Source organism: Mycobacterium sp. IDUB_24, from assembly GCF_055419385.1.
The window spans coordinates 283953-397440 of record NZ_JBVAXO010000003.1; the positions used below are offsets into that span (position 1 = coordinate 283953).

At 66.4% G+C, this 113488-nt stretch carries 110 protein-coding genes and 2 tRNA genes (2 of these 112 only partly in view); 66 read left to right on the forward strand and 46 right to left on the reverse strand.

Annotation, left to right across the window (positions count from 1 at the left end; all coding sequences use genetic code 11):
• The 4 genes in view from ACZYZF_RS13850 to cobC are tightly spaced (at most 54 nt apart) and all read right to left on the reverse strand, a layout consistent with a single transcriptional unit that may run on beyond the window.
• On the reverse strand, window positions 1-527 hold the beginning of the coding sequence (locus ACZYZF_RS13850) for a bifunctional RNase H/acid phosphatase (protein WP_463836000.1). 559 nt of this gene lie to the left of the window's left edge; 527 of the gene's 1086 nt are visible here — the first part of the coding sequence; the start codon lies at window positions 525-527; its stop codon lies beyond the left edge, outside the window.
• The gene (locus tag ACZYZF_RS13855) at window positions 524-1252 is read right to left on the reverse strand and encodes a zinc ribbon domain-containing protein (protein WP_463836002.1); all 729 of its coding nucleotides are present in this window, start codon (window positions 1250-1252) and stop codon (window positions 524-526) included. Before ACZYZF_RS13855 ends, ACZYZF_RS13850 begins: the two co-directional genes overlap by 4 nt.
• 54 nt (window positions 1253-1306) lie before the next feature.
• Window positions 1307-2455: a Nif3-like dinuclear metal center hexameric protein gene (locus ACZYZF_RS13860; protein ID WP_463836003.1), complete on the reverse strand. Its 1149-nt coding sequence runs from the start codon at window positions 2453-2455 to the stop codon at window positions 1307-1309.
• On the reverse strand, window positions 2452-3483 hold the full coding sequence (gene cobC / locus ACZYZF_RS13865) for an Rv2231c family pyridoxal phosphate-dependent protein CobC (RefSeq protein ID WP_463836005.1): 1032 nt from the start codon (window positions 3481-3483) through the stop codon (window positions 2452-2454). Before cobC ends, ACZYZF_RS13860 begins: the two co-directional genes overlap by 4 nt.
• Before the next feature lie 75 nt (window positions 3484-3558).
• Here cobC and ACZYZF_RS13870 point away from each other — a divergent pair, with 75 nt between their 5' ends.
• From ACZYZF_RS13870 to ACZYZF_RS13880, 3 genes are read left to right on the forward strand one after another with little or no spacing between them, the layout of a single operon-like run.
• Window positions 3559-4236 (forward strand): HAD-IA family hydrolase, encoded by a 678-nt coding sequence (locus tag ACZYZF_RS13870; protein ID WP_463836007.1) that lies wholly within the window; start codon window positions 3559-3561, stop codon window positions 4234-4236.
• Complete coding sequence (locus ACZYZF_RS13875; RefSeq protein WP_463746668.1) at window positions 4229-4738, forward strand: low molecular weight protein-tyrosine-phosphatase; 510 nt, start codon at window positions 4229-4231, stop codon at window positions 4736-4738. The genes ACZYZF_RS13870 and ACZYZF_RS13875 overlap by 8 nt, the downstream gene beginning before the upstream one ends.
• Entirely contained in the window at window positions 4738-5568 is an 831-nt protein-coding gene (locus tag ACZYZF_RS13880) for an SURF1 family cytochrome oxidase biogenesis protein (RefSeq protein ID WP_463746667.1), read from the forward strand. Before ACZYZF_RS13875 ends, ACZYZF_RS13880 begins: the two co-directional genes overlap by 1 nt.
• On the opposite strand, the gene ACZYZF_RS13885 is transcribed toward ACZYZF_RS13880, so the two are convergent.
• Complete coding sequence (locus ACZYZF_RS13885) at window positions 5522-6481, reverse strand: cobalamin biosynthesis protein (protein ID WP_463836008.1); 960 nt, start codon at window positions 6479-6481, stop codon at window positions 5522-5524. The two genes, ACZYZF_RS13880 and ACZYZF_RS13885, sit on opposite strands and share 47 nt — an antisense overlap.
• 126 nt (window positions 6482-6607) lie before the next feature.
• On the opposite strand from ACZYZF_RS13885, the gene ACZYZF_RS13890 reads away from it, so the two are divergent.
• The 3 genes from ACZYZF_RS13890 (at window position 6608) to ACZYZF_RS13900 (ending at window position 8046) form a co-directional block, all read left to right on the forward strand.
• Window positions 6608-7000, forward strand: a complete 393-nt coding sequence (locus ACZYZF_RS13890) for a VOC family protein (protein WP_463746665.1) — start codon at window positions 6608-6610, stop codon at window positions 6998-7000.
• A gap of 61 nt (window positions 7001-7061) precedes the next feature.
• A complete protein-coding gene (locus ACZYZF_RS13895) occupies window positions 7062-7565 on the forward strand; it encodes a hypothetical protein (RefSeq protein ID WP_463746664.1) in 504 nt (167 codons plus the stop codon).
• 175 nt (window positions 7566-7740) lie between these two features.
• Window positions 7741-8046, forward strand: a complete 306-nt coding sequence (locus tag ACZYZF_RS13900) for a hypothetical protein (protein ID WP_463746663.1) — start codon at window positions 7741-7743, stop codon at window positions 8044-8046.
• A 363-nt stretch (window positions 8047-8409) separates the two neighbouring features.
• Here the strand turns inward: ACZYZF_RS13900 and ACZYZF_RS13905 are convergent, their stop codons facing one another.
• Together ACZYZF_RS13905 and ACZYZF_RS13910 are read right to left on the reverse strand one after the other, a co-directional pair.
• The gene (locus tag ACZYZF_RS13905; protein WP_463746662.1) at window positions 8410-8604 is read right to left on the reverse strand and encodes a hypothetical protein; all 195 of its coding nucleotides are present in this window, start codon (window positions 8602-8604) and stop codon (window positions 8410-8412) included.
• Between the two features lie 82 nt (window positions 8605-8686).
• Window positions 8687-9670 (reverse strand): hypothetical protein, encoded by a 984-nt coding sequence (locus ACZYZF_RS13910; RefSeq protein ID WP_463836009.1) that lies wholly within the window; start codon window positions 9668-9670, stop codon window positions 8687-8689.
• A gap of 561 nt (window positions 9671-10231) precedes the next feature.
• Between ACZYZF_RS13910 and ACZYZF_RS13915 the strand changes: the two genes are divergently transcribed.
• Genes ACZYZF_RS13915 through ACZYZF_RS13930 form a run of 4 tightly spaced genes read left to right on the forward strand, consistent with a single transcriptional unit; the run spans window position 10232 to window position 12332 of the window.
• On the forward strand, window positions 10232-10507 hold the full coding sequence (locus ACZYZF_RS13915) for a hypothetical protein (protein ID WP_463746660.1): 276 nt from the start codon (window positions 10232-10234) through the stop codon (window positions 10505-10507).
• Entirely contained in the window at window positions 10504-11673 is a 1170-nt protein-coding gene (locus ACZYZF_RS13920; RefSeq protein WP_463746659.1) for a polymorphic toxin type 44 domain-containing protein, read from the forward strand. Before ACZYZF_RS13915 ends, ACZYZF_RS13920 begins: the two co-directional genes overlap by 4 nt.
• A gap of 35 nt (window positions 11674-11708) precedes the next feature.
• Window positions 11709-12038: a hypothetical protein gene (locus tag ACZYZF_RS13925; protein WP_463746658.1), complete on the forward strand. Its 330-nt coding sequence runs from the start codon at window positions 11709-11711 to the stop codon at window positions 12036-12038.
• 18 nt (window positions 12039-12056) lie between these two features.
• On the forward strand, window positions 12057-12332 hold the full coding sequence (locus tag ACZYZF_RS13930) for a hypothetical protein (protein WP_463746657.1): 276 nt from the start codon (window positions 12057-12059) through the stop codon (window positions 12330-12332).
• Between the two features lie 72 nt (window positions 12333-12404).
• Here the strand turns inward: ACZYZF_RS13930 and ACZYZF_RS13935 are convergent.
• The 4 genes from ACZYZF_RS13935 to ACZYZF_RS13950 form a co-directional block, all read right to left on the reverse strand.
• A tRNA-Val gene (locus ACZYZF_RS13935) sits at window positions 12405-12479 on the reverse strand.
• 52 nt (window positions 12480-12531) lie between these two features.
• On the reverse strand, window positions 12532-12993 hold the full coding sequence (locus ACZYZF_RS13940; RefSeq protein WP_463746656.1) for a peroxiredoxin: 462 nt from the start codon (window positions 12991-12993) through the stop codon (window positions 12532-12534).
• A complete protein-coding gene (locus ACZYZF_RS13945; protein ID WP_463746655.1) occupies window positions 12993-13427 on the reverse strand; it encodes a DUF3052 domain-containing protein in 435 nt (144 codons plus the stop codon). The genes ACZYZF_RS13940 and ACZYZF_RS13945 overlap by 1 nt, the downstream gene beginning before the upstream one ends.
• A 148-nt stretch (window positions 13428-13575) precedes the next feature.
• A complete protein-coding gene (locus tag ACZYZF_RS13950; protein ID WP_463746654.1) occupies window positions 13576-14148 on the reverse strand; it encodes a hypothetical protein in 573 nt (190 codons plus the stop codon).
• A gap of 145 nt (window positions 14149-14293) precedes the next feature.
• Here ACZYZF_RS13950 and aceE point away from each other — a divergent pair, with 145 nt between their 5' ends.
• The 7 genes from aceE to ACZYZF_RS13985 all read left to right on the forward strand — a co-directional run bounded on the left by aceE (window position 14294) and on the right by ACZYZF_RS13985 (window position 24001).
• Entirely contained in the window at window positions 14294-17083 is a 2790-nt protein-coding gene (gene aceE / locus ACZYZF_RS13955) for a pyruvate dehydrogenase (acetyl-transferring), homodimeric type (RefSeq protein ID WP_463836011.1), read from the forward strand.
• A gap of 100 nt (window positions 17084-17183) precedes the next feature.
• The gene (locus tag ACZYZF_RS13960) at window positions 17184-18467 is read left to right on the forward strand and encodes a PucR family transcriptional regulator (RefSeq protein ID WP_463836012.1); all 1284 of its coding nucleotides are present in this window, start codon (window positions 17184-17186) and stop codon (window positions 18465-18467) included.
• A gap of 172 nt (window positions 18468-18639) precedes the next feature.
• The gene (locus ACZYZF_RS13965) at window positions 18640-19560 is read left to right on the forward strand and encodes an ACP S-malonyltransferase (protein ID WP_463746912.1); all 921 of its coding nucleotides are present in this window, start codon (window positions 18640-18642) and stop codon (window positions 19558-19560) included.
• A gap of 93 nt (window positions 19561-19653) precedes the next feature.
• Window positions 19654-19950, forward strand: coding sequence for a meromycolate extension acyl carrier protein AcpM (gene acpM / locus ACZYZF_RS13970; protein ID WP_003884427.1), 297 nt, complete (start codon window positions 19654-19656; stop codon window positions 19948-19950).
• Window positions 19947-21197: a 3-oxoacyl-ACP synthase KasA gene (gene kasA / locus ACZYZF_RS13975; RefSeq protein ID WP_463746651.1), complete on the forward strand. Its 1251-nt coding sequence runs from the start codon at window positions 19947-19949 to the stop codon at window positions 21195-21197. The genes acpM and kasA overlap by 4 nt, the downstream gene beginning before the upstream one ends.
• Window positions 21198-21275: 78 nt before the next feature.
• The gene (gene kasB, locus ACZYZF_RS13980) at window positions 21276-22529 is read left to right on the forward strand and encodes a 3-oxoacyl-ACP synthase KasB (RefSeq protein WP_463746650.1); all 1254 of its coding nucleotides are present in this window, start codon (window positions 21276-21278) and stop codon (window positions 22527-22529) included.
• A 47-nt stretch (window positions 22530-22576) separates the two neighbouring features.
• A complete protein-coding gene (locus tag ACZYZF_RS13985; protein ID WP_463746649.1) occupies window positions 22577-24001 on the forward strand; it encodes an acyl-CoA carboxylase subunit beta in 1425 nt (474 codons plus the stop codon).
• A 90-nt stretch (window positions 24002-24091) separates the two neighbouring features.
• Here ACZYZF_RS13985 and ACZYZF_RS13990 read toward each other — a convergent pair whose 3' ends face one another.
• Window positions 24092-24841 carry an SDR family oxidoreductase gene (locus ACZYZF_RS13990; protein ID WP_463746648.1) on the reverse strand — a complete coding sequence of 250 codons (750 nt, stop codon included), beginning with the start codon at window positions 24839-24841 and terminating at the stop codon, window positions 24092-24094.
• Between the two features lie 87 nt (window positions 24842-24928).
• On the opposite strand from ACZYZF_RS13990, the gene ACZYZF_RS13995 reads away from it, so the two are divergent.
• A complete protein-coding gene (locus ACZYZF_RS13995) occupies window positions 24929-25807 on the forward strand; it encodes a LysR family transcriptional regulator (RefSeq protein ID WP_463746647.1) in 879 nt (292 codons plus the stop codon).
• Here the strand turns inward: ACZYZF_RS13995 and ACZYZF_RS14000 are convergent.
• The 3 genes from ACZYZF_RS14000 to ACZYZF_RS14010 form a co-directional block, all read right to left on the reverse strand.
• Window positions 25804-26922: a DUF2235 domain-containing protein gene (locus ACZYZF_RS14000; protein WP_463746646.1), complete on the reverse strand. Its 1119-nt coding sequence runs from the start codon at window positions 26920-26922 to the stop codon at window positions 25804-25806. The two genes, ACZYZF_RS13995 and ACZYZF_RS14000, sit on opposite strands and share 4 nt — an antisense overlap.
• Before the next feature lie 79 nt (window positions 26923-27001).
• Complete coding sequence (locus ACZYZF_RS14005) at window positions 27002-28549, reverse strand: glycerol-3-phosphate dehydrogenase/oxidase (protein WP_463746645.1); 1548 nt, start codon at window positions 28547-28549, stop codon at window positions 27002-27004.
• Window positions 28546-29133, reverse strand: a complete 588-nt coding sequence (locus tag ACZYZF_RS14010; RefSeq protein ID WP_463746644.1) for a TetR/AcrR family transcriptional regulator — start codon at window positions 29131-29133, stop codon at window positions 28546-28548. Before ACZYZF_RS14010 ends, ACZYZF_RS14005 begins: the two co-directional genes overlap by 4 nt.
• A 50-nt stretch (window positions 29134-29183) precedes the next feature.
• On the opposite strand from ACZYZF_RS14010, the gene ACZYZF_RS14015 reads away from it, so the two are divergent.
• Window positions 29184-30764 (forward strand): FAD-binding oxidoreductase, encoded by a 1581-nt coding sequence (locus tag ACZYZF_RS14015; protein WP_463746911.1) that lies wholly within the window; start codon window positions 29184-29186, stop codon window positions 30762-30764.
• Entirely contained in the window at window positions 30761-31672 is a 912-nt protein-coding gene (locus ACZYZF_RS14020) for a diacylglycerol kinase (RefSeq protein WP_463746643.1), read from the forward strand. Before ACZYZF_RS14015 ends, ACZYZF_RS14020 begins: the two co-directional genes overlap by 4 nt.
• Here ACZYZF_RS14020 and ACZYZF_RS14025 read toward each other — a convergent pair.
• Both ACZYZF_RS14025 and ACZYZF_RS14030 read right to left on the reverse strand, forming a co-directional pair.
• Window positions 31582-32424, reverse strand: a complete 843-nt coding sequence (locus ACZYZF_RS14025; protein ID WP_463746642.1) for an alpha/beta hydrolase — start codon at window positions 32422-32424, stop codon at window positions 31582-31584. The genes ACZYZF_RS14020 and ACZYZF_RS14025 overlap by 91 nt on opposite strands.
• A 222-nt stretch (window positions 32425-32646) precedes the next feature.
• Complete coding sequence (locus ACZYZF_RS14030; RefSeq protein WP_463746641.1) at window positions 32647-33282, reverse strand: TetR/AcrR family transcriptional regulator; 636 nt, start codon at window positions 33280-33282, stop codon at window positions 32647-32649.
• A 106-nt stretch (window positions 33283-33388) separates the two neighbouring features.
• Here ACZYZF_RS14030 and ACZYZF_RS14035 point away from each other — a divergent pair, with 106 nt between their 5' ends.
• The 5 genes from ACZYZF_RS14035 (at window position 33389) to ACZYZF_RS14055 (ending at window position 39562) form a co-directional block, all read left to right on the forward strand.
• Window positions 33389-34273: an SDR family oxidoreductase gene (locus tag ACZYZF_RS14035; protein WP_463746640.1), complete on the forward strand. Its 885-nt coding sequence runs from the start codon at window positions 33389-33391 to the stop codon at window positions 34271-34273.
• Window positions 34270-35199, forward strand: coding sequence for a patatin-like phospholipase family protein (locus ACZYZF_RS14040; protein ID WP_463746639.1), 930 nt, complete (start codon window positions 34270-34272; stop codon window positions 35197-35199). The genes ACZYZF_RS14035 and ACZYZF_RS14040 overlap by 4 nt, the downstream gene beginning before the upstream one ends.
• Window positions 35196-36650 carry a flavin-containing monooxygenase gene (locus tag ACZYZF_RS14045; protein ID WP_463746638.1) on the forward strand — a complete coding sequence of 485 codons (1455 nt, stop codon included), beginning with the start codon at window positions 35196-35198 and terminating at the stop codon, window positions 36648-36650. Before ACZYZF_RS14040 ends, ACZYZF_RS14045 begins: the two co-directional genes overlap by 4 nt.
• A gap of 121 nt (window positions 36651-36771) precedes the next feature.
• On the forward strand, window positions 36772-39030 hold the full coding sequence (locus tag ACZYZF_RS14050) for a DUF4185 domain-containing protein (RefSeq protein WP_463746637.1): 2259 nt from the start codon (window positions 36772-36774) through the stop codon (window positions 39028-39030).
• A gap of 4 nt (window positions 39031-39034) precedes the next feature.
• Entirely contained in the window at window positions 39035-39562 is a 528-nt protein-coding gene (locus tag ACZYZF_RS14055; protein ID WP_463746636.1) for a hypothetical protein, read from the forward strand.
• 4 nt (window positions 39563-39566) lie between these two features.
• Here ACZYZF_RS14055 and ACZYZF_RS14060 read toward each other — a convergent pair whose 3' ends face one another.
• The 3 genes from ACZYZF_RS14060 to ACZYZF_RS14070 form a co-directional block, all read right to left on the reverse strand.
• Entirely contained in the window at window positions 39567-40079 is a 513-nt protein-coding gene (locus ACZYZF_RS14060; RefSeq protein ID WP_463836014.1) for a DUF3145 domain-containing protein, read from the reverse strand.
• A gap of 113 nt (window positions 40080-40192) precedes the next feature.
• Window positions 40193-41026: a serine hydrolase domain-containing protein gene (locus ACZYZF_RS14065; RefSeq protein WP_463746910.1), complete on the reverse strand. Its 834-nt coding sequence runs from the start codon at window positions 41024-41026 to the stop codon at window positions 40193-40195.
• A gap of 21 nt (window positions 41027-41047) precedes the next feature.
• A complete protein-coding gene (locus ACZYZF_RS14070; RefSeq protein WP_463746635.1) occupies window positions 41048-41932 on the reverse strand; it encodes a chemotaxis protein CheY in 885 nt (294 codons plus the stop codon).
• 102 nt (window positions 41933-42034) lie between these two features.
• On the opposite strand from ACZYZF_RS14070, the gene ACZYZF_RS14075 reads away from it, so the two are divergent.
• From ACZYZF_RS14075 to ACZYZF_RS14095, 5 genes are all read left to right on the forward strand, one after another.
• Window positions 42035-43123, forward strand: coding sequence for an S-(hydroxymethyl)mycothiol dehydrogenase (locus tag ACZYZF_RS14075; RefSeq protein WP_463746634.1), 1089 nt, complete (start codon window positions 42035-42037; stop codon window positions 43121-43123).
• Window positions 43120-43752, forward strand: coding sequence for an MBL fold metallo-hydrolase (locus tag ACZYZF_RS14080; protein WP_463746633.1), 633 nt, complete (start codon window positions 43120-43122; stop codon window positions 43750-43752). The genes ACZYZF_RS14075 and ACZYZF_RS14080 overlap by 4 nt, the downstream gene beginning before the upstream one ends.
• Window positions 43753-43817: 65 nt before the next feature.
• A complete protein-coding gene (locus tag ACZYZF_RS14085) occupies window positions 43818-45191 on the forward strand; it encodes a styrene monooxygenase/indole monooxygenase family protein (protein ID WP_463746632.1) in 1374 nt (457 codons plus the stop codon).
• Window positions 45192-45320: 129 nt separating this feature from the next.
• A complete protein-coding gene (locus tag ACZYZF_RS14090) occupies window positions 45321-45563 on the forward strand; it encodes a LapA family protein (protein WP_463746631.1) in 243 nt (80 codons plus the stop codon).
• A 2-nt stretch (window positions 45564-45565) separates the two neighbouring features.
• Window positions 45566-46609, forward strand: a complete 1044-nt coding sequence (locus ACZYZF_RS14095) for a class I SAM-dependent methyltransferase (RefSeq protein ID WP_463746630.1) — start codon at window positions 45566-45568, stop codon at window positions 46607-46609.
• On the opposite strand, the gene ACZYZF_RS14100 is transcribed toward ACZYZF_RS14095, so the two are convergent.
• From ACZYZF_RS14100 to ACZYZF_RS14115, 4 genes are all read right to left on the reverse strand, one after another.
• Window positions 46610-48166, reverse strand: coding sequence for an acetolactate synthase large subunit (locus ACZYZF_RS14100; protein WP_463746629.1), 1557 nt, complete (start codon window positions 48164-48166; stop codon window positions 46610-46612).
• A 146-nt stretch (window positions 48167-48312) separates the two neighbouring features.
• Window positions 48313-49215 carry an RNA polymerase sigma-70 factor gene (locus ACZYZF_RS14105; protein ID WP_463746628.1) on the reverse strand — a complete coding sequence of 301 codons (903 nt, stop codon included), beginning with the start codon at window positions 49213-49215 and terminating at the stop codon, window positions 48313-48315.
• An 18-nt stretch (window positions 49216-49233) separates the two neighbouring features.
• Complete coding sequence (locus tag ACZYZF_RS14110) at window positions 49234-50424, reverse strand: NAD(P)/FAD-dependent oxidoreductase (RefSeq protein ID WP_463746627.1); 1191 nt, start codon at window positions 50422-50424, stop codon at window positions 49234-49236.
• Window positions 50425-50467: 43 nt separating this feature from the next.
• Window positions 50468-51163, reverse strand: coding sequence for a class I SAM-dependent methyltransferase (locus ACZYZF_RS14115; protein ID WP_463746626.1), 696 nt, complete (start codon window positions 51161-51163; stop codon window positions 50468-50470).
• 188 nt (window positions 51164-51351) lie between these two features.
• On the opposite strand from ACZYZF_RS14115, the gene ACZYZF_RS14120 reads away from it, so the two are divergent.
• From ACZYZF_RS14120 to ACZYZF_RS14135, 4 genes are all read left to right on the forward strand, one after another.
• Window positions 51352-52179, forward strand: coding sequence for an SDR family NAD(P)-dependent oxidoreductase (locus ACZYZF_RS14120; protein WP_463746625.1), 828 nt, complete (start codon window positions 51352-51354; stop codon window positions 52177-52179).
• A complete protein-coding gene (locus ACZYZF_RS14125; RefSeq protein WP_463746624.1) occupies window positions 52176-52820 on the forward strand; it encodes a TetR/AcrR family transcriptional regulator in 645 nt (214 codons plus the stop codon). Before ACZYZF_RS14120 ends, ACZYZF_RS14125 begins: the two co-directional genes overlap by 4 nt.
• Before the next feature lie 140 nt (window positions 52821-52960).
• Complete coding sequence (locus ACZYZF_RS14130; protein WP_463746623.1) at window positions 52961-53161, forward strand: excalibur calcium-binding domain-containing protein; 201 nt, start codon at window positions 52961-52963, stop codon at window positions 53159-53161.
• A 63-nt stretch (window positions 53162-53224) separates the two neighbouring features.
• Window positions 53225-53719: a thermonuclease family protein gene (locus tag ACZYZF_RS14135; RefSeq protein ID WP_463746909.1), complete on the forward strand. Its 495-nt coding sequence runs from the start codon at window positions 53225-53227 to the stop codon at window positions 53717-53719.
• Window positions 53720-53722: 3 nt separating this feature from the next.
• Here ACZYZF_RS14135 and ACZYZF_RS14140 read toward each other — a convergent pair whose 3' ends face one another.
• Both ACZYZF_RS14140 and ACZYZF_RS14145 read right to left on the reverse strand, forming a co-directional pair.
• On the reverse strand, window positions 53723-55546 hold the full coding sequence (locus ACZYZF_RS14140; protein ID WP_463836016.1) for an Hsp70 family protein: 1824 nt from the start codon (window positions 55544-55546) through the stop codon (window positions 53723-53725).
• 64 nt (window positions 55547-55610) lie between these two features.
• A complete protein-coding gene (locus ACZYZF_RS14145) occupies window positions 55611-56684 on the reverse strand; it encodes an NAD(P)H-dependent amine dehydrogenase family protein (protein ID WP_463836017.1) in 1074 nt (357 codons plus the stop codon).
• A 126-nt stretch (window positions 56685-56810) separates the two neighbouring features.
• Here ACZYZF_RS14145 and ACZYZF_RS14150 point away from each other — a divergent pair, with 126 nt between their 5' ends.
• On the forward strand, window positions 56811-57557 hold the full coding sequence (locus tag ACZYZF_RS14150) for an SDR family oxidoreductase (protein WP_463836018.1): 747 nt from the start codon (window positions 56811-56813) through the stop codon (window positions 57555-57557).
• 4 nt (window positions 57558-57561) lie between these two features.
• Here the strand turns inward: ACZYZF_RS14150 and ACZYZF_RS14155 are convergent, their stop codons facing one another.
• Together ACZYZF_RS14155 and ACZYZF_RS14160 are read right to left on the reverse strand one after the other, a co-directional pair.
• The gene (locus ACZYZF_RS14155; RefSeq protein WP_463836019.1) at window positions 57562-58632 is read right to left on the reverse strand and encodes a DUF4185 domain-containing protein; all 1071 of its coding nucleotides are present in this window, start codon (window positions 58630-58632) and stop codon (window positions 57562-57564) included.
• A gap of 19 nt (window positions 58633-58651) precedes the next feature.
• Entirely contained in the window at window positions 58652-59191 is a 540-nt protein-coding gene (locus ACZYZF_RS14160) for a hypothetical protein (protein ID WP_463746618.1), read from the reverse strand.
• 178 nt (window positions 59192-59369) lie between these two features.
• On the opposite strand from ACZYZF_RS14160, the gene ACZYZF_RS14165 reads away from it, so the two are divergent.
• Genes ACZYZF_RS14165 through ACZYZF_RS14190 form a run of 6 tightly spaced genes read left to right on the forward strand, consistent with a single transcriptional unit; the run spans window position 59370 to window position 65425 of the window.
• On the forward strand, window positions 59370-60863 hold the full coding sequence (locus ACZYZF_RS14165) for an ABC transporter substrate-binding protein (RefSeq protein ID WP_463746908.1): 1494 nt from the start codon (window positions 59370-59372) through the stop codon (window positions 60861-60863).
• Window positions 60860-61837, forward strand: coding sequence for an ABC transporter permease (locus ACZYZF_RS14170; protein WP_463746617.1), 978 nt, complete (start codon window positions 60860-60862; stop codon window positions 61835-61837). Before ACZYZF_RS14165 ends, ACZYZF_RS14170 begins: the two co-directional genes overlap by 4 nt.
• The gene (locus tag ACZYZF_RS14175) at window positions 61834-62715 is read left to right on the forward strand and encodes an ABC transporter permease (protein ID WP_463746616.1); all 882 of its coding nucleotides are present in this window, start codon (window positions 61834-61836) and stop codon (window positions 62713-62715) included. The genes ACZYZF_RS14170 and ACZYZF_RS14175 overlap by 4 nt, the downstream gene beginning before the upstream one ends.
• Window positions 62715-64304, forward strand: a complete 1590-nt coding sequence (locus tag ACZYZF_RS14180) for an ABC transporter ATP-binding protein (RefSeq protein WP_463836172.1) — start codon at window positions 62715-62717, stop codon at window positions 64302-64304. Before ACZYZF_RS14175 ends, ACZYZF_RS14180 begins: the two co-directional genes overlap by 1 nt.
• 3 nt (window positions 64305-64307) lie before the next feature.
• Window positions 64308-65048, forward strand: a complete 741-nt coding sequence (locus ACZYZF_RS14185) for an SDR family NAD(P)-dependent oxidoreductase (protein WP_463836020.1) — start codon at window positions 64308-64310, stop codon at window positions 65046-65048.
• Window positions 65045-65425 (forward strand): hypothetical protein, encoded by a 381-nt coding sequence (locus tag ACZYZF_RS14190; protein ID WP_463746613.1) that lies wholly within the window; start codon window positions 65045-65047, stop codon window positions 65423-65425. The genes ACZYZF_RS14185 and ACZYZF_RS14190 overlap by 4 nt, the downstream gene beginning before the upstream one ends.
• Before the next feature lie 5 nt (window positions 65426-65430).
• Here ACZYZF_RS14190 and ACZYZF_RS14195 read toward each other — a convergent pair whose 3' ends face one another.
• Window positions 65431-66258, reverse strand: a complete 828-nt coding sequence (locus ACZYZF_RS14195) for a universal stress protein (protein WP_463746612.1) — start codon at window positions 66256-66258, stop codon at window positions 65431-65433.
• 175 nt (window positions 66259-66433) lie between these two features.
• Between ACZYZF_RS14195 and ACZYZF_RS14200 the strand changes: the two genes are divergently transcribed.
• Complete coding sequence (locus ACZYZF_RS14200; protein ID WP_463746611.1) at window positions 66434-68029, forward strand: adenylate/guanylate cyclase domain-containing protein; 1596 nt, start codon at window positions 66434-66436, stop codon at window positions 68027-68029.
• A 7-nt stretch (window positions 68030-68036) separates the two neighbouring features.
• Here the strand turns inward: ACZYZF_RS14200 and ACZYZF_RS14205 are convergent, their stop codons facing one another.
• The 3 genes from ACZYZF_RS14205 to ACZYZF_RS14215 form a co-directional block, all read right to left on the reverse strand.
• On the reverse strand, window positions 68037-69650 hold the full coding sequence (locus ACZYZF_RS14205; protein ID WP_463836022.1) for a serine/threonine-protein kinase: 1614 nt from the start codon (window positions 69648-69650) through the stop codon (window positions 68037-68039).
• A gap of 101 nt (window positions 69651-69751) precedes the next feature.
• The gene (gene fmdA, locus ACZYZF_RS14210) at window positions 69752-71008 is read right to left on the reverse strand and encodes a formamidase (protein WP_463746609.1); all 1257 of its coding nucleotides are present in this window, start codon (window positions 71006-71008) and stop codon (window positions 69752-69754) included.
• A gap of 10 nt (window positions 71009-71018) precedes the next feature.
• A complete protein-coding gene (locus ACZYZF_RS14215) occupies window positions 71019-71300 on the reverse strand; it encodes an FmdB family zinc ribbon protein (RefSeq protein ID WP_463836173.1) in 282 nt (93 codons plus the stop codon).
• Window positions 71301-71472: 172 nt separating this feature from the next.
• Here ACZYZF_RS14215 and ACZYZF_RS14220 point away from each other — a divergent pair, with 172 nt between their 5' ends.
• From ACZYZF_RS14220 to ACZYZF_RS14235, 4 genes are all read left to right on the forward strand, one after another.
• Window positions 71473-72282, forward strand: coding sequence for a type IV toxin-antitoxin system AbiEi family antitoxin domain-containing protein (locus tag ACZYZF_RS14220; RefSeq protein ID WP_463836024.1), 810 nt, complete (start codon window positions 71473-71475; stop codon window positions 72280-72282).
• Between the two features lie 281 nt (window positions 72283-72563).
• Window positions 72564-74498 (forward strand): ABC transporter ATP-binding protein/permease, encoded by a 1935-nt coding sequence (locus ACZYZF_RS14225; protein WP_463836026.1) that lies wholly within the window; start codon window positions 72564-72566, stop codon window positions 74496-74498.
• A 141-nt stretch (window positions 74499-74639) separates the two neighbouring features.
• Window positions 74640-77492: an MMPL/RND family transporter gene (locus ACZYZF_RS14230; protein ID WP_463746606.1), complete on the forward strand. Its 2853-nt coding sequence runs from the start codon at window positions 74640-74642 to the stop codon at window positions 77490-77492.
• 143 nt (window positions 77493-77635) lie between these two features.
• Complete coding sequence (locus ACZYZF_RS14235) at window positions 77636-78802, forward strand: N(5)-(carboxyethyl)ornithine synthase (RefSeq protein ID WP_463836027.1); 1167 nt, start codon at window positions 77636-77638, stop codon at window positions 78800-78802.
• A gap of 4 nt (window positions 78803-78806) precedes the next feature.
• On the opposite strand, the gene ACZYZF_RS14240 is transcribed toward ACZYZF_RS14235, so the two are convergent.
• Complete coding sequence (locus ACZYZF_RS14240) at window positions 78807-79379, reverse strand: TetR/AcrR family transcriptional regulator (protein WP_463836029.1); 573 nt, start codon at window positions 79377-79379, stop codon at window positions 78807-78809.
• A 79-nt stretch (window positions 79380-79458) separates the two neighbouring features.
• On the opposite strand from ACZYZF_RS14240, the gene ACZYZF_RS14245 reads away from it, so the two are divergent.
• A complete protein-coding gene (locus ACZYZF_RS14245; RefSeq protein WP_463836031.1) occupies window positions 79459-80634 on the forward strand; it encodes an FAD-dependent monooxygenase in 1176 nt (391 codons plus the stop codon).
• Window positions 80635-80782: 148 nt separating this feature from the next.
• On the opposite strand, the gene ACZYZF_RS14250 is transcribed toward ACZYZF_RS14245, so the two are convergent.
• Both ACZYZF_RS14250 and phoA read right to left on the reverse strand, forming a co-directional pair.
• A complete protein-coding gene (locus ACZYZF_RS14250; protein ID WP_463836032.1) occupies window positions 80783-81241 on the reverse strand; it encodes a hypothetical protein in 459 nt (152 codons plus the stop codon).
• Between the two features lie 121 nt (window positions 81242-81362).
• Complete coding sequence (gene phoA, locus ACZYZF_RS14255; protein WP_463836034.1) at window positions 81363-82862, reverse strand: alkaline phosphatase; 1500 nt, start codon at window positions 82860-82862, stop codon at window positions 81363-81365.
• A gap of 259 nt (window positions 82863-83121) precedes the next feature.
• On the opposite strand from phoA, the gene ACZYZF_RS14260 reads away from it, so the two are divergent.
• The 3 genes from ACZYZF_RS14260 to ACZYZF_RS14270 all read left to right on the forward strand — a co-directional run bounded on the left by ACZYZF_RS14260 (window position 83122) and on the right by ACZYZF_RS14270 (window position 86521).
• Window positions 83122-83610 carry a hypothetical protein gene (locus ACZYZF_RS14260; RefSeq protein ID WP_463836035.1) on the forward strand — a complete coding sequence of 163 codons (489 nt, stop codon included), beginning with the start codon at window positions 83122-83124 and terminating at the stop codon, window positions 83608-83610.
• Window positions 83611-83784: 174 nt separating this feature from the next.
• A complete protein-coding gene (ponA2, locus tag ACZYZF_RS14265; RefSeq protein ID WP_463836037.1) occupies window positions 83785-86247 on the forward strand; it encodes a transglycosylase/D,D-transpeptidase PonA2 in 2463 nt (820 codons plus the stop codon).
• Between the two features lie 118 nt (window positions 86248-86365).
• Window positions 86366-86521 carry a hypothetical protein gene (locus ACZYZF_RS14270; RefSeq protein WP_090431476.1) on the forward strand — a complete coding sequence of 52 codons (156 nt, stop codon included), beginning with the start codon at window positions 86366-86368 and terminating at the stop codon, window positions 86519-86521.
• Between the two features lie 136 nt (window positions 86522-86657).
• On the opposite strand, the gene ACZYZF_RS14275 is transcribed toward ACZYZF_RS14270, so the two are convergent.
• Window positions 86658-87380 carry a sensor domain-containing protein gene (locus tag ACZYZF_RS14275; RefSeq protein ID WP_463836039.1) on the reverse strand — a complete coding sequence of 241 codons (723 nt, stop codon included), beginning with the start codon at window positions 87378-87380 and terminating at the stop codon, window positions 86658-86660.
• Window positions 87381-87627: 247 nt separating this feature from the next.
• Here ACZYZF_RS14275 and ACZYZF_RS14280 point away from each other — a divergent pair, with 247 nt between their 5' ends.
• Together ACZYZF_RS14280 and ACZYZF_RS14285 are read left to right on the forward strand one after the other, a co-directional pair.
• Window positions 87628-88275 (forward strand): type IV toxin-antitoxin system AbiEi family antitoxin domain-containing protein, encoded by a 648-nt coding sequence (locus ACZYZF_RS14280; protein ID WP_463836040.1) that lies wholly within the window; start codon window positions 87628-87630, stop codon window positions 88273-88275.
• Window positions 88272-89033: a nucleotidyl transferase AbiEii/AbiGii toxin family protein gene (locus ACZYZF_RS14285; RefSeq protein ID WP_463746597.1), complete on the forward strand. Its 762-nt coding sequence runs from the start codon at window positions 88272-88274 to the stop codon at window positions 89031-89033. The genes ACZYZF_RS14280 and ACZYZF_RS14285 overlap by 4 nt, the downstream gene beginning before the upstream one ends.
• Before the next feature lie 28 nt (window positions 89034-89061).
• Here ACZYZF_RS14285 and ACZYZF_RS14290 read toward each other — a convergent pair.
• Window positions 89062-89135 (reverse strand) — tRNA-Ile (locus ACZYZF_RS14290).
• A 94-nt stretch (window positions 89136-89229) separates the two neighbouring features.
• Here ACZYZF_RS14290 and ACZYZF_RS14295 point away from each other — a divergent pair.
• Both ACZYZF_RS14295 and ACZYZF_RS14300 read left to right on the forward strand, forming a co-directional pair.
• Window positions 89230-89610 carry a phage holin family protein gene (locus tag ACZYZF_RS14295; RefSeq protein ID WP_463836041.1) on the forward strand — a complete coding sequence of 127 codons (381 nt, stop codon included), beginning with the start codon at window positions 89230-89232 and terminating at the stop codon, window positions 89608-89610.
• A 17-nt stretch (window positions 89611-89627) separates the two neighbouring features.
• A complete protein-coding gene (locus ACZYZF_RS14300; protein ID WP_463836043.1) occupies window positions 89628-90659 on the forward strand; it encodes a threonine aldolase family protein in 1032 nt (343 codons plus the stop codon).
• Between the two features lie 65 nt (window positions 90660-90724).
• Here ACZYZF_RS14300 and ACZYZF_RS14305 read toward each other — a convergent pair whose 3' ends face one another.
• Both ACZYZF_RS14305 and ACZYZF_RS14310 read right to left on the reverse strand, forming a co-directional pair.
• A complete protein-coding gene (locus ACZYZF_RS14305) occupies window positions 90725-91567 on the reverse strand; it encodes a carboxymuconolactone decarboxylase family protein (RefSeq protein WP_463747699.1) in 843 nt (280 codons plus the stop codon).
• Window positions 91568-91574: 7 nt separating this feature from the next.
• The gene (locus tag ACZYZF_RS14310; RefSeq protein WP_463747698.1) at window positions 91575-92480 is read right to left on the reverse strand and encodes an Lrp/AsnC family transcriptional regulator; all 906 of its coding nucleotides are present in this window, start codon (window positions 92478-92480) and stop codon (window positions 91575-91577) included.
• Window positions 92481-92697: 217 nt separating this feature from the next.
• Between ACZYZF_RS14310 and speB the strand changes: the two genes are divergently transcribed.
• The 3 genes from speB to ACZYZF_RS14325 are packed head-to-tail and all read left to right on the forward strand — an operon-like array spanning window position 92698 to window position 96741.
• Entirely contained in the window at window positions 92698-93657 is a 960-nt protein-coding gene (speB, locus tag ACZYZF_RS14315) for an agmatinase (RefSeq protein WP_463747697.1), read from the forward strand.
• A complete protein-coding gene (locus ACZYZF_RS14320) occupies window positions 93650-95254 on the forward strand; it encodes a thiamine pyrophosphate-binding protein (protein WP_463836045.1) in 1605 nt (534 codons plus the stop codon). The genes speB and ACZYZF_RS14320 overlap by 8 nt, the downstream gene beginning before the upstream one ends.
• Before the next feature lie 14 nt (window positions 95255-95268).
• Complete coding sequence (locus tag ACZYZF_RS14325; RefSeq protein WP_463836046.1) at window positions 95269-96741, forward strand: sodium:solute symporter family protein; 1473 nt, start codon at window positions 95269-95271, stop codon at window positions 96739-96741.
• Here the strand turns inward: ACZYZF_RS14325 and ACZYZF_RS14330 are convergent.
• The 4 genes from ACZYZF_RS14330 to ACZYZF_RS14345 are packed head-to-tail and all read right to left on the reverse strand — an operon-like array spanning window position 96698 to window position 100880.
• Complete coding sequence (locus tag ACZYZF_RS14330) at window positions 96698-97390, reverse strand: YwaF family protein (RefSeq protein ID WP_463836047.1); 693 nt, start codon at window positions 97388-97390, stop codon at window positions 96698-96700. The two genes, ACZYZF_RS14325 and ACZYZF_RS14330, sit on opposite strands and share 44 nt — an antisense overlap.
• 15 nt (window positions 97391-97405) lie before the next feature.
• A complete protein-coding gene (locus tag ACZYZF_RS14335; RefSeq protein ID WP_463836049.1) occupies window positions 97406-98776 on the reverse strand; it encodes a metallopeptidase TldD-related protein in 1371 nt (456 codons plus the stop codon).
• Entirely contained in the window at window positions 98773-100290 is a 1518-nt protein-coding gene (locus ACZYZF_RS14340) for a TldD/PmbA family protein (RefSeq protein ID WP_463747692.1), read from the reverse strand. Before ACZYZF_RS14340 ends, ACZYZF_RS14335 begins: the two co-directional genes overlap by 4 nt.
• 35 nt (window positions 100291-100325) lie before the next feature.
• Window positions 100326-100880, reverse strand: a complete 555-nt coding sequence (locus ACZYZF_RS14345; protein WP_463747691.1) for a P-loop NTPase family protein — start codon at window positions 100878-100880, stop codon at window positions 100326-100328.
• Between the two features lie 33 nt (window positions 100881-100913).
• Between ACZYZF_RS14345 and ACZYZF_RS14350 the strand changes: the two genes are divergently transcribed.
• Window positions 100914-102581 (forward strand): sulfatase-like hydrolase/transferase, encoded by a 1668-nt coding sequence (locus tag ACZYZF_RS14350; RefSeq protein WP_463747690.1) that lies wholly within the window; start codon window positions 100914-100916, stop codon window positions 102579-102581.
• A 98-nt stretch (window positions 102582-102679) separates the two neighbouring features.
• Window positions 102680-103666: an NAD-dependent epimerase/dehydratase family protein gene (locus ACZYZF_RS14355; RefSeq protein ID WP_463747689.1), complete on the forward strand. Its 987-nt coding sequence runs from the start codon at window positions 102680-102682 to the stop codon at window positions 103664-103666.
• Window positions 103667-103717: 51 nt separating this feature from the next.
• Here the strand turns inward: ACZYZF_RS14355 and ACZYZF_RS14360 are convergent, their stop codons facing one another.
• The gene (locus tag ACZYZF_RS14360) at window positions 103718-104500 is read right to left on the reverse strand and encodes a cutinase family protein (protein ID WP_463747688.1); all 783 of its coding nucleotides are present in this window, start codon (window positions 104498-104500) and stop codon (window positions 103718-103720) included.
• 187 nt (window positions 104501-104687) lie between these two features.
• Here ACZYZF_RS14360 and ACZYZF_RS14365 point away from each other — a divergent pair, with 187 nt between their 5' ends.
• The 4 genes from ACZYZF_RS14365 to ACZYZF_RS14380 all read left to right on the forward strand — a co-directional run bounded on the left by ACZYZF_RS14365 (window position 104688) and on the right by ACZYZF_RS14380 (window position 108806).
• Window positions 104688-105560 carry a carbohydrate ABC transporter permease gene (locus tag ACZYZF_RS14365; protein WP_463747687.1) on the forward strand — a complete coding sequence of 291 codons (873 nt, stop codon included), beginning with the start codon at window positions 104688-104690 and terminating at the stop codon, window positions 105558-105560.
• Window positions 105547-106359: a carbohydrate ABC transporter permease gene (locus ACZYZF_RS14370; RefSeq protein ID WP_463747686.1), complete on the forward strand. Its 813-nt coding sequence runs from the start codon at window positions 105547-105549 to the stop codon at window positions 106357-106359. The genes ACZYZF_RS14365 and ACZYZF_RS14370 overlap by 14 nt, the downstream gene beginning before the upstream one ends.
• 73 nt (window positions 106360-106432) lie before the next feature.
• On the forward strand, window positions 106433-107758 hold the full coding sequence (locus tag ACZYZF_RS14375) for an ABC transporter substrate-binding protein (protein ID WP_463836050.1): 1326 nt from the start codon (window positions 106433-106435) through the stop codon (window positions 107756-107758).
• A 52-nt stretch (window positions 107759-107810) separates the two neighbouring features.
• On the forward strand, window positions 107811-108806 hold the full coding sequence (locus ACZYZF_RS14380; RefSeq protein WP_463836052.1) for a DUF4349 domain-containing protein: 996 nt from the start codon (window positions 107811-107813) through the stop codon (window positions 108804-108806).
• Here ACZYZF_RS14380 and ACZYZF_RS14385 read toward each other — a convergent pair.
• Together ACZYZF_RS14385 and ACZYZF_RS14390 are read right to left on the reverse strand one after the other, a co-directional pair.
• Entirely contained in the window at window positions 108696-109538 is an 843-nt protein-coding gene (locus ACZYZF_RS14385) for an energy-coupling factor transporter transmembrane component T family protein (RefSeq protein ID WP_463836054.1), read from the reverse strand. The two genes, ACZYZF_RS14380 and ACZYZF_RS14385, sit on opposite strands and share 111 nt — an antisense overlap.
• Entirely contained in the window at window positions 109535-111586 is a 2052-nt protein-coding gene (locus ACZYZF_RS14390) for an ABC transporter ATP-binding protein (RefSeq protein WP_463836055.1), read from the reverse strand. Before ACZYZF_RS14390 ends, ACZYZF_RS14385 begins: the two co-directional genes overlap by 4 nt.
• Before the next feature lie 105 nt (window positions 111587-111691).
• On the opposite strand from ACZYZF_RS14390, the gene ACZYZF_RS14395 reads away from it, so the two are divergent.
• The 3 genes in view from ACZYZF_RS14395 to ACZYZF_RS14405 are tightly spaced (at most 49 nt apart) and all read left to right on the forward strand, a layout consistent with a single transcriptional unit that may run on beyond the window.
• A complete protein-coding gene (locus tag ACZYZF_RS14395; protein ID WP_463836057.1) occupies window positions 111692-112168 on the forward strand; it encodes a MarR family winged helix-turn-helix transcriptional regulator in 477 nt (158 codons plus the stop codon).
• 18 nt (window positions 112169-112186) lie between these two features.
• Window positions 112187-113410, forward strand: a complete 1224-nt coding sequence (locus tag ACZYZF_RS14400) for an MFS transporter (protein ID WP_463747680.1) — start codon at window positions 112187-112189, stop codon at window positions 113408-113410.
• A 49-nt stretch (window positions 113411-113459) separates the two neighbouring features.
• Window positions 113460-113488: the 5' end (the start) of a YoaK family protein gene (locus ACZYZF_RS14405; protein WP_463836059.1), read on the forward strand. The gene runs 649 nt beyond the window's last position; only the first 29 of its 678 coding nucleotides appear in the window; it begins with the start codon at window positions 113460-113462; its stop codon lies off the right edge, out of view.

Sequence of the window (113488 nt, forward strand, 5' to 3'; positions counted from 1 at the left end):
ATGGACAATTCGGTCTGGCCGTGGCGTAGCAGCAGCAGCCGGGTCGGAGCTCCGGTGGCACCGGTCCAGCCGGGTGCCGACAACGCGGGCTTCTCGGCTTCGGCGGGTTTCTCGGTGCCGAGGCCGGCCGCCGCGTCCATGGCTTCGTTGGCCAGCGCGTCGGCATGGCTGTTGCGCTCCCGCGGAATCCACGTGTAGCTGACCTGATCGAAGCCGGCGGCCAGCTCAGCCGCCCGGCGCTGCAGTTCGATCAAATCTGGATGCTTCACCCGCCAGCGCCCTGACATCTGCTCGACCACGAGCTTGGAATCCATCGAGACCGCCACCTGGGCGGCGCCGAGCTCGGCGGCAGCCTCCAAACCGGCGATCAGACCGCGGTATTCGGCGACGTTGTTGGTGGCCCGGCCGATCGCTTCCTTTCGCTCGGCCAGCTCTACGGCGTGCTCGGCATCGAACACCACCGCGCCGTAGCCCGCCGGTCCGGGATTTCCCCGGGACCCGCCGTCGGCCTCGACGAGAACTTTCACTGCTTGAACCTCAAGAGGATCGCCCCGCACTCGGGACAGCGCAGTACGTCATCTTCGGCAGCCGCGGCGATCCGGGCACTCTCGCCACGGTCGATCTCGATCCGGCAGGCACCGCAGCGCCGGCCCTGCAGCAACCCGGCGCCCGCACCGCCACGGGCTCGCTGCTTTTCGTAGAGTTCGACGAGTTCAGGATCGATGAGACCGACCAGGCCTGCGCGGCGAGTCACCGCCTGATGCTTGGACTGGTCGATCTCCACCAGTGCCGCATCGCGGGCCTGCTGTGCCTCTGACAGCGCGGCCTGCAGGTCATCGATGCGCTGTAACGCCTCGGCTTGCCGGCCAGACAGTTCCTCGCGGCGTTCCATCAGTTCCAGCAGCGAGTCTTCCAGGCTGGATTGCCTGCGTTGCAAGGTTTCCAGCTCATGCTGGATTTCGGCGACCTGCTTGGCGCCCACCGTGCCGCCGTCGATCAGCTTGCGGTCGCGATCCTCACGCTGACGGACCGAGTCGATCTCGCTTTCGAGCTTGGTCACCTGGGCGTCCAGGTCTTCCAGCGCGATGCCCAGAACGCCCACCCCGTCGCCGGCGGCAGCGTGCTCGGCCTGTGCCTCGTCCATCTTCTTCTGTTCGGCCAGGTTCTTGGCACGGTGTGCGAGGCGTCCGAGTTCGGCATCGACCTCGGTCAGCGCGAGAAGCGAACGTTGTTGTTTTACTTCGGCTTTCATGCCCTGACTTTCATGTTGCTATGGGATTCTTCTGTGTTCGTACGTTTACTGCGGTCAGCACTCGACGTTCCACGGGTCGGTGCGCACCGAGGACACCCGCACCGCAAGCGCGTCACCGAACTGCTCGCGCAGCACCCCGGCGGCCTGAGCGCACCAGGGGAACTCGCTGGCCCAGTGCGCCACGTCGACAAGCGCGACCGGTGAGGCGCGCCGGTGCTCATCAGCGGGATGGTGCCGCAGATCCGATGTGACGTAAGCCTGTACGTCGGCCCGGGCCACGGTGCCCAGCAGTGAGTCACCGGCACCCCCGCAGACCGCCACCCGCGACACCATGGCGTCCGGATCCCCCGAGGTCCGCACCCCCCACGAGGTGGCCGGCAGCGCGGCCCGTACCCGGGATGCGAAGGCCGACAACGGCTCCGGCCGGCCCAGCGCACCGATCCGGCCGATGCCCACATCGCCGGGGATCGGCGCCAGGGCGAAGATGTCGAAGGCCGGCTCCTCGTAGGGGTGCGCAGCGCGCAGCGCGGACAGGATGGTGGCACGCAGCCGCGAGGGCGCGATCACCTCTACCCGGTCCTCGCCCACCTGCTCGACGGTGCCCACCTCGCCGATTGCCGGGGCGGCCCCGTCGTGCGGCAGGAACTGCCCGGTTCCCGGCACGCTCCAACTGCAGTGCGAGTAGTCGCCGATGCGGCCGGCCCCGGCGTCGAACAGCGCCTCGCGCAGACCCGCCACGTCCGATGCAGGCACGAATACCACCCATTTGTCCAGGTCGGGGCCCGGCGCTGCCGGCGACAAAACTGCCTCGACGGTCAGGCCCAACGCCTCGGCCAGTGCGTCGGACACACCGGGCGACGCGGCATCGGCGTTGGTGTGGGCGGTGAACAGGGCCCGGCCGGTGCGGATCAGCCGGTGGACCAGGGCGCCCTTGGCGGTGTCGGCGGCCACGGTGTCCACACCCCGCAGCAGCAGCGGATGGTGGGCCAGCAGCAGACCGCGGTCGGGCACCTCGTCGATCACGGCGGCGGTCGCGTCGACCGCGATGGTCACGGATTCGACGGCTTCGTCGGGGTCGCCGCACACCAACCCGACCGAGTCCCAATCGTGGGCCAGGTGCGGTGGGTACGCCGCATCCAGGGCGGCGATCACGTCGGCAAGTCTGATTCCGGCCAACGGCGCCCCGGCCGGTCGCGCGCTCATTGCAGCACCTCCCTCATGGCGTCGATGAGTACCGTCCACTCCGGCCGCACGGCGGCACGCAGGTAGTTCTCCGGCAGGCCCACGAAAGTATCGCAACGCCGTACCGCGATGCCTTTGCTTTCCAGATGTTTCCGCATCAACTCCGCATCGGGCACTGTGAACAGTACAAATGGCGCCTCGCCGGCCACCACGCCCAGCCCGAGCGCACGGAGCCCGGCGACCATCGAGGCCCTCAGCCCAGCGAGCCGCCGCGCACCGGCATCGGCCTCGGCCACCGCTTCGGGACTGCCGGCCGCGGCGATTGCCTCCAGTTGCAGGGTGCCCAGCGGCCAGTGCGGCCGCGGCGCGGTGAGCCGGGCCAGCACGTCGGGCGCACCGAGGGCGTAGCCCACCCGTAGCCCGGCCAGTGACCAGGTCTTAGTCAGGCTGCGCAGCACCAGCACGTCGGGCAGCGATTCGCCGGCCAGCGTCTGCGCCTCACCGGGAATGCCGTCGGCGAATGCCTCGTCCACCACCACCAGCCGGCCCGGCCGTCGCAGCGCGAGGATGTCCTCGCGGCGGTGGAGCACCCCGGTCGGATTGGTCGGGTTCCCGATCACCACCAGGTCTGCCTCGTCCGGAACCGTCGCGCCGAGGGTGAACGGGAACGGCAGCACCACATGCTGAATCGGCACACCGGCCGCGGCCAGCGCCGCTTCCGGTTCGGTGAACGACGGGGCCACCAGGGCGGCCAGCTGGGGCCGCAAGCCGGCCAGCAGGGCGAATCCCTCGGCTCCCCCCGCCAGCAGCGCCACCTCGTCGGGAGCGCGGCCATGCCGGGTCGCGACGGCTTCGGTGGCACGGCGCTGATCGGCCTGGCTCGGGTAGCTGCCCAGGTCGGGCAGCCGGGAGGCCAAGCGGTCGGTCAGCCAGGCCGGCGGACCACCGGGGCGAACGTTGACCGCGAAGTCCAGCATGCCCGGCAGTGCGGCCTGGTCGCCGTGATAGCGGGCCCCCGCGCGGGTCTCGCCTTGGGGTGGACACAGCACAGCACGACACTAGTGGTCAGGGGCTCTCAACTGGGCATCCGGAGGACTCGCAGCGACATACGGGAGAATGGGCACGTGACTGACACGCTGGAACTCACCCGACCGCAGCTGGTGCTCTTCGACCTCGACGGCACCCTGACCGATTCGGCGGCCGGGATCGTGTCGAGTTTCCGCCACGCGCTGGCCCACGTCGGTGCCGGTATCCCAGACGGTGACCTGGCCGGACGCATCGTCGGCCCGCCGATGCACGAGACGTTGCAGGCGTTGAGTCTGGGCGAGTCGGGCTTCGATCCCGACGCCGCGATCGCGGCCTACCGCGCCGATTACACCAGCCGCGGCTGGGCGATGAACAGCCTGTTCGACGGCATCGAGACACTGCTGGCAGACCTGCAGGCCGCAGGGGTGCGGCTGGCGGTGGCCACCTCGAAGGCCGAGCCCACCGCGCGGCGCATCCTCGAACACTTCGGCCTGGACGGGTACTTCGAGGTGATCGCCGGAGCCAGCCCCGACGGAGTCCGGGCGGCCAAGGCCGACGTCGTCGCCTATGCGCTCACCCAACTGCAACCCCTGCCGCAACGCGTCCTGATGGTCGGTGATCGCATGCACGATGTCGAGGGCGCGGCCGCGCACGGCATCAACACCGTGGTGGTCGGCTGGGGCTACGGCGCCACGGATTTCACCGGCCCCACCGCGGTGGCCGCCCACGCCCACGTCGACACCGTCGCCGGGCTGCGGGAGGTGCTCGGTGTCTGAGTCCTGGAGTGCACCGCTTCTGCATGTGACGTTCGTATGCTCGGGCAACATCTGCCGGTCCCCGATGGCCGAGAAGATGTTCGCCGACCAGATCCGCGATCGTGGCCTGGCCGAGGTGGTCCGGGTGAGCAGCGGCGGTACCGGCGGCTGGCACGCCGGTGACGGCGCCGACAGCCGCGCCTGCCTGGTGTTGCGCGAGCGCGGTTATCGCAGCGACCACGTCGCCGCCCAGGTCTGCGATGACCATCTGGGTGCCGACATGGTGGTCGCGCTGGGCCGCAACCACGTGCGCATCCTGACCGATCTGGGCGTGGCGGGCGACCGGCTGCGGATGCTGCGCTCGTTCGACCCGCGGTCGGGCGCACACGCCCTCGACGTGGAGGATCCGTACTACGGCGACAAGACCGATTTCGAGGATGTGTTCACCGTGATCGAGGCGTCCCTGCCCGGTCTGCACGCCTGGGTCGACGCGGAGCTGGCCGGCCGGGGAATCGTGGCCTGATGCGGCGCCTGACCTTCCTGCTGCGACCCCAGTGGGTGGCGTTGTTCATCGTGGTGGCGGCCTTCGCCTACCTGTGTTTCACCGTGCTGGCACCGTGGCAGCTGGGCAAGAACACCAAGACCTCGCGGGAGAACGACCAGATCTCACATTCGCTGCAGGCCGATCCGGTTCCGGTGACCAGCGTTCTGCCACAGCAGGATTCGGCTGCAGCCGATGCCCAGTGGCAACGGGTCACGGCGACCGGGCACTACCTGCCGAAGTCAGAGGTGCTGGCCCGGCTGCGGGTGGTCGACGGTGAGCCGGCCTTCGAGGTCCTCACGCCGTTCGCCGTGGACGGTGGGCCGGTGGTGCTTGTCGATCGCGGCTTCATCAAGCCGATCGACGGAAACAAGGTGCCGCAGTTCGCGTCCGCTCCGGCCGGCCGGGTGACGATCACCGCCCGGGTGCGTGATGCGGAAGCCCTCGTCGTGGGCAAGGAACCGTTCCGCGGCGACGACGGCGCACAGCAGGTGTACTCGATCAACACCGACCAGATCGCCTCGCTGACCGGCGTTGCACTGACCGGGTCCTATCTGCAACTGGTGGGCGATCAGCCCGGCGGTCTCGGGGAGATTCCGCTTCCGCACCTCGACGCCGGGCCGTTCCTGTCCTACGGAATCCAGTGGATCGCGTTCGGCATCGTCGCCCCACTCGGAATGGGCTACTTCATCTATGCGGAATTGCAGCAGCGCCGGCGCGAGCGGGCCGCCGCCCAGAAAGCGTCCGACGAGCCGGCCCGGGAGCTCACCGGCGAGGAGAAGATCGCCGACCGCTACGGCAAGCGCCGCTGACCGCCAGCAGCACCGCCACCATGGCTGCCGAGGCCTGCACCGCGCGCGAGAGTCGCACGGCCCGGGCCACATCCATCACCTCGGGGATGCGGCCGTCGCCCAGGGTGGGCCGGATCTCCAGTTGATGCGCGTACTGCGTCGGACCCCCCAGGCGCACCCCGAGCGCGCCCGCGAAGGACGCCTCGGCCACGCCGGCGTTGGGGCTGGGATGGCGGGATGCGTCTCGTCGCCAGGCGCTCAGCGCCGCCCGTGGTGACCCACCCACCGCCGGTGCACACAGCACTGCCAGCACCCCGGTCAGGCGGGCCGGCAGATAGTTCAGCACATCGTCGAATCGGGCTGCCGCCCAACCGAAGTAGTTGTACCGCGGGGAGCGGTGCCCGATCATCGCGTCCAGCGTGTTGGCACCCCGGTACACGAGCACCCCGGGCACTCCGCCGATCGCCGCCCACAACAGCGGCGCCACCTGTGCGTCAGAGGTGTTCTCGGCCAGCGATTCCACCGTGGCCCGGGTCAGGCCCGAGACGTCCAGCGCGGCCGGATCCCGCCCGCACAACGAGGGCAGCAGTTGTCGGGCCCCCGCCACGTCGCCGTCGGTGAGCAGCGTCGCCATCCGGTGGCCGACCCGGTTGAGCGAGGTTCCCCCGAGCGCGACGTAGGTGGCCACCGCAGTCACCCAGACCCGGTCGCCGCGTCCCGCAGCCCAGCCCAGCCCGGCCAGACCACCGAGCAGCAGCCCGGTGTGGACCGCACCTGCCCCGCGTTTGTCGGCATAGGTCAGCTTTTCCAACCGTGCTGCGCCAGTGCCGAACCCGGCCACCGGATGCCCGCGGCGCGGATCGCCCAGCAGCAGGTCGGCCAGGAACCCGACGGCAATGCCGGCGGCCCGCCGGTGGCTTCTACGCGCAAACACCCCGGCAGCGTCTCACAAGGTGGTCTACTCGACGTCATGAGGCTGGGTCCGCCACGAAGGCAGCAACGGGACAGCCGACGACTCGGCACGCGGGTGGTCTGATCTCGACTCAACCAGGAGGCAAAGATGACGTTCCCCGCACTCGCTCATGTGGCGGTCACCGTACGAGACCTGGCGGTCAGCGGGCCGTGGTACCGCACGTTGTTCGGCGCCGATCCGGTGCTCGACGAGGACACCGACGCCGGCTTCCATCACCTGGTCTGGCTGCTGGACGGCGGCACGCTGTTCGGCATCCATCAGCATCAGACTCCGGCTCCCGATGAAGGCTTCAGCGAGTTCCGGGTGGGCCTGGACCACGTCGGTTTCGGTTGCGCGTCGCGTTCGGAACTGCAGACCTGGGTAGACCGGCTCGACGGGCTGGGCATCGCCCACGGCGGGATCATCGACGCGCCGTACGGGTCCGGGCTCAGTTTCCGCGATCCCGACGGCATCGCACTGGAGTTCTTCGCCGGGGCCTGAACTCTGGCGGTAAGGCCGGGTGTCGCCGCGTCGGTGGATATGATCCGACGCGGAGGAACCCTTGAAAGAGCTCATTGCCCCGGTTGCCGCTTCTCTGGCAATCGGTTTCGCGATCGGCGGCCTCCCGTCATCCGGTCCGCCGGTGGCCGCCCCGGAGTCACCGGTTCCCCCGCTGCCTCGGCCAGGCCTCTACACGGTCACCGAGACCTCTGCCGACCGCGCGCCGGAGCCCTACAACTGGACTTTGTCGGGGTGCGGCCCGCAGTGTCTGCGGGTGCTCTCGCCCGCGCCGGAGGGCGCGTGGCAGCTGGATCTGGACTGGGACTCGGCCGCCGATCGCCACCAGGGCGCGTGGGTTGGTGAGCGCGTCAACCCCGGCATGCGGTGCCGGCCGGGCAGTCCCGAGTACAAGACGGGCCCGGTTCCGTTCAAATACGTCATCCGGCCCGATCTCACGGGATTCGTGAACATGAAGTTCTCCCGGGAAAGCCCCTCGTGCCGTGGCGATACCGCGATGCGCGGCCAACGGCTCGCGCTGCAGCGCGCGAAGGCGGTGTGGTCGTAGGACCAGGGATTTGATGGTGGGCGCGGACGGTATCGAACCGCCGACCGCTGGTGTGTAAAGGGACCGAAGGACGTAAACCCTTGTTCGGATAGCGTCCATAACGTGCACGTCAACTACCTGTCAACGTGCACCGCGCGACGCTATGTCCACCGCGTCCGGCCGTATCTTGGCAAGTTTGAGTCAGTGGAGCGGCAACACCGCGAACGCCTGTTCGAGCACCGCAGGCTGCCGACGGCGTGACGCCCTCTGTATAGCCGCCTTCGGTGATTTCGTGGTGTGGCGACTTCCATATGGCTGGGTCCGGCGCAGCCGGTCCGACGGTGGTGAGGCTGTCCGGGACCGGCTCACCGATTGGGCCTACGAACACTTCGATGGGCTCGTCCACGGTGGTATTCATGACAACCGCATCTGTGCTGAGCACGTCGGGATCGACAGTCAGCAGACCTTTATCGATCAACCCATGAGCATGATCCGGGTATAGATCACGCGGTGGCGGATGCGCGATGCCGGGAGCGGCGGCACGGTGACGGCGGTCGATACTCAGGCCGCGAATAACCGGCGATCTGGACGATTTCGCGTGAATCACATCGCCGTACAGCCACACGTACATCAGTTTCCGGTCGGTGGTTGAGCCGTCGGGCGTCGAGACCCAGAATGCCTGCGCTTCCAGATTTGCATCGACCGCATGCCGCTAGTAGCACGCCACCACGCCAGGTCAATCTCGTCGTTCAATACCTCGGCCCCAACCAGGTCCTCCAACGCGCTGAGCGCCTTGTCGTAGTAGATGGGCTCCGAGCTCAAAATCAGCGGGCGGACTCGGCTCGCCAGCGACTCGAGCGCCTCCTCAAGAGGGACTCGCCCTTGATCCGGTGGGCTTCTCACTCGTCTTGGTGTTCACCGTGACCAGCAGGATGACCGCACCGGAATGCAGCTTCGACATCAGCGCGGTCTGTTTGCGGATCAGCGAGTGGGCGATCACCCGACGCGACCGCAACAGGAATCCCTCGATCACAGCTTGCGGTGTTGGACTTGGTGCCATGGCCGGACTCTACGACCGCGCACCGACACCTCGCCGCCGGTCGGGCCATCCACGGCCACACGCATGCCCACCCCCAGCACGCTCAGGCCTCGTCGCCGCCTCTCCTGCGAGTGCCCCACCGTAGCCAGTACGCGAAATATGGGTCGGAGATGTAGAGGGTCGCAAGGTCACCGTCGTAGTCGACCACGGGCTCGCCGTCGATTTGCTCGCGGGCAATGCGGGTCATCTCGTCCAAGACTCGCGTGACTTCATGCTTTTGGGGTGGTTCGTCAGCTGCTGCGAGAACCGCGCGGAGAGCCGCACGAAGCTGCTCATACGTGAGTTCGGTGAGCGGGCCTGTGTGCGCGATGGCTCGTAGGACGGCGCCGTAGATGTCGGTCTCCTGTCCGTCTCGTAGATGCCGAACCTTCCGATCTGTGCGTTGACGGGGACCCCGCGCGAGAAGATCGAACGCAGCCTTGGATGCGCTCGGAGCAAGACGTGCAAAGAACGCGTCCCAATCAGGGTCACCGATGCCGGTCGGCGCTTCGCAGGTCTCGCTGATCTCGTTGTCCGCGCACAACTGCTTGCAGAATTCCTGCATCAGGTGCGGGCTCTGAAACGACTCCTGCACAAGCCGAGTGACGAGGGCATCGTTTACGACCACGTTCAGTGCGGAGAATCCTGACGTCGCAATCTTTTTGAGGTCGTCATCACTCCAGAAACCGACCTCCAACTGGGCAACTCGCCCCGTCATTTCCTTCTCGACCTTGACTACGTCGTATGCACGATGCGGCACAGCAGCCACGATGAACCCCACACCGTCAAACACAAGGTCCTTCAGACCACGGACGACCTCGACCTGCACGTCAGGCGGGACATAATGAAAATCGTCAATGATGATGACCTGGTCTGGATTCTCCTGCAGCTTCTTCCTGCTCGCTCTTTTTGGTGACACCGACGTGCGTTCGGTCATCTTGCGATCTCGGGTGACGCTGCTGCCCTTGTCGCCGCCGCCCTTGATGACGCCACCAGATAGTTCGCCGCTGATCTTGCCGGACTGCGTGTGGCTGACGCCGCCGTCCATCCCCGTTTCAGTGGGACTCCGTTGGAGCGCGGTCGATCTCGACACAGGCAAACTGGCGGTTTCCGGTACGAAATTCAGCCGAAACGAACCCCCGGATTTCAGCGGATTCATCTTCCCTCAGACGGACGCCAATGACACCAACGAGGTTGCGCCGCCAGGCCAGTAGCAGCGCTGCCGCCGTCCGCTGACAACCTCTTGGCAACATGGCCGCGAATCGGTGTGCCTTTCTCAAATTTGCCATGACCGCCAAACATGCCCTGAACTGGAGTTTTGATGGTGAGCGTGGACGGTATCGAACCGCCGACCACTGGTGTGTAGATCTATGTCGATCTGCTTACCTGGCGTTTTTCCGCATCACCTAGTTGGTGAAATTCACTATGGCACAACACTTTTCATATGTTCCATGCCGTCTCGTATCGACCAGTTACTGCGCGTACTGACCCATTCTTGGCCCAGCTGGGGTCGCCTCGACCAGCTGTTCGAGTCGGCTTGACCCTGACCCATTCCCCCCCAACGGGCTGGGTAACCTTCTGCCGTAGGTTGACCTGTTGGGGGGATGGCATGGCAAACGATCTGAACGTCGATGCGGACGGCCTCCGTGTGGCTGCCGTCGGTAGCGATGATGTAGCCACCGCATTGACCGGCGTGGCCGCATGCGCGTCGCGATCACAGCCCAGCAGCGCCGGGGTTGCCGCGCTGCATGCGGCGTTGGCCTCTGCGCGCCGCCGCCAGTCAAAGCGCATGTCTGGCCAGGCTGCCGACCTTTCGGTGAGTAGCGCGCGGTACGACAGCATAGACGGCAACAGCGCAGACGCCATCACGACGGTGAGGCTGTGAGCCCAGCCGCCAGCGGTTCTGATGGCTTGCCGACCCGCTCAAAGATCGAAAACTGGGACACTTCCGACCTCACCACTGCTGCGTTGACGTGGCGGCAGGCAGCTGCCGAATCCGACGACGCGTTCGACCAGCATCGTCAGAACGTCGCGTCACCCGGCGGGACGACCTGGGATGGTGACGCCAAAGACGCCGCACTGGACCGGGTGACCAACGACCAGGCCGTGGTGCGCCGACAGGGGGACGTGCTGCGCGACGGTGCCAACCTTGCCGAGGACGGCGACCACGACATCCAGGCTGCCAAGCGCGATGTGCTGACGGCCATCAGCGAGGCTGAGGCAGACAGCTTCAAGGTTTCGGAGAACTTGAGGGTCACCGACACCCGCCGATACGACATCACCACTATCCGAGACCGCAACCGCGCTGCCACCGAGCACGCCGAGGACATCCGCTGGCGTGCCGGGCAGCTCGTCCAGACCGACAGTCTGGTGGGTCAACGGCTTCAGGACAAGGCCGCCGAACTCGACGGAATCCGGTTCGACGGCGAGGGCGACGGGCGCGATGGCTCGGTGCATCTGGCCAGCAACGAGATCAAGCTGGACCCGCCGCCACCGGTTATCCACCCGACACCGTCGGAACGGAACTTCACCGACATCGAGAATTTCATCTACGACGAGATGATGCACAACGCCAAGTCCCGCTTCACCGAGGACTCCCGCGAAAAGTGGCAGTCCGGTATCTGGGGGAAGTACCAGGCCGCAACGCAACTCAAGGAAGCGTTCAAGGCGAACGGCATCTGGGACCACAAGCCGGTGATTCGGCGCAAGGTCGGCATTCACGAAGGCGATGGCCTGTACTTCCAGGAACCTGGGACAAATCGCCAGGTGTACTACGACATCTATTCCAACATCCACTATGGCTACGCCGCCCGAGCTGCCGGGCTACCCGACGAGATCATTGAACTGGCACCGACCTTGGGGACCGCCGACACGGGCGTCAATGATGACGGTGACCTCATCACCGTATCGGCGGGCATCGCGATGTTCGATAAGTACGGACCCGACATGACACGCGCGGAGTTTCACTCCGCGTTCCTGGAGGCTGTTAATCAGTTGGACTCGGCGAAACAAGAGGGGAAGAACGTGTCGCTGAAATACGGGTACAAATAATGCCGAAATGGGCAGTCGTGCTTCTGGGGTGCGTCATGTGCCCTCTGCTGGCAGTGGTTGTCTTCTTCGTCGCGATCAAGCTGAGAGCGGAAATACTCGTCGCCTGCGAGATTGAGACAACCCCCGGCGAGGGTCTAGGGGTAGTCGTTGCTGCACCGATCATCATCGTCGGAACGCTGATTGCGACGGCGGTGCTCTATTCGCTGACGGTGATGCTCGTGCAGCGAACATGGTCTGTGTACGCCGCCGCCACCCTGGCAATAGTTGCTGCTGCGGTCATCATGCCGGTTGCCGTCAATCAGATGTACGAGCCGGTAGCAACCTCAAGGTGTGCCGATGGCACTCCGTCCTGGTGGCCGTTCTAGACGCCAAGCACCGGCAACGTGACCACCTCGCAGCCGTCGGCGCTGGCCGGGACCGGCCGCAGCGTTACTGCGTGGCTGCGGAGGTTGCCGGTGATCCGGCTGCACGACGTTCGGCACACGGCCGCCACGATGCTACTCGACGGCCGCACCACACCTTCGGCAACGGCCAAGTGGCTGGGCCACGATCCGGCCATCACGCTGCGGGTGTACGGCCACGTCTACGACGATCCGCTGGCCTCAGCGGGTGATGCGCTGCTGGGCCGGTCACGCGCCACCGGCAGCGGCGAAGCCTGATCCGTTGGCCCACTGGGGGTTAATCGGGGCCAAGCGCCACGCCGGAAAACCGGCCTCTATTAGGGGATTTGATGGTGGGCGCGGACGGTATCGAACCGCCGACCGCTGGTGTGTAAAACCAGAGCTCTACCACTGAGCTACGCGCCCCGTCGCAGGCACGGTACACGCCGCAAGGGCGTCACCGGAAATTCAAGCCTGCTCAAGCCTGCATTGCCGCCAATGCCTCCCGCCACACCGCCTGATCGCGCGCCTGGCCTGGGTCCATCATCTCGGCGAAGCGGATCTGCCCAGCCTTGTCGACCACGAACGTGCCGCGGTTGGGGTATCCGGCGTCGGCGTTGAACACGCCGTAGGCCTGGGTGACGGCGCCGTGCGGCCAGAAATCCGACAGCAGCGGGAACGTGAATCCACTTTCGATGGACCAGATCTTGTGCGTCGGAGGCGGGCCGACCGAGATGGCCAGGGTCGCGGTGCGGTCGTTCTCGTACAGCGGCAGCTTGTCGCGGATCTCTCCGAGTTCGCCTTCGCATACGCCGGTGAACGCCAATGGAAAGAACACCACCAGCACGTCCTTGGCACCCCGATATGCGCTGAGGGTGACCGGCCTGCCGTTCTGGTCCCGAAGCGTGAAATCGGGTGCCGGGGTCCCGACAGCGAGCATCAGGTGCGCTTGCCCGCGGCCTTCGATTTCGGCTGCACCAACCGGCTCGCCGTCCAGTCCCCCAATTTCGCCGACGAAGTCTGCATCAGCCCGGCCGTCGGCGCCGATTCGGCGATCTCGGCGGGCTGCACATGCCCGGGTTTACCGGTCTTGGGAGTCACCACCCAGATCACGCCGTCCTCGGCGAGTGGGGTGATGGCATCCATCAGCCGGTCGACAAGATCCCCGTCGTCGTCCCTCCACCAGAGCAATACGACATCGACTACTTCGTCCGAATCCTCATCGACCAGCTCAGATCCGCACGCTTCTTCGACGTCGGCCCGGATGTCGTCGTCGCTATCCTCGTCCCAACCCAGTTCCTGGACAATCTGATCCTTATGGATGCCCAGTATTTGGGCGTAGTTCGGGCCTGAGTCCGTCCCCGCCGCGACCACCTTCGGTCCTCCTTAACTTTTCTTCGAGCCTCTCTCAAGACTTGACCATCACTCATTCATGCGCGTGCGCGATGCGTGTTGCGACCTATCGTCGCACGGCGAGGCATCAGTGCGGGTGTCCGGCGGGCGAGTTTGTGCCGTCCACCTGTCAGTAAGCCTTGTCGCATCTGGTCAGTGCGTTCTCCCGGGCGGTGTTCGAGCGCTGTGATGCCGAGTTGAACTCGTCCGGGCCGACATGGCCGGAAATGGCGCTGACGAGGACTCTCGCCGAGTCGATCCACTCGGTCAGGGCGGCATGCAGATCCGGGGACAGCGCGTCGGACAGGCCGGAACTGACCAGATCTGCGCTCCGGTTGAGCCCGTCGATCGCCGGGCCGGCCTTGGCCGCGGTGTCGCCACCGTTGTTGACGGCCTCGACGTAGCCGTTGACGGCGTTGACCGCGTCCACGGCAGAGGTGCTGAGGTCCTCGCACACGGTGTGTACGGCACGCGTGGTCAGTGAGGCCTGGCGTTCGGATTCGCGGGTCACCGAACTCGCCGAGGACTCTTCGACGGACGCCTTCACCGACGCGCGGTAATCGGGGGCCGCGGCCGAATCGACCTCCGCGGTACCGCCGGTAACGGACGTGCAACCCACCACGACCATCGCGATCACCGCGGCGCCACCCAGTGCGCGTGCGGCGATCCTCGCCTTTGCCCCAAACCGCCCATCAACCGGCACGATCTGCAGACGTTACCGGTTCACAAAGCAACCGATGGGTAACTTGCGCACCGCCACCCCCAGCGGCACGGAGGCGGCAAGATGGGGGGACGATAGAAGGTGCCACAAGCACTGTCAGTTGTTACCGCCTAACAAGGAGCGGAAGTTGACCACCGAGTTCGTGCGCCAGGACCTGGCCCAAAACTCCTCTACCGCAGCCGAACCCGACCGGGTACGGGTCATCCGGGAGGGGGTTGCCTCCTACCTTCCCGACATCGACACCGACGAGACCGCGGAATGGTTGGAGTCGTTCGACGAGTTGCTGGAGCGATCAGGTCCGGCCCGTGCCCGGTACCTGATGTTGCGACTGCTGGAACGCTCACGCGAGAAGCGGGTCGCCATCCCGGCCCTGACGTCGACCGATTACGTCAACACGATCCCCACCGAACTGGAGCCCTGGTTCCCCGGCGACGAGGACGTCGAACGACGCTACCGCGCCTGGATCCGGTGGAACGCGGCCATCATGGTGCACCGCGCCCAGCGCCCGGGAGTGGGTGTGGGCGGGCATATTTCGACGTACGCGTCGTCGGCGTCGCTGTACGAGGTCGGGTTCAACCACTTCTTCCGCGGCAAATCCCATCCGGGTGGCGGCGACCAGGTCTTCATCCAGGGGCACGCCTCCCCCGGCATCTACGCGCGCGCCTTCCTGGAAGGCCGGCTGACGACCGACCAACTGGATGGTTTCCGCCAGGAACACAGCCATCCCGGCGGCGGCCTGCCGTCCTATCCGCACCCGCGCCTGATGCCCGATTTCTGGGAATTCCCGACGGTGTCGATGGGCCTGGGCCCGATGAACGCGATCTACCAGGCCCGGTTCAACCACTATCTGCATGACCGCGGCATCAAGGACACCTCCGATCAGCACGTGTGGGCATTCCTCGGCGACGGCGAGATGGATGAGCCGGAGAGCCGCGGCCTGATCCAGGTGGCCGCCAACGAGGCACTGGACAACCTGACCTTCGTGGTGAACTGCAACCTGCAGCGCCTGGACGGGCCGGTGCGCGGCAACGGCAAGATCATCCAGGAACTGGAGTCGTTCTTCCGCGGTGCCGGCTGGAACGTCATCAAGGTCGTGTGGGGCCGCGAGTGGGATGCGCTGCTGCACGCCGACCGCGACGGCGCGCTGGTCAACCTGATGAACACCACGCCCGACGGCGACTACCAGACCTACAAGGCCAACGACGGCGCCTACGTGCGGGACCACTTCTTCGGCCGCGACCCCCGCACCAAGGCTCTGGTCGAGCCGATGACCGACCAGGAGATCTGGAACCTCAAGCGCGGCGGTCACGACTACCGCAAGGTGTATGCCGCATACCGTGCCGCGATGGAGCACAAGGGCCAGCCCACGATCATCCTGGCCAAGACCATCAAGGGCTACACACTGGGCAGCCACTTCGAGGGCCGCAATGCCACGCACCAGATGAAAAAGCTTGCGCTGCAAGATCTCAAGGATTTCCGTGACGTCACGCGGGTGCCGATCACCGACGAGCAGCTCGAGCAGGACCCGTACCTGCCGCCGTACTACCACCCGGGACCGGAAACCCCCGAGATCCGGTACCTGCTGGATCGGCGCCGTGCCCTGGGCGGGTTCGTGCCGGCCCGCCGGAACAAGTCCACGCCGCTGGCGCTACCGGCGGCTGACGCCTACTCGGCGCTGAAGAAGGGCTCGGGCAACCAGTCCGTGGCCACCACCATGGCGACGGTGCGTACGTTCAAGGAACTGTTGCGGGACAAGAACATCGGCCCCCGCCTGGTGCCGATCATCCCCGACGAAGCACGCACCTTCGGAATGGACTCGTGGTTCCCGAGCCTGAAGATCTACAACCGCAACGGGCAGCTGTACACGTCGGTGGACTCGGCATTGATGCTGGCCTACAAGGAATCCGAAATCGGCCAGATCCTGCACGAGGGCATCAACGAGGCCGGGTCGACATCGTCGTTCACCGCGGTGGGCACCTCGTACTCCACCCACAACGAGCCGATGATCCCGATCTACATCTTCTATTCGATGTTCGGGTTCCAGCGCACCGGCGACGGCCTGTGGGCGGCGGCCGATCAGATGGCCAAGGGCTTCGTGCTCGGAGCGACGGCCGGGCGCACCACGCTGACCGGCGAGGGCCTGCAGCACGCCGACGGCCATTCGCTGTTGCTGGCGTCGACCAACCCCGCCGCGGTGACCTATGACCCGGCGTTCGCCTACGAGATCGCCCACATCATCGAGAGCGGTCTGCAGCGGATGTACGGCGAGCACGCCGAGAACGTGTTCTTCTACATCACCATCTACAACGAGCCCTATGTACAGCCCGCAGAGCCGGCCAACCTGGACACCGAGGCGCTGTTGCGCGGCATGTACCGCTACCGCCGGGCTCCCGAACAGCGCACGAACACCGCCCAGATCCTGACGTCAGGGGTATCGATGCCCGAGGCACTCCGGGCGGCGGACATGCTGGCGGCAGAGTGGGATGTCGCGGCCGACGTGTGGTCGGTGACGAGCTGGGGCGAGCTCAACCGCGAAGGCGTGGAGATCGAGCGGCACCGGCTGCGCCATCCGGATCAGCCCGCCCGCACCCCGCACGTCACCAGCGCCCTGGCCGATGCGGCAGGCCCGGTGGTGGCGGTGTCGGACTGGATGCGGGCAGTGCCCGAGCAGATCCGGCCGTGGGTCCCGGGCACCTACATCACGCTGGGTACCGACGGCTTCGGCTTCTCCGACACCCGGCCGGCGGCACGGCGTTTCTTCAACACCGACGCCGAGTCCGTGGTGGTCGCGGCGCTGGAGGGGCTGGCGCGGGACGGCGAGATCGATCCGTCGGTGCCCATCGCGGCAGCCAAGCAGTACAAGATCGACGACGTGTTCGCCGCGGCCGTGTCCTACGTGGACACCGGCAGCGCCTAGCCGAGTTTCTCGGGCGGGTGGTCGCTCAATAAGGAAATGACCGCCCGCCCGAGAAAGGCGCTTGGAGGAATCCACCAGAAAACTGGCGTAGCTTTTAGGAATGCCCGACAAGCGGTTCATTCCGCCGAAATCCACGGTTGAGGTCCTTGAGACCGTGCCTGACTCGACGCTGCGCCGGCTGAAGCAGTATTCCGGGCGGCTGGCCACCGAGGCGGTACATGCCATGGCCGAGCGTCTCGACTTCTTCAGTGATCTGGACGCGTCGCAGCGGGCCAGCGTGCAGCTGGTGGTGCAGACCGCCGTGGTCAACTTCGTCGAATGGATGCGGGACCCCGAAAGCGACGTCAGCTACACCGCCCAGGCCTTCGAAGTGGTGCCGCAGGATCTGCGCCGCCGGATCGCCCTGCGCCAGTCGGTCGAGATGGTGCGGACCTCCATGGAGTTCTTCGAAGAGGTGGTGCCGCTACTGGCCCGGTCCGAAGAGCAGCTCAATGCGCTCACCGCGGGCATCCTGCGCTACAGCCGAGACCTGGCGTTCGCGGCGGCCAGCGCCTACGCCGACCAGGCCGAGGCGCGGGGGGCCTGGGACCTCCGGATGGAGGCCAACGTGGTGGACGCGGTGGTGCGCGGCGATACCGGACCCGAGCTGACGTCGCAGGCCGCAGCGCTGAACTGGGACGCCACCGCGCCGGCCACGGTGATCGTGGGCCTACCCCGTCCGGATCGGTTGGATCTGGCCCGCGATGACATCCACGACGTCGTGAAGCGCCATGCCCGGGCCGCTCTGTCCGATGTGCACGGGACGTGGCTGGTGACGATCGTGTCGGGCCCGCTGTCAGCAACCGACCGCTTCCTGGGTGACCTGCTGTCGGTGTTCGCCGACGGCCCGGTGGTGGTCGGGCCGACCTCCCCGACGCTGACGGCCGCGCACCGCAGCGCCACCGAGGCGATCTCCGGGATGAACGCCGTGGCCGGCTGGCCCGGCGCACCGCGACCGGTGTCGGCGCGCGAGCTACTGCCCGAACGGGCCCTGCTGGGTGATGGGACCGCCGTCGCGGCACTGGAAACCGAGGTCATGCGGCCCTTGGCCGATGCCGGCCCGGCGCTCACGGAGACGCTCGATGCGTTCCTCGATTCCGGGGGCGCCATAGAAGCTTGTGCACGCAAATTGTTCGTTCATCCAAACACGGTGCGCTACCGCCTGAAACGGATCGGCGATTTCACCGGCCGCGATCCCGCCGTGCCGCGGGATGCTTACGTGCTGCGCGTGGCTTCGACCGTTGGCAGGTTGAGCAAACAGGCATACCAGCCGAGCACGCCAAACGCCAGAACCATCGTGATCCCGGCGATTCGCCCGGCGCATTCGGTCAGACCGGGGGCCTGAACTGGGCCGGCGGGGCGTCCCGGAGGGTGTGACATATTTCGCTGCGGTGAAGGCAATGTCGCATCACATGCACTTTTGTGGAGAACCTACAAAAACATAAGACAAGGTTCATAATCTCTTACACCCCACAAAACCGACTTCACAGTGTTCTCTTAAAGACGTGCCTCAACCCATGCTCGCATTGCTTGCTCCCGGACAGGGATCGCAGACGCCCGGCATGCTCTCCGGATGGCTGGAGCTGCCCGGTGCGGCCGACCGCCTCGCCACCTGGTCGCAGATCAGCGGCCTGGATCTGGCGCGCCTGGGGACCACCGCCACCGCCGAGGAGATCACCGATACCGCGGTGACGCAGCCGCTCGTGGTGGCCGCCACGCTGCTGGCTTATGAGGAACTGACCAAACGCGGCGTCCCCGAGACCGCCGAGACACTCGTCGCGGGCCATTCCGTCGGCGAGATCGCCGCCTACGCCATCGCCGGCGTCATCTCTGCCGACGACGCCGTCAAGCTGGCCGCCACCCGTGGCGCCGAGATGGCCAAGGCCTGCGCGGCCGAGCCGACCGGCATGTCCGCGGTGCTCGGTGGCGACGAGGCCGAGGTGTTGGCCCGGCTCGAGTCGCTCGACCTGATCCCCGCCAATCGCAACGCCGCGGGCCAGATCGTGGCCGCCGGCGCGATCGCGGCGCTGGAGAAGCTCGCCGAGGACCCGCCGGCCAAGGCCCGCGTCCGTCAGCTGGCCACCGCAGGCGCCTTCCACACCCGATACATGGCCTCCGCGCTGGACGGGTACGCCGCCGCCGCCGAATCTGTAACAACCTCTGAGCCCACCGCGACACTTCTGTCGAACGCGGACGGCCGGCCCGTCACCTCGGCCGCCGATGCCATGGAGAAGCTGGTGTCCCAGCTGACCAAGCCGGTGCGCTGGGATCTGTGCTCCGCCACCATCCGGGACCGCTTCCAGGGCGCCGAGCGCGCCGGGATCGTCGAGTTCCCACCGGCGGGCACCCTGGTCGGTATCGCCAAGCGCGAACTGAAGGGCACACCTACGCGGGCGATCAAGGCCCCCGCGGACCTGGAGGGCTTGGACGAGCTGTAAGTCCAGCGACAACTGAATAAGCAGTAACCAACAGAACGTCCCGAACAGCCCTCCGCACCCGGAGGGCGCTGTCAACAACAAGAAGGAGCCATTGTGGCCGCCAGTCAAGAAGAAATCATCGCCGGTCTCGCCGAGATCATCGAAGAGGTCACCGGCATCGAGCCGTCTGAGGTGACCCCGGAGAAGTCGTTCGTCGACGACCTGGACATCGACTCGCTGTCGATGGTGGAGATCGCCGTGCAGACCGAGGACAAGTACGGCGTGAAGATCCCCGACGAGGACCTGGCCGGCCTGCGCACCGTCGGTGACGTCGTCTCCTACATCCAGAAGCTCGAAGAAGAGAACCCCGAGGCCGCTGCCGCCCTGCGCGAGAAGTTTGGCTCGGAATGACCAAACCTTCCACTGCTAACGGAGGCTTCCCGAACGTCGTGGTGACCGCCGTGGAGGCCACCACGGCGCTCGCTGCTGACATCGAGAGCACGTGGAAGGGCCTCCTGGCCGGAGAAAGCGGCATCCGTGAGTTGACCGACGACTTCGTCACCAAGTGGGACCTTCCGGTGCGTATCGGTGGTCACCTTGTCGACGACATCGACAGTCACCTGACTCGCATCGAGTTGCGCCGTAATTCCTACGTGCAGCGCATGTCTCTGGTGCTGGCTCGCCGGCTATGGAAAAACGCGGGTGCGCCCGAGGTCGATCCGGATCGTTTCGCGGTCGTGATCGGCACCGGTCTCGGTGGTGGCGAGAAGATCGTCGAGACCTACGACGCGATGAACGAGGGCGGGATCCGCAAGGTCAGCCCGCTCGCCGTTCAGATGATCATGCCCAACGGTGCGGCCGCAGTCGCCGGCCTGGAGCTGGGTGCTCGCGCCGGGGTCATCACCCCGGTGTCGGCATGCTCGTCGGGATCTGAGGCCATCGCCCACGGCTGGCGTCAGATCGTGATGGGTGACGCGGACTTCGCCGTCGTCGGCGGCGTGGAAGGCGGTATCGAGGCACTGCCGATCGCGGCGTTCTCGATGATGCGCGCCATGTCGACCCGCAACGACGATCCCGCGGGCGCGTCCAGGCCGTTCGACAAGGATCGCGATGGCTTCGTGTTCGGTGAGGCCGGCGCGATGATGATCATCGAGACCGAAGAGCACGCCCTGGCTCGTGGCGCCAAGCCGCTGGCCCGGGTGATGGGTGCCGGTATCACCTCGGACGCGTTCCACATGGTGGCTCCGGCCGACAACGGTCAGCGTGCCGGTGCCGCGATGAAGCGTGCGCTGGAGACCGCCGGCATCGAGGCCAAGGACATCGACCACGTCAATGCCCACGGCACGGCCACCCCGATCGGTGACACCGCCGAGGCCAATGCCATCCGGGTTGCCGGATGTCAGAACGCTGCGGTCTACGCACCGAAGTCGGCGCTGGGCCACTCGATCGGTGCGGTCGGTGCGCTGGAGTCGGTGTTGACGGTGCTCGCATTGCGGGACGGGGTGATCCCCCCGACGCTGAACTACCAGACACCGGATCCCGAGATCGATCTCGATGTGGTTGCGGGCGAGCCTCGTTATGGCGACTACAAGTACGCCATCAACAACTCATTCGGGTTCGGTGGCCACAATGTGGCTCTGGCCTTTGGGAAGTACTGAGGCGGGCACACGGCCCGGTAGGTAACCCCGGACGGTGAAACAACCGAGGGAATGCACGGAAGGAAGAACTCCGTAAATATGGCGGGATTGTCCACGGGGAATGGTTTTCCCAATGTGGTTGTCACCGGCGTAGCCATGTCAACGGCGCTGGCAACTGATGCTGAAAGCACCTGGAAGAAGCTGCTCGATGGCCAGAGCGGCATCCGGTTGCTGACAGATCCATTTGTCGAGGAATACGACTTGCCGGTTCGCATCGGCGGTCATCTCCTCGAGGATTTCGATCATGAGCTGACGCGGGTTGAACTGCGCCGATTGTCATATTTGCAGAAGATGTCGACGGTCATCGGCCGCCGGGTTTGGGCCAATGCAGGCTCCCCGGAGGTCGATGGTCGCCGCCTCATGGTGTCCATCGGCACCGGTATGGGGTCTTCCGAGGAACTCCTGTTCGCCTACGACGGCATGCGGAACAAGGGCCTGCGGGCGGTGTCGCCGCTGGTCGTGCAGATGTACATGCCCAACGGGGCAGCCGCAGCCGTCGGTCTGGACCGCAAGGCCAAGGCCGGGGTCAGCACCCCGATCTCGGCCTGCGCGTCGGGGTCCGAGGCCATCGCCAATGCGTGGCGCCAGATCGTGCTCGGTGAGGCCGACATGGCGATCTGCGGCGGTGTGGAGACAAAGATCGAGGCCGTGCCGATCGCCGGGTTCGCTCAGATGCGGATCGTGCTGTCCAACAACAACGACGATCCGCCTGGCGCCTGCCGACCGTTCGACAGAGACCGCAACGGTTTCGTCTTCGGCGAGGCCGGCGCCTTGATGGTCATCGAGACCGAGGAGCACGCCAAGGCGCGCGGCGCCAACATCCTGGGTCGGATCATGGGTGCGAGTGTGACGTCGGACGGCTACCACATCGTGGCGCCGGACCCCAACGGCGAGCAGGCCGCTCACGCCATGACCCGCGCCATTCAATTGGCGGGCCTGCAGCCCAACGACATCGATCACATCAACGCGCATGCCACCGGCACCAGCGTCGGCGATGTGGCCGAGGGTAAGGCAATCAACAATGCGATGGGCGGCCATGTGCCCGCGGTATACGCGCCCAAGTCCGCGCTCGGCCACTCGGTCGGTGCGGTCGGTGCGGTCGAGTCCATCCTGACGGTGATGGCGCTGCGCGATGGCGTCATTCCCCCGACGCTCAACCTGCGCAACCTCGATCCGGAGATCGATCTGGACGTGGTGGCCGGTGAGCCGCGACAAGGCGACTACAAGTACGCCATCAACAATTCATTCGGATTCGGTGGGCACAACGTCGCGCTCGCCTTCGGGAAGTACTGAGCTTCCGAACTACGGCGACCCAGCGCTTTCCACTAGAGGAGACCTTTATGACGATCATGGCCCCCGAAGCTGCCGCTGAATCGCTCGACCCCCGCGATCCACTGCTGCGCCTGCAGACCTTCTTCGATGACGGCAGCGTCGAGCTGCTGCACGAGCGGGACCGCTCCGGCGTGCTGGCCGCGGCCGGCACCGTCAACGGCGTTCGTACGGTGGCGTTCTGCACCGACGGCACCGTGATGGGCGGCGCCATGGGCATCGAGGGCTGTGCCCACATCGTCAATGCCTACGACAACGCGATCGAGGAGCAGAGCCCGATCGTGGGGATCTGGCACTCCGGCGGCGCTCGGCTGGCCGAGGGCGTCAAGGCGCTGCACGCGGTCGGTCTGGTCTTCGAGGCGATGATCCGGGCGTCGGGTTACATCCCGCAGATCTCGGTGGTCGTCGGCTTCGCCGCCGGCGGTGCGGCCTACGGGCCCGCCCTGACCGACGTCATCATCATGGCGCCGGACAGCAAGGTGTTCGTCACCGGTCCGGACGTGGTGCGCAGTGTCACCGGCGAGGACGTCGACATGGTGTCGCTGGGCGGCCCCGACGCCCACCACAAGAAGTCCGGTGTGTGCCACATCGTGGCCGACGACGAGCTCGATGCCTACGAGCGCGGCCGCCGTCTGGTCGGATTGTTCAGCCAGCAGGGCCATTTCGATCGCAGCAAGGCCGAGGCAGGCGACACCGACCTGACCGCGCTGATGCCCGAGTCGGCCCGCCGCGCCTACGACGTGCATCCGATCATCGAGGCATTGCTCGACGAGGGCGTGCCGTTCGAGGAGTTCCAGGGCAAGTGGGCCCCGTCGATCGTGGTCGGTCTCGGCCGGCTCGCCGGCCGGTCGGTCGGTGTGATCGCCAACAACCCGCTGCGCCTCGGTGGCTGCTTGAACTCCGAAAGCGCCGAGAAGTCAGCACGTTTCGTGCGGCTGTGTGACGCGTTCGGCATTCCGCTGGTGGTCGTCGTCGACGTCCCCGGTTACCTGCCCGGCGTGGATCAGGAATGGGGCGGCGTGGTGCGCCGCGGCGCCAAGCTGCTGCACGCCTTCGGTGAGTCCTCGGTCCCCCGCGTCACCCTGGTGACCCGCAAGATCTACGGCGGCGCCTACATCGCGATGAACTCGCGGTCGCTCAACGCCACCAAGGTATTCGCCTGGCCCGACGCCGAGGTCGCCGTGATGGGCGCCAAGGCCGCAGTGGGCATCCTGCACAAGCGCAAGCTGGCGGCTGTGGAAGACGCTGCAGAACGCGACGCGCTGCATGAGGAACTCGCGCTGGAGCACGAGAGGATCGCCGGCGGTGTGGATTCGGCGATCGAGATCGGCGTGGTCGACGAGAAGATCGATCCGGCCCACACCCGCAGCAAGCTGACGCAGGCGCTGGCCGAGGCCCCGCACCGCCGCGGTCGCCATAAGAACATCCCGCTGTAACTCTTCAGCGCGAGCACCTTCTCCCCGCGAGCAGACACAAACCTGCCCATTTCCGCGTGAAAATGGGCAGGTTTACGTCCGTTCGGCGTGCTAGCGGGTGGTGTAGCCACCATTGGCGAAGATGGTCTGCCCGTTGATCCAGTGCCCCTCGCCGGCGAGGAAGACGACGAGCGGGGCAATGTCGGTGATCTCGGTCAGCCGGTTGCCCATGGCCTGCGACTTGTGGAACTCGACCCGCTCCGGGGTCTCCTGCGGATAGAAGAACGGCGTGTCCATCGGACCGGGAGCGACGTTGTTGACGTTGATGCCGCGGACGCCGAACTCCTTGGAAGCCGCCCGGGTGAAGTGCTCGACCGGACTTTTGGAGCCTGCGTAGGTCGAGTACCCATCGGTGTAGGCCGCCAGCAACGCGGTCACGATGGTCACCACCGAGCCGTTGTCGTTGAGCCGCTTGCCCGCCTGCTGCAGGAAGAAATAGGCGGCTTTGGCGTTGATGTCGAACATCGAGTCGTATTCGCCCTCGGTGGTTTCCACGAACGGCTTCCGCAACACCTTGCCTACGGTGTTGATCGCTATGTCGACGCTGCCGAATGCGTCGACGGCAGTGTCGAAGAGTCGTTCGACGTTGGCCGGGACGGTCAGGTCGCCTTGTACTTTGACGGCCTTGACGCCCGCATCATGCACTGCCGCCACCGTCTTGTCGGCATCGGCCTCACTGCTGGCGCTGTTGAAATGGACAGCGACGTTGACACCGTTGGCAGCCAACGTCGTGCTGATCAGGCCGCCAAGGTTCTTCGCGCCGGCAGCAACGACTGCCGACTTGCCTTCCAGTTTGCTCATGGCTAGCAGCGTAGTTTCGCAATCCACATATGGATAACGCAAAAGATCGAAGTATCCACAAGCTTTGGTTGTGGATAGGATTGACGGATGTCAGAGACAGTCCCCGATCTACGACGTTTGCGTCAATTCATCGCGATCGCAGATTCCGGCAGCATCACCGCGGCGGCCGCCGCGATGCACATTAGCCAGCAAGCCCTCAGCAGCTCCATGCAGCAACTGGACAAGGAGCTCAACGCCACACTGTTCCGGCGCGAGGGTCGTCGTCTGACACTCACTCCGGCCGGCGAATTGCTTCTGGCCGAAGGCCGAACACTGCTGGCAGCGGCGCACACCGTGGCCGACCGAGTGGAACAGACCGCCGAGGGTGCAGCCGAGGTCTTTGTCGTCGGCCACACCCCGGCACTGAGCGGCGGCGAAGCCTACACCCGCCTCGAACCGGCCATCACGGCGTTCCCGGAGACCTCCTTCACGTTCCGCCAGCTCTACCCCGATCAGCTCATCGATGCGGTATTCGACGGCACAGTGCAACTCGGCTTGCGCCGCGGAGTGGTGCCCACCAACGAATTGGCCACGGCCATCCTGGGTTACGACCGCGTGCGGCTGGCCGTACTCCGCGAACACCGGCTGGCAGGGCAGCCCACCGTCGACGTTCACGAACTCGCTGGGGAGCGCATCGCGTTGTGGGCACCTCCGGGAGCGTCGTACTACAGCGACTTTCTGATGGGTGCGTGCCGGCGTGCCGGTTTCGAACCCGACTACGTCGTCAGCCGGGTCCAGGGCGCGGCCACCGTCGCCGCCCCTCTCACCACCGGCGCCGTCACGTTCGTCACCACTCCCGCCGGCCCGGCCATGGACGGGCGCGTGGTGGTCACCGAACTCGAGCCTCCTTTATTGGTGGGCGCCCAGGCAATGTGGCAGCGGCACACCAGTTCAGCGGTGCGCGACGCACTGCTCTCGCACGTCTAGCCGATCCGGCTCAAATTACCCACTTCGATCGGCACGACCCGTTGCTCCGGATCGTTGTTGGGTACAGGCGCTTTCCACCAACCACGTAACCGCTGATGCCGGTCGACTGTCGAGGCAATGTACTCGTTGCCGCCTGCTCCGCCCTCGCGCGAGTGTGGCGGTAAGAAACGGTAGATGCCTTTGCGCGAATTCTGCGCCGCCTGGGTGGGATTCGGATTGATGCGAGTGTATGCGTCAACAATGTCGTCGACCGTTGTCGCCTCACCTGGGAACACGCCGGGCCGGAATGCTGTGTCGACGAACGCCAGTCCCGCGCCCCGAGCTTTCTCCAGCATCCAGCACAACGCGATGTCGCTGAGTCCGTGGTTCTCGTTGCCGCCGCCCACATCGGAGTGCGCTCCGGCGAACCACACCTGTTCCAGACGCTGCGCGGCGGGAGCCATATTCGACTGGGACCAGATGGTGGGTACGAACGGACCGCGCCGCTCGTCGATCGCGAGTGCCTGGTACGCCTCCCCGACCCTCGAACTCAGAGTGGTGTCGTGAAACTCGTACCGCTTGTTGAATTGACGGGCCAGCCACCCCCCGACTGACGGAATCCCCAGGGCACCAACGGTGTCCCAGACACCGATGAACCGGATCTCGGGTTCGCAGGAGTACATCTTCCGGAACAGTGCCGCCGCAACGCTGCGCGGATTGGTGTTCTTGTTTCCGGCCCGGTACAGCGCATACGCCTGTTCGATCTGATCGGCACTGTCGCGATGCAGCACGCCCGAGTTGCGGATGAGGCCTGCTGTGCTGCGTGCCGTGTACGCCCCGCGGCTGAATCCGAAGAAGAACAACTCGTCGCCCTCTTCGTAATTCTGGACGACGAATCGATAGGCCTCGCAGACGTCGCGGAACAGACCGGCACCGAAGGCCCCGCCGAGCAGGCGGTCCGACCGGGTGGTGCCCACCCCGCGGTGATAGAACAGGCGCTGCTCTCGCCCTTCACCATCGTGAGAGGCCAGCGCCATCGCCACTTTCGCGACATTTGTCGGCGTGGGCTTGCCATCTGTTGTCTGATCAGGTGTGTTCCATGTGCCGTCGCAGCACACCACCAGTCGCTTCGCCATGACTGAGCTCCCTCACCGCACCGGTACGCGCCTCATGCTCAGTGTGCGCGTGCCGGGCGATCACGCCATGCGTAGTGGACTACTCGAGTTCCCCGAATTCGGCGAGCATCTCGGCAGCCGCCTCAACTGCACGATCCCGGTCGCCGCTCACGAGCCCGATACGGGTACGCCGGTCGAGGACGTCGTCGACGCACAGCGCGCCTTCGTGGGTGACGGCGTACTCGAATTCGGCACGGATGACGTCGATTCCGTCGGCCACCGGGTCGGTGGGGCGGGCGCAGCGAGCCCGGGCGATTACGGTAGGCGCCTCGGCTCCGTACCGGGCCACCAGCGAGGACGGCAATGGGTGCTCAGATCGCAGGGTGGACACCGGATTGGCCGGGGCACCCACCAGTGGCAGGTTGGCAGTGCGGCAGGCCGCGGCGGACAGCCCGCGCAGGGCCAGCGCCCGGTCCAGGACATCCTGGGCCATGTACCGGTATTCGGTGAGCTTTCCGCCGATGATGCTGATCACGCCGCTCGCCGATTCCACCACCGCGTGCTCGCGGGACACGTCGGCGGTCTTGCCCTCTCCGGTGTCGATCAGCGGCCGCAGCCCGGCATAGGAGCCACGAACATCTGAAGTGGTCAGCTCGGTGGCCAGTGCGGTGTTGACGGTGTCCAACAGAAAGCGGATCTCCCCCGGAGTCGGTTGTGGCACATCGGGAATGGGCCCCGGCGCGTCTTCGTCGGTCAGCCCGAGGTAGACGCGGCCGAGCTGCTCGGGCATGGCGAAGACGAACCGGTTCAGCTCCCCCGGTATCGGAATGGTCAGGGCCGCGGTGGGATTGCCGAAGGCCTCAGCGTCGAAAACCAGATGTGTTCCGCGACTGGGCCGCAGCGTGAGTGCCGGATCGAGATCGCCCGCCCACACTCCGGCGGCGTTGATGACCATGCGCGCGGTCACCTCGAAGGAATCCCCGGTCAGTTCGTCGGTCAGGCGTACCGAGGTGGCGTCGGCCGCGCCGGCAGAGACTCTCGTGAGGATGCGCGCCCCGTGTTGCGCCGCGGTGCGGGCGACCGCGGTCACCAGTCGGGCGTCGTCGACGAGCTGGCCGTCGTAGGCCAGATAGCCGCCGTCGAGCCCCTCGGTGCGCACGGTAGGCGCCAGTTCGACGGCACGATGTGCGTCCACCCGGCTCGACCGCGGCAGGGTCGACGCGCTGGTTCCGGCGAGCCTGCGCAAGCCGTCACCGGCGACGAATCCGGTGCGCACCAACGCGCGCGACGCGCGGCTCATCGAGGGCAACAGGGGCACCAGTTGCGGCATGGCCTTGACGAGATGAGGTGCGTTGCGGGTCATCAGAATTCCGCGCTCGATCGCACTGCGGCGGGCGATCCCGATGTTGCCCGTGGCCAGATAGCGAAGCCCGCCGTGCACGAGTTTCGAGCTCCACCGACTGGTCCCGAACGCCAGATCGTGCTTCTCCACCAGCGCCACACTCAGACCTCGGGCGGCCGCATCCAGCGCGATGCCCGCGCCGGTGATCCCGCCGCCGATGACGATCAGGTCGATCTGTTGCCCGTCGGCCAGCGCGGCCAGTTCGGTTGCGCGCCTGGTGCGGTTGAGTGCTGTCGGGCCGGTCACGATTCCAGGTATCCGTTCAGAGCGTGGGTGAGCTCGGCCGCCAGGGCGTCGGCATCGAGGATGGGCTCGACCATCTGCGCGGACTGGATTGCCGACTGGGTGATCAGCAGGCACATGGTGGCCAGCTGGCGGGGATCCCCGGCCCGGACGCGGTCTCCTTTCGAGCGCACTTCCTGCGCGAGCTTGAGCTCCCCGGCCAGTGCGTCGATCAGGATCTGCTGGCTGGTGCCCAGCCGCTCGGCGATGTAGACCATCGCCACCTCCGGCGCGGAGTGCAGGACCGCCATGATCACCTCGTCGTGGCGCAGCCGTGCGGCCACGGTGACCATGCGGTCCACCAAGGCGGTCCGGCCTGGCCCCTGACCCCCGGTTTCGTCCAGAACACCCACGATCCGCGCGGTGAGCAGCGCAGCCAGGATCGACTGGGTGTCGGGAAAGCGCCGGTACACGGTGGGCCGGCTGACCCCGGCCCGCCGGGCGATCTCGGCCAGCGTCACCCGGTCCACGCCGAATGCCAGGACGCAACTGGCGGCCGCATCCAAGATCTGGTCGCTCAGCGATCCTTCGTTACTGATTGACATCATGTGTAATACTGTAACGCATGACTCAGCCGGCCGAACAGTTTCTGCCTCCGATGAAATGGAATGCCTGGGGCGACCCACAGGCAGCCAAGCCGCTCTCCGACGGAATCCGGGCTCTCTTGCAGCAGGCGCTGGGCGTCGACAGCGCGCCGGTCGCAGAGCCGGCACCCGAGCAGGTGCAATTGCGACCGTCGGCATTGCCCGACGGCGATCGTGAGGCACTCGCCGCCATCGTCGGCGCACCGCACTGCGGTACCGATACCATGTCCCGCCTGCTGCACGCCGGGGGCAAGTCCACGTTGGACCTGTTGCGCCGCAACGGTTCCGCCATGCAGGATGCGCCCGATGCAGTGCTGCTCCCGGCTACCGAAGACGAAGTCGCCGCAATCCTGGCCTACTGCACCGAACACCGGATCGCGGTCGTCCCGTTCGGTGGCGGGACCAGCGTGGTGGGTGGCCTCGATCCGCTGCGCGGTGATTTCACCGCGGTTGTCGCGCTCGACCTGCGCCGGTTCGACGAGCTGCACAGTCTCGACAAGGTGACCGGTGAGGCCGAACTCGGCGCGGGCGTCACCGGGCCCCAGGCCGAGGCGTTGCTTGGCGCACAAGGCTTCTCACTGGGCCACTTTCCGCAGAGCTACCAGTTCGCCACGATCGGCGGGTTCGCCGCGACCCGCTCCTCGGGGCAGGATTCGGCCGGCTACGGCCGCTTCGACGATATGGTCCGCGGCCTGCGCGCGGTGACCCCGGCGGGGACGCTGGACCTCGGTCGCGCTCCGGCCTCGGCAGCCGGACCGGACCTGCGTCAGCTACTTCTCGGCTCGGAGGGCGTGTTCGGCGTCATCACCCGGGTCCGGGTCCGGGTGCATCCGGTGCCCGAAACCACGCGCTACGAGGCCTGGTCCTTCCCTGATTTCGCCACCGGAGCCGAGGCTCTGCGGTCCGTCACCCAGACCGGCACCGGCCCCACGGTGATCCGGCTTTCCGACGAGGTCGAGACCGGGGTGAACCTGGCCACGACGGATAGCATCGGCGAGCAGAGCATCACCGGCGGCTGCCTGGCCATCACGTTGTTCGAGGGCACCGCGGCGCACGCCGAAAGCCGCCATGAGGAGACTCGCGCGGTGATGGAAGCCCACGGCGGCACCTCACTGGGTGACGCGCCGGCCCGGGCTTGGGAACACGGCCGGTTCAACGCACCGTATCTACGCGATTCGCTCCTGGCCGCGGGCGCATTGTGCGAGACGCTGGAGACCGCCACCACGTGGTCCAACCTGGCCACGCTGAAGGCCGCGGTCACCGGCGCCCTGACCTCCGCGCTCGCTGAATCGGGCACGCCGGCCCTGGTGATGTGTCACATTTCGCATGTGTACCCCACCGGCGCCTCGCTCTACTTCACGGTCGTCGCCGCCCAGCGCGGCAATCCGATCGAGCAGTGGCACACCGCCAAGACCGCGGCCTCCGACGCGATGGTGCGGGGCGGCGGCACCATCACCCACCACCACGCCGTCGGCGCGGATCACCGCCCTTGGATGCGTGAGGAGATCGGCGATCTCGGCGCCGAGGTACTGCGCGCAGTCAAGGCCGCGCTGGATCCGGCCGGAATCCTCAACCCGGGCAAGCTGATTCCGTGAATCGGGTCACTGTTCTGACCAATCCCATGTCGGGACACGGCAATGCGCCGCATGCCGCCGAGCGGGCAGTCGCACAGCTCCAGCGGCGCGGCATCGACGTGTGCGCGATCGTCGGGACCGACGCCGCGCATGCCCGCCGTCTGGTCGATGAGGCACTCGACCGCGGCACCGACGCACTTGTCGTGGTCGGCGGCGACGGGGTGATCTCGCTGGCCCTGCAGGCGCTGGCCCAAGGCGATGTCCCGCTGGGTATCGTCCCCGCCGGGACGGGAAACGACCATGCCCGCGAATATCGTCTGCCGACAGGCGATCCCGAGGCGGCGGCCGACATCGTGGCCGATGGCCACACCGAAACGGTCGATCTCGGCCGCATCGAGGACGTCGCCGGCGCAGTCAAGTGGTTCGGCACCGTGATGGCCGCCGGGTTCGATTCGCTGGTGAGCGACCGGACCAATCGGATGCGTTGGCCTCACGGCCGGATGCGCTACAACGTGGCGATGGTCGCCGAGATCTCGAGGCTACGACTGCTGCCGTTCCGTCTCGCATTCGACGACGGCCCGGAGATCCGCACCGACCTCACCCTGGCGGCATTCGGCAACACCCGCAGCTATGGCGGCGGCATGTTGATCTGCCCGGGCGCCGACCATTCGGACGGACTGCTCGACGTCACGATGATCACCTCGGCGTCCCGCACCAGGTTGGTGCGCCTGTTCCCGACCGTTTTCAAGGGCACCCACGTCGACCTCGACGAGGTGACGACCAAGCGTGCCAAGACAATTCATGTCGAGTGCCCGGGCAGCTCCCCAAGTATCAATGCCTACGCCGACGGGGATTTCGCCCTCCCGTTGCCGGTCACGGTGTCAGCGGTGCCGGGGGCACTGCGCTTGCTCGTGCCCAAACAGTCCTGAATGAACTCCACGATGTAGTCGCGGGCCTCACGGCTCTCCGGCAGAAACGGCAGGAACGCCGGGAAAGCGTGGAGCTGTCCTGGCCAGAGCTTGAGGGTGCTCGACCGGCCGGCTTGTGTCAGCATCTCATGCATGCGTTCGGCGTCGCAACGCAGAGCCTCGGACTCCGCCGCGATGATCAGGCTGGGCGGAAAGTCGGTGAGTACGCCGTTGACCGGGGACAGCGCGTGGTGGTCAGAGTTCTTGGGGCCGACGCATCCGACGACCATCGGCAGGGCCAGTCCGATCCCCATCCGATCGGCAGTGAAGTTGGGATGGCCGGCGCGGCGTTCACCGTCGAGTTCGAGCAGCGGGCTGATGCCGATGACGCCGGCCGGCGCATCCAGCGCCTGCTCCTGGGCGGCGAGAACAGTTGCGAACGCGAGGAATCCACCTGCCGAATCGCCTGCGATGACCGTCTTGGCCGGCTCCGCGCCCTGGTCCAACAGCCAGCGGTAGGCGCGTAGGCAGTCCGCGACGGACTCGTCGACCGTCACGTGGGGGTGCTGACGGTACTCGACGTGCACCACGGGAAGTTGCGTCTGTCGAGCGAGTGCGACCACGACATGCGAGTGGGTGTCGAAGCCGCCGAGAAAGAACCCCCCGCCGTGCAGGTACAGGATGGCGCCGTCGGAAAGCGGGCGGTGAGCCGACTCGGCTGTCCGGACGGACTCGATCGTGACATGACCGAGCGTGATACGGCTGACCCGCAACCCCCGCCGCGGGCGAAGGCGCTGGAGCCGCGCGAGCGCGTTGATGCGACGACCGATCGCGGAGAGGCGATCCTCTGCGGATCGATCCCCTTGGTAGGCAACCGATCTGCGTATCTGTACGAGAAGGGTTCGGCGAGCGATCGCATAGCACGCGCGGGATCTGCGGCTGGGCCGTCGTGTTGACAGTGCGGCGGCGGGTAATGCCATCCCAACTCCTTCGGTTTACCTCGGCGCCCCAAGGGCGGCAAGCAGTTTCATCAGATGGCCGAAAGCGTCGGTGAACGGCCGAGCAGGCACCGTCGGGTCGATGGCCCGCTGGATGCCGAGGCCGATGCCGGCACTGAGCAGTAGGTTGCCGAGATCCGCCAGGCTCGCCGCGACGTCGTTGTTCGCCATCTGCGCTTCGGTGAGGCCCAGCTCTGCCGACATCGACTGCAGCACGTCGATCACCATCTGCGCGGCCTCGTCGCGCAGGGCCGTGATCATCTCGGCAAGCTCGGGATTGTTCCGAGACAGCACTGCGAATTCGAGTTCGAGCATGGTCCAGCCGACATCGCCTGCGGTGCGCTCGAGCCAGGCGCTCAACGCCTCCACGCGATTGTCGAGCTCCGCGTCGGATATCGCGAGCTCGGCCATCTCGGCGAACTTCTCGCGGTGGATCAGCTCGAGCACATCACGGCACAGGTTGGTCTTGCCGCCGAAGTTGGAGTACACCGCGCCTTTTGAGTAGCCCGCGTCATCGGCGATGTCTTCGAGGCTGGTGGCGGCGTACCCGTGGCGCAGGAAGCGCTGTTTGGCGGCCTCCAACAGTTCGGCTCGCGTCTGTTCCTGGCGTTGAGCCCTGGTCAGCCGCGGCATTCGCTGATGATAGTTCGGAGCGGACTTTGGGTATTGAATTAACTCAAAGTATTCGGATACCGTCAGTATGCGAACGGTCGTGAGGCGACTCAAGGGGAGGAATGACGTGCGGTTTTCACAGCGGCAGGGGTTGGCGGACGGGGCGGTGGTCATCGTCACCGGCGGGGCGCGTGGCATCGGCGCCAAGACGGCGGAGCTGTTCTCCGCCCGCGGCGCCACCGTGTGGATCGGCGATGTCGATGCCGATGTGGCCGCGACGACCGCGGCCGGTATCCCCCGCTGCCGGGCGGCATATCTCGATGTCACGCAGCGGTCGTCGTGGGATCGATTCGTCGCGGACGCCGTCCGCGAATCAGGCGGCATCGACATCCTGGTCAACAACGCCGGGGTCATGCCGCTCGGCGCGTTCGCTGCCGAACCCGAGGCCACCACTGACCTGATCCTCGACGTCAACGTGCGTGGCGTCTTGAACGGCATGCGCGCCGTCGTCCCGTCGATGGTGGACCGTGGTTGTGGTCACGTCGTGAATGTGGCGTCGATGGCGGGCATGATCCCGATCCCGGGCATGGTGACCTACAACGCCAGCAAGTTCGCCGCACTCGGCGCCTCGCTGGCGGCACGTCGCGAGTACGCAGGCACCGGGGTCTCCGTGTCGGCCGTGCTGCCGTCGGCGGTTCGCACCGAGCTCACCTCGGGTGTGCGGCTCGGAAATGGTCTCCCCACCGTGGATCCCGACGACGTCGCGCGAGCGATCCTCAAGACCCTGCGGAGCCGGGCCGCCCGCACGTCGGTCCCAGGTTGGGTCGCCCCCGGGTGGGCCCTTGTCGACGCCCTGGTACCCGAGGCGATCCAGCGCGCGGTGCGAGACAGGATCGACGACCGCCGTGCCCTGACCGCCCTCGACGAGAAGGGCCGGTCCACGTACCTGCAGCGCATCGACCGGCAGTCGAAAGCCCATGCCGTGCAGCCCGATTCCGGGGTGACTCCATGACGAGGGCAGTGGTGATCGGTTGCGGTGGCACCATCGGAGGCGCGTGGACGGTCGCGGCGCTGCACGCCCTGGCCGAACAGACCGGGTGGGATCCGCGTGACACCGCCGTGCTGCAAGGCACTTCGGCGGGCGCCGAGCTCGTCACGATGCTGGGCGGCGGCGCCACAGTGGACGATCTCGTCGCGATGCACCGCGGCACCTCCACCGACGAGCGCCTGCGCCGGCATGTCGCGGACACGCCGTCCAGCATGCCGCCGATCCCGGCGCCCCGACTGCTCAACCCGCGCCTGCTCGGGAGTCAACGGGGCCTGGCCGCCGCCACCGGCATCGCTCCCGCTGGGCGCGGCAACGCGGACTGGTTGCAGCGTCTCGCCGACGGGTTCTCCGATCCAGCGGGGTGGCTGACACACCCTGGCATCCGGATGGTCGCCTTCGACTACCAGCGTGGCGAGCGTGTCGTGTTCGGGGCGCCCGGCGCACCGGAGGCCACCGCGGGCGAAGCGCTACGCGCGTCCTGGGCGGTGCCGGGCTGGATGCCCCCGGTCACGATCGGCGGCCGCCAGTTCGTAGACGGCGGCGCCGCATCGACCGCATCGGTCGATCTGATCGCCTCCGATGATGCCGAGACCATCTACGTGATCACCCCAATGGCCTCCGAACCAGGTACGCGTGCACCGGGACTCGGTGGAAGGCTGGAGCATCGACTGTTGCGCCGGCCGATGTCGGTCGGGCTGGACCGCGAAGTGGCGGCGGTGCGGGCGCGCGGCGCGCAGGTCGTCGTCATCCGGCCCGACGCTGACGACCTCGCGGGCCTGGGTTCACACTTCATGCGGCGTAGCCGACGACAGTCGGCGTTCGAGGCATCGATGCGCACCACACCTTTCACAGTCCGACGTGCGCTCGCAGTCAGTGAGGACGCTCGGTGAGCCGCGAGGTCCGCATCGTCATCATCGGAGCGGGGATGGCCGGCATCGCCACCGCATACACGCTCAAGCAAGCCGGGTTCACGAATTTCACCATCCTGGAAAAGGGTTCGGATGTCGGCGGAGTCTGGCACTGGAACCGCTACCCGGGCCTCACCTGTGACGTCCCGTCGCAGATCTACCAGTTCTCGTTCGCGCCCAAACCGGACTGGAGCCACATCTGGGCCGGCGGGCAGGACATCCAGCGCTATCACCGCGACGTCATGGAACGATTCGGACTCGACGCCCATCTGCGGTGCAACACCGAAGTCGTCGAGGCCCGCTACGACAGCAGCACCACGTCGTGGACGCTCACCACCAGTGACGGCGACACCCTGACAGCCGATTTCGTCATCTGCGCCACCGGGGTGCTGCACCACCCGTCGATACCCGACATTCCCGGTATGGACACCTTCGGCGGACCGATCGTGCACACCGCGCGGTGGGACCCGACGGTAAAGACCGACGGCCGGCGTATCGCCGTGATCGGCACGGGATCCACTGGCGTGCAGGTTGTTTCGGCCTTGCAGCCCAACGCACGCACTCTCTTGCACTTCGCCAGATCGCCGCAGTGGATCCTGTGGGCGCCGATGTCGCTGCGGCAGTCGTCGGTGATCGCCAGGGTGCTCCGCCGGCGGCCGGGATGGCATGACTTTCTGTTCCGGCGACTGCAGTGGGGAGCCAACATCCTTGCCGACGTCGTCACCACCCCGTCGTGGCGACGCACGTTGGTGCAGTCCTATGCCCGATGGAGTCTGGCCGTCCAGGTCCGTGACCCCGCACTGCGGGCAAAACTCACTCCGGACTATGAACCGCTGTGTAAACGACAGGTGGTCTCGGGCACGTACTACCGCGCCATCAAACGCCCCAACGCCAAACTGGTCGACGAACCCATCCAGGAATTCACCCCGACGGGAATCCGCACCGCTGACGGCACGCACCACGAAGTCGATGTCGCGGTGCTGGCCACGGGTTTCCAGGCGCACAACTACATGCGGCCGATGAATATCGTGGGCCGCGACGGCCTCACCCTCGACGATGCGTGGGTCAAGGGCCCACGGGCCTACCGCATGACAGCGATCCCCGGCTTTCCGAACCTGTTCACCGTGCTGGGCCCGAACTCACCGACCGGGTCCATCCCTTTGCAGTACTCGGCCGAGCGCACCGCCGGCTACATCGTGGCCTGGCTCAAGCGATTTGAAAACGCGGAACTGTCCGAGGTCGAGGTCACCGAGGAGGCCACCGACGAGTTCAACACCGCGGTCGCCGACGGGCTCGGTCCGACGGTGTGGAACACCGGGTGCAATTCGTGGTACTTCACCGACGCCGGAACCATCGACCTGTGGCCGTTCGACCGGGCCACCCTCACCCGCATGCTGTCCGAACCGGACCCCGCCCACTACCGGATCCGGTGACGGCGAGCCACGCATCAAGCCCTCTTCCTGCGATTCGGCGTGTTTGCCCGACACCGTGAACGGCACACGGTACGTTTCGTTCGGGCCGGGGTTGTGACTGAGTGGACTGGTACGGAGCGTCATGGAATCGACGAAATACATCGGCCGCGTCGGCGCGCTGGCCGTTGCTCTCGGCATCGGCACGGCCTTGACTTCCGGGACCGGAATCGCCTGGGCCGAAAGCGGACCCAGCGGTACCGGCAATTCGACGGCGGGAAGCTCCGACGGCTCCACCTCGAACTCAGGAACGAAGCAGAACCCGGGCAAACCGTCGAGCATCAAGAAGCCGGCGACCACTCCGTCCGGCGCGGTGTCGAAGATCGGCGAGCGGATCCGCAAGGACGTCGAGTCCGGCCTGAACGACGTCGGTGACGCGATCAAGCAGACGCAGAGCCGCCTGGCCTCCGCCCGCACGCCGCTGCGGAACCAGACGTCCAAGCCCCGGAGCAAGATTCAGGGCACCCTCACCGATGCCCTTGATGCCGGGACAAAGGCCGGCACCGGCCAGAAGCCCGACAAGGTCGATACCGCCCGGATCGTCCCGGAAGCGGCGACCTCTGCACCCGCTCTGCGGCGCGCACAACGTCCCAACACCGTGGTGGTACGCCTCGACGACGCCACCGAAAACGTCGCCCAACGCGGCCGCGACGTCGTCTCCACGCTGCGCACCGAGGTCACCACGTTCGACATCCCCGACGTCGTGCCGGAGAAGTCCGTCGTCCCGGCCGCGCCGACCACAGCCCCCAAAGTCACCGCCACGCCGGTGATCTCAGCATTGCTGGGCGTCGCGGGGCTGTCACCGTTCGGTGCGGGAACCAGCCCGGTCGCCCCCGGCCAGTCCCCCGCGCTCTGGGCCATGATGGCGTGGACGCGAAGGGAATTCGAGCGGTCGATCAATCCGATCGGGTCACGCGTGGTCTCGGCCGACGACGCCGCGTCGGTGGTGGCCGAGGGCGAGATCCAGCCGATGGCAGCCACTCCCAATGCGGCGGTGCAGACCGATGACCTGACGCCCAAACCTCAGGTCCCGTCGTCTTTGGCCGATTACACCACCAAGCTCGGGTGGGTCACCGGCCCCGGCGTCACCGACCACTGGTACGTCGCGGGCACAGACCTCGGCATCATGTGGAACAGCGGTTACACCGACCCGGTGACCGGAAAACCGATCGTCTACGCCTTGTTCGGCGATACCTATAGCGAGCCGGGCATGGCCGGCGACTGGCGCAACAACGTGTTGTTCCGCACCGCCGACACCAATCTGTCCAACGGTCTCCAATTCAGCGATGCCGTGATCAATGCCGGGGCGCAGTATCCCGGCGACCCCGCCGGGGTTCATCAGTGGTACGGCACCGGGGGCTCGGCCGCCGGCGCCTCACAGATCATCTACGACCCAGGCGGCCTCAACGGGCTGTTCGGCCAGACCTACACGATGATCCCGACGTCGGCGATCGCGATCGAAAAGCCTGGCGCCGAAGGCGGTTACCGGCAGTACGCCACCGTGATGTCGATCCGCACCTGGGACAACCCGGGCAGCTGGACCACGAACTACTCCGCGATCGCCTACTCCGACGACGGCGGCAAGACCTGGACCGTCGACCGCGACACCGTGCGTTCCTCGGGCTGGTTCCGCGCAGGGCCGGCCTACGTCCCCGGCGACGAGCATTTCCAGCAGAACGCGCTGGTGATGTCGGACGACCCGACCGATCCGTACGTCTATGTGTACGGAACGCCATCGGGCAGGCAGGGCTCGGCCTACGTGGCACGGGTACAAAAGGATCAGATCACCAACCTGGACGCCTATGAGTACTTCGCCGGTGAGGATTCCAGCGGTGCCGGGCAATGGGTGACCGGTGACCCGTCGGCGGCAGCCCCGGTGTTCGGCTCCAGCCGAACCGATTTCCTGCCGACCGTCTACCGGGTCGCGGACTTCTTCACCTTCGGGTTGTTCACCAAGGTCGCGAACGGTATCTGGGTCGGCGGTCTGCCCACGAACGGAAATGTCAGCGAGATGTCGGTGCAGTACAACGAGTATCTGGGCAAGTACGTCGTGCTCTACACCGATGGCGGTAACAACGTGGTGATGCGGGTGTCGGACTCGCCGCAGGGTGAATGGTCGGATACCACGACGCTGGTGAAGAACAACCTGACGAGCGACACCGGCATGTACGCGCCGATGGTCCACCCGATGTCGGGCACCGACTACTTCAACACCGTCGATGCCAACGGCAATGTGGTCGAGGACAACTCGCAGTACCTGTACTACAACCTGTCCTACTGGGGTGACTACAACGTCCGGTTGATGCAGACCGACCTGGCATCGATGAAGACGGTCTCGGTGTAGGGCCATGTACCGGGTGTTTGCGTCGGGCGGGGCGGTGATCATCGTGGCTGCCGCACTCAGCACGAGCGCGTGTGCTCACGCCGATCCGGAGCCGGCGCCTCCCGGTCCACCCGACACCACCGCGCCGCAACCGGACTCGTCATGCACCGAAAACCTGGCCGGTGCACTGACTCTGGCCGAGCCCGGACAACTCGGCAACAACCGGCGCCTGCTGCAATGCACTACCGGGACCTGGCAGGTGTTCGGTGGTCCGTACCCGTCGTCGGACCGCTGGCTGACGACCGGCCCGGCGCCGATGATCCTGCACGGGCAGGGCCGACGGAATCCGGAAGCCGCAGCAGGCACCTGGACGGCGACCCCGCAGACCGCCGAGGCCCATTGCAGTGCCGATGTTGTCGATGTCCTGGGCGCCGGCGAGACGTCGGAGCCCGAGACTTTCAGCGCCGAACCGGGCCAACCGCTGACCATCGAGATCAGCGACCACATGTTCACAGCGAAGCTCAGCGGCTACTGCCTCTGGGCGCGCAGCTGACGAGCTATCCGACGCCCCGGTTCAGCCACGACACCTCGGCGCCGTCACCTCCGTTGCGGTAGGGCTCGAGTGACTCGTCCCACGGGGTACCCAGCACGGTGTCGAGTTCGGCGGCCAACATGTCGGCGCCGCCGGCCATCAGGGACCGCAGCCGCATCTCGCCGACCATCACGTCCCCGTTGGCACTCATCGCGCCGCTCCACAGACCGAGGTGGGGGGTGTGGCACCAGCGGTGCCCGTCCACTCCGGCGCTGGGGTCCTCGGTCACCTCGAAGCGCAGCACAGACCAGGAGCGCAGGGCATTGGCCAACTGCGCCCCGGTGCCGACGGGCCCAACCCAGTTGGTGACCGCGCGCAACTGGCCGGGCATGGCCGCTTGCGGAGTCCACTTTAGGTTGGCCCGCGCCGACAGGGTCGACGACAACGCCCACTCAACATGCGGGCATACCGCCGCGGGTGAGGCATGGACATACACCACGCCCGTCGCCGCGTCGGCGAACTGGTTCGACGCACGCATCTGCTACTCCTTCGGATACGAGGGACGTCTTCCCCAACGGCCTGGTATTCCGATCGAGCATGCAGTTGTGTGTGCCGCGCGTGTCTATTGTGCCTTGTGTGGCCAGTGTTGCGCTAGTCTGTCCCGCTTTCTCTCAGGACACCATCAGATATTGCCGGCCACAGCGAGTAGGTCCAGTCCCCGAAGTCGCGGTCGGTGAGCACCACCAAGGCCAGGTCAGCGGCCGGATCCACCCAAAGAAACGTGCCCGATTGGCCGAAATGCCCGAACGTGCGCGGAGAGTTTGCCGAGCCGGTCCAGTGCGGAGATTTGGCGTCCCGGAGCTCGAACCCCAGTCCCCAGTCATTGGGGCGTTGCACCCCGAACCCCGGCAACACCCCATCGAGCCCGGGAAACTGCACCGTCACCGCATCGTCGTGCAATTGCTGTGACACCAGTGCCGGACGAAGCAACTCAGCGGCGAACATCGCCAGGTCGGCAACAGTCGACACGCCGCCGAACCCGGCTGCCTGCGTCCCGCCCAACAACGTGGATGTGGACATTTGCAGCGGCTCGAACACCGCTTCGGTCAGATAGCCGGCGAACTCGATGTCGGCGGCTTCCTCGACGGCGCGGGCCAACAGTTCGAAACCGTAGTTCGAATAGATCCGACGCTGCCCCGGACGCGCCAGCACCTCGGCCGAACGCATGGACACCCCCGACGCGTGCGCCAACAGGTGGCGGATCGTCGAACCGGGCGGGCCGGCCGGGGTGTCGAGTTCGACGGCGCCCTCTTCGATCGCGATCTGCACGGCCCGGGCCACGAGCGGTTTGGTCACCGAGGCCAACGTGAAGGCCTTGCTCGCGTCGCCACGGCTGGCCAGTACCCCGGACGGGCCGACCACGGCCGCGGCCGCCGAGTCGACCGGCCAGGTATCGATCACGTCGAGAACATCGGCAGCGTTCATCGGGCTCATCACCCGCAAAATCTATCGGGCCCGACCCAGATTCCGGGAAAGCAATTCCTCGACCATGCTCGCTGCCACCGCGTCCACGTCGACGACCAGGCGACGCAGGCCGACCGCCCGCCGAACCAACTCCCCCGGATCGCCGTCGGCGACCGCCGAGAGCCGGTGCACATCGCAGACCGCACGGTAGGCCGACTGGGTCGATTCCGGTTCGGTGGCCTCACACCACCGCTGCATCGACTGCGTCCAGGACGACACCCGCTCACCGGCACCCCGCCCGTGCACCAGGTTCAACGCTCGGCGGTACACGTCTGCCGCCCACTCCACCGGGACCGGTTCGTCGAGCACCGGCAGCAGCACCTGATCCAGGGCGCGGTACCCGGTCGAGTCGCCGGCCGCGACGGCCGCCATGCCGCCCAGCGCCCGCGCCAACGTGCCCAGTGCCGCATCATCGAGATGCTCGGCGATGGCAGCCAACCGTGCTGTCGCAGTGACGGATCGCTCGTCATCTCCGGTATCGGCCGCCGTCGCTGCGAGCAGGTATGTCAGGTAGCCGTGCGCGGTGGTCTCCGGAACACCGTCGAGCAGCACCTGCGCCCGTTGGCCCCAACTTCCGGCCAGCGCGACATGCCCACGGGCCAGCCAGGCCAGGCCGAGTTCTGCTGCCTTCATCGCAGCCTGCACCGGGTCGGTGCGCAGCAGTCGCGTGTGCACCTGTTCGTTGATCCGCACGGATTCGCGGCCGTGCCCCTGCCGCCAGGCCGCGGAGGCGAACACGGCAAGATCGTCGGTGTCGAGGGCCTGCACTCCGTCGACGCGGCTGAAGGATTCGTAGCTGGTACGCCAGTCATTTCGCCGATACGCCGAGCGTGCGACTACCAGCAGTTGGGTTCGATCGTCGACCACAACCCACGGTAACGCGAGGACGCTCCGCCGGCCCGAGATTCGGTCGACGACAACATCCGGCCGGCAATTGGACACCTGTCCGGTTTGCATTAAGTTATAAGCATGCCTCAGACAGTGCGTGGTGTGATCTCCCGGAGCAAGAAGCAGCCCGTCGAACTGGTCGACATTGTCATCCCCGATCCGGGTCCCGGCGAGGTGGTGGTCGACATCATCGCCTGCGGCGTGTGCCATACCGACCTGACCTACCGCGAGGGCGGCATCAACGACGAATACCCGTTCCTGCTGGGGCATGAGGCCGCCGGCACTGTCGAATCGGTCGGCGAGGGCGTCACCCACGTCGAACCCGGTGACTTCGTGATCCTCAACTGGCGCGCGGTGTGTGGTGAGTGCCGCGCCTGCAAGCGCGGTCGCCCGCACCTGTGCTTCGACACCCACAACGCCGCCCAGAAGATGACTCTGACCGACGGCACCGAGCTGACCCCGGCGCTGGGTATCGGCGCGTTCGCCGACAAGACCCTGGTTCACGAAGGTCAGTGCACCAAGGTGGATTCGGCGGCCGACCCGGCGGTGGCCGGCCTGCTCGGCTGTGGCGTGATGGCCGGCCTCGGCGCGGCGATCAACACCGGTGCGGTGACGCGTGACGACACCGTCGCGGTCATCGGCTGTGGCGGCGTGGGCGATGCCGCGATCGCCGGTGCCGCCCTGGTCGGAGCGAAGAAGATCATCGCCGTCGACACCGACAACAAGAAGCTGAACTGGGCCCGCGATTTCGGGGCCACCCACACCATCAACGCCCGTGAGCTCGATGCCGTCGCGACCATCCAGGACCTCACCGACGGCTTCGGCGCCGATGTCGTGATCGACGCGGTCGGCCGCCCCGAAACCTGGAAGCAAGCCTTCTACGCACGCGACCTGGCCGGCACCGTCGTGCTGGTCGGCGTCCCGACCCCGGACATGACGCTGGAGATGCCGTTGGTCGACTTCTTCTCCCGCGGCGGATCTTTGAAGTCCTCCTGGTACGGCGACTGCCTGCCCGAGCGCGACTTCCCCACCCTGATCTCCCTGTACCTGCAGGGCAGGCTGCCATTGGAGAAGTTCGTCTCCGAGCGCATCGGCCTCGACGCGATCGAGGATGCGTTCCACAAGATGCACTCGGGTGAGGTGCTGCGGTCCGTGGTGGTGCTGAAGTGACCGGGCCGGCTCAGATCCAGCGAGTAGTCACCAGCGGCACCTTCGAACTCGACGGCGGCAGCTGGGACGTCGACAACAACATCTGGGTCGTCGGCGACGACAAAGATGTCGTGGTGTTCGACGCGGCCCACACCGCTGCCCCGATCATCGAGGCCGTAGGCGGGCGCAACGTCGTCGCGGTGGTCTGCACACACGGCCACAACGACCACATCACCGTCGCACCCGAACTGGGCAAGGCGCTGGATGCCCCGGTGCTGTTGCACCCGGCCGACGAGATGTTGTGGCGAGTCGTCCACCCCGACAGTGAGTTTCGTACTGTCGAGGACGGTCTCGTGTTGCGGGCCGGTGGCATCGAACTGCATGCCCTGCACACCCCCGGGCACTCTCCCGGGTCGGTCTGCTGGTCGATCCCCGAGCTCAACGCGGTGGTCTCGGGCGACACCCTGTTCCAGGGCGGGCCGGGTGCGACCGGACGGTCGTTCTCCGACTTCCCGACCATCCTGGACTCGATCTCGAAGCGGCTGGGCCTGCTGCCCGGCGAGACCGTCGTCTACACCGGCCACGGCGACACGACCACCATCGGCGACGAGATCGTCCACTACGACGAATGGGTGGCACGCGGGCACTGACGCCGTTTGCGATCACGCTGAGCCAGTTCCTTACCGGCAGGCAACAGCGCGCCCATAGTGGCACCATGACGAGTTCGGATGGGCGTACCGCAGCAGTGATCGGCGCCGGGCAGACCGGGGTGACCGCAGCTCTCGGGCTGTTGGACAACGGGTTTGAGGTCACCCTCTACAGCGCCCGGGATCAGCGCAGCTTGCGTGACGACGTTCCCGCCACCGGCACCGCCCTGATCTTCGGGGAAACCCAGCGGGCCGAGGAGTCGCTGGGCCTCAACACCTACCTGGCCACCGCCCCGACGTCGACCGGCGAAAGTGTGCGGGTGGTCGACGGTTCAGGCCCGGACCGGTCGGAGGAGATCGCCTTCGACGTCGATTTCGACGGGTTCGTCGGGGTCGCGGTGGATACCCGGCTCAAGGCCGACGACCGTCTCACCCTGTTCCAGCAGCGGGGTGGGCGGTTCGTGGTCGAGGCCGTCGATCCGGAGCGACTGGACGGGATCGCCGCGGGTGCCGACCTGACCTTGGTTGCCACCGGGCGCGGCGGATTGTCCTCGCTCTTTCCTGTCGACACCGAGCGATCTGCATACGATCGGCCCCAGCGCAGCCTGTTGACCGTGACCTTGGCCGGGTTACCTTACGGGCCTGAGGTTTTCGCCCATCGCAGCAGCGCCGGTGGCCGCCACAGCGCCTTGACGGTGGTCTCCGATCAGGGCGAGGCGTGGTGGGGCGGGTACCTGCACAAGGACGCCGGGCCTACATGGGCTTTTCTGGGCTGGGCCCGCCCCGGCAGCGAGTGGGAGCATCGCTTCGCCGGCGCCGAGGACGCGCAATCCGCGCTCGATGTCGTCACCGCATTGCACCGTGACTACATCGACTGGGATCTGCCGGAGGTCGGTGAGCTCAGGATCATCGAGGCGGATCCACACTCATGGCTCAAAGGCGGGGTCACCCAGGTGGTACGGACCGGAGTGGGCCACACCGCGAACGGTCATCCGGTGGCCGCCCTCGGTGACACCGCGATCACCTACGATCCGATCGCCGGCCAGGGCGCCCAGGGTGGGCTGGTGCAGGCCGCGGCGCTGATCCGCAAGGCGGCCGCACACGATGGGCCGTTCGACGAGGCCTGGCTGCGCCGCACGTTCGAGGATTTCTATGCAGACCGGGCGCGGGCCGCGCAACTGGTGACCCGGTTGTTCCTGTCCGATCCGGAGCTGTCCGAGTACGGCAACCTGTTCTTCGCGGCGGCGCAGGGCAGCCCCCGCTTTGCCTCGAAACTCTATGGGCTGCTGGACGATCCACGGCCCATCGAATCGCTTCGCTCTGTGGCCGCCGCCAAGGCGCTGATCACCGAGTTCTCCGGCGAGCCTGCCGATGCACTACTGGAACGGTTCGTCCCGGCCGGATCATTCCAACGGTCCGGCTTGGCAACGCGGGCCGCTTGACCTCAGCCCTCCAAGATCCGGCGCTTCTCCGCTTCGAACTCCGCCTCGGTCGCCGTCCGCGGGCCGCCCCCTCTGTTACTCATCGCCGAAGTGTGTCATAGCCGGTCGGGTGCGGGTTACCGTCGGGATATGCCTCGCGACGAGATGGAGAGTACCGAGACCGCCCGACCGGCACGCCGGTTGGCTCTGCGCTACTGGGTGGCCCTGATCTTGGTCGCCCTGGCTGCGATCTTCGTCGCGCAGAACCGTGACCGGGTGGGTGTACACGTGCTGTGGGTGACCGTCGAGTCGCCGATGTGGTTCATCTTGGTCATCATTTTCGTCATGGGCGTACTCATCGGACTGTTGCTGCGACGGCGGCGGCGACCTTAGCCATGGCCAGGCCGCGCCGGACCACACCCCGCCCGCACACCGCCGGAATCAGTTCGGCGATCAAGCTTCTTGAGCTGGCGGCGCACACGGTGCCGATCCCGACACCGCCACAACCCGTCGTCATCGCCGACTACGGGGCAGGCACCGCGCAGAATTCGATGCAACCGATCAACGCCGCAATCGCAGCCGTGCGCGGCCGCACCCGTCCCGAGCACTCGGTTCTGGTGACGCACACCGATGTCGCCGACAATGACTTCTCCACGATGTTCCGGATCCTTGAGGAGGATCCGGAGTCCTATCGGCACCGGGATTCGGCCACCTTCAGTTCGGCGATCGGCCGGTCGTTCTACGGCCAGATCCTCCCGTCGAACAGTGTTCACCTGGGCTGGTCGGCATGGGCAGTGGCGAGACTGAGCAAGGTGCCGATGCCGGTAGCCGACCACGTCGTCGCGGCCTACAGCAACGACGACCGGGTGCGTGCGGCCTATGCCAGGCAAGCGGCTCACGATTGGCACGAGTTCATCGCTTTTCGCGGCCGCGAGCTGCATCCGGGCGGCCGCCTGGTGGTGTTGACGACCGCTTTGAGCGATGACGGCGACTTGGGCTATCGGCCGTTGTTCCGCTCCATTGTCGGCGCGCTGACCGAGCTGATCGCCAATGGCGTGGTGAGCGCCGATGAGGCGGCCCGAATGTCGATTCCGATCGCCGGACGGCGTGCCGCGGATTTCACCGCACCGTTCGCCCCGTCGGGACGGTTCGAGCGGCTGGAGATCCAGCACGTGGAGGTGGTCGATGCGGAGGACCGGATCTTCAACGCCTACCGCAGCGACAGGGACGCAAGCGCTTTCGGCACCCGCTGGGCGGATTTTCTCCGGTTCACCGCATTCGCCGATCTGGGCGCGGTGATCGAGGGCGCCCCGGACCGGTTGCCGGTGTTCTACGACCGGCTGCATGCGGGCATCGCGGCGCGGCTGTCCGCAGAGCCCGAGGAGATGCGTATTCCGATCGCAGCGGTGGTGTTGGAGAAGCGCCGTCCGAGCCAGTGATCAACCTGGCGACCAGGCCGGCAGCGCCGCGTCGATCAGGTGCGGTCCCGGCTGCGCCAGCGCTGTCCGGAACTGATCGGCGAGCTCTTCCGCGGTGGCAGCCCGGGTGGCCGGCACCCCGAAACCCTGTGCTATCGAGGCGAAGTCGATGTCGGGCCGGCTCAGGTCGAGCAGCGAGCGCGACCGTTCTCCATTGGCTTCGGTGCCGACCCGTAACAACTCGAGCTGCAAGATTGCGTAGGCATGGTTGTTCAGGATCACCACGGTGACATCGAGGTTTTCGCGGGCCATCGTCCACAGCGCCGAAATGGTGTATGCGGCACTGCCGTCGGACTGCAGGGCGATCACCGGGCGCTCCGGTGCGGCAACCGCTGCCCCCACCGCCACGGGCAGGCCCTGTCCGATCGCACCACCGGTGAGCGTGAGTACGTCGTGCACCGCCGCCCCTGCGGTGGCGGCCGGCAGGAAAACGCCGCTGGTGTTGGCCTCGTCGGAAATGATGGCGTTCTCGGGCAGCAGCGCGGCGATCACCTGCGCCAGGTTCTGCGGATTGAGTGGGCCCGTCGGCAATTCGGCGGGGCCGGGTTGCGGTGGCGTCGGCACCACCCCGCCCAATTCATCTGCGAGGCCGGTCAATTCATCGATGGGCAGGGCGCCGACTTCGGCGCCGTCGGGCACCAGCACGCTCGGTTTGCCCGGGTAGGCGAAGAACGACACCGGCGACTTCGTGCCGACCAACACCAGATGCGTTGCCCCCGAGAGCTGCTGCGTGGCCTGCTCGGCCAGGTAGCCGAGGCGCTCGATGGCAGGCACCCCTTTCCCGCGAGCCAGCCGGGCCGGAAAGGTCTCGACCAGGACGCGCGCCCCGGTGGCCGCGTTGATTCGCGCTGCCGCCCTCAGGCCGTCGGCGTGGGTGGCGGCACCGCCGAGCAACAGCACCGCACGCGCCCCCTCGGTGCGCAGCAGTTCGGCGGCGCCCGTCACGTCCAGGAAGGTGTCGGCATCGCCGGTTTCCGGACCCGCAATACCTTTGTCCGGCAAGGGGTTCTGCGGTGTGCTTCCCCAGGAATAGTCGGCAGAAAGGATCACCGTGGCCACCCGCCCGGGCACACCGGTCGCACTTTGCACGGCGCTGTGGACGGCGGCGTCCAGGTCGGCGGCCGATTCGGGCCGGTGCACCGAACCGTGTGTCCAGCGTCCGAGCGCGTCGATGTCGGATTCCAGCGGCGCGTCGAGCGGTTGGTGGTAGGTCGCATGATCACCGACGACATTGACCACCGGGGTGAAAGCGCGCCGGGCGTTGTGCAGATTGGCCAGACCGTTGGCCATTCCCGGGCCGAGATGCAGCAGAGTCGCGGCCGGGGTGCCGGCGATGCGGGCGTACCCGTCGGCGGCTCCGGTTGCGACGCCTTCGAACAGGCACAGCACCGGGCGCATGGCCGGGGCCGCATCCAGCGCGGCGACGAAGTGCATCTCGGACGTGCCCGGGTTGGCGAAGCACACGTCGACACCTTCGGCGAGCAGACGGTTCACCACTACTTCAGCGCCGGTGCTCATCGGCACCCGCACCGTACGGTCCTGGTCGTTACGAAGCTGTGGTCATGTTTCAGCCGGCGATTCTGCACCCGTCCATAGTGATCGGCCGACGCTCGGGATGCCAGTGCGGGGTGCTTGGTTCTGGCCGCCCCGACTGTGGCGGGTTCTCATCGAACGGAGTGTGGGATCTCCGATTCGATGTGGGTGAGCTTGTCCGGGTTGCGGACGTAGTAGAGGCCGGAGATGCGGGAGCCCTCGACACGAACCGCCATGACGCCGTCGAGTTCGCCATCCATACGCAGAATGAGTGCCGGATTGCCGTTCACCACCGTCCGCCCAACGGTCAGCGCGGCACCGAACCTGCCGAGGCCCCCGGTGATGAAGCGACCCACCTTTGCGGCGCCGATGATCGGACGTGGTGCGGCTTGCTTGACGCCACCACCGTCGCTGATGGCGACGACCTCCGGGGAGAGGACCTCGAGTAAGCCCTGCAGGTCCCGGGTTTCGAGTGCGCGCTGGAACGCGTGCACGGCGGCCTGGGCTTGACTCGGGGTGGCGACGTTGCGCGGGCGGCGGGCGTCGACGTGCCGGCGGGCCCGGTACGCGATCTGGCGGACCGCGGCCGGGCTCTTGTCGACGGCTGCGGCAATCTCGTCGTAACCGATGTCGAAAGCTTCGCGCAGTACGAACACGGCGCGCTCGGTCGGTGACAACGTCTCGAGGACGAGCATGAGGGCCATGGACATGCTCTCGGCGAGTTCGACGTCCTCGGCTACATCCGGGGTGGTGAGAAGCGGCTCCGGCAGCCAAGGACCGACGTACGCCTCTCTGCGGCGTTTCATCGTCCGTAACCGGTTGAGCGATTGGCGAGTCGTGATCCGGACGAGGTAGGCGCGCTGGTCGATCACCTGCGCCAGATCGACCTTCACCCACCGCAACCAGGTTTCCTGCAGGACGTCTTCGGCGTCGGCCGCCGAGCCGAGCATCTCGTAGGCGATGGTGAACAGCAGGTTGCGGTGAGCGAGGAACGCCTCGGTTGGCTGGGTTGAGCCGTGCGTGTTCCCAGCCACGACATCTCCTTTCGTCGGTCAGACCTGTTGTGCGGCAGGCGAATGCTCTCCAGCGCTCGCCAACCGGTAATTGTGATTCGGCTTTCCCAGGGTCGGGTGACTCAGCGCCCACACGGCACCGTCGAGGATCACCGACTTGACGCGTGCGGCCGCACGGCCGCGAAGTGCCCACGGCTTCGCCCGCGCATCATCGTCGACCAGCTGGAAGATCCCGTCCCTACGTCCGAGGCTGATGTGGTTGCCGACATAGCTCAACGAAGCGGTCGGGATGTCACGCCCGGTCAGGTCCCCGATGATGGCTGCCGTCGCCTGCTTGCTGGTCGGGCCCGCGGACGCACACGACATCGGGTACGGCAAACCGTTCTCGCCGATGACGAAGACACTGTCACCGGCAACGTAGACATCCGGGTGCGAGACCGACCGCATCTGACGGTCAACCGTGATCTGGCCGTTGGGCTCCACCGTGAGGCCGCTGGCGGCGGCAATCGGGTGGACGGCGAACCCCGCCGCCCACACCGTCGCGTCGGAGGCGAAAGCAGTTCCGTCGGCAGCGATTACCGCCGACTCCTCGACGCGCGTGACTGTGGTGTGCTCGTGTACCGCGATACCGAATCGGTCGAAGGCACGTATCAGGTGACGGCGGGCCCTCGCGCCCAGCCAGCCCCCCAGCGCTCCGCTGGTGACGAGGTTGACCCGAAGTCCCGGACGGGATTCGGCGAACTCGGTGGCGGCCTCGATCGCGGTCAGGTTGCCGCCGACCACCAACACCTCCCCGTCCCGGCCCAACTCATCGAGGCGTGCACGCAGTCGCCGTGCCGCAGGCCGCGCCGCGACATGGAAGGCGTGCTCGCCGACGCCCGGAACGCCGTGGTCGGCCGCTGTGCTGCCGAGGGCGTAGAGCAGGGTGTCATATTCGAGCCTCTCGATCCCCTCGGCGTCGGCCACTGTGACGGTCCGGTGCTCGACGTCGACCTTGGTCACCAGCGCCACCCGTAGCTGAATGGCGGTGCCACTGAACACCTCCGCCAGCGGGCGGTGACGCAGATCCTGCCCGGCGGCGAGTTGATGTAGCCGCAGCCGCTCGACGAAATCGGGCTCGGCATTGACGACGGTGATCTCGAAGTCGTCACGGTGAAGTTGGCGGGCCAGGTATCCGGCCGAGAATGCCCCGGCGTATCCGGCCCCGAGGATGACGATGCGGTGCTGCATGATTCGCTCCAATCGGTTACATAGGTCAATGCGCAGCTGGTGCTCAGCCCAGGTGCGCGGTGAGTAGGAGGGCCGGGATGGACTTGCGGCCGTTGGGCTCGTCCTCGAAGTCGGATATCGGGAACAGGTTCTCGGCGCCGGCGGGAAATACGGCGTGGATACGCGCCGGCTTGATGTCTTCGATCACCCAGTGTCTGGCCACGATTTCCCGTAGTTCGTGTTCGGTGACCGCGTAGGCGGGAATGCCGTCGGGCAGGCGGGCCTTGTCGAACACCAGCGCGAAGTACGAAGCACCAGGCGCGGCGGACTGCACGATGGACCGGTGGTAAGCGTCGCGACCCTCGACGGGAATGGCGTCGAACACCGAGCTGTCAACGATCGTGCCGAACCTGCTGTCGTATCCGGAGAATCGGCTGATGTCGGCGACCTCGAAGCTGGCGTTGTCCAGACCTCGTCGGGCGGCCTCGGCCTTGGCCAATTTGATGGCCGTAGGCGCCAGGTCGAGCCCGACGGTCGTGAATCCCCGTTCGGCAAGGTGCAGCGAGAGGGCGGCTTCCCCGCAGCCGACGTCGAGTACGTCGCCGTGGAATCTGCCCTGCTCGACCAACTCGGCGAGCTCCGGCTGCGGTTCACCGATACTCCACGGCGGTTTCGCCCCTGCGGCGATGGCTCCAACACTCATCGCCGAAACTTCGCCGCGGTAGGCCGATTCGAACATGTCCCCTAGTAGTTCACTCATGACCTTTCCCTCCTTCGATTCGGGGGTCAGGCACAAGACACCGGATCGGCCACGCACGTAACAGGTTGTGATGCAGCTCACATTTTCATATTGCGTCGGCTCGAATCGCCCAGCGGGTGCCACTTGACTGATTATCAGTCAGTCTGTCAGGGTGAGGTCTCCAACCCAATGGCCGAGCGGAGCCAGACATGCGACACCGCAGAACCGACCTCGCCGGCAAGAAGGCACTGATCACCGGCGCATCGAGCGGGATCGGGCGCGACCTGGCGCTGGCCCTGGCACAGCGAGGAGCGACGCTGGCATTGGCGGCACGCCGCAAGGACCTGCTCGACGACCTGGCCGACCAGATAGCCGGTCCTCGAGCGCGCCGACCCGTCGTACTTCCCGTCGACCTCGCCGCACCCGGAGCGGCAGCCGAGCTCGGCCGCCGGGCCCTTGAGTCGCTCGGCGGAGTGGACATCGCGATCAACAATGCCGGCGCCAACCTCACCGGAGCACAATCGCTAATGGCCGATTCTTCAGCGGCCCGCGCCGTCTTCGAGGTCAACGTCTGGTCCCCGCTGGCGCTCACCTCCGCGCTGCTGCCGGCCATGCGGGCGGCCGATTCCGGCGTGATCGTCAACGTCACCTCCACCGTGCAGGCCGTGCCGCTCCCCCTGCTCGGCTATTACTCTGCCTCCAAAGCCGCACTGGCCCAGGCAACGAGATCGTTGCGGCTGGAGCTGGCCGGAACCGGCATCAGGGTGCTGGAGGTGGTCCCCGGAGCCACCGATACGGCACTGCGCGACATCGATGAACTGCCGTGGAAGACGTCCCCGCCACCGACGTTTCCCCCGGTGGCACCCGCCTCCACCGCCGCGGCCATCGTCCGCGGGCTGGAGCACGGCGCGAGACGCGTCGTCCACCCGCGCTATTCACTTCTGCCCCTGGAAGTTCCGGTGATCGGACGAGCGATCGCCGCACTCGGCGGACGACGGGTCGACACCGACAGCGCGCTGGCCCAGCCAGGCCGATGAGCACTCGTCCCAGGCCGACCGATCGGCGTCAGCTCATCGTCGATGCGGCCCGAAGGCAGTTCGCGACACGGCCGTACGATCAGGTCACCACGGCACAGGTCGCCAAGGACGCGGGTGTGGCATACGGCTTGATCGCCCACCACTTCGCCAACAAGCGTGGCCTGTATCTGGCCGTGATGAACGAGATCGCCGAAGAGATCGCCGCTGCGCAGACCGTCGCCGCACCGCCGGGGTCGAGCCTGGCAGATCTGCTACGCCATGCCCTGCGCAGCCATATCGCCCACATCGATTCGTACTCGGACAGTTTCGTCGCGCTGATGCGCGGTGCGCTGGGCGCCGATCCCGAACACCAATCGGCCATCGAACACCTCCGCTGGCTGGGCGCTCAGCGAATTCTGTTGGCACTGGGCATCGTTGACCCCATACCTCCCACTTTGCGCACCGCCATGCATGGCTGGATCGGCTTCCTCGACGAGATGATGATCGACCGCATCACCCATCGCGATGTGGACATCGATGCCCTGGTCGACCTCGCCGCGGCCGCGTTGGCCGCTACGTTGCGCACCGCAGCCACACTCGACCCGACCCTCACCTACACCGCCGATGCCGTCGATGCGCTGGAAACGATGGCGGCCGGCTGAGCCCTCGACGGACGCCCGGCCACAGGTCTTGCCGGGAGCAACCGAGAAGATTCCTCAGCAAACGATCCCCCTGGCGGGCTGCGCGTACTACCATGCGCTTACTTACGATCACGTCAATTCAAGATCACAAGGGGGTTCCCATGTTTCGTGCCTTCCTCGTCGCAGCGGCCATGGTCGGCGGCGCCATCGGTGCAGCCCCTATGGCACAGGCGGACCCGCCCTATCGGTACTGCAAAGACGCGTACGCCGATGGCAGGTCCAACATGACCAAAGACGATCCCGGCTATGCCGACCATCTCGACAGAGACGGAGACGGCGTCGCCTGCGAGAAGCAGTCGTAACCCTTCGTGACATCGACATCGACATCGCCTTCGGCATCGGCGACCCGCATTATCGGTTTCGTGATGTTTCTGATCGCCTTCATCACCTCTCCGGCGGTCCGGGCCGACCCCATCGCGACGACGGCAGAAGTACTGCGAGTGGTCGACGGCGACACCATCGACATCCGCGACGATGTCCGCGGCCGACTCCGCGTGCGAATTCTGGGGATCGACACACCTGAGACGAAGAAGCCGGGTTACACCATCGGTTGCTGGGGTCCGGAGGCTACGGAGTTCGCCAGATCGAACATGGCCGGACAGCGGGTAGCGCTCCAGCCCGATCCGACTCAAGACCGGACCGACCGCTATGGGCGCACCCTGGCGTACCTGGTCCGAGCCGACGGCTGGGATTATTCAGTGGAGGCTGCCAGGGCCGGGATGGCCCACGCATACGTCTACGATGGTCGCCCCGTCGCCCGTTACGACGCCGTCGCTGCTGCCGAAAACGAAGCGAGACAAGCGCATCGCGGGTTGTGGGGTCCGCCGTGCAACGGCGACACCGAGTCGGCGCGGCGCTGAACTTCAGCCCCCGGTGTGACCGCCTCCGGGCGCGGGCACCCACGGGAGCCCGGGGATCGTCGGATACGGGGCGGTGGGACTCCATGGCGCCTGGGTGGTCGTCGGCACCTGCGTCGTCGTGGGCACCTGCGTGGTCGTGGGCGCCTGCGTGGTCGTAGGCGGAGCTTCCGTCGTCGTCGGGGGCGGCGGCGTCTCGGCGGGCGGCGGGTTCTCCGTCACCGGCGGAGCCTCCGGAGCGGGCTGCTCCACTGTCTGCGTCACGGTGTGCGGGACCGGCGCCTCGTGCGTGACGGTCTGCGGCGCCTGGTCGGTGGCGGGCTCGTCGACCGGCGCGGCAGGCGCCGGTTCGTCCGGGGCCGCAGTGGACGATGTGACCGCCTTGGAGGTGGACGCCGGGCGGGTGGGCTCGTCGCTTCCCATGACGGTCACCAACGCCACCAGGACGGCAACCAGCACAACGGCGGCCCCAGCACCCAGCATCACCGGCGGCCGGAGATACCAGGGCCGGGCGGCGATCTCGTCGCGTTCGGTCAGCTCACGCTCACCGAACGCGAGTTGAGGTCGTGCCGTGGTCCGTCCGCCCGCGGGGTCCAATCCGGTGTCGAAGTCGGCCCCGTAATCGTCGCCGTAATCCTCGGCCCGGTAGTCATCGACCGGCGCGACGTCGGGCACGTTCTCGGCATCGGACCATGCCAGCGCCTGGGGCGCGGCCGGAGCCTCGGGCGCCACCAGCGCCGCGGCTTGCGTCGGCGGGGCAGCCGCAGAGGCCGGGGCCATCGCGGTCATCCCGTCCACTGCCGTTCCGCGCACCGCGACCAGACCACCGCCGATGGCCGGTGTCAGCTCGGGTCGAGGCGCGGTGATCACCGGCAGGCGGAGGTGTTCGGACAGCGTCGTCGTGATCGCGGGGATCCGGGCGCCCCCGCCGGTGGAAGCCACCGCCACCAGCTCGCCGGGGCGCAACCCGCTGCGTTCTATCGCACCCTGAAGGACAGACATGAACTCACGCAGCGGTTCGGCGATCACGTCATCGAGTTCGTTGCGGTTCAGTCGCACGTCGCTGCGATGCCCCGGAAGTTCGGCGACCAGGGCCGTGACGGACTCGGTGGAAAGACGTTCCTTGGCGCGCCGGCATTCGGCACGCAGACGACCGAGCGAGCCGATGGCCGAGGTGCTCGCCAGATCGATCGTCCCGGCGGCGGACAGGTCGTTCACCACGTGGGTGAGCAGCCCCTGGTCGATCAGGTCACCCGACAGGTCAGGATGTCGGATCGTCGGTGCGATCGGCTGAAAGCCGCGGTCGGCGTCCGCCAGAGTGATGCTGGTGCCGCTGCCTCCGAAGTCGCACACGGCGATCACACCGCGCGTCGGCACCCCGGGGTTGTCCTGCAGTGCGACCAGCGTCGACACCGCGTCGGGCACCAGCACCGGATCACCGAAACCACCGAGAGCAGCCAGCTCGGTGCGCAGCGCCTCGACTTGGTTGGGCCGCCAATGCGCGGGGTGCGTAACGGCGATCGGATCGGCCGGTGGACGTCCACCGGTGAGCGTGCGCAGCAGCGCCGCCAGTGCGTCGGCCAGCACGACCTCGCCCCGGTGCGACGAGCCGTCAGGGGCCAGCATCCCGACCGGATCCCCCACCCGCTCGACGAAGTCGGTGAGAATCAGCCCGCGTTCGTTCAGGTTGGGGTTTTCGCTGGGTACACCCACTTCCGGGGCCCGATGCGGGTAGAGCGTCAGCACCGGCGAACGCGTCACCGCGGCGCGGCCCACCACCACTGCTGTGAGGTTGGTCGAACCAATCGACAACCCGATCCCGTCTGACATGTCACCCCGTTTCGAGAAGGAACCCTATCCGGTATTCCATCTCTTTTGCCGGGGCCGGCGTTACCTAGCGAATGGTGCCGAACCCAGGAATCAGTGGTAGATCCAGGGGTGTCACCCAGCCAGGCAAATGTTCATTGACCGCGGGCACGGCGTTGAGCGCGCGCAGTCCGGTGGCCAGGCAGCCCGCAGCGGCGGCATCACGACCGGAGCCGTCGGTGAACCGGAACGCGGTCTCCTGAGAGATGCTCGGCGTGCCTTCGATGTCGACGCGGTAGACGTCGTTGTCGATTCCGGACGGCCAGTCCGGTGCGGCGTCCAGGCCGATGCGGTTGACGTGCTCGAGCTGGATCCGGGTCTCGCCACGGTAGACACCGTTGATCGTGAAGCGAACCGCCGCGACGTTGCCGGCCGGGATGATGCCTTTGGCCGATTTGCGTTCGTCCGGGGTGATCCACTTGTCCCACGTGGTGGTGATCTCGTCGAGTTCGATCCCCGCGGCGTGCGCAATCATCGGAACCGTTGCGCCCCAGGCGAAGATGAGAATGTCCGGGGTTTCGAGCAGCGCGCGGTGTTCTGGCGGTTTGCCGATGCCCATCTCGAATTCGTAGTCCCCGGTGTAATTGGTGTAGTCCAGGAGCTCGGACGCCCGCACCTGGCGCACCTCCGAGCACAGGCCCATCAGGGTCATCGGGAACAGGTCGTTGGCGAAGCCGGGGTCGATTCCGGTGGTGAAGCACGACGCTCCGCCGGCCTCGCACGCCTCGGTGATGGGCTCGATCCAGTTGGGTGGGTTGAGGTGCATCTTGGGCCACACCCACGGGGTCATCGCCGTGGAACAGACATCGATGCCGGCCCGCAGGAACCGGGTGATGACGTCGATGTTGGCGTCGGCGTGGGCGGCTGTCGGCCCGTAGTGGACCAGCGCGTCGGGCTTCAGCGCGATCAGCGCGTCGATGTCGTCGGTGGCCGTGATGCCGATCGGCGCACCTACTCCACAGATCTCGCCGACATCGCGGCCCACCTTCTCCGGATTGCTGACACCCACGCCGACGAGTTCGAACAACGGGTGTTCGAGGATCTCGGCGATCACCATCTGCCCGACGAACCCGGTACCCCACACCACTACACGCTTGACCATCCGAACACCCTGGCACAGAGTGAGGCCAGTCACACCGGGAATCTGCGCTCCGACATCTACCTTTACCAAGCATGGCCCGCGGTCGGTGAGACCGGAAAGCCTTGAACGCTTTGGGAAGGAATCGAAATGACATCTCCGACTTTGGCCGGGCGGCGCGCACTGGTGACCGGAGGTTCGCGCGGGATCGGCGCAGCGATCGTCCGCCGTCTGGCCTCCGACGGCGCCGCTGTCGCGTTCACGTACGGTTCGTCTGCGGCAGAGGCCGACAAACTGGTGGCCGAGCTGACCGCCGACGGCGCGACGGCCGTGGCGATTCAGGCCGACAGTGCCGATCCGGCCCAGGTCGCCGCGGCCGTCCAGCAGGCCGTGGCGGATCTCGGTGGCCTGGATGTCCTCGTCAACAACGCTGGGGTGGCGGTGATTTCACCAATCGACGACTTCCCCCAGGAACAGTTCGACCGGCTGGTAGCGGTCAATATCGGTGGCGTATTCGCCGCGATCCGCAGTGCCGTGGCCCACCTCGGCGAGGGATCCCGGATCATCAACATCGGCAGCATCAACGCCGACCGGGTGCCCGAGCCGGGGTTGTCCGCCTATGCGATGACCAAGGGTGCGGTCGCGTCGCTCACCCGCGGCCTGGCCCGTGAGCTCGGCCCGCGCGGGATCACGGTCAACAACGTGCAGCCCGGTCCGATCAATACCGACATGAACCCCGATCAGGGCGAATTCGCCGAGGCGGCAAAGGGAGTCGTCGCGCTGGGACGCTACGGGCACACGAGCGACATTGCGGCTGTGGTGAGCTTCCTGGCCGGCCCGGAGTCGGGCTTCGTCACCGGGGCGAACTGGAACGTCGACGGCGGTTTCACCGCCTGATCGCTCACAGGTTGATCGGATCAGGCCGCTGCGCCTTCTTGGACGTGTCCTTGAGCGTGGACTTGAACTGCATTGCCCGGTAAGGCCACCCGGTGTCAGTGCGCCACTGTGAGACCACCAGCCCGACACCGCCGGTGACGCCGAAGCGTGAGCCCGGCAGCAGGTAGCCGCCGTACAGCTGAGCGACCGTGCTGTCCGCGTGATCTTCGGCGTCCCAAGACGATCCGGTGATCGGCGCCTGGACGGGGGTGGTGTACATGTTGGCCACCGGCGAGGACACCACCCGGTAGCCCAACGCATATGAGGACGCCAGGAATCCGCCGAGGACCCATCGGCCGGGGGCGGTGCGGCGGAAGGTCAGCTCCCCCCAGTGTTCGTCGGGTGGGGTGATCGGGGTGGCCTGGGTTCCCCACTGCCAGCGCCCGTCGACGAACCCCCAGCTGGAGTACTGCGACCGTCGGCCGATCTCATCGGGCCGGACCCGCATCAGGATGATGCCCTTGTCACGCTGAAATCCGGTCGCGACCACGTACACCCAGCCGTCGTGGGGGTCGAAGTCCCACGACCAGCATTGCGCGTAGCCGTCATGCAGGTCCGCTGGGAACTTCGCCTGCTCGCCCATGTGGGTCCAGGACACCCCGCTGTCGTCGGAGCGCCAGATCTCGGTCCAGATGACCGTGCCGAAACCGTGGTTGACGATCGCGTGCAGGTACAGCGAGTCGCCGACGCGCAGCAGATCCGAGGGGATCACGGTGCTGATACCGCCGCGGCGCCACCCCGATGCCGCGTCGTCGTGGATGTAGTCCCAGAGTTGCCGCGCGTAGGCGGGGTCTGCTCCCCCGGCGGACTCGTAGACGATCTCGTGGTTGGCGTCGCCGGTGCCGATCAGCACCACGGGCGAACGCCAGTCTCCCTGCCCCACCCGGCGACCGGAGAACGTGTCCCCGAAGACCGACACCAGCTTGCCGTTCGGCGCGACGACCGACGCCCCGAGATCAGTGCTCGTGACCCCGAACCGTTCGGTACGTCCCGGGCCGGTGATGTCGACGACCTTGCCGTCGATCAGCGGCAGCAATGTTCCTCAGCCTTCGAACTCAGGTGCACCACCGCAAGCCGCCCGGCTCGCAGTCCAGCGGATAGGTGTCGACCGGAATCTGCAGCGGCCGCTCGAACTTCAAGGTGAACGGGAAGTTGTGGATCGCCGGTGCCAAGGTGCCGCCACACGCCTCGTTGTTGGAAACGCTGCGGGTGCCGGTCAGCGCCACATCATCGAACTTGTAGGTCTCGTTGATCGGCGCCCAGTCTCCGTTCTCACACTGGATTCCCTCGAGCACCGAAGTTGAATAGACCCACTGCCCGCCGGCCAGCCGGGCATCTCCGCCCTTGGTGCCGCGGGTCGTTTCCACGTGCAGTCGGCATGCCACCGCCAACTCCAGCGGCTCACGCAGATCTCCGACGGTCGGGACACAGGACGGCCACACCGACCAACTCTCGTGCGCGACGCCCTCCTGGTTGTAGGAGTAGATGCCCTGCATGAGCGGATCGGCCTGCGCAGGAGCTGCAACCCCCAGGCTGAGTCCGATTCCCAGGGCCGACATCAGGGCGGTCGCGGCCGCCGTGCGCTTGAAGGTCACAATGGGTGAGTATCGCAGTCTTCATCAGCGTCGTCACCGGTATGGGTCCATACGCGTCAAAACGGACCCGCCTGACGGCCCCAGCGGGTGAGCGTACGGACGGATCGCCCGCGGTGATCCTGGAGAAATCGTGACCACACGACCAGCGGTGAAAGCGTTGGCAGCAGTCCTGGTACTCATGCTGGCTGCCTGCTCGACGGCCTGTTCCACCGGCAGCCGGGTGGACCTCGGCGACGAAGCGTCGGGCAACCTCATCGCGGCCATCGCCGGCGAACCCGACCAACTCGACCCGCACCGGACCAGTGCCTACTTCTCCTTCGAAGTACTGGAGAACGTGTTCGACACCCTGGTCGAGCCCGACGAGAATCTGCAGATGCGGCCCGCGCTGGCGCAGTCCTGGGAGGTCAGCGACGACCAACTGGTCTGGACCTTTCATCTGCGCGACGGTGTGCGCTGGCATGACGGCACGCCGCTGACCGCCGACGACGTCGTGTATTCGTACCGTCGCATCATCGACGAACAGCTGACCAACGTCGACAAGTTCAGTGCCGTCAGCAGTGTCACCGCGCTCGATCCGGCGACCGTCCGGATAACTGTCCGCCGGCCCACCCCGAACCTGATGACCAACCTCGGCGGGTTCAAGGGCATGGCGATCGTGCAGCGGGCAAATGTCGAGAGCGGGCAGATCGCAACCCATCCCATCGGCACCGGCCCGTTCTCGTTCGCCGCACGACGTAGCGGCGACTCGATCACGCTCAAGGCCAACCCGCACTACTGGGGAGGCCCGCCTCCGATTTCGGGGGTGACGTTCCGGTTCATCTCCGAGCCGACGACGGCGTTGTCGGCGCTGCAGGCCGGCGAGATCGACTGGACGGATTCGGTACCGCCGCAGCGCGTCGCCCAGTTGCGCGACGACGACTCGCTCACACTGGCAGTCACCCCCGGCAACGACTACTGGTATCTGGCTCTCAACGAAGCCCGCCCACCGTGGAACGATCCACGGGTGCGCCAGGCCATCGCATACGGCATCGACCGTGACGCGATCGCTGCGGCCACCAGTTACCGCACCGCCGCGACCAACCAACTGGCGATCCCGCGGGGCAGTCCGTGGTTCACCGATTACCACCGCTACCGCTACGACGTAGACGAGGCGCGGAGACTCCTCCAGGCGGCCGGCGCCGCACCACACACTTTGGACATGCTGGTCACCAGCGAGTATCCCGAGACGGTCACGGCGGCCCAGATAATCGCCGACAACCTTACGCCCCTTGGCATCACGGTGAACATCCGCACCGTGGACTTCGCCACCTGGCTCGACGAACAGAACACCGGACACTTCGACATGCTGATGATGGGCTGGTTGGGGAACATCGACCCCGATGACTTCTACTACGCCCAGCACCACACGAACGGCACCAGCAACGCGCAGAAGTTCTCCGATCCCGAGGTCGATCGTCTACTGGACGCGGGCCGCACCGAAACCGATGTCGTCAAGCGAAAAGACCTCTACACCAAGGCCGCAACCCGGATCGCAGATGAGGCCGGCTACATCTACCTGTACAACCCATCGGTGATCCAGGCGTGGGCCAACAAGCTATCGGGGTATCAGGTGCGCCGCGACGGCGCCGTCCGGTTCCGCACCGCCGACCTTGACGGAGGTGAAACCCGGTGAACTTCGGTGTGTTTCGCGCCAATCATCCCATCGCGGAGTTCCTGGCCCGGCGCCTGCTGTATTCGGCCGTGGTGCTCATCGGGGTGCTGATCGTGGTATTCGCCCTGGTACACCTGGTGCCCGGCGACCCGGTCCGGATCGCGCTGGGTACCCGCTACACCCCTCAGGCCTACGAGGCACTGCGTGCGGCCAGCGGCATGGACCGGCCCATCGTCGAGCAGTTCTTCTCCTATCTGGGGTCGGCGCTCACCGGCGATCTCGGGGTCAGTTTCCGCAACGGCGACCCGGTCACTCTGACCCTGCTCGACCGGCTGCCGGCGACGTTGTCCCTCGGGGTGGTCGGCATCCTCATCGCCCTGGTGATCGCGCTGCCGGCCGGCATCTTCTCGGCGCTGCGGGAAGGACGGGCCTCCGACGCGATCGTCCGGGTCGCCAGCCAGTTCGGCGTGTCGGTCCCCGATTTCTGGCTGGGCATTCTGCTGATCGGCCTGTTCGCCTCGACCCTGGGCTGGTTGCCGACCTCGGGATACCGCCCCCTGCTTGCGGATCCGGGCGGCTGGCTACGCCACATCATCCTGCCCGGCCTGACAGTCGGTCTGGTGGCCGGCGCGATCATGACGCGCTATGTGCGCTCGGCGGTGCTGGAGGTCGCCGCCATGGGCTATGTCCGCACCGCACGGTCGAAGGGTCTGACCCCACCGGTGGTCACCTTCCGCCACATCGTGCGCAACGCTCTGCTTCCGGTGTTGACCATCACCGGAATCCAGCTGGCCACGATCCTCGGCGGCGTGATCGTGGTCGAAGTGGTGTTCGCCTGGCCAGGTTTGGGCCGACTGGTGTTCAATTCCGTTGCCGCACGCGATTATCCGGTGATCCAGGGTGCGGTGCTGTTGATCGCGGTGCTGTTCCTGCTGATCAACCTGCTCGTGGATGCGCTGTATGCGATCGTCGACCCGAGGATCCGGCTGTCATGACCACTCCCCAGGATTCCCGCGTCGCGTCATGGCGGCTGTTGGTGTCCAATCCGGTGACGGCGATCAGCGCCGCGGTGCTGCTGGCCGTGCTGGTCGTCGCGGTCGCTGCCACCTGGATCGCGCCGTACGGCATCAACGACATCGACGTGCCCAGCGCGCTGCAGGGCCCCGGCACCGCCCACTGGTTCGGCACCGATGAGCTAGGCCGCGACGTGTTCTCGCGGGTGCTGGTGGCGATCGCCGCGTCGCTCCGGGTCGCGGTGGTCTCGGTGGCGCTGGCGGCCGTGACCGGCGTGATGATCGGTGTGCTCGCCGGTTACCGGGGCGGATGGATCGACACCGTGGTGATGCGCATCGTCGACGTGATGTTCGCGTTCCCGGTGTTGCTGCTCGCACTCGCGATCGTCGCGGTCCTCGGGCCCGGCATCACCACCACCATGCTGGCCATCGGGATCGTCTACATCCCGATCTTCGCCCGGGTGGCCCGCGCTTCGGCGCTGGGGGTACGGGTGGAACCGTTCGTCGCCGTGTCGCGAAGCATGGGCACCGGTGACGGCTACATCCTGATCCGGCACATCCTGCCGAATATCGCCGGGCCGTTGATCGTTCAGCTGTCCCTGTCACTGGCTTTCGCGATCCTGGCCGAAGCCGCGCTGTCGTTTCTCGGCTTGGGCATCCAGCCGCCGCAGCCATCGCTGGGCCGGATGATCTTCGACGCCCAGGGATTCGTCACGCTGGCGTGGTGGATGGCGGTGTTCCCGGGCGCGGCGATCTTTGTGATGGTGTTGGCGTTCAACCTGTTCGGGGACGGATTGCGCGATGTGCTCGATCCCAGGCAACGCACCTCGATCGAGGCGAGAAGGGCGGGCCGGCGATGATGCCCACGCGAGGAGCACAGACAACATCAGGACCGGTGCTGAAGGTCGATGATCTGAGGGTGGCGATCGGCCGCCGCGAGATCGTGCGGGGTGTGTCGTTCGAGGTGCACCGGGAGCAGACGGTCGGCATCGTCGGCGAATCCGGGTCGGGCAAGTCGATGACGGTGCTGGCCGCCACCGGATTGTTGGACGCGCCGGGTGCCGTGGCCTCCGGTGCCAGCACGCTGACCGGCGGTACCCAACTGATCGGGGCGTCGGCCCGAGCACTGCGGACCGTGCACGGTAGCCGGATCGGATTCGTATTCCAAGATCCGGGGACATCGCTGAACCCACTGCTGACGCTGGAACGTCAGATCACCGAAACCCTTGAGACACATCGCAAGATGAGCCGGCGTCAGGCGCGCACCCGGGCCGGCGAGCTGCTCGAAGCCGTCGGGCTCCCCCAGGAGCGGCTCGATACCTATCCGCACCAATTGTCCGGTGGCCAACGCCAGCGGGTGATGATCGCAATAGCCCTGGCCTGCGATCCGGAACTACTCATCGCCGACGAACCGACCACCGCACTCGATGTCACCACCCAGGCGCAGATCATCGATCTGGTCGGCGATCTGCAACGGGATTTCGGCACTGCCGTGGTGTGGATCAGCCACGACCTCGGAGTCATCGGTCAGGTGGCCGACGAGGTCACGGTGCTGCGCGAGGGCGAGGTCGTCGAGCAGGCACCGATCCTCGACGTGTTCGACCATCCGCAGCACGCGTACACCCGGGAGTTGCTCGCGGCCCGTCCACTGGTAGACGGTCCCGGGCCTGACCCCGCCCCCGACGATGCACCGGTTCTGTTGCAGGCCAGCGGCCTTGACGTACGCTACGGCTCGGTGCGTGCGGTCAAGGACGTGTCGTTCGAGATCCGCCGGGCAACGACGCTGGGGATCGTCGGTGAATCCGGCTCGGGCAAGTCGACGGTGGCCGCAGCTCTGACCGGACTGGCGACACCGTCGGCCGGTACCGCGACGCTGGCCGGGGACAACGTATTCGCCGGCGGGCGCGATCTGCGCCGACGGATCAGCCTGGTGTTCCAGGACCCGTTCGCCTCGCTCGATCCGCGGGCCCGGGTCAACTCCGCGATCGGTGAGCCGCTGCGCGTACATCGATTGGCCACAGGCCGGCGCGGCCGTGCCGAACGAGTGGCCCAGTTGCTCGAGCTCGTCGGCCTACCAACAGATTTCGCCTCCCGCTATCCGCACGAGCTGTCCGGAGGGCAACGTCAGCGCGTCAGCATCGCCCGGGCTCTGGCCACCGAACCTGATGTGTTGATCCTCGACGAGTCCACGGCATCGCTGGACGTGTCCGTGCAGTCGCGGGTGCTGGACCTGCTCTCGGAGCTACAGCGTGAGCTGGGCCTGACCTATCTCTTCATCGCGCACGACCTGGCGGTGGTGCACCGCATGTGCCACGACGTGCTGGTGATGCAGGCCGGCGAGGTGGTCGAATACGGCCCCGCCGCGGAGCTGTTCGCCGCGCCGCGCCACGAGTACACCCGCACGCTGCTGGCCGCAGTTCCGCCGGCCAGGCCACGTGAGAAGGTGTGAGCCATGACTGCTCTGGATGGAAAGGTCGCGTTGGTCACCGGTGCCTCATCGGGACTCGGCGCGGCGGTGGCCCAATTGTTCGCCGCGCGTGGCGCGAAGGTGTTCGGTGTGGCCCGAGACGCCGAACGGATGGCCGCGGTGTTCGAGGATGTGCCCGGCGGCGCCTACGCCTCGGTGGACGTCTCCTCCTCGGAGGCGTGCCGGGACGCCGTGGCACAGTGCGTCGAGAAGTTCGGCCGCCTCGACGCGCTGATCAATGTCGCGGGCTTTCACCAGATGCGCCACACCGTCTCGGTGACCGACGAGGAGTGGGACAAGGATCTCGCCGTCAACCTCAACGGGCCGTTCTTCCTGTGCCGGGCAGCGCTGCCGCACCTGCTGGAGGCCGGCGGCAACATCGTCAATGTCGCGTCGATCGCCGGCATCGAGGGCGAGGTGTACTCGGCGGGCTACTGCGCGGCCAAGCACGGGCTCGTAGGGCTGACCCGCGCCCTGGCCATCGAGTTCACCTCGGAGCGCCTCCGCGTCAACGCGGTGTGCCCGGGCGGCATGCTGACCCCGCAGACCACCGAGTTCGCCGCACCGGAGGATGCCGACTGGAATCTGATCCTGAGGATCGCCGCACCCCGCGGGATGATGGACGTGGCCGATGTCGCCAAGACCATCGCGTTCCTGGCCAGTGACGACGCGGCCGCCGTGCATGGCGCCGTCTACATCGTCGACGCCGGTAAGACAGCTGGATGAACACGGCCGTCCGCTCGCGCGCGACACATCGCAGTGTGGCGGTCGCCGGTTCGGCGGCCACCGCGGTCAGCGCCGCGGTGGCCGGGTCGGCCGCGACCGTCTCCAGCGCCGGGGTGGCCGGATCGGCTGCCACCGCCTCCAGCGCCGGGGTGGCCGGATCGGCAGCAACGGCCAGTAGCGCCGCCGTGGTCGGAAGTGCGCTCACCGTACTGTCGTTCGCGATGCTCGGCTGCCTGGCCTGTGTCGGCTGCTTCGCATGTCTGCGGTGTGTGGGCTGCCTCGGGTGTGCCCGCTGCCGTGACTGCGTCGGATGCGTGGGTTGCTACAACTGCTCCGGGCTGCGCAACGCACGCGGTCTGCGCAACGTGCACATGTAGACGCGCTACTCGCCCGGTACCACCAGGACCGGTCGGTAGGTGCGCTGCAGCGTCGCACTCGCCACACTGCCCAACAGCACCTTCTTCAGCGCCGACCGCCCGCGCGAGCCCACCACGATGACGCCGGCCCGTTGATCTTCGGCAAACGCCACCAGCGCATCAGCGGTTGCGCCGGCGCCGGATCCGCGGAACCTGGGTACGAGATGTGCAGCCTGGGCGGAGGCGACGTCGACCGCACTACCGTCGTCCACCCCGACCGAGACCACCTCACGATCGGGGAACAGGGCACCGGCCGCAGCCAGCGCCCGGTCGGAACCCTTGGAGCCGTCGACACCGACCACGACCGGCCCGTCGGCCACCGCGTCGTATTCGGCCGAGATCATGTTCTGGGACACCACGAGCACGGCACGCGGTGCATGGTGCACCACCAGATCCGAGACACTGCCCAACTTCGAGTCGCTCGCGCCCGCACCACGGGCGCCGACGATCAGCACGTCGGGTTCCAGGTGTTCGGCCACCTGGGCCAGCCCCAGTCCTTCCCCCGCCCAGGTGCGCTTGACCAGCGCCTCGGGATTCCAGCCGGCGGCCCGGGCCAGGATCACGCCGATGTCGACCAGACGCGCGGCCTCACCCTCGCTCTCGCTGTCCACGAGGTCGATCAACTCGTCGACATTGCGCGCGGAGTGCCGTAACCGGGCGCGCAGCCCCTTGCTACCGAACGGTGGCGTGCACAGATAGACGACTACCGCATCGGCGGCCGGAAACAGTGCAGCACCGTTGTTGATCGCCGCGTTGGCCGCCAGCGATCCGTCATACCCGAGCACTATCTTCATCTGCGTCCTCTAGTCCGTTCGTGCCGCCGGAGTTCGTGCGTCCCACTCCAGACTAAAGGGCCGGTGGCAGTGCACATCGACTTCGGATCGACTTCAGATTGACTCCGCACACCGACCCGAAACAGGTAGCCGACTACCCTATCGGCCGTTCGGGTTACGCGCGCAAGCTCAGCTCATGGACGTCACCGTCAACGGTTTGTCCCACCTCAGGACGCCCGTCGCTGTCGCCCCCGCCGTCATCGCCCGCGACGCCGGGGCCCAACTTCGTGATCTGACATTCAAGCGCTGGGTGCGCAGTGCGGCCGTCGTCGGCGCCGGTGGCGGCGGGATAGTCGGCGCGTTCCTGGCCTTCGCCGCCCCCATCGTGTTGAGCCCGGCGGACACCCAGCGCCTGATTTTGCGCGGCGGCACCGTACTCGTCGTGTTCCTGGCAGTCGCGGTCCCGGTGATGATGCGGGTACGGCGCCACCGGTTCGCCGCCGGCACCGCGTGGCTCAGTGAGGGCCGCCGGCCCACGCCGCGGGAACAGCGGCTGACGCTCGGCGCCTCCGGGGAAGCGGTGCGGTTGTCGGCCGCGGTGTGGGGTGTCGGCGCGGTGATCTTCGGCTCGCTGGCGCTCAGTCAAGAGGTGTCCACCGCGGTGTACATCTTCAGCGTGGTGGCGCTGGGCGGTATCTCGACGAGCGCGGTCTGGTACCTGATCGTCGAGCGGGTCATGCGGCCGGTGTCGGCTCGTGCCCTCGACGGCACCACCCCGGACCGGCGAGTCGGGCCGACGATCGGGCGCAGGCTGGTGATGGCCTGGCTATTGGCCACCGGGGTTCCGCTGTTCGGCATCGCGGTACTGGCGGTCGGCTACCTCGGCGACATCGGCTTCCGGGCCCAACGCACCTTCGCGGCCATCCTGATCCTGGTGGCCGTGGCGATCGTGGTCGGGCTGTTCGCGATCCTGATCGCCATCCGGTCGGTCACCGAACGTGTCACCGCGCTGCGCCGGGCACTGGGGCAGGTGCAGGCAGGTGACTTCACTGCGCGGGTCGAGGTCGATGACGCCAGCGAGATCGGGCGCCTGCAAGCAGGTTTCAACACGATGACGGCGGGTCTGGCCGAACGGGAGCGCATCCGCGACACCTTCGGCACCTACGTGGATCGCGATGTGGCCGAACACATCCTGTGCGCCGTCGGGTCAGTGCAGGCGCAGGAGGTGGACGTCACGCTCATGTTCGTCGACGTCCGTGGATTCACCGCGCTCGCCGAGCGGTTGCAGCCGACCGAGGTGGTCACCACGCTCAACCGGCTTTTCGAGCGGATCGTCCCGATCGTGCACGCCCACGGCGGCCACGTCGACAAGTACGCGGGCGACGGCCTGATGGCCGTCTTCGGCGCACCCCGGCGCCAGGACCGTCACGCTGACGACGCCTTGGGCGCAGCGTTGCAGATCGCGGCCGCCGTGCACGACGAGTTCAGCGGCACACTGTCGGTGGGCGTCGGGCTGAACTCCGGGCCGGTGGTGGCCGGAAATGTCGGTGGCGCAGGACGTTTGGAGTTCTCCGTGATCGGCGACGCGGTGAACATCGCCTCCCGGGTTGAATCCGCGACCCGCCAGACCGGCGACACCGTGCTTTTCACGGCTGCCACCTTGAGTCAACTCACCAGGGACCAAGGTGTTTTCGAGGCCCGCCCAGGGCTGACTCTCAAGGGCAAGACCAATCCGGTGGCCCTGTATGCCCCGGTTCCGGCAAGAACCACCGCAGTGAAAACTGCGTCCTGAGAGGGCGTCAGCGCTGGCCGTACTCCAGGGGCGGTTCCGACGAATCGACATGGCCGTAGCTGCTGATGGTGAGACCGTCGGGGCCGACCTCATAGCGTGCACCGTCGGCGGGATTGGTCGCCACGAAGCCATTGCCGGAACGCTCGGCGGTGGGAATCTGGAGATTGGCACCGTCGCTGAGGCGCTCGCCGCGGTAAGAGAAGGAATCGGGCCCGCTCTGGCAGATCACCGCCAGCGAGGACGCGGTCCGGATGACGGCGGCGGGGGTGGTTCCCTCGAGGCAGCGCGCGGTGTGGTCGATGAAGCCCTGCTCGTCGGTGCCGCTCACGTCGGCCGTCGCCGAACCGGCCTTCGTGGTGCTCGTCGGCGCCTCGGAAGCCGAGCTCGGCTGGGACGGCACGGCCGGCGTCTCACGTGTGGAGGCGCCGTCGCCGCCACTGGCCAGGACCGCGGCCAGCACGGCAGCGATCCCGAAGAACCCCACCGACACCATGATCAGGATGAGCTGGGTCCGGCTCAACCGCGGTTTGCGCGCCGGCGCCTGCGGCAACTGAGGTGGGGGCGGTGCCGGCGGATACGGGGTGAACCCGGTGTGATCCGGGTTCGGGTAGATCGAGGAGAACTCGCGGGTGCCCGGCGTATGCGGCGGTGCCGGTCGCGGCGGTGGCGTCGGGGCCGGTGCGGGCGCCGTTTCGGGCGGCATAACAGGTGATGCCGCTGTCGGCTCAGGTGCAGATGCAGGTGTTGGTGCTGGTGCTGGTGCTGGTGCCGCAGCGGAGGTCGCGGCGCCGGCCGCGGCGCGGGCTGCCTTGGCCAGCTCGCCGGCACTGGTATAGCGATCGACGGCGTCCTTGGCCATGCCCTTGGCGACGACCTCGTCGAATGCGCGCGGTATGCCGCGACGCATGATGCTGGGCCGCGGCGCCGGGGAGAACATGTGCGCACTCATCAGCTGGCGCAGATCACCGGTCTCGAACGGTGGCCGGCCGATCATCATCTCGTAGAGCAGGCAGGTCAACGCATAGACGTCGGCGGCCGGTCCGACCGGGCCACCGGAGAACCGCTCGGGCGCCATGTAGGCGCTCGATCCGATCAGCACGCCCGTCATCGTGACGCTGGCCTCACCCCCGACGTGGGCGATACCGAAATCCACCAGGTAGGCGAAGTCGTCCGGGGTGAGCAGTACGTTCTCCGGCTTGATGTCGCGGTGTACCAGGCCGTCGGCGTGCGCGGCGTCGAGCGCCGCGGCCACCTGGGTGACGATCGCGGTGGCGCGTCCCGGAGTGAGCGGTCCGTGGGTCCGCAGCAGTTCCTTGACGCTGGCGCCGTCGACCAGACGCATGTCGATGTACAGAACGCCGTCGATCTCGCCGAAATCGTGCACCGGGATGACGTGGGGTTCCTGCAGCCGCGCCGCCACCCGGGATTCACGCCGGAACCGCGCCTGAAAGCTCGCGTCGGCGGCGATCTCGGTGCGCAGCAGTTTGACCGCCACCATCCGCTCTTTGACCGTGTCGTAGGCGCGGTACACCTCACCCATTCCACCGACACCGATCAGCGATTTCAGCTCATACGGCCCGAACCGGGTGCCGAGGCGCGAGGCACCGGGAGGCGGCGTCATTGCACGTTCCTTTCAGCCCTCCCCGACTGTCAACGGTCCGCCGACCGTGCCGGCACCGGCGCGGCGCATCGGGGTCCGGTGACGAGGATATACGTGTGCCGTCAGCCGAACGACGAGTGCGGGGCCCCCATACCAGGGTCGATCTTCGTCGGCCCCGAGGCCGACGGCGCGATCGGGAAATCGAAGATCGCAGTCGGGATGTACACCGTCGCACAGGCATTCGGAATGTCGACCACACCGGACAGGCGTCCCTCGATGGGCGCGGCACCCAACAGCAGGTAGGCCTGCTCGGGGCTGTAGCCGAATTTCGTCAGGTAGTCGATCGCGTGCAGGCACGCGCGCTGGTAGGACAGGTGTGAGTCCAGGTAGCGCTGCTCACCGTCCAGGGTCACCGAGGTGCCGGAGAAGGCGAGCCACTCGGAGTACTGCGGATCGGTGTTGCCGGGCATGAATATGGCGTTCTCACTCACGCCGTAGGTCTCCATGCCGCCGGGGATGACATCGACGCGTAAGTCGATGAAGCCGCCCATCTCGATGGCACCGCAGAACGTGATCTCGCCGTCGCCCTGCGAGAAGTGTAGGTCGCCGACCGAGAGGTTCGCCCCGTCGACGTACACCGGATAGAACACCCGGCTGCCTTTGGTGAGGTTCTTGATGTCCTGGTTGCCACCGTTCTCCCGCGGCGGCGCGGTGCGGGCCGCCTCGCCGGCGGCCTTGGTGAAAGCCTCCCCGGTCAGCCCGCCGAGGATGGCGTCGCGCGGTTCGGGCGGCAGGGCCAGCGGCGGTACCCGGTCGGGGTCGGTGGCGATCAGCGCGGCCTCGCGGGTGTTCCACTTCGCCAGCAGTCCGGTCGAGGGCGCGGTGCCCATCAATCCCGGGTGCACGATGCCGGTGAACTCCACGTGCGGGACATGGCGTGAGGTGGCCTTCTGACCCGAGAAGTCCCAGATCGCCTTGTAGGCGTCGGGGAATTGATCGGTCAGGAACCCGCCGCCGTTGAGCTTGGGAAAGATGCCCGTGTAGCCCCAACCCTGGCCGGCCAGCGGCCCGGAATCCTCCTGCGGGATGGGGCCTACGTCGAGGATGTCGACGATCAGAAGATCGCCGGGCTTGGCGCCCTCGACGGCGATCGGGCCGGAGAGCACGTGCACTGTCGTCAACGGTGCGTTGAGGATGTCGTCGGCCGAATCGTCGTTGACGATCGCGCCGTCGAACCATTCGCGACAGTGCACCCGGAACGAATCCCCCTGCTTGACCGTCACCGCGGCCGGGATGTCCGGATGCCACCGGTTGTGGCCCAGCTTCTCCTGATCGGTGAACTTCTTGGTCGAGTCGAGCGGGAAGACAAGCTCGGGCATTGATCCTCCTTCAGGGACGGGGCAATTTTTGGTGAAGCGGATTGGTGGTGACTTTCTGCCGCCGGCCGCCCGACCGCGGTCCGGCCACCATTGCGGGACGGTCGGCCGACGCGCGCGTCGCGTCCTGCAGCGCCATGGCGGTCGAGCCGCCACGGCCGAGGTTCGGCGAAGAGATCATTCGGCGGGCGGACGCGCCGCAACTCGGGCACTCGATCACGTCGGGCCGAGCATTCATCGAAAATCGCTGTTCGGTGGACGAACAGCCGGACTCGCAGCGAAACACATAGAGCACCAACAGATTTCCTAACGGTCCGAGGGCGGACCCATGCGACGCTACTCGAGTAGTCCGGCTCAACGCGGCGGTTTGCAGTCACTATGTGGCAGCGATCCGCCGCGTAAGCGGTTATCCACAGATCACCGAAGTGCTCTGGTGGCCGTCGCGCCGCTCGACAAGGATCGAAGCGGTGGGAGTCGAGGATGTGCTTCGGCAGCACGACGGGGTGATATCGCGTCGGCAGGCGCTGGATGCGGGATTGCCCGAGCATGAGATCCGGCGGTTGCTCAGGCGCAACGAGTGGGCGCGGGTCCACGCCGGCGTGTACGTCGATCACACCGGACCGCTGACCTGGCTGCAACGTACCTGGGGTGCAGTGCTTTACGCGGCCCCGGCGGCACTGTGCCTCGAATCGGCCTTGGGCACTGAAACGCCTCTCATCCATGTCGCCATCGAGCGACAACGGTCGACATTGGCTGAGCCGGCCGGCGTCCGCATTCACCGCGTCGCACACCTCCGAGAGCGTGTGCTGTGGAACGTCGGCCCACCCAGGATGCGCTACGAGGAAGCCACACTCGACGTCTCCTGCCGGGCCGGCTCCGAACTCGATGCCATTGCGGTCCTGGCCAATGCGTGCCAATCGCGACGAACGACCGCACGGCGGCTGCTGCAAGTGCTCGATTCTCGGGGGCGGCTCCGGCGTCGCCGATGGCTGCGGGCAGTACTGCTCGATATCGCCGACGGCACCTGCTCGGTGCTTGAGCACGGCTATCTCGTTCGTGTCGAGCGAGCGCATGGTTTACCGCGGGCCACGCGACAGAAGCGGTCCGCCTCATCGGTGGGTGTCTGCTATCGCGATTCAGAGTACGACGAGCGGCTCGTCGTTGAGCTCGACGGACGCGTCTATCACGACTCGGTGGCCGCGCGGAACCAGGATTTCGAGCGGGATCTCGACGCCGCAGTAGACGGCCGGTCCACCGTCAGGCTGTCCTACGCGTAGGTTTTCGACCGGCCATGTCAGACCGCCGGCAAGATCGCTGCGGTGCTGCAACGGCACGGGATCGCCGTAGTGGGCCGCCCGTGCGGGCCAGCGTGCGGGTTCGAACTGCTCGACCGCGCCGCGTAGCCGTCAATGCGGCGGATTGCGGTCACTATTGAGCAGCAATCCACCGCCCAACTACGTAAGCGGGTGCGGCGTGGATGGACTCGGGCCCTGACCCGCTGCGGTAGCTTCCACGCAGACACGTCTGGTACTCCAGTCGGCACATCAGGAGGGCCCCGGTGACTGATCTGAAGCCGTTCACGCCTTCGATCGACTGGAGCAACGAGCTGCTGCACTCCCTGTGGTGGCTGGTCCAGGCCTGGACCATCACCGCGGTCTGCACCCTGGCCGTCCTGATCCTCATCGCCCGTTTCACCAGCTGGGGCCGACAGTTCTGGGCCGTCACCGGCGCCTACTTCACCGGGAGCCACAGCCTCAGGCCATGGCTGACGCTGGCGGCGATCTTGTTGTCGGTGATCATCAATGTGCGACTGTCGGTGTTGTTCAGCTACCAGGGCAACGACCTGTTCACCTCCGCCCAGGTCGCCGTCGAGGGCTTGGCCACCGGCAACGACGAGGTGAGAACTTCAGGGATCAGGGGTTTCTGGATCGCGCTGGCGACCTTCATGGTGCTGGCCGCGATCCTGGTCACCCGCGTGCTGGTCGACCTATTCATGACGCAGCGTTTCATGCTGGCCTGGCGTGCCTGGCTGACCGATCGGCTGACCGGCGACTGGCTCGACGGTCGTGCCTACTACCGGTCCCGGTTCATCGACCAGACCATCGACAACCCGGATCAGCGCATCCAGTCCGACATCGACGTGTTCACCGCACTGTCGGGCCCGCAGCCCAATACCCCGCATCAGACCAGCAACGGCACTCTTCCCTTCGGCGCCATCTCGTCGATCGTCTCGGTCATCTCGTTCACCTCGATCCTGTGGAACCTCTCGGGTGATCTCACCCTGTTCGGCATCGAGATACCGCGCGCGATGTTCTGGTCGGTGTTCGTTTATGTCGCGTTCGCCACCGTGGTCGCGTTCGCGCTCGGCCGTCCGCTGATCCGGCTCTCGTTCAACAACGAAAAGTTCAATGCCGCATTCCGTTACGCGTTGGTGCGCCTGCGCGACGCCGCCGAGTCGGTCGCGCTCTATCGCGGCGAGAAGGTCGAACGGTCGCAGCTGCGGGAACGTTTTGCGGCGGTCGTCACGAACTACAAGCACTTCGTCAACCGGACCATGGCCTTCACCGGCTGGAATCTGTCGATGAACCACATCATCATTCCGCTGCCCTGGATGTTGCAGGCACCGAGATTGTTCACCGGCCAGATCCAGCTCGGTACGGTCAATCAGTCGGTGGCCGCATTCGGCGCGATTCAGGATGCGTTGTCGTTCTTCCGCAATTCCTATGACACCTTCGCGGGCTACCGCGCCTCGATCATGCGTCTGCACGGGCTGGTCACCGCCGACGAGCAGAGCCGAGCGCTGCCCAAGTTGGACGTCTCGGATCTGGCCGCCAACGCCGACAGCCTGGTCGAACTCGGCGATGTCGAAGTACGCAACCCGGCCGGCGAGCAGTTGATCGACGCTCTCAGCCTGACCCTGACCGCCGGCGAGGCGATGATCGTCACCGGCAAGTCGGGCACCGGCAAGACCACATTGCTCCGCAGCATCGCCCAACTCTGGCCCTACGCCTCAGGCTCCGTGCGGTGCCCGCAGGGCGACAACGAAACGCTCTATCTGTCGCAGGTGCCCTACATGCCGTTGGGTGACCTGCGGACCGTGGTGTCCTATCCGCAGCAGCCCGGGGCGTTGCCCGACACGGCGCTACACGATGCCCTGCTCGCGGTCGCACTGCCGCGCTACGTCGACCGACTCGACGAGGATGCCGACTGGGCCAAGGTGCTCTCCCCCGGCGAACAGCAACGCGTCGCATTCGCCCGCGTGCTGCTGACCAAACCCAAGGTGGCGTTTCTCGACGAGGCGACCTCGGCGCTCGACGAACCGCTGGAGTTCATGATCTACAGCCTGATCCGTCGCGACCTACCGGACACCGTGCTGGTCAGCGTCACCCACCGCTCCACGGTCCACCGTCATCACAACACCCACCTGGAACTGCTCGGCGAGGGACAGTGGCGGCTGGGCCGCGTCGACGACATCGAACCGGTCGGCGTGTAATGCCTGCTCACGACGGCGGGCCCACCCGTTGCCGCCGCCGTCTGGTAGGACAGTGGGAACGACACGACGTAGTAAGGTAAGCCTTCGCACAATGCCCGACCGCTGCCTCGTGTTCTCGCTACCGACCACCAAGGGTTTCTGATGGCCGATTCCAGAGCCCCCCACACCGGGGTTGCTCGATGGATCCGTCGACTCGCCATTCCGGTGATTGTCGGCTGGATCGCCCTCCTCGCTTTTCTGAGCGTGACCGTTCCCCCGCTCGAGGTGGTCGGCCAGATGCGCTCGGTGTCGATGAGCCCCGACGAGGCACCGTCGGTGATCGCGATGAAGCGTGTCGGCAAGGTGTTCGACGAGTTTCACTCCGACAGCTCGGCGATGATCGTGCTGGAGGCCCAGGGGGACCACAAACTCGGCGACGACGCGCATCGGTTCTACAACGACATGGTCGACCGGCTCGAGGCCGACAAGAAACACGTCGAGCATGTGCAGGATTTCTGGGGCGACCCGCTGACCGAGGCCGGCGCCCAGAGCAATGACGGTAAAGCCGCCTATGTGCAGGTATATCTGGCCGGCAACATGGGTGAGTTGCTGGCCAACGAATCGGTGGAAGCCGTCCAGAAGCTGATCGCCGAGCTGTCCCCGCCGCCGGGTCTCAAGGTGTACGTCACCGGCCCCACCGCCCTGGCAGCCGATCAGCAGATCTCCGGCGATCGCAGCGTCAAGATCATCGAAGGCGTCACGTTCCTCGTCATCATCACGATGCTGCTGCTGGTGTACCGGTCGATCATCACGGTGCTCCTGGTGCTGGCGATGGTGGTGATCGAGCTGTCGGTGGCCCGCGGCTTCGTCGCATTCCTGGGCTATCACAACCTGATCGGCCTCTCGACCTTCGCGACACAGCTTCTGGTCACGCTCGCGATCGCCGCGGCCACCGATTACGCCATCTTCCTGATCGGGCGATATCAGGAAGCCCGCAGTGTGGGCGAGGACCGAGAACAGGCGTATTACACGATGTTCCACGGCACTGCGCATGTGGTGCTCGGCTCCGGCATGACGATCGCCGGGGCGACATTGTGTCTGCATTTCACCCGGCTGCCCTATTTCCAGACCCTGGGTATCCCGATGGCCGTCGGTATGACCGTCACGGTGCTGGCCGCGCTGACGCTGGGGCCCGCGGTGATCACGGTGGCCAGCCGATTCGGCAAGGTACTCGAGCCCAAACGCGCCATGCGCATCCGTTTCTGGCGGCGGCTGGGAGCCTTCGTGGTCCGCTGGCCGGGCCCGGTGCTGCTGGGCACCATCCTGCTGTCGCTGGTCGGTCTACTGACCCTGCCGGGCTACCGGACCAACTACAACGACCGCAACTACCTGCCCACCGATCTGCCGGCGCAGGAGGGCTACGCCGCGGCCGACCGGCATTTCTCGGCCGCGAAGATGAACCCCGAGCTGGTGCTCATCGAAACCGACCATGACGTCCGCAATTCGGCCGACTTCCTGGTGATCGACAGGATCGCCAAGAAGATCTTCGAGGTGCCCGGAGTCGGGAGCGTGCAGGCCATCACCCGCCCGCAGGGTGAACCGCTGGAGTTCAGCACCATTCCCGCGCAGATGAGCATGGGCGGGGTCATGCAGACCATGAACCGCAAATATCTCACCGACCGCGCCGACGACATGTTGCTGCAGGCCGACGAGATGCAGAAGACCATCAACACGATGGATCAGATGATCACGCTGATGGAGGAGATGAGCTCCATCACGCACAACATGGTCGGCAAGATGGACCAGATGGTCGTCGACGTGGCCGAATTACGGGACCACATCTCCGATTTCGACGACTTCCTGCGTCCGCTGCGCAACTACCTGTACTGGGAACCGCACTGCTACGACATCCCGGTCTGCTGGTCGATGCGTTCGGTGTTCGACGGTCTGGACGGTGTCGACACCATGACCGACAGCATCCAGCAGATGATGCCCGACATGCACCGCCTCGACGCCTTGATGCCGCAGATGGCCACCATGATGCAGCCGCAGATCGAGACCATGCGGACGATGAAGACGATGATGCTGACGATGTACCAGACCCAGAAGGGTCTGCAGGATCAAATGGCCGCGATGCAGGACAACCAGACCGCCATGGGCACCGCGTTCAACGACGCCAAGAACGACGACACCTTCTATCTGCCGCCGGAGATCTTCAACAACGCGGACTTCAAGCGTGGAATGAAGAGCTTCATCTCCCCCGACGGAAAAGCGGTGCGTTTCATCATCTCTCACGAGGGTGACCCGCTGACGCCCGAAGGCATCAAGCTGATCGACGGGATCAAGCTGGCCGCCAAGGAAGCCATGAAGAACACGCCGTTCGAGGGTTCCAAGGTCTACATGGGCGGTACGGCGTCGGCCTTCAAGGATATGCAGGAGGGCAACAACTACGACCTGATCATCGCCGGAATCTCGGCCATGTGCCTGATTTTCATCATCATGCTGATCATCACGCGCAGTTTGGTGGCGGCCGCGGTGATCGTCGGTACCGTGTTGGTCTCGTTGGGGACATCGTTCGGCCTGTCGGTCCTGGTGTGGCAGCACCTGCTGGGCATCGAACTGCATTTCATGGTGATGGCGATGGCGGTGATCGTGCTGTTGGCCGTCGGCGCGGACTACAACCTGCTGTTGGTGGCACGACTCAAAGAGGAGCTGCCCGCAGGAATCAACACCGGAATCATCCGCGCCATGGGCGGCAGCGGATCGGTGGTGACCGCGGCGGGACTGGTGTTCGCGTTCACCATGATGTCGATGGTGGTCAGCGAGATGATCGTGGTCGCCCAGGTGGGATCGACGATCGGGCTTGGTCTGTTGTTCGACACCCTGGTGATCCGGTCCTTCATGACCCCGTCGATCGCGGCACTGATGGGCCGCTGGTTCTGGTGGCCGCAGCTGGTGCGCCAGCGTCCGGCGCGCGGCGTGGTGGCGCGGGCGATGGAGCGCACCGGCCGCTGACAGGCTGTTTGGTTCTGGTGGCCCTCCGCTCCGCGTAGTGTCAAGGGCATCGGGACCACTCAGGCCCTCACAATCAAGGGGCCCAGCGATGTCTGACATATCTCCTCGAAGATCCATGGTTCACCCCATCGAGGTGTCCCAACATGACCAAAAGCGCTGAGGTGAAGCAGCTTTCGTTAGGCGTTCTGGCCCACTCGCGGAAACCCAACGAGCGTAGGCTGCCGATTCACCCAGCCCACTTCAGCAGGATCGATCCACCGATGCGGCAGCGGGTCTTCCTCGAGCGCGGCTACGGCGAGGAGTTCGGCGCCACCGATGACGCACTGGCCGAACTGGTCGGCGGCATCAGGACACGCGAGGAGATCATCGCGAACTGCGATGTCATCCTGCTGCCCAAGGTGCAGGCGGCTGATCTGGCGGAGCTCAGGGTCGGACAGGTCGTCTGGGGATGGCCGCACTGCGTGCAGGACGCGGCCCTCACTCAGATCGCCATCGACCGCCGGCTGACGCTGATCGCCTTCGAGGCAATGAACCACTGGCAGGCCGATGGTGGATTCGGTCTGCACGTCTTCCATAAGAACAACGAGCTCGCCGGCTACTGCTCGGTGCTCCACGCCATGCAGCTGGCCGGAATCACCGGCAGCTACGGTCGTCGACTCCGCGCTGCCGTCATCGGATTCGGTGCGACGGCTCGCGGCGCGGTCACCGCTCTCAACGCCCACGGTGTCGATGATGTCCGTGTCCTGACCAACCGCGAGGTGGCAGCCGTCGGGTCGCCGATCCCCTCGACGCAGATCGTGCAGATGGGACGCGACAAGGAAACTCCCGAGCGGACGTGGGCCGACACACCAGACGACGGCGTGGTGCCGGTGGCTCGCTTCCTGGCCGAGAACGACATCATCGTCAACTGCGTGCTGCAAGATCCCAACGCTCCCCTCATCTTCGTCACCGAAGACGATCTGGCCATGTTCAACCCGGGCAGCCTGCTCGTCGATGTCTCCTGCGATGCCGGAATGGGGTTCAGCTGGGCGCGCCCGAGCTCGTTCACCGACCCGGTCTGCATGGTGGCCAACGGCGTCTACTACTACGCCGTGGACCACAGCCCGTCCTACCTGTGGAACTCGGCGACCTGGGAGATCAGCGAGGCGCTGATGCCGCACATCGAGACCGTGCTCGACGGCCCGGCAGCGTGGGATGCGGACAACACGATCTCGCGAGCCATCGAGATTCGTGACGGCGTCGCGCTGAACCCCGACATCCTGCAGTTTCAGCGTCGTCAGGATGCCTACCCGCATCCCGCCTACGGATAGATCCTCAGTTGACGGGTCTGCTGACGGCCGCGGCGATCAGGAGGTCGGCAGCGGCGTCGACCCGGGCGCGGTCGGAGGTGACCAGACCGTCCTGGCACAGCCCACGCAGGCCGGAGACCACCAATGTGGCACGCGCGCAGGCACTGTCGGCGGGGTGACCGATTGCTGACAGCGCCTGCGCGATCGGCGCGATCATGACCTCGACCGCGCTTCGGGCTGCCTCGCCGTACGTTTGAGGGTCGGTGACCGCCAGGCTGAGAACCTGCAACAGCAGGCGCACGTTGCGCCGTTCGCCGCCGCGGGTCAGCTCCCGCCACAAAGACCTTGCCGCATCCGTGAACTCGTCCGCACTGGTGACGGCGCTGAACATCTCCCCCAGCTGCGGCCGGCTTGCATCGAGCGCCTGCGCCAGCAACTCGGCGCGGTCGCCGAAGTAGTACAGCAACATGCGCTTGCTCGTTCCAAGCGCTTCGGCCATCGGCGCCAGCGACATCTCACCGATCCCGTGCTGCTCGAGGTAGCCGACGACACCGTTCAACAGTTCTTCACGTTTGACGGGATCCGCTGTCCTGGCCATACCTTGACTGTACCGATCGGTACATTTATAGTCAAAGGTGTATCGATCGGTACAGTTATTGCGGATTGAGGAGGAACTCATGACCGGGCTTCGAGTTGCCGTCGTGGGCGCCGGCATCGGCGGGTTGACTGCCGCGATTGCCATGCGTGCCAACGGAATCGACGCGACCGTGTACGAACAGGCGCACGAGCTGAAGGCGCTCGGCGCGGGGGTCTCGATAGCGACGAACGGATCGCGCATCCTGTCCCGCCTCGGGCTGGGCGATGCGGTGGGCGCGATCGCCGGACCGGTCACGCACTACCAGTTCCGCACCTGGCAGGCCGATCCGATCGCCGGTGAGCCGTCGAACCTCGGCTTCGGGGATCCGGCCAGGACCTGGTGCCTGCACCGCGGTGAGTTCCAGAGGGCCCTCGCCGACGCGCTACCCGCCGAGGCCCTGCAACTGGGCCGCTCATGTGTCGGAGTCACCGAAGACAGCGACGGGGTACACGTCGAATTCGCCGATGGCTCATCGGTCGACGCGGATCTGCTCGTTGGCGCCGACGGTATCCACTCGCGCCTTCAGGGCAAGGTGACGCGCGCGGCCGAACCGGTCAGCGAGGGAATCATGGCGTACCGCGGGCTGATTCCCGCCGAGCGGCTGCGCGGCACAGTCGACATGAATGCCAGCTCCATGTGGCTGGGCCCCCGCCAGAGCTTCCTGGCCTACCCGGTATCGGCGGGTGATCTCCTCAACATCGTGGCATTCGTCCCCACCAATCTCACGGTCGCCGAATCATGGACCGCCCCTGGTGAAGTCGCCGAACTCGCGGCCGCCTACCAGGGCTGGGATCCGAGGGTGTCGGCGATCATCGAGGCGATGGACTCCACGTTCCGCTGGGGCATCTACGATCGTGAGCCCCTGGACCGGTGGTCGACCGACCGGATCACCCTGCTGGGCGACAGCGCCCACGCGGTCACTCCGCATCTCGGGCAGGGCGCCAATCAGGCGATCGAAGATGCGATGACGTTGGCCGTGCTTCTTCGCGGCGCGCAGCCGGATCAGCTCGGTGCTCGTCTGCGGCGGTACGAGGACCTACGGATGGATCGCACGGGCCATGTGCGCCGGCAGGCGCGGCAGGCCGGGCGCATCTACCGCTCGACCGAACTCACCCCACAGGCACAAGCCGAACAATTGCATGCGATCCTCGACAGCGTCGCCATCAACACCTATGACGCCGAGCGGGTTGCCGAGAACACGGACCGGGCCGCCTGATTCACCGGATGAGCAGTGCCGCTTCCTGCGGAGTGACCAAGCGTTCCTGCTTGGCCGGATACCGCCGACTCTTGATGGGGCAACGGATCAGCGAAAGGGCGATCCGTGCGGTGCGTGTGTCAACTGATCGACTGATGTACACGGCGGTTCACTCCGTTCCGCTGATTGATCGTTCTCGACTTGGTACCGGATACACGATGCGTGGAGACACTGGGTTCACGGCTCCCCGGGCAGCATCGGCACCCCAGGGATCATCGGGTAGGCCCCGGTGGGTTGCTCGACGGCCGACCGGTTGCTGGACAGTGCCGACCGGCCCACCGAGACCCGGCTGAGCGTGCCGGCCTCCGGTCAGTATCGACAACAGGGACGCGTAGTCGTCGATGGCATTGACCAACGCACCGGGGTCGAACGGCACCGCGGGCGCCTGGTCATCGGAAGGCAGCGGTGCTCGCGGCGCGGCGGCCGCCAAACCGTTGCTCACCGTCAGGGTCGCCAGCGCGCCGGCGATGCTCAGCGCCGTATACCCGAACAGTCGGCCGAAGGTGGTGTGCGCTGTCATGGCGTTCTCCCCGATCTGACGTGGCGTGCACAAGTGCACTTGTGTCACTCGGGCAACACTGGTACTCAATAGTCACATTCAGGCCACGACACCATCACAAATCGCACGCTATGGCGTGGCTTTGCCTTTGCCCGCAATCCGCTGTGAAAAGGTGCCCCGCTCCAGAAGGTCAGTTGTCCTTCAGACCCAACGCTCGCGTCATGGTGAAGAACAGGTCGGTTTGATCGCTCAGGCCGACGACGTTGGCAGCGCCGGGACCGTAGGCCGCTATGCGCAACTGGGATCCGGTGTGGCCCTGGTCCATGGCGTCGAGGTTGTCCGAGGTGCCGTAGGAGACGGTCAGGTCCTGGCCATCCTTGCTGTGGAGCACGCGGGTCAGACCTGGGTAGATCGCGTCGCGGGTGACCTCGAACGGCAGCTTGGCTTCGGCAGCGGCGTCGCGGACGTCGTCGGCGCTCATGGACTCCACGATCTGGCTGCTGTGGGCGTGGTCGGCGGTGACGATGACCAGGGTGTCCTTGTTGTCCTTCGCGAAGTCGAGGGCCACCTTTGCGGCCTCGTCGAGGTCGACCGTCTCGCCGATCTGACCGCACGGGTTGGCGGCATGGTCCTGCTTGTCGATCGAGGCGCCCTCGACCTGAAGGAAGAATCCTCTCTCGTTGCCCTTGAGAAGGTCGATGGACTTCTCGGTCATGGCAGCCAGCGTGGGCACCGATGCGCCGCGGTCCGGATTGTCCTTGCACTCGACGGCCGGTTCCAGGTAGCCGGCCTTGCCGGCCACGGGGCCGCTCCACCGGGTCGGCATGTTGCCCTCGGCGAACAGGCCGAGCAACGGGGCATCCGGGTCGGCCTTGTCCGCCTTGCCGAGTTCGTCGGCGTTACGCACGATGGTGAAGCCGCGTTCCTTGGCCTGAACTTCGAGCGTCTTGCCTTGGTAATCCCCGGCTTTGGCGGTCTGCTGGAAGGTTTCGGCACCGCCGCCCATCACGACGTCCGCGCGGGTGTTGAGCAGCTGCTCGGTGATCGATCCGTTGCCGCCCTTCTCCAGGGCATTGGTCGGGCATTTCGCGGTCGTCTCATCCGGTCCGTAGCACTTGCGTCCGGTGACGTGCGCGAATTGCACCGCCGGTGTGGCGTCCTGGATCTCGGCGGTGGAGATGTCACCCGTCGCCCTGCCCGCGTCCTTGGCGAGCTGCAGCAGCGTCTTCTGATCCTTGCCGTGGATGTCGACCGAGATGGCGCCGTTGTAGGTCTTGGTGCCGGTGGCCCAGGCCGATCCGCTGGCGGCCGAATCGGTCACGTAGGTGGGCTTGCCGTCCTTGCCCACGGAGAAGTGGGTGTACTGGCCGGTCAGCGGGAAGGCGTCGAGACCCGGGAAGGCGCCGCCGGCGCCGTGGGCGTAGTTGCGGGCCACCGTGATCTCGGAGTCACCCATACCGTCGCCGATGAGCAGGATGACGTTTTTGGCGCCGGTGTTCTTGATGGAGTCTGCGATCAGCGCGGCCCGGTCATCGCCGGCTCGGGTGGCGCCGCCGTGCTCGGAGATGGCGCCTTTCGCGGCGGGCTCCAGCACCGGCAGCGACGCGTCGTCGTTCTTGCTGCCACCGCAGGCGGCGGCCAATGCCGCCGTACACACCAACGCCGTCACCGCATACCGCCTGCGCGTCATCCACGTCTCCGTATCGTCATCGTCGTCATCTCCGTCAAGCCCACACATGGTCGAAGCCGCAGGTGAACCGGTGCTTTCCCGACAGTCGACGCCCGGGTAACGACAATCAAACAGATAGCCGGTCTATCGGCGGCGGCGGTTGCGGCAAGGGGTTCGGCCCATTGTTGCCATCGGAACTACCTGGCCATTTATGGCGTCAATATCGTCCAAGCGCCTTTGCCCGCGTTGGTACGGTGCGGCGAGACGAACGGGGATGGCCATGACGAAGCACACCACAACCTGCCTCATCGGGGCGATGGCGATCGGCCTGGCCGCCACGGCGTGCAGCCCGGTGACCGAGAAGGCCCAGGCCACCACGACGACTGCGCCGGCCGGCGCCGACGCGACCACCACCGCAGCCGGGGACGGCGCATCCGTGGCGTCGCTGTTGCCGACACCGGCCGACGTGCAGCAGAGCAGAGGACCCGACGATATCGCCGACGGCGGAATCCACCTGCACTACCAGGTCAACGGGTCGCCGAATGATGTGATGACCGCATACAAGAACGCGCTGCAGAACAAGGGCTGGACGGTCACGACGATCATCACCTCGAGCGGCGGAGGCGGAGGCGGCGCCACCTACACCGGAACCCACGGCGACGCCTACGGGGTGTTCGACGGCGGCGGGTATGCCGAGACCACCTACATCGACGTATGCAGTTGGCCCGCCAAGCCGGCGAATCCGAACTGCAGCCGCGGCGATCGTTAGCGACGCTCCTCGGGGCCAGTTGCGCATCCGGTCACCGAAGCCCCGTCGGCCGCGGACTTCGGTCTCGGGAAAACCTTCAGATTCGACATTCCGGGCCTCTGAAATCACAACGTAGCCAACGTGTTGCGTGCGATATATCCATCGCCGACCCTTCACCCCTTTACGCTTGAGGACATGTCCGGCCCGCCACCGCGGTCGCGGTCTACGGTTGCCAAGTTGGCCATGCACTGTGTGCTGGCCGGATTACTCGCGGCGGTGTTGATGTTCCCCGTCGTCGGTGGCGTCGGCCTCATGACGGCACGGCTGTCCGACACGGTGGCACAGGATTCCGCGGAGGTGCTCAAAGGTGACGCACCGATCGTCACCACCATGGTCGACGCCACGGGCAAACCGATCGCCTGGCTGTACGAGCAGCGTCGATGGGCCGTTCCCGCCGATCGGATCGCCGACACCATGAAGCTGGCGATCGTCTCGGTGGAAGACAAGCGCTTCGTCGAACACAACGGCGTCGATGTCCAGGGAACTCTGAACGGTCTCTTCGGCTATATGCGGGGCATCGACGAGGTCCGCGGTGGGTCGACCATCGAGCAGCAGTACGTCAAGAACTACAACCTTCTGGTGAAAGCGAACACCGACGCCGAGCGCCGGGCTGCGGTCGAGATCAGCCCAGCACGCAAACTGCGTGAGATCCGGATTGCGCTGGCGATGGACAAGACCCTCCCCAAGAGCGAGATCCTGGCCCGATATCTGAATCTCGTGTCGTTCGGCAACGGATCCTTCGGAGTCCAGGACGCGGCCCGCACCTACTTCGGCGTCGATGCCGCCGACCTCACCTGGTCGCAAGCCGCGTTGTTGGCCGGTGTCGTGCGGTCCACCAGCGCGCTGAACCCCTACACCAACCCCGACGGTGCCCTGGCTCGGCGCAACCTCGTGCTCGACACGTTGATCGACTATCTGCCCGACCGTGCCGAGGAGTTGCGCGCCGCCAAGGCGGCACCGCTGGGGATACTCCCCCAGGCCGATCCGCTTCCGCAGGGCTGCATCGCCGCCGGGAATCGCGCTTTCTTCTGCGAGTACGTCCTGCAATACCTGGCACGTGCCGGGCTCACGATGGAGGACGTCGCGCGCAGCGGGTACCTGATCCGCACCACGCTCGATCCCAAGGTGCAGGACAGCGTCCAGTCAGCGATCGAGAAGTACGCAGACCCCAACGCCGCCGGGGTCGCGAGCGTGATGAGCGTGATCACGCCCGGCAAGGACACACATCGATTGGTCGCGATGGGCGACAGCCGCACCTACGGACTCGATCTCGATGCCAGGCAGACCGTGCAACCGCAGCCCTTTTCGTTGGCCGGTGACGGAGCCGGGTCGATCTTCAAGATTTTCACCACGGCCGCTGCTCTCGAGATGGGGATGGGCATCAAAACTCAACTCGATGTCCCCGGAACCTTCGTGGGCAAGGGCCTGGGTAGCAGTGACACTCCCGGTTGTCCGAAGGAAAGCTGGTGCGTGCGTAACGCTCACGGCTTCCCCGGCTCGCTGAATGTCACCGATGCCCTGGCACAATCGCCCAATACCGCGTTCGCCAAACTCATCTCACAGATCGGGGTACCGCGCGCGGTGGACATGGCGGTCCGCCTGGGACTGCGGTCCTATGCCGAACCCGGCAGTGCCCGCGATTACGACCCCGATTCCAACGAGAGCATCGCCGACTACGTCAAGCGGCAGAACATCGGATCCTTCACACTCGGCCCATTCGAACTCAACGCGCTGGAGTTGGCGAATGTCGGAGCGACCCTGGCCTCCGGCGGTACGTGGTGCCCACCGAGTCCGATCGACAAGATCTTCGATCGCAACGGGCATGAAGTCGGTGTGGAGACCGTTCCGTGCGACCAGGCAGTACCAGAGGGCCTTGCCAATACCTTGGCCAATGCGCTGGCCAAGGATCACTCGAGCGGAACCGCCGCCGGCGCAGCGAGTTCGGTCGGCTGGAAGCTACCGATGTCGGGCAAGACCGGCACCACCGAGGCTCACCGGTCATCGGGTTTCCTCGGCTTCACCAACCAGTACGCCGCGGCGAACTACGTCTTCGACGACTCGTCGTCACCATCGGGGCTGTGCTCATACCCGCTGCGCAAATGCGGCAACGGCACCCTGTTCGGCGGTACCGAGCCGGCGTTGACCTGGTATGCCGCAATGAGTCCCATCGCCGACGACTTCGGCACCGTCGCGCTGCCTCCCACTGATCCGCGCTATGTCGACGGCGGCCCCGGCGGCGAGGTGCCGAGCGTCAGCGGGATGAAGGTCGAAGAGGCGCGTAAACGGCTGTCGGAAGCCGGTTTCCGAGTAGCCGACAAACCCACAGCCGTCAACAGCAATGCTTCGAAGGGTTCGGTGGTCGGAACCACCCCGAGTGGCAGGACCATTCCCGGCTCGATCATCACCATCAACACCAGCACGGGCTATGTGCCACCGCCGCCGCCGGTCTTTGTGCCCGGTCCCGAGATTCCGCCGCCGCCAATGCTCAACGAGCTGGGGCCACCTCCGCCGCCCAACGTCATCGAGATCCCCGGCCTGCCGCCGATAACCCTGCCGGCCCCAGCTCCGCCGCCGCCACCGCCCCCACCGCCTGCGTAATCGCAGTTCAGGGCCGGCAATCCGGTGCCAAACCCACCGGCATGTTTGAAAATCGACGGATCGGGCAATTCTCCTGGCCGACAACACTTCAGTTGCACCCGAGAGGATCGAACCGACCATGATTGTGCTGGGCATCATTCTTCTGTTGATCGGCTACTTCGCCGGCATCTCGATCCTGTACACGATCGGCGGCATTTTGCTGGTGATCGGGATCATCCTGTGGATCCTCGGGGCCGTCGGCCGCCCCGTCGGCGGGCGAAAAGTGTGGTTCTAGCGGCCTACCTGCGTGACAATTCTGCTGGGAACCAATTGATTTCATAGTTCGACGCGCCACTGGAGATGCTGTGGCGAGTGTGCCCGCACACTCGCCACAGCATTTGTCTGTCCTACGTGCGAGCGGCGGACAAGCCCTAGGAAACGATGGGCGGGGCGTCGATCCGTGCCGAGATCTGCCTGACGATCTTGACAGCCGAATCCGCCGGGTTGGCACTGCAGGTGTTGACGTCGACCACGATGTTGTTGTTCGCGGTCAACGCGCGGCCACATGCCCATCCGCCGGCCTGGGCGTTGGACTGGGTGGCGACTGTGCTCAGCACGCCGTCTTTGTCCGAAATGGGCCCTGCGTCCCACTGCGTCCCGGATTGCGTGTGGGTGTAATGCTTGCACGCCGGCCACTGTCCGGCCGAGGAGTCATAAAAGGCCTTGGCCTGTTCGGCATCGGCGAATCGAACCACGGCCTGCTTGGCGTAATGAGCGAGAGCGTCCGGCTCCCCTAACGTCACCTCTTGCTCGTCGGTGAATCCACTGTCGGCGTACACGGGTGCCTGCGCGGCACCGTCCACCGCCAGGCACTCGCGGGGCTCCATCGTCCCACTGTCGTCGGACATTTGAGAGTCGCTACCGGTGACAACCATTTGCCCCGCCGCCAGCGCCGCATTGACCTGTTCGGTTGAGAGGAGTAATCGGGGCAGGGCTTTTTGCCGTAGCGGCGTAGGAGGAAACGACGTGATCATCGGTGTGGTCGAGGTCTTCTCGGCTGACTGTTCTGTTGATTGACCGCAGCCGGCGACAAGGGCGCAAACAGCAGTAATGATGATCGCGGTGGTCGCAATGCGCATTCGTCGTTCCCCCATTTCTGCGCCGGCACTCTTTGGTCACGGGGATGTCGACCCGTAGCCGATAAATCAAGGAAAACAGCGTAGGCGTAGCAGACGCAGGACATTGCCGATAACGTCCGAAGACTTTTCTGAACCGTTACCGAAACATCACCAGCGTCGACCCAGGGGGCGGTTGCGCCGACTTTCGCCTCCGAGACGCTTGCGTCATTAGTATGCATTTCGTACTGTTGAGGAATACGATTTGCATACCCAAGGACCAGTGATGGCACCGACCCGAAGTACTCCCATTCCGGTGGACCTCACTCAGGCACCGCTGAGAACAGTTCGCCCCAGCGACGCGGCGAGCATCTATGCCCATCCTCGTGCCCAGCTGGTGCGGCTTGCCGAACGTGGGCTGCTCCACCGACTCGCTGACGGCTATTACGTCGTCGTCCCCCAGGACATGGTGGGTCACAAGTGGATACCCGGGCTGGAATCAGCCGCAGCCGGAATCGGATCGGCGATCTACGGAGTAGAGGACGTCGTCGTGATGGGTGTGAGTGCCGCACGGCTGCACGGAGTGATTCCGCGCGCTCTGGCAACTGCTGTCGTCGCGGTGCCCCGACAGCATCGAGCGATCGTGTTGTCGGACCGCCCAGCGACCGTCCGGTTCGTCAAACGCGACACCACCAGCCTCGACGCCGAGCGCGTTCGTACAGAGTTGGGGCCGACGTTGACAACTACGCCTGAGCAAACGGTGCTCGATCTAGCCCATCGTCCCGACCTCGGCGACGCTCAAGCAGACGTCCCATCGGCTGTCGCCGACCTCTTCGCGCGCAGCGACAAGGACCGTCTCCGGGAGCTGGCGACCGAGCAACGCAGATTGGCCTCGCTCCACCGGGCCGAAGACTGGGTACGCGAGTTGTCATGAATCGAGACGAACGCGACTCGGTGGCAACACAGTTCGGCGTCTCCACAGAACAGGTCGAACGGGACCACCTCATCTCACATCTTCTGGCATTCCTCAGCCGTAGGTTCGGTGACCGGATCCATTTCATCGGGGGCACCGCCCTTGCCCGCACACATCTTCCGGAGGGCCGGCTCAGCGAGGACATCGATCTGATTGCTGTCGGCAGCCGTAAGGAAGTGGCGCGCGACCTTGACGTTGCACTTCCGCGCGCGGTCGCACGCACCCACGGCAGGATCGCCATCGAGCCTGCGTTGAGCAGTACCGCGGATACTCTCCCGGTGGTGCTGCGCCCGCTGGACGGAAATCCTGTGCGGCTGCAGCTGTTGTCGCCCCGAGACCGAGTCGTATGGCCGACCGAACGCCGAGAACTCGTTCAGCGTTATGCCGACGCTCCGCCCGCCACTCTCAACGTGCCAACCCTGCCGGCATTCGCAGCGTCCAAGACAGCGACGTGGGCCGATCGACACGCGCCGCGCGACCTTTGGGACCTATGGGCTCTCAGTGAGCTAGGCGCTATCGACAACACTGCGGCAGTGCTTTTTCGGCGGTATGGCCCCACCAATAAGGCTCCCGGTAGCTACCTGTTTAAACATCCGCCATCGCCAGCGGAATGGCACACGCAGTTGGCCGGCCAGACGAAACTCACCATCTCCGCGATTGAAGCACTTGACGCGGTCCGCCAGGCCTGGCGGCAAGCCGTTTCCAACGACAAGCAATAGTTCGCGGCCTCGGCGGACAAGTGTTGAGTGGGGCGGGCGGGGCTCGAACCCGCGACCAATGGATTATGAGTCCACGGCTCTAACCGACTGAGCTACCGCCCCCGGGCGCGTCTGCGCCGCAATATGGTCGCACACAGCACAAACGCAGGCGCCAATGAGGGGCCGCGGGCGGGCCCGGCGCGGCTACGCTCACCGCATGGTCCGCTTTCTCCTGCGCATAGCGATCTTCCTGGGTTCCTCGGCAATCGGCTTGCTGGTCGCCGCCTGGCTGGTTCCCGGCGTCTCGGTGTCGGCGTGGGGCTTCCTCACCGCGGTGGTGATCTTCGCCCTCGCACAGTCGATCCTGTCGCCGTTCTTCCTCAAGATGGCCAGCCGCTACGCCTCGGCATTCCTGGGCGGCATCGGGCTGATCTCCACTTTGGTCGCGCTAGTTCTGGCCTCGGCGCTCACCCATGGCCTCAGCATCCGCGGAATCGGGTCCTGGATCGCCGCCACCGTGGTGGTCTGGCTGGTCACGGCCGCGGCCACGGTGGTGTTGCCGGCGCTGTTCCTCAAGAAGAAGGTCGCCTCGAAGTAGCAGTCCGCGGTGGGATCATGGCGGACGTGCCTTCTCATGCGTTCGCCTCGGACAATGCCGCACCTGCACACCCGAACGTGATCGATGCGATCGTCGCGGCCAACAATGGCGCCGTCGCGTCGTACGGCAACGATCCCACCACACAACGCGCAGCCCAAGCCGTCAAGGCCGCGTTCGACTCCCCCGACGCCGAGGTTCTGTTCGCACTCACCGGCACGGCGGCCAATATCATCGCGCTGGCGTCGGCCGTGCGGCCGTGGCAGGAGATCCTGTGCAGCGACATCGCACACTCGCTGGTCGACGAGGCAGGTGGGCCGGTCCGGCTGTCGGGCGCTCCTGTGACAAAGCTGCCCAGCGACAACGGTCTGATCGACCCGTCAGTGCTCGACATCGCGGTGGCCCGCCGCGGCCCGGTGCACCATTCGCAGCCACGGGTCGTCACCATCACTCAGTCCACCGAGAACGGCCGCGTCTGGAGTCCGCCCGCCATCAAGGACTTCATCGACCATGCCCACGATCTCGACCTGCTCGTGCACGTTGACGGCTCCCGCATCGCCAATGCCATTGCAGCCCTGGATATCTCTGCGTCGGAGGCCATCGCCGACGCGGACATCGTCACCGTGGGCGGCACCAAGAACGGCATGCTGATGGGCGACGTGATCCTGGTGCGCCGTCCCGAGTTGTTCGACGGAATTCACTTCGTGCAGAAGCAGATCGGCCACCTGGCCAGCAAGCAACGCTTCATCGCGGCGCAGTTCGAGGCGATCTTGCGCGATGAGCTGTGGCTGCAGACAGCTGCCCACGCCAATCTGATGGCCGCCCGCCTCAGCAAGGGCTTGCACGCGCTCGGCCTGCCACTGGCCGCGCCCACGGAAGCCAACGAGATATTCGTCGACCTCGAACCCGCTGCCTACGCCGCGGTCTCGGCGGGCTACTCCGTCCACCGTCCCGATCCGCACCGGCCCACCGTTCGGTTCGTGTGTTCGTGGGCCACCACCGAAGCCGAAGTCGATGACGTTCTGCGCCTCGTGTCGTCGATTTCTACCTGAGGGTGGTGGTTTCCGAGGGGCGCCAACCCACAGGTGAAAATCGGCGCAGGGCACGCCCGCGAATCTCAGCTGTAGATGGGCTGGCCGTCGGCCCCCAGCCGGTACTCCTCGGTGCCCTCGTCGACGCGGGCACCGTCGGCCCCGAGCGCGACTGCCACCTTGTTGCACGCGTTACGCATGACGTCGAGGGTCAGTTCGACCGCCTCATCCTGCGAAAAGTGTTGGCGTAGTTCGTCACCTGACACCTGGGCCGGAGTCCAGATCAGCGCGTCGACGTACCGCAGCGCGGCTTTGTGCCGTTCCGAAAGGTTCGAGTTCTCGAAGTCGTCGATGCCGTCGTAGTCCGACTCGGTAGCACCGGCCTCCAGTGCCCCGGCTTCCCGCAGCGACTTGCACAACCGGCAGTTGTGCTGACGGGCCCCACGCAGCCGCACGATCTCGGAGGTCACCGGGTCCAGCTCACGCATCCGCCCCACCGCGGGAATGAAGGTGTCGAGCACATAGTCGGCTGCGTTTGTCTCGTGGTCCCAGACGACGGGCTCGGCCGGCCAGTCCACACCCAGGGCGGACAACCCGGCGCGCATCCGCGGCACGAAGTCGGCCACATAGATCAGCGTCGTCACGGTGAACACATCGGGCCCGAGCAGGTCGGAGAACGCGGCCCGCTGGGCGGCGGTGATCCCGGTGACGTCGATGCTGAACTGCTCGGCGAACTCGGTGACCATGGGATCGACGGCGCCGCCGCGGCTCTCCGCCGGCAGAGGCGGCAGCCCCAGCGTCGACGCACACACCTCACGCACGTCGGCATTGATATCGGCCAACTTTGGTGGAGACAGCGCAACCAGGTGCGTCAACTCGCTGAGCAGATCGGCAGACACACCGGCAGTATCCACCACCGCGTCCGGCATCGTGCGGTTACCCGGCCCCTGATTGAAAGATGTCCAGACCCGAGGCGTAGCTCTCCTTGATCACGTCCAGATGTACCCAGCTGTCGACCACTCCGACGCCGGGCAACGCGCGAACCGCATCGAGGATTTCGACCAGTTGCGCCGCCGAGAACGCCCGCACCGTGGCCAACAGGTCGAAGTGACCGAGGGTGCGCGCCACGAAGATCACCGACCGCATCCCCAGCAGCGCCGACACCACCTCACCGCCCGCCCCGGTCAGCCGGATGCCGAGACCCAGCGCACTCTGGCGATCCTGCCCGGAATGGCGGACCACTGCGCCGACGCGCACCACCTGAGATTCGACCAACCGCACCACGCGCCGTCGCGCTCCCGCAGGCGAAAGTCCCACCGTCTCGGCAAGATCCACATAGGACGCCCGCCCGTCATCCTGCAAGGCCCGTAGCAGCGCCAGATCCAGATCATCGACGTCGACGCTGACATCCCCGACCGGGCCGACGACGTCGCGCAGCACCTCGACATAGGTGAGCGTGTCGACCCCGACGACACCCTCCATCGCACGCAACTCGGCGACCACGCCGTCGATGTCGCGGATCGACCCGACCCGCACCTCCGCGATCAGCCCGTGCGCACCGCTGGTCAGCGATAGGAACGCGATGTCGGCGCGCTGCGCCAGGCTTGTCGCGATCCGGGTGACCGGTCCGTCGACCATCACGCTCACATGAGCCAGGGCGCCACGGCCGAGCACCGCGGGGTGTACGACGCCGCGAATCACCACTTGCCCGGCGTCGATCAGACGTTGCGTCCGCGCAGCCGCTGCCGATCGCGACAGCCCGACCCGCTGCGCGATGTCACGGTGAGTCAACCGCCCATCGCCCTCCAGCAGGCTGATGATCGCCTCGTCGACCTCGTCCACTCGACACCGCCCGAAATTCAGCCGAAAAATTTTCCCCGCAAATCTACCGGCACAAAGATCATCATCGGCACGATTCTCCGCGTCTTCTGATCGAAATGATATTCGGCACCGTCACATCAATATCTCCGTGCCGCATCTGATGATCGAATCGATTGCATGTCCTGAGCTGCGGGTTTACCGTAACGCACATCACATTGACCGCAGAGGAAGTGACAGCATGTCCACCCCGATCGGCCCCGTCGACGCATCCAAGATCCCGCGCTTCGCCGGCCCGGCCACCTTCGCCCGCCTGCCCCGACTCGACCAGGTCACCAATGCATCCCAGAAGGCAGAAGTGGTCGTTGTCGGTATTCCTTTCGACTCCGGTGTGTCCTACCGTCCCGGTGCCCGGTTCGGTCCCACCCACGTGCGCGAGTCCTCTCGTCTGCTGCGGCCGTACAACCCCGCCATGGACGTGTCCCCGTTCGAGCTCATCCAGGTCGCCGATGCCGGCGATATCGCGGTCAACCCCTTCAACATCCACGAGGCGATCGAGACCATCGAAGGCGCCGCCCGCGACCTCACTTCCGACGGCACCAAACTGGTGACCATCGGCGGCGACCACACCATTGCGCTGCCCCTGCTGCGCGCCGCGGCCGCCAAGCACGGCCCCGTCGCACTGGTGCACTTCGACGCTCACCTCGACACCTGGGACACCTACTTCGGTGCCGAGTACACCCACGGCACGCCCTTCCGCCGCGCCGTCGAGGAGGGCATTCTCGACACCGAGGCGCTGTCGCACGTCGGTACGCGGGGGCCGCTGTACGGCAAGAAGGACCTCGAGGACGACCGCCGATTCGGCTTCGGCATCGTCACCTCCTCCGACGTGTATTACCAAGGCGTACGCGAGGTCGTCGACAAGCTTCGCCAGCGCCTCGGGAACCGGCCCGTCTACGTGTCGATCGACATCGACGTGCTCGACCCGGCTCACGCGCCCGGCACCGGAACGCCCGAGGCCGGCGGCATGACCAGCCGCGAGCTGCTGGAGATCCTGCGCGGGTTCCGCGGCCTGAACCTGGTGGGCGCCGACGTGGTCGAGGTGGCTCCCGCCTACGACCATGCCGAGATCACCGGTGTCGCCGCGTCGCACGTCGCCTACGATCTGGTGTCTCTGCTGGCCTTGGGCCCTGATGCGTAACGGCGGCGACCTTGTCGTCGAAACCCTTACCGCGCTGGGTGTCTCGCATGTGTTCGGCATCCCGGGCCAGAACGCGCTGGGCCTGTTCGACGCCATCCGGCGCAGTGACCTGACGTTCGTCAGCTCAAGGGTGGAGAACAACTCCGCGTTCGGCGCCGACGGCTACAGCCGCGTGACCGGCGAGGTCGGCGTGCTGTTCCTGTCAACCGGGCCGGGCGCGCTGACCGCACTCGGCGCGCTGCAGGAGGCCTACGCCACCGGGGTGCCGGTGCTCGTGATCGCCAGTCAGGTGCCGCGATCCGGCATGGGACTGCGCCGCGGGATGCTGCACCAGCTCGACGATCAGAAAGCCAGTGCGGTCAACGTCACCAAAAGTGTTGCCACCGTGCGGCAGGCCGCCGAAATTCCCAGCCTGATCGCCGACGCCTACGCACTCGCACGCTCGGCGCCGGCGGGGCCGACGTGGGTGGAGATTCCGCAGGACGTGCTGCTGGAGCCGACGACGGTACCGTCAGTGACCGCGCTCGGGGCGACGCCGACGCAACGCGCCCCGCGTGGCGAGCTGGTGCGGGAGGCCGCGACCTTGCTGAATTCGGCGCGTCGACCGGTCATCTTGGCCGGCGGGGGCGTGCGCAGGTCGGCCGGCGGATCGGAGGCGTTGCTGGCATTGGCTGAAAAGCTGGGCGCCCCGGTGGTTTCCACGGTCGGCGGCAAGGGCGCCATCTCCTTCGGCCACCCGCTGTCGGCGGCATCCTGGATCGAGGACCGCTACACCACCGAGTTGTTGGAAGATGCCGATGTGTTGGTTGCGATCGGCACCGCGATGGGCGAGGTCACCAGCAACTACTTCACGTTCTCCCCGCACGGACAGATCATCCATATCGATGCCGAGGCGCGCGTACTCGAGGCCAACCACCCCGCACTCGCCATCCACGCCGACGCCGCACAGGCGATGCGTGCCCTGGCCGGGCACGTCGAATCTCGCGACAACGCCTTCGGCGTCACGCAGGCCGCCGCATTGCGAAGCGCTGTGCAGGACAGGCTTTCCGGGCAGGACGTAGCCACCGAACTGCAGCTGATGGCCGATCTACGGGGCGCGGTCCCGTCGAGCACCCACACTTTCTGGGACATGACGATTGCCGGGTACTGGGCCTGGTCGGTGTGGGACCCGCAAGACGGTGCCTTCCATTCCGCCCAGGGTGCAGGTGGTTTGGGTTTCGCGTTCCCGGCCGCGTTGGCCGCGGCGATCGCGACAGGCGAACGCACCTTCGCAGTATCCGGTGACGGCGGGGGTATGTACTCGATCGCCGAATTGGCCACCGCCCGCCAGCACCACGCCAACGTCACCTGGCTGATCGTCGACGACGGCGGCTACGGGATCCTCCGTGAGTACATGACGGCCGAGTTCGGCACCGCGACCGCCACCGAACTCGCCAGGCCCGACTTCGCCCGGCTCGCAGCCAGTTTCGGGATTCCCGCGCACACTGCCGGACCCGACACCGTCGGAGAGATCGTGGCCGCCACGTTCGACACCGACGGCCCGGCCGTTGTCGTCCTGCCCGCAGTGCTCAAGATGTTCGCTCCCACTCACCTCTGACCGAAGGAACCATCGTGGGTAAACCAGTCGATATCGCGATCGTCGTCGTCTATCTCGTGGCAATGCTCGCCTTCGGATTCTGGGGCAAGTCCCGCACCAAGGACTCCGCTGACTTCCTGGTCGCGGGCCGACGCCTCGGGCCCGCGTTGTACACCGGCACCATGGCGGCCGTCGTCCTCGGCGGCGCGTCGACCGTCGGCGGCGTCGGCCTGGGCTACAAATGGGGAGTTTCGGGTATGTGGCTGGTGGTGGCGATCGCCGTCGGCCTACTGGCACTGAGTCTTTTGTTCGCCGGACCTATTCAGCGGCTCCGGGTCTACACGGTCGCGCAGATGCTGAGCCTGCGCTACGGGGTCGACGCGACGTCCGCCTCCGGGCTGGTGATGGCGGCCTACACCCTCATGCTGTCGGTCACCTCCACCATCGCCTACGCGACCGTGTTCAACGTCCTGTTCGGCACGGGCCGAACGCTTTCGGTGGTCATTGGCGGCGCGGTCGTCATGCTGTACTCGTCGATCGGTGGCATGTGGTCGATCACCCTGACCGACATGGTGCAGTTCGTGCTCAAGACCATCGGCGTGTTCTTCCTGCTGCTGCCGTTCACCTGGCACCGGGCCGGCGGATTCGACGGCATCCGCGACCGCGCCGGTGACACTGTCTTCAACCTCACCGCAATCGGAACCGACACCATCATCACGTTCTTCGTGGTCTACAGCTTCGGAATGCTGATCGGACAGGACATCTGGCAGCGGGTCTTCACCGCCCGCTCACCGCAGGTAGCGCGGTGGGGTGGAACCACGGCCGCCGTCTACTGCGTGTTCTACGGGATCGCAGGGGCATTGATCGGCCTGGCGGCATCGACCTTCATGCCTGATATCAAGGCCAAGGATGACGTGTATGCCCAGATCGCGGAAGCGATTCTGCCCGTGGGTATCAGCGGTATCGTGCTCGCCGCGGCCGTCGCCGCGATGATGTCCACCGCCTCGGGCGCACTGATCGCCACCGCCACGGTGGCCCGCACCGACATCAAGCCGCTGCTGCTGCGCATGCTCGACCGCAAGCCCGAGCAAGCCGAAAACCCAGAGGTGGACGTGCATTCCGACCGCCGCTATGTCGCGGTGCTCGGCGTCATCGTGATCATCATCGCCGCGTTGCTCAACGACGTGGTCGGCGCCCTGACCATCGCCTACGACATCCTGGTCGGCGGATTGCTGGTGCCGATCATCGGCGGGTTCCTGTGGAAGCGCGCCACCGGCGCGGGCGCGTTGGCGGCAATGGCGGTCGGCACGATCGTCACGCTGGGAACCATGGCAGTCGTCGGCGATGTGCTGGCGAACGAGCCCATCTACTACGGCCTGGTGTCCAGCCTGATCACGTACGTCGTCGTGAGCCTGGCGACTCCGCGTACCTCCGCGCGGGTGTTGCAGGTGTGGGACGAGCGCCTCAGTGGCCGCGAACCCGTCGACGTTCCCATGGCCACGTCATGAGCGCCCACACGACTGCCACCAAGGAACTTGCCACCAGCACGTAGACCGGCCACGGACCCATCAGATCGAGCAACGACGCAGTGGAAGGTTTGGCGTTGAGGAATCCGTAGTCGGTGCCGGCAATACCGTTGAACGCCATGGTGACCACGGCCCACACCGCGGTCACCAGCACCACCAATCGATAGTCACGCCACCGCGGACGCATCCCGCGCCCCCAGGTCAAATAGATTGCCGCCCAGACCACGAGCAGGTGGATGGACCAGAACGCCAGGAATTCGTAGTGCGGGAAGTCTGGGCTCTTGAGCACCGGTGAGATGAGGGCCTGGATGCTCAGCACGAGGCCCCAGTAGTAGGTGAGCACAAATGCCCAGTGCCGCTGCGACCACAGCGCGTAAGCCCCGACGACGGTCGCCAAGTCGGTCAACCGCAACGGCACCGACCGGTCGATCGACGGCGGGATGAGCGTGTAGGCGAGCATCGCGACGTAGATCGCTGCTGTCAGCGCGCCGAGGATACGGCCGAATATCCTTGATTGGTGGCCGCTCTGGCGCCGCCCGAGCCAGACCACCAGCACCGCGCCGGAGACAAACACGGCGATGGCGGCCCAGTGCGACGGGCCGTACACCGTGAATTGCCGCGCCGACAACACATCGGCCTCCCTACCTCATTGCGCCTGACTCACCGAGGACATGTGGAAATCCGGGATCCGTAGTGTTGGCATGGATGCCCGGGTGGCCCAATCACCCCATTCGCGCGGCAGGGTGACCTCGCTGAGGCCGGCCTCGGTGGCGCGCCGCAAAAGATCCAGCGGGCTCTCGTTGAACCGGAAGTTGTTCACCGCAGCAGTCACCTCGCCGTCCTCGATGAGGTAGACGCCGTCCCGCGTGAGCCCGGTCAGCAGCAGCACCGTCGGGTCGACCTCGCGGATGTACCACAGCGTGGTCAGCAGGAGTCCGCGTTCGGTACCGGCGATCATGTCGGCCAGTTCGGTTGTGCCACCGGTCATCAGCAGGTTGTCTGCCGGCACCGCGACGGGTGTGCCGTATTCGGCAGCTACCGCCCGCGGGTAGGCCAACGCGTTGACCACACCGTCGCGGATCCAGTCGACCCGGCCGATGTCCATGCCGTTGTCGAAGATCGACACTCGCTCCGAAGAGGTCGGTGTCGCGACGAACGGTTGGCAGGCAAGCGCTTCGGCGAGCGGGTCGGAGTACAACGTCAGCCCCAGATCGGTGAGCTTCTCCCCCACTCGCGTCCCGCCAGGAGCCGACAGGGCCGTCCGCCCTTCTTGCGCTCCGCGGCCGTCCATGGCCCAGGTCAGGTAGATCATCATGTCGGCCACCGTCGAGGGCGGCATCAGTGTTTCGTATCGGCCGGCCGGAAGTTCGACGGTCCGCTCGGCCCAGCCCAACTTGAGCGACAATTCGTCGAGCAACGAATCCACCTGCACATCAGCGAAATCCGCGGTACTCACCCCGGACCAGGCGCTGGCCCCAGCACGCTTGGCGTTGATCTCCACTGACCCCGTCGGCTGGGTGTAGCGACGCCGCAGGCCGGTCGAGGTGGCCACGAACGTCGTCTCCATGACGTGGCGGGCATACCCGTAAAGCTGGTCGGAACCGGCGAATCCCTTGGCCAGATCGCCGGCGATGCCGGCGAACACCTGCGTACCGGTGCCCGCCACCGGCGCATCCCAATCGGCCGGTATCCCCGCGCCCGGCAGTGGCGGTGCGGCGTCACGCGCCTCAGGCGAGGCCACCGCCGCACGCTGAGCGGCCGCCACCAGTTCCGGGATCACCGCCGGATCCACCTCGGTGGAGCGCACCGACCCGACATGTGCCTTGTCCCCGCGGCGCATGATCGAGATCACCGTGATGGTGCGGCTGACCGTCTCACCGTTGGTGGTCATCGAGTTCCCGGCCCACCTCAGCGACGCATCGGTGCGGTCGGTGACCAACACTACGGTTTCGCGGGCTCCGTCCCGCTGATCGGCAGCGGCCAAAGCGATGTCGACGACCTGCTGTGCGCCGATCATCGGCCGCCCTCCGTCCGGGTGTTCAGTACGTTGATGCCGCGGAACAGCGCGCTCGGGCAACCATGGCTGACCGGCGCCACCTGCCCGGGCTGGGCCTTACCGCAATTGAATGCCCCGCCGAGCCGCCAGGTGGACGGGCCTCCGACAGCTTCCATCGCACCCCAGAAATCGGTGGTGGTGGCCTGGTACGCCACATCGCGCAATTGCCCGTCGAGCCGGCCGTCCCGGATCCGGTAGAACCGCTGGCCGGTGAACTGGAAGTTGTACCGCTGCATGTCGATTGACCAGGATTTGTCGCCGACGACGTAGATGCCGTCGGACACCCGCGAGATCAGGTCGTCAGTGCTCAGATCCTCCGGACCGGGCTGCAGGGAGACATTGGCCATCCGCTGGATCGGAACGTGGTGTGGCGAATCGGCATACGAGCAGCCGTTGGAGCGAGACTGACCAAGACGAGGCGCGAACACTCGGTCCAGTTGGTACCCGACAAACACGCCGTCGCGCACCAGGTCCCAACTCTGGGCCCGCACCCCTTCGTCGTCGAAACCGACGGTGGCCAAGCCGAATTCCACGGTGCGGTCTGCCGTCACATTCATCACCGGCGAGCCGTAGCGCATGGCGCCGAGTTTGTCCGGGGTGGCGAACGACGTCCCGGCGTAGGCCGCCTCATAGCCGATGGCCCGGTCGTATTCAGTGGCGTGCCCGATGGATTCGTGAATTGTCAGCCACAGGTTGGACGGGTCGATCACCAGGTCGGTGGGGCCGGCAATGACCGACGGCGCTTTGGTCTTCTCGGCCAGCAGCGTTGGCAGCTCCGCCAGCTCAGAGGTCCAGTCCCACACCTCATCGCCGGCGAGTGCTTCCCAGCCCCGAGCGGTCGGCGGCGCCAGGGTGCGCATCGTCTCGAACGACCCGGCAGCGGGGTCGACGGCCACCGCCTCCATCGTCGGCATCACCCGTACCCGCTGCTGGGTGACAGACGATCCGAAGGTGTCGGCGTAGAAGGTCTGTTCCTTGACGGCATTCACCCCGGCCGACACGTGGTCCACCCCGTCGGACGCCAGCAGCCGGCTCGAATATTCGCCGAGCAACGCGATCTTGTCGGAAGCGGGGACCACGAACGGGTCGACGCCGTAATCGGACACCCAGGTCAGATCGGAGTAGACCGGTTCGACGGCCAACTCGATGCGCTCGGCATTCAGCGGCGCGAGCGTCCTGGCCACCTGCACGGCGCGGCGGGCCGTATCGGCCGCCACTGCCGGTGCCAGTTCGGCATGAGAGGCGAATCCCCACGCGCCGTCGACGATCACCCGCACCGCCAACCCCACTTCACGGTTGACCACCGACATCTCCAACTCGCCGTCGCGTAGCTGGATGATCTCGGTGGTGATGCGGTGAACCCGCAGATCGGCATAGCTGGCGCCCGCGGCGGCGGCCGCGGCAAGTGCCGCGTCAGCCAACTCGAACCGGGGCAGCTCCAGGAAGTCGGCGTCCACGCGTCGTTGAGCTGTCACGCCCCCACGGTAGCGGCGCCGCGGGCCGGCTTGGTTCAGGTAGGAGCAACGCGGCTCAACCAGGCCTCGACATCACGGTGGCGCGTGAATCGGACGATGTGCAGGTGGGGCAACTGCGGTCCCAGCACAGGGATACTGTCGCGGAGCTTGTTTCGAGTGCGGAAACCCCAGCGCAGGATGTGGTCCGAGTCAGTGAAGATCGTGCGCAGAGGCGGTTCGGTGTTGCCATTCCACAACTCGACGCGGCGGACTCGTCTTCGAACGGTGCGACGCGTCAACTGACGCATGGCCACCGGGGTCGGCAGGTCGAGCCACAGCAGCGTGTCCGCTCGCGCCAGGATCTGACCTCGCACGGCGCGGTACTGCCACTCGATCACCCAGGAATCTCCCGCGATGAACTGTTCAACGTCGCTGATGAACGTGGGCCGGGGTTCCCAGCCCGGTCCGTGATACAGACTGTCGATCTCGACGTACGGAAGGTCGAACTGGCGCGACAGTCGCGTCGCAAGCGTCGTCTTGCCCGACCCTGTCGTCCCGGCGACGGCGATGCGTCGCGGCTCCCAGGTCACCGAATCTTGAGCCGTCAACACCACACCGATCGTAGCGAGGCCTAACCTGGCTGGATGGCAGAGCTCAGCAGGAGGACAGTCCTGGGTGGTGCGGCAGTGGCCGCCGGCGCGGCCGCGGTCGGATTCGGCGGCTATGAGTTGCTGGGCAGACGCAGCCCGGGCGTGGCCGCGCAGCCGAACATCCTTGTCGTGATGGTCGACCAGATGCGGGCGCCGCAATGGTTCCCCGATGCGCAGCAACTCGGCGCACTGCTGCCGAACCTCGACCAGCTGCGCACGCGCAGCACCTCGTTCGGCTCGCACTACAGCGCGTCGAACATGTGCACACCGTCGCGCGGGGTACTGACCACAGGGCTGTACTCCCACCAGACCGGGTGCCTGTACACCGGCGAAGGTCCGACGGAGTCGACGCTGGCGGCCCGGTTCCCCACGTGGGGGACGATGCTGCGCGACGCCGGCTACCGCACCTGGTGGTGGGGCAAGTGGCACCTGGGCAGCGCGGCCGACAACACACCCGACGGCCTGGACGTCCACGGCTTCTCCGGCGGCACGTACCCATCCCCCAACGGCGCGCCGAACCAGGGCCTGCAGCAGGACCCGTCGATCGTCGATCAGTTCGCCGGGTGGTTCGACGCCCACGCGAACGAGGGCCCCTGGTGCACCACAGTGTCGCTGGTCAACCCGCATGACATCTGCTGGTGGCCGAAAAACCCTCTGCCGGAAGATGTTCCGCGCCGGTTCAGTGCGAAGCCGGTAAATTTCGAGACCGCCGACGATCTGCGTCGTCGTGGCAAGCCCCAATTGCAGATCGACTACATGAACTTCATGTCGCCCCTGATGACCGGTGCGATGGACTACACCGGGCCAGAGTCAGCCGCGCAGTGGGCACGGTGCCTGGACATGTACCTGTGGCTGCATCAGCAGGTGGACACCCAGATCGGCCGGGTGCTCGACACGCTGGCGACCCGGCCGGACATCGACGAGAACACCATCGTCGTGTTCACGTCCGACCACGGCGAGTACGCCGGGTCGCACGGCCTGCGCGGCAAGGGGGCCGCCGTCTACGAGGAGAGCATCCGGGTACCGCTCTACATCCGCGATCCGTCGGGTCGCCTGACACCGGGGCCCGGCGACACCCGCACCCAGCTGACTTCCAGCGCCGACCTGGCGCCGCTTTTGATGACCATCGCCCACGGGGGTGCGAGCTGGCGGTCGGACTCCCGCTACTCCTACCTGGCGAGCCGCGCCGACATCGCCGGGATCGCCTCCGACGCAGCGGCTTCGGGCCGACCGTGGATCGCGCATGCCACCGACGACATGTCAGTGGAGGAGATGGCCGCCTTGATGAAATCGCCACTGGCGAAGAAGTTCTTCGGCGCTTCCGGCCCACCCACCGAGATTCCGACCTCGGCGCCCAGCCACATCGTCGCCGTACGTACGCCGCAGGCCAAGCTCGGCATGTACACGTACTGGAAGCCCGGCAGTATGGACATCGACGCCTCCCGGCCCATCCATCACGAGTTGTACGACTACACAACCGATTCCGGTATTCAAGAGCTCGACAACCAGGCCGGCCGGAGCGCCAAGCAGGCCGACCTGCAGGCTTTGCTCGACCACGAGGTATCGCCCGAATTGCGGGCCCCGCTGCCGGGGTTCCTCGATGAGGCGCAGGAGCAGGGGTTGGCGAATATGAAGGAGCTCGCCACTTTGCGCGGAGGCTGAGCCGACCAAACGGCACGGAGGCTGAGCCGACCAAACGGCACGGAGGCTGAGCCGACCAAACGGCTTCCCTGCCGCGCTAGACGGACTAGCTTGGCGTCATGCGAGTGTTGGTCACCGGCGGGACCGGATTTGTGGGCGGTTGGAGCGCGAAAGCGATTGCCGACGCCGGTCATTCCGTTCGCTTTCTGGTGCGCAATCCGGACCGGCTGCAGACCAGCGTCGCCAAGCTCGGGGTCGACGTCTCCGACCATGTCGTCGGCGACATCACCGACCGCGATTCGGTCATGCGCGCACTGGAGGGCTGCGACGCTGTGCTGCACAGCGCGGCGTTGGTGGCCACCGATCCGAGCCAGACCGCGCAGATGATGAGCACCAACATGGACGGTGCGCGGAATGTGTTGGGCGGCGCCGCGGAACTCGGCCTCGATCCGATCATCCACGTCTCGAGCATCACCGCGCTGTTCAACCCCGATGTTGACACTCTGGAAGCGGACCTGCCGGTGTTCGGCGGGACCGACGGGTACGGGCGGTCCAAGGCACAGGTCGAGATCTATGCCCGCGGAATGCAGGACGCCGGCGCGCCGGTGAACATCACCTATCCCGGCATGGTCATGGGCCCGCCGGTCGGCAATCAGTTCGGCGAGGCCGGCGAGGGGGTTGCCGCCGCACTGCAACTCGGAGCGATTCCCGGTCGCAGCGCCGCCTGGACCATCGTCGACGGTCGTGACCTGGCCGCCCTGCATGTCGCGCTGCTGGAACCCGGGCGCGGACCCCGCCGCTACATGGCCGGAGGCCATCGCATTCCGGTGGACCAACTGGCCAAGCTGCTCACCGAGGTGGGCGACAAGACCATGTTCGCCGTCCCGGTTCCCGACACCGTGCTGCGCGTCGCCGGACAGGTGCTCGACCGGATGGGGCCGTTTCTGCCGTTCCAGACACCGTTCACCGAAGCCGGGATGCAGTACTACACGCAGATGCCGGCTTCCGACGACTCACCGAGCAAACGCGATTTGGGCATCACCTACCGTGATCCGCGAATCACCTTGGCTGACACCGTCGCCGGGTTCCGAGGCCTCGAGCGCTGACGGCCGGAAGCGGTGTGCCCGCTTCCGGCCGTCTGACTTGTTCAGTTGGCGTCAGTTGGTGCCGGCCTCGCCGGCGGTCTGCACCACCGTCGCCGCCGGAGCGCCGCCACCCAATTGGCGGGCCGCGAAATCGGCTGCCTGGACTGCCATTCCGTTGTCCTTGTAGGAGCTGTGGGCGGCACGATTCAGTCCGCCGGGAAAGCAGATCGGGTCACCGGGGGCGCACAGCTGGATCGTCTTGGCCACGTACGGCGCACCGATGACGATGGGTGGTGCGCTGCGGTCGGCCAGGCCCAGAACCCACTCGTCGGGGGTTCCGAACAGCGCCACGGCCGCGATGTGTGAGGTGACCGATGCCGGCATCGGTCCGCTGATGCTCGCGGGCAGGACATATCCGGCGGGAACGTTACTGGCGGTGGTGTACCCCGCCACCGCGGCGCCCTGCGAGTAACCGCCCAGCACGATCTTGGTCGCCGGGCACGTCGCGGCGATCGACTGGATCCGGTTGCTCGCGTCGGCGATGCCGTCGGCCGCCTGGCCGAAGTTCAGCGATGCCGGGTAGTTCACCCCGTACACGTCAACGGTCTTCCCGGGCAGGTCGGCGGTGAGCGCGTCGACGAATGCCTGTCCGGTCGCGCCCACACCGGGCGCCTCGTTGGTGCCGCGGGCGAACACGACCTCGACGTCGGAGCATCCGTCGGCAGCGTTGGCCGAGGCGATCGGGCCGGCCAGCGAACCGAACACGATCGCGACCAGAGCGAGTGCAGTAAAGATCGCGGACTGTGCCACCGTGGAGATCACGCTGCCCTTTCGGGCTGGTTGCGCTGTGCTCATGAGATAACCCCCGGTCATTCTGTTGCTGTTACCAGCTACAAGCGCAAAGCCGGGACTTCGATTCCGCAGCGGTCAAGTGATGTACGTCATCTGCGCAAATTGCACCGTCCGGGATGACGCCGAGGCATTTGGACGTTGAAGGTGCCCACCGTGGCCCCTGTGGCTCACGAACCGCTTTAATGACTCGATGGCCACCTCGCGTGTCCGCACGACTGCACTGGGATATGCGCTTGTCGCCCCCAGCCTGTTCGGCGTCGTCACCTTCCTGTTGCTGCCCATGCTGGTAGTGCTCTGGCTGAGCCTGCAGCAGTGGGATCTGCTGGGCCCGATCAAGTATGTGGGGCTGGACAATTGGACGTCGGTGCTCACCGATTCGTCGTTCGCCACCTCGCTGGGGGTGACACTGCTGTTCGTGCTGCTGGTGGTGCCGACGCAGACCGTGCTGGGGCTGATCGCGGCGTCGCTGCTCGCCCGGGGACTGCCGGGCACCGGGTTCTTCCGCACCGTGTACGTGCTCCCGTGGATCTGCGCACCACTGGCCATCGCGGTGTTGTGGAAATGGATCCTGGCCCCCACCGACGGGGCGCTGAGCACCGTGCTGGGCCGGCCCGTCGAGTGGCTCACCGACCCGGGACTCGCCCTGCCGGTCGTGTCCGCGGTGGTGGTGTGGACCAATGTCGGCTACGTGACCCTGTTCTTCCTGGCCGGCATCCTCAACATCCCCGCTGATGTGCACAACGCCGCCCGCACCGACGGCGCCACCGACTGGCAGCGGTTCCGTCACATCACCCTGCCGATGCTGCGCCCGACGATGTTCTTCGTGCTGGTCACCGGAATCGTGAGCGCCGCACAGGTATTCGACACCGTGTACGCGCTGACGGCAGGCGGACCGCAAGGTCGCACGGACCTGGTGGCCCACCGCATCTATGCCGAGGCGTTCGGTGCGGCCGCGGTGGGCCGGGCCTCGGTGATGGCCATCGTGCTGTTCGTCATCCTCGTCGGCATCACGCTGCTCCAGCACGTCTACTTCCGTCGCAGGATCAGCTATGACCTCACGTAACGCACTGATCTACGTGGGCCTTCTGCTCGGCGCGGTGATCACGCTGCTGCCGTTCGGGCTCGGCTTGCTCACCTCGTTCACCTCGGCTGAGCAGTTCGCCACCGATCCCCCGTTGTCGCTGCCCACGCCCCCGACGCTGGAGAACTATGTTGGGCTGTCCGACGCCGGGTTCGGTCGCGCTTTTGTAGTAACTGCAGTGGTGACCTCGACTATCCTGCTGGGCCAACTGGTGTTCTCGGTGCTCGCCGCCTATGCCTTTGCCCGGCTGCGGTTTCCCGGACGCGACGCACTGTTCTGGATCTACATCGCGACGCTGATGGTGCCCGCGACAGTGACCGTGGTGCCTTTGTATCTGATGATGGCCGAGGCGGGATTGCGCAATACCTTCTGGGCGCTGGTGCTGCCGTTCATGTTCGGCTCGCCCTACGCGATCTTCCTGCTGCGCGAGTACTTTCGCTCGATTCCCGGAGATCTGATCAACGCAGCCCGCCTCGACGGTGCCCACACCCTCGACGTGATCGCCCACGTGGTGGTGCCGGCCAGTCGCCCGATCCTGGTCACCCTGGCGTTGATCACCGTGGTGAGCCAGTGGAACAACTTCCTGTGGCCGTTGGTGATCACCAGCGGCAGCAAGTGGCAGGTACTGACGGTCGCGACGGCCGGTCTGCAGACGCAGTACAACGCGCAGTGGACGCTGGTCATGGCCGCCACCACGGTGGCGATCGTCCCGCTGATCGTGTTGTTCGTCGCATTCTCGCGCAACATCGTCCGCTCGATCGTGGTGACGGGCATCAAATGATCGCCGAGATCTACACCAGGGCTGTGAAACCGCCTCCGCAACGACCCTCACGTCGATCTCGCGGGTGGCGACCATGAGGCGCTCCAGTCTGCTGGCCGCCGGCCTGGCACTCACCATGGCCGTCTTGCTGGTCGCCGCCGTGCTGCTCGGCCGCACCACCGAACCCGAGGGCCGCACCGTGGTGACCGTGCGCCTGTGGGACTCACAGGTCGCGGCGGCCTACCGGGAGTCTTTTGCCGAGTTCAGCAAGGAGCATCCCGATATCGAGGTGCGGGTCAACACCGTCGCCTACTCGTCCTACTTCGACAGCCTGCGCACCGATGTGGCCGGCGGCAGTGCCGAGGACATCTTCTGGCTCTCCAACGCCTACCTGGCCGGATATGCCGACAACGACCGGTTGCTGGACATCGGGCAGACCTTGGGCACCGACGCCGCCCTGGCCTGGGAGCCTTCGGTGGTCGACCAGTTCACCCGCAACGACGCCCTGTGGGCCGTTCCGCAGCTGACCGATGCCGGTATCGCGGTCTACTTCAACGCCGACCTGATCGACACCGCCGGGGTGGACCTCGCCGACCTGACCACGCTGCGGTGGTCGAACGGGCCCGATGACACCCTGCGGTCGCTGGCGGCCAGGCTGACGGTCGATGAACAGGGCCGCACGGCCGGCACCGAGGGTTTCGACGCAGGCCGGATCCGGCAGTGGGGCTACAACGCCGCCAATGATCTGCAGGGCATCTACCTCAACTACATCGGCTCGGCGGGTGGCATCTTCAACATCGGAGACCGTTTCGCCTTCGACAACCCGCAAGCCGTCGAGGCCTTCACGTATCTGGTCCGGATGATCAACGACGATCACGTCGCCCCACCGGCGTCGGCCACCAACAACAACGGGGACTTCTCCCGCAACACCTTTCTGCAGGGCCGCATGGCGCTGTTCCAGTCCGGCACCTACAACTTGGCCGCCATTGCGAATCAGGCCCGGTTCCGGTGGGGCGTGGTCATGCTGCCGGCCGGCCCCAAAGGCCGGGTCAGTGTGACCAACGGCATTGCTGCAGCGGCCAACTCGGCCACGCACCATCCTGCTGCGGTGCGCGAGGTGCTGAACTGGATGGGTAGCAAGCGCGGCAACGAATTCCTCGGCGCGGGCGGTGCCGCCATCCCGGCCGTGCTGGCAGCCCAGCCTGTCTACCACGATTACTGGAAGACGCGCGGCGTTGATGTCAGCCCGTTCTTCCGGGTGCTGCGGGGGCCGCGGATCCCAGCGCCGGGCGCGGCCGGCTTCCCCGCCGGATATCAGGCCCTCAAGCCATATTTCGACGAGATGTTCCTGGGCCGCCGCGATGTCGAGAAGTCGCTGGCCGACGCCCAGTGGGCGGCCAACACCGCCGCAGCGCGCTGACCGCGGGCAGCGATTAGCCTCTGCCATCCGGTACATCGCTTACATTGGGCTGATGCCCCAGCACACCAGTGCATCCCGCCACCGCCGCTTGACGGTGGCCCTGATTGCCGCGGCCACGCTGGCCTTCGCTCCGGCCTGCGCGGCCGGACACTCTCCCAATTCCTCGGCGCCGGCCGCCCCGCTTAATGACGCCGGATTCGCCCCGGCGGCGCCGGCACCCGAAAGCGGCCCGGGCATGAAGAACGCGCCGATACCGGCTGAGGTCAAGCGCGACATCGTCAAGACCGCGTCGATGACGATCACCACCGGCAACCCGGCCGCAATGGCCGACAAGGCGGTGGCGCTCGCCGCCGACGCCGGCGGCCGGGTGGACAGCCGCTCCGAGGACGCCGGCTCCAGCTCCGGGCGCGCACACATCTCACTGGCATTACGCGTCCCGGCCGCCAAGCTTGAGGGCACCCTCGACGAGTTCAAGAAACTCGGCACGGTACAGACCGTCGAGGTCCGCTCTGACGATGTGACCTCGCAGCGCGTCGATCTCGATGCCCGCATCAAGGCATTGCAGACTTCGGTGGACCGGCTGCTCGGGATCATGCGCGACGCCAAGGACCCCGAGGCGTTGATCAAGGCCGAGGACGCCTTGTCGCAGCGCCAGGCCGATCTCGACAGCCTGCGTGCACAGCGCACTCAGCTCGGCGACCAGATCGACTACAGCACAGTTAATCTCGACATCACCGCCGAGCAGATCGGTGGGCCCACCCCGCAGTATCAGGGGTTCTGGGGCCAGGTCGAGCGCGGCTGGCACGGCTTGGTGTCGGCGGCTTCCGGGTTCGTGATGTTGTTCGGCCTGCTGCTGCCGTGGCTGGCGGCCTTCGTCATTGCGGCCGTGATCGTCTACGTAGTCATCCGGCTGACCAGGTCGCGCCCCGCGCAGCCTTCAGCGACGGGGCAGGCTGGTGGGCAGGACGGTGAGCTCCAGGGCCAGGGCAGTGCCGCAGACCAGAACGAGGATGGTGAAGGCGATCCAGTCGCGCGCCCTGGGCCGTGACGGCACCGCCGAGATCTGGCCCGCACCACCGCGTGCGGTGATGGCGTCGCCCATCTCGTCGCCGCGGCGCAACGCCACGGTGACGGCAGCGGCGAGCAGATCTACCAGATTGGCCACCCGTTGTCTGCGCCGCGCCCGGAACGTCTCGGCGGGTTCGACCGGGCGCAGCCGGTGCGCCGCGTACAAGGTACGGAACTCGTCGATCAGCATCGGGAAAGCCCGCAGCGCCAACGCAATCGTCACCGCCCAGTCGTGCACGGGGATGCGCAGCAGCCGCAGCGGACGGCCCAAGGTGGCCACCGCCGGGGCGACGTCGGCGACATTCGTCGTCCAGGACACGAGCGCGCCGAGCCCGAGCAGCACGATCGCCAGTGCAGTGACCCGCAGGAAGTTGAGCAGCCCGCCCAAGCCAATCTGTACCGAGCCGATGTCGATTACCGGGGAGCCGCCGGCCAGCGCGGCGAGCGCCCCGCCGAGCGCCAGCAGGATCCACAAGAAGTACGGGATCGACGGCAGCACGCCACGCGGAATGTGCGCCAGCTTCGCGGTCACCAGAACCAGCGCCGCGACGGCGGCGATCGGCACCCATCCGGGATAGAAGGTCAGCAGCACACCGATACCCGCCACGGAAAGCAGTTTGGTGCCGGCCCACAACCGGTGGATGACTGTGTCGCCGGGAACCGGACGCAACAGCACGACCGGTTTGCGTTGTCCTCGGGTCGGAGCGGTCATCGGGCACCTTTGGCGGTCGTCGGGGCAAGCGCGAGTTCACCGCGGCGCAGGTGCAGCGTGCGTGGGCAGAGGCTCTCCAGGCCGGTGAAGTCATGCGAGATGACGACGACCGTGAGCCCGTTGTTGTGCCGCAGATCCTCGAGCAACCGCAGCAGCCCCCGTTGGCTGGCGGCGTCCAGTCCGGCCAGGGGCTCGTCGAGGATCAGCGCGCGTGGCGAGCGGGCCAACAGCCCGGCCAGCACGACACGACGCATCTGACCGCCCGAGAGCTGGTCGATGCGGCGCTCCGCCAGTGCCGCATCCAGACCGACCATCTCCAGTGCACGCGCGATCTTGTCGTGCTCACGCGTCGAGAAGCCTGCGGCCGATGCGATTTCGCGCCCGACGGTGCTGCGCATCAATTGCAGGCGGGCAGCTTGGAACGAGATCGCCACCGAGCCCACCTGCTGTGCCACCGGTACTCCGTCGAGCAGGCATGCGCCGTAGGTGGGCACGGTCAGCCCGGCCATGATCCAGGCCAGGGTTGATTTTCCGGAACCGTTCAGGCCGTGGACCAGCACTCCGTCACCCTCGTTGACGGTGAAGGTGATGTCACGCAAAGCCGTTTTCGCCCAAGGGGTTCCGCTGGCGTATTCGTGTCCGACGCCGGTCAACTCCAGCACCGGCGCAGCACTGGGAGCGGCACGCGTCACTTCCAGGGGGACGGCCGACGTCTGCACCATGTCGGTGTTGTCGGCGGTGCCGCCGTTGCCGCTGAGCTTCACCGTACGGTCGGCGGAATCGGCCTCGTCGTTGTAGTGCGTGATATGCACCAGTGACATCTGATGATGATCGGTCAGCCCGGACAGGACGCTCATCAAAGTGTCGCGGCCCTGTTGGTCCACCATGCTGGTGACCTCGTCGGCGATCAGCAGCGAGGGTTCGCGGGCCAGCGCCGCGGCTACGGCCAGCCGCTGCAGTTCGCCACCGGACAATCCCCCGGTGTCACGTTCGGCGAGCCCGTCAAGCCCCACTTCGGCCAGGAGACGCTCAACGTCGGCGGTCGCGCCGGCGGGCAGTCCCCACACCACGTCGTCGGCCACCCGCGTGCCCAACACCTGGCTTTCCGGGTGCTGCATCACCACTGCGGTGCCGCCGATGCGCCCCAGTCCCACGGCGCCGGCCCGCTCGATGCTGCCCGAAGTGGGTCGGCGCCCGGCCAGCATCAGCATGAGCGTGGTCTTGCCCGAGCCGTTCGGTCCGGTCACCGCGACATGCTCGCCGGGCTGGAATTCCATCGACACCGGGCCCAGCGCGTCGCGCTCGACGCCCGGGTACCGGAACCGCACGTCGGTGAGCCGCGCCGGAACGGGGGCGACGGTGCCGTGCACGTTGTCGCTTTCGGTGTCGGCATCGAGTTTGTGCACATCCGGGACCCCGAGTAGTCGAGCCAGGATTCGCGAGAGCGCCCACCAGCCGATCATGCTGACCGAGGTGATACTGGTGATGCCGAGGAACAACATCAGCAGCGGCCAGTAGTCCAGCATCGTGGCGAAGATGGTCCGCAGCGGTTCGGCGGCCACGTCGAGCACCGGGATGCGCTCGAGTACTTTGGCCATCCCTTCGATGCCCGCGCTCAGTGAGTCGAAGATGAGGCTGCGCAGTCGGGTCAGCACGGTCAGCGCCACCACGATCGCCGACCCGAACAGCGCGCCGGCCACGATCGCCGCGCCGAATGCCGTCGCGGTGCCTCGACCGCGACGCTTGACCACACCGGTCAGTCCGCCGATGTAGGCGCAGTCGACGACCGTCATCAGTCCGCCCATGCCGGCGATCAGGAAAGCGATGGTGCCGGCAGCGACGGTGGCCGCAAGCAGCACCCTCAGCCGGTAGCGGTAGGCAAGCAGGCCCATCGGCACCGTTCCCAGCACCGAGAGCCCGCCTGCGAACGGCACCACCACCGCGATGATCGCGGTGGCCGCACACAGCGCAGCCATCACCGCGGCCTGTGCAAGCTCGCCTGGGGTGAGGCCGCGCCGAGGCGTCGTCGCCGGGGGTATCGCGGTCATCGTTCGATTCTGCCAGCCGCGATCGTCGGCGTCGGCTGCCCGTTGTGTGAGCGACAGCACGACGAGCAGCTAGACTACATAGTGAATCTATGTAAATATGGAGGCATGCCGACCCCGACCGAGGATGTCACGGTAACCGACGAATCCGAGCTTGGCGCCGACCTGCTGTCGGTCGTCGCCCGGTTGAACCGACTCGCCACCCAACGCGCCCGCCTGCCGCTCCCCTGGGCTCAGGCCCGGTTGCTGTCCACCATCGAGGACCAGGGCGAGGCCCGCATCTCCGACCTCGCATACCTCGACCACTGCTCGCAGCCGACCATGACCACCCAGGTTCGCCGTCTGGAGGACGCCGCCCTGGTGTCCCGCACCACCGATCCCGGCGATGCCCGCGCGGTGCTGATCCGGATCACCGAGCAGGGCCGGCAGACCCTCGAGCAGGCCAGGGCGGACCGTGCCGCGGCGATCAACCCGAGGCTCGAACGGCTCACCGCCGAGGAACGCCGGACGCTGGCAGCCTCCGTCGGCATCATCCGCCGGTTGCTCAGCGACGTCGACGAGCGTCCCCTCTCACCCGAAAACTAGTTAGGAGTTACCGCCCTGATGTGGCGCCAACCCAAGGCCGTATGGGCCGTCGCTTTCGCCTCCGTCGTCGCCTTCATGGGCATCGGACTGGTCGATCCGATCCTCAAACCGATCGCCGACAACCTCGGCGCCTCTCCGTCGCAGGTGTCTCTGCTGTTCACCAGCTACATGGCGGTGATGGGCGTAGCGATGCTGATCACCGGCGTGGTGTCCAGCCGCATCGGCCCCAAGCGCACGCTGCTGCTCGGCCTGGTGATCATCATCGCCGGCGCCGGTCTGGCCGGGATGAGCGACTCTGTCATGGAGATCGTGGGCTGGCGCGCACTGTGGGGCCTCGGTAACGCCCTGTTCATCGCGACCGCGCTGGCCACCATCGTCAACTCCGCCAAAGGCTCTGTGGCACAAGCCATCATCCTCTATGAAGCGGCACTCGGCCTGGGCATCGCGATCGGCCCGCTGGTCGGCGGCGTACTCGGCTCGATCTCCTGGCGCGGTCCGTTCTTCGGCGTCTCGGCGCTGATGGCCTTCGCCCTGGTGATCACCGCGTTCCTCCTACCGGCCACCCCGCGGGCCGAACATGCCACCACGTTGGCCGACCCGTTCCGGGCGCTGCGCCACCGGGGGCTGTTGGGCGTCGCGATCACCGCACTGCTCTACAACTTCGGCTTCTTCACCCTGCTGGCGTTCACGCCCTTCCCACTGGACATGACCGCCCACCAGATCGGGCTGATCTTCTTCGGCTGGGGCCTGGCGTTGGCGTTCACCTCAGTCGTGGTCGCACCACGGCTGCAACACCGCTTCGGCACCGTGCGCGTGCTCATCCTCAATCTGCTCGCGTTCACCACGGTGCTGGCCGTGATGGCGGTCTGGACGGATTCCAGGACCGTCCTGGCGTCGTGTGTCGTGATCGCCGGTCTGTTCATCGGCATCAACAACACGCTCATCACCGAGACCGTGATGAAGGCCGCGCCCGTCGAGCGCGGCGTGGCCTCGGCGGCCTACAGCTTCCTGCGCTTCGGCGGTGCCGCCGTCGCCCCATGGCTGGCCGGGGTGCTCGGCGAGCAGGTCAGCGTGCACTTGCCGTACTGGGTAGGCGCGGGCGCCGTGCTGGCCGGTGCCGGCGTGCTGTTCATGACGCGGCCGCACCTGACCGGGATAGACGTCGAGGAAGACACGGCGGAAACCGAGATCGACGAGCTGACCGACGAGGCGACAGCGGTCACCGTGGGTTCCGACAGCTGACGGGCGATTCCCGCCCGGAGCGGCCGCGACGCTCCCCACAATGGGTGACATGTCGCAACAGTTCGACGGCGAGGCCCG

Bases quoted from the DNA above. Each gene is read 5' to 3' on its own strand.
- ACZYZF_RS13905 (WP_463746662.1), bottom strand. From the start codon at position 8,604: ATGGCACCAAGTCCAACACCGCAAGCTGTGATCGAGGGATTCCTGTTG.
- ACZYZF_RS14120 (WP_463746625.1), top strand. From the start codon at position 51,352: ATGCGACACCGCAGAACCGACCTCGCCGGCAAGAAGGCACTGATCACC.
- ACZYZF_RS14190 (WP_463746613.1), top strand. From the start codon at position 65,045: ATGAACACGGCCGTCCGCTCGCGCGCGACACATCGCAGTGTGGCGGTC.
- ACZYZF_RS13855 (WP_463836002.1), bottom strand. From the start codon at position 1,252: ATGAAAGCCGAAGTAAAACAACAACGTTCGCTTCTCGCGCTGACCGAG.
- ACZYZF_RS14060 (WP_463836014.1), bottom strand. From the start codon at position 40,079: ATGCGTGCGTCGAACCAGTTCGCCGACGCGGCGACGGGCGTGGTGTAT.
- ACZYZF_RS14280 (WP_463836040.1), top strand. From the start codon at position 87,628: ATGGCACCGACCCGAAGTACTCCCATTCCGGTGGACCTCACTCAGGCA.
- ACZYZF_RS13910 (WP_463836009.1), bottom strand. From the start codon at position 9,670: ATGGACGGCGGCGTCAGCCACACGCAGTCCGGCAAGATCAGCGGCGAA.
- ACZYZF_RS14110 (WP_463746627.1), bottom strand. From the start codon at position 50,424: ATGCAGCACCGCATCGTCATCCTCGGGGCCGGATACGCCGGGGCATTC.
- ACZYZF_RS14050 (WP_463746637.1), top strand. From the start codon at position 36,772: ATGGAATCGACGAAATACATCGGCCGCGTCGGCGCGCTGGCCGTTGCT.
- ACZYZF_RS14150 (WP_463836018.1), top strand. From the start codon at position 56,811: ATGACATCTCCGACTTTGGCCGGGCGGCGCGCACTGGTGACCGGAGGT.
- ACZYZF_RS14295 (WP_463836041.1), top strand. From the start codon at position 89,230: ATGGTCCGCTTTCTCCTGCGCATAGCGATCTTCCTGGGTTCCTCGGCA.
- ACZYZF_RS13985 (WP_463746649.1), top strand. From the start codon at position 22,577: ATGACGATCATGGCCCCCGAAGCTGCCGCTGAATCGCTCGACCCCCGC.
- ACZYZF_RS14100 (WP_463746629.1), bottom strand. From the start codon at position 48,166: ATGAGCACCGGCGCTGAAGTAGTGGTGAACCGTCTGCTCGCCGAAGGT.
- ACZYZF_RS14365 (WP_463747687.1), top strand. From the start codon at position 104,688: ATGGCCACCTCGCGTGTCCGCACGACTGCACTGGGATATGCGCTTGTC.
- ACZYZF_RS14305 (WP_463747699.1), bottom strand. From the start codon at position 91,567: ATGCCGGACGCGGTGGTGGATACTGCCGGTGTGTCTGCCGATCTGCTC.
- ACZYZF_RS14245 (WP_463836031.1), top strand. From the start codon at position 79,459: ATGACCGGGCTTCGAGTTGCCGTCGTGGGCGCCGGCATCGGCGGGTTG.
- ACZYZF_RS13995 (WP_463746647.1), top strand. From the start codon at position 24,929: ATGTCAGAGACAGTCCCCGATCTACGACGTTTGCGTCAATTCATCGCG.
- ACZYZF_RS13965 (WP_463746912.1), top strand. From the start codon at position 18,640: ATGCTCGCATTGCTTGCTCCCGGACAGGGATCGCAGACGCCCGGCATG.
- ACZYZF_RS14270 (WP_090431476.1), top strand. From the start codon at position 86,366: ATGATTGTGCTGGGCATCATTCTTCTGTTGATCGGCTACTTCGCCGGC.
- ACZYZF_RS14015 (WP_463746911.1), top strand. From the start codon at position 29,184: ATGAAATGGAATGCCTGGGGCGACCCACAGGCAGCCAAGCCGCTCTCC.
- ACZYZF_RS14115 (WP_463746626.1), bottom strand. From the start codon at position 51,163: ATGAGTGAACTACTAGGGGACATGTTCGAATCGGCCTACCGCGGCGAA.
- ACZYZF_RS14370 (WP_463747686.1), top strand. From the start codon at position 105,547: ATGACCTCACGTAACGCACTGATCTACGTGGGCCTTCTGCTCGGCGCG.
- ACZYZF_RS14145 (WP_463836017.1), bottom strand. From the start codon at position 56,684: ATGGTCAAGCGTGTAGTGGTGTGGGGTACCGGGTTCGTCGGGCAGATG.
- ACZYZF_RS14085 (WP_463746632.1), top strand. From the start codon at position 43,818: ATGACGAGTTCGGATGGGCGTACCGCAGCAGTGATCGGCGCCGGGCAG.
- ACZYZF_RS14320 (WP_463836045.1), top strand. From the start codon at position 93,650: ATGCGTAACGGCGGCGACCTTGTCGTCGAAACCCTTACCGCGCTGGGT.
- ACZYZF_RS14065 (WP_463746910.1), bottom strand. From the start codon at position 41,026: ATGAACGCTGCCGATGTTCTCGACGTGATCGATACCTGGCCGGTCGAC.
- ACZYZF_RS13940 (WP_463746656.1), bottom strand. From the start codon at position 12,993: ATGCTCGCTGTCGGGACCCCGGCACCCGATTTCACGCTTCGGGACCAG.
- ACZYZF_RS14010 (WP_463746644.1), bottom strand. From the start codon at position 29,133: ATGATGTCAATCAGTAACGAAGGATCGCTGAGCGACCAGATCTTGGAT.
- ACZYZF_RS14030 (WP_463746641.1), bottom strand. From the start codon at position 33,282: ATGCCGCGGCTGACCAGGGCTCAACGCCAGGAACAGACGCGAGCCGAA.
- ACZYZF_RS14175 (WP_463746616.1), top strand. From the start codon at position 61,834: ATGACCACTCCCCAGGATTCCCGCGTCGCGTCATGGCGGCTGTTGGTG.
- ACZYZF_RS14260 (WP_463836035.1), top strand. From the start codon at position 83,122: ATGACGAAGCACACCACAACCTGCCTCATCGGGGCGATGGCGATCGGC.
- ACZYZF_RS14200 (WP_463746611.1), top strand. From the start codon at position 66,434: ATGGACGTCACCGTCAACGGTTTGTCCCACCTCAGGACGCCCGTCGCT.
- ACZYZF_RS13915 (WP_463746660.1), top strand. From the start codon at position 10,232: ATGGCAAACGATCTGAACGTCGATGCGGACGGCCTCCGTGTGGCTGCC.
- ACZYZF_RS13880 (WP_463746667.1), top strand. From the start codon at position 4,738: ATGCGGCGCCTGACCTTCCTGCTGCGACCCCAGTGGGTGGCGTTGTTC.
- ACZYZF_RS14400 (WP_463747680.1), top strand. From the start codon at position 112,187: ATGTGGCGCCAACCCAAGGCCGTATGGGCCGTCGCTTTCGCCTCCGTC.
- ACZYZF_RS14375 (WP_463836050.1), top strand. From the start codon at position 106,433: ATGAGGCGCTCCAGTCTGCTGGCCGCCGGCCTGGCACTCACCATGGCC.
- ACZYZF_RS14230 (WP_463746606.1), top strand. From the start codon at position 74,640: ATGGCCGATTCCAGAGCCCCCCACACCGGGGTTGCTCGATGGATCCGT.
- ACZYZF_RS14205 (WP_463836022.1), bottom strand. From the start codon at position 69,650: ATGACGCCGCCTCCCGGTGCCTCGCGCCTCGGCACCCGGTTCGGGCCG.
- ACZYZF_RS14125 (WP_463746624.1), top strand. From the start codon at position 52,176: ATGAGCACTCGTCCCAGGCCGACCGATCGGCGTCAGCTCATCGTCGAT.
- ACZYZF_RS14235 (WP_463836027.1), top strand. From the start codon at position 77,636: ATGACCAAAAGCGCTGAGGTGAAGCAGCTTTCGTTAGGCGTTCTGGCC.
- ACZYZF_RS14275 (WP_463836039.1), bottom strand. From the start codon at position 87,380: ATGGGGGAACGACGAATGCGCATTGCGACCACCGCGATCATCATTACT.
- ACZYZF_RS14395 (WP_463836057.1), top strand. From the start codon at position 111,692: ATGCCGACCCCGACCGAGGATGTCACGGTAACCGACGAATCCGAGCTT.
- ACZYZF_RS13960 (WP_463836012.1), top strand. From the start codon at position 17,184: ATGCCCGACAAGCGGTTCATTCCGCCGAAATCCACGGTTGAGGTCCTT.
- ACZYZF_RS14300 (WP_463836043.1), top strand. From the start codon at position 89,628: ATGGCGGACGTGCCTTCTCATGCGTTCGCCTCGGACAATGCCGCACCT.
- phoA (WP_463836034.1), bottom strand. From the start codon at position 82,862: ATGACGCGCAGGCGGTATGCGGTGACGGCGTTGGTGTGTACGGCGGCA.
- ACZYZF_RS14090 (WP_463746631.1), top strand. From the start codon at position 45,321: ATGCCTCGCGACGAGATGGAGAGTACCGAGACCGCCCGACCGGCACGC.
- ACZYZF_RS14335 (WP_463836049.1), bottom strand. From the start codon at position 98,776: ATGATCGGCGCACAGCAGGTCGTCGACATCGCTTTGGCCGCTGCCGAT.
- ACZYZF_RS14130 (WP_463746623.1), top strand. From the start codon at position 52,961: ATGTTTCGTGCCTTCCTCGTCGCAGCGGCCATGGTCGGCGGCGCCATC.
- ACZYZF_RS14240 (WP_463836029.1), bottom strand. From the start codon at position 79,379: ATGGCCAGGACAGCGGATCCCGTCAAACGTGAAGAACTGTTGAACGGT.
- ACZYZF_RS14055 (WP_463746636.1), top strand. From the start codon at position 39,035: ATGTACCGGGTGTTTGCGTCGGGCGGGGCGGTGATCATCGTGGCTGCC.
- ACZYZF_RS14140 (WP_463836016.1), bottom strand. From the start codon at position 55,546: ATGTCAGACGGGATCGGGTTGTCGATTGGTTCGACCAACCTCACAGCA.
- ACZYZF_RS14380 (WP_463836052.1), top strand. From the start codon at position 107,811: ATGCCCCAGCACACCAGTGCATCCCGCCACCGCCGCTTGACGGTGGCC.
- ACZYZF_RS14285 (WP_463746597.1), top strand. From the start codon at position 88,272: ATGAATCGAGACGAACGCGACTCGGTGGCAACACAGTTCGGCGTCTCC.
- ACZYZF_RS14095 (WP_463746630.1), top strand. From the start codon at position 45,566: ATGGCCAGGCCGCGCCGGACCACACCCCGCCCGCACACCGCCGGAATC.
- ACZYZF_RS14165 (WP_463746908.1), top strand. From the start codon at position 59,370: ATGCTGGCTGCCTGCTCGACGGCCTGTTCCACCGGCAGCCGGGTGGAC.
- ACZYZF_RS14180 (WP_463836172.1), top strand. From the start codon at position 62,715: ATGCCCACGCGAGGAGCACAGACAACATCAGGACCGGTGCTGAAGGTC.
- ACZYZF_RS14000 (WP_463746646.1), bottom strand. From the start codon at position 26,922: ATGGCGAAGCGACTGGTGGTGTGCTGCGACGGCACATGGAACACACCT.
- speB (WP_463747697.1), top strand. From the start codon at position 92,698: ATGTCCACCCCGATCGGCCCCGTCGACGCATCCAAGATCCCGCGCTTC.
- kasA (WP_463746651.1), top strand. From the start codon at position 19,947: ATGACCAAACCTTCCACTGCTAACGGAGGCTTCCCGAACGTCGTGGTG.
- ponA2 (WP_463836037.1), top strand. From the start codon at position 83,785: ATGTCCGGCCCGCCACCGCGGTCGCGGTCTACGGTTGCCAAGTTGGCC.
- ACZYZF_RS14185 (WP_463836020.1), top strand. From the start codon at position 64,308: ATGACTGCTCTGGATGGAAAGGTCGCGTTGGTCACCGGTGCCTCATCG.
- kasB (WP_463746650.1), top strand. From the start codon at position 21,276: ATGGCGGGATTGTCCACGGGGAATGGTTTTCCCAATGTGGTTGTCACC.
- ACZYZF_RS14390 (WP_463836055.1), bottom strand. From the start codon at position 111,586: ATGACCGCGATACCCCCGGCGACGACGCCTCGGCGCGGCCTCACCCCA.
- fmdA (WP_463746609.1), bottom strand. From the start codon at position 71,008: ATGCCCGAGCTTGTCTTCCCGCTCGACTCGACCAAGAAGTTCACCGAT.
- ACZYZF_RS14040 (WP_463746639.1), top strand. From the start codon at position 34,270: ATGACGAGGGCAGTGGTGATCGGTTGCGGTGGCACCATCGGAGGCGCG.
- ACZYZF_RS14355 (WP_463747689.1), top strand. From the start codon at position 102,680: ATGCGAGTGTTGGTCACCGGCGGGACCGGATTTGTGGGCGGTTGGAGC.
- ACZYZF_RS14135 (WP_463746909.1), top strand. From the start codon at position 53,225: ATGTTTCTGATCGCCTTCATCACCTCTCCGGCGGTCCGGGCCGACCCC.
- ACZYZF_RS13890 (WP_463746665.1), top strand. From the start codon at position 6,608: ATGACGTTCCCCGCACTCGCTCATGTGGCGGTCACCGTACGAGACCTG.
- ACZYZF_RS14195 (WP_463746612.1), bottom strand. From the start codon at position 66,258: ATGAAGATAGTGCTCGGGTATGACGGATCGCTGGCGGCCAACGCGGCG.
- ACZYZF_RS14385 (WP_463836054.1), bottom strand. From the start codon at position 109,538: ATGACCGCTCCGACCCGAGGACAACGCAAACCGGTCGTGCTGTTGCGT.
- ACZYZF_RS14075 (WP_463746634.1), top strand. From the start codon at position 42,035: ATGCCTCAGACAGTGCGTGGTGTGATCTCCCGGAGCAAGAAGCAGCCC.
- ACZYZF_RS14350 (WP_463747690.1), top strand. From the start codon at position 100,914: ATGGCAGAGCTCAGCAGGAGGACAGTCCTGGGTGGTGCGGCAGTGGCC.
- ACZYZF_RS14360 (WP_463747688.1), bottom strand. From the start codon at position 104,500: ATGAGCACAGCGCAACCAGCCCGAAAGGGCAGCGTGATCTCCACGGTG.
- ACZYZF_RS13925 (WP_463746658.1), top strand. From the start codon at position 11,709: ATGTGCCCTCTGCTGGCAGTGGTTGTCTTCTTCGTCGCGATCAAGCTG.
- ACZYZF_RS13860 (WP_463836003.1), bottom strand. From the start codon at position 2,455: ATGAGCGCGCGACCGGCCGGGGCGCCGTTGGCCGGAATCAGACTTGCC.
- ACZYZF_RS13990 (WP_463746648.1), bottom strand. From the start codon at position 24,841: ATGAGCAAACTGGAAGGCAAGTCGGCAGTCGTTGCTGCCGGCGCGAAG.